Raw genomic sequence first — 115,343 nt, 5'->3', positions numbered from 1 at the left:
CTGTGGTTCAGTGAACAGTTGCATGCCGCCAATCGTAGATGTAATGACCGTGAACAGGATGACCGGGCGCAGCATCGGAATTGTAATACGGAAGAAGGACTGCACGGCAGATGCCCCGTCGATTTTAGCTGCTTCATACAGTGTCTGCGGAATGCTCTGAAGTCCGGCCAGATAAATAATGGCATTATATCCGGTCCAGCGCCAGACAACCATGGAGGAGATGGCAATTTTGATGCCCCATGGTGCATTCAGCCATTCAACCACTGGAAGGCCAACCGACTGCAGCAGATAGTTAAGGAAACCGTAATTATTCGCAAACAAAGCACCGAAGATGATCGCTACAGCCACGATAGACGTCACGTTGGGCAGGAAGTAACCAACCCGGAACAAGGTACGGAATTTGATGAAAGGCGCATGTAGTAGGAACGCAATAATCAGAGCGAAGAAAAGCATCGGAATGGTCGAATAGATCCAGATCATCAACGTGTTGCCAACCGCTTGCCAGAACTCGGCATCGGTGAGCATATATTTGAAATTGTTCAAGCCGTTATACGTCATCACACCGATCCCATCCCATTTGTGGAAGGCCAGATAAAGCGAGAATGCGATCGGGAATAGACCAAACACGGCGAAGAGAATGTAAAAAGGCGAGATGGCAACATAGAGCGCACGATGCTCCCATATACGGGCCCAGAGTGATTTTTGGCGGTCCAGATCGGGATGGAACGGACCGGACTCAGGGGACGTACGAGGTTCGGTGACAGCCATAACAACTCCTCCTTTACGGATAACGAAACCACATCAAAAGAGACCCAGTGAGGCCAAAAATCAAGTGATATCAGCTTGGAATTAGATGTCCATCTTAACGCTGCAACTCTCGCTCAACGCGGTGCACCGTATCCGACCAGACTTGCTGTGGATCAGCATTTTGTTTGGCTATATCATTCAGTCGCCGGGTGATGATGTTGTGTACCGACGGGTATCGTTCTCCAAAAAAGGCATCTGGCACATGCTGAGCAGATTCAGCGAATACCGGGCCTGTTGCTTGCCCGCCGAAGAAGGGTTCCTCTTCTTTCATGGCCGGTGTATCAAACACACCCGGAGCTGACGGGAACAGGTTGAGTGTCTGATACTGCTCCAGCTGGTTCTCTGGACTTTGCAGCCAGCGAATCAATTCAAAGGCCTCCTTGGGGTGTTTACTCGATTTCAAAATGGAGAGAAAGGAGCCGCCGTTGTTACCATCTCCCCCAGGAGCACGGGCAACACGCCATTTACCGGAAGTATCCGGTGCCGCCTCCTGAAGCACCTGCTTCATCCAAACCGCACCAACAAATGAGGCAATTTCTCCGTTATTCATCGCTGCATTCCAGGTAGGTGTCCAGCCGTCAGCGTTAGCAAGCAGTCCTTTTTCCTTAAAAGCAACGGCCATATCCCAGCTTCTGCGTACAGCGGGAGAATCCATGCCGATAAACGATCCATCTGGACGGAAATAACGCTCTGTAGATTGGGAAAGGACTTGACTGTAAACGCTTCCAATGTTATCGGTCAGAAAAACCTTTCCATCGAACTTCTCCTTGATCTGCTCTCCTGCAGCGGCGTAGGCATCCCAGTTATCGATCTGGCGTGTAACCTGCCCCGGCTCGGAGGGTAGCCCTGCTTCTTTGAATAAGTCTGCACGATAGAAAAGTGCTGTTGGCCCTGTATCCATCGGGAAGCCGATCATCTGTCCATTTGGCGTCACACCCTGCTTCCATTTCCATGGCAGATACTGATCTTCGACCTCGCTCGCACCAAGGTCGTACAGATTATAGAATCGATCTTCACTCGGGAATAACTCCATGATCCAGTCGTTAAGGGCAACGATATCCGGTTCACCTGAACGTGCAGCGAGGGTTGTTTTGAGCTTGGCTTTGAAATCCCCGCCGATTTTCTGGGCAGTCAGCTCAATATTCGGGAATTTTTCCTTGGCTCTGGCAATGAGTTTGTCGTCAATGGATCGGTTCCAATACCACAGTGTAAGCGTTACCTTTTTGCTGGATGCCGAATCATCCTGTCCCGGCCAGATGGAGCATCCGCTGATTAGCAGAACACAGACCATGATGATGGCTATCCAACGAGTTCTTCTACGGCGGTTCATATGCTGACCCCCTCATCATTAGGTTTGACGCAACAAGAAGTATCAAGGACTAAGGCTGAGCTTCATGGACTACACCAATAGTGTATGAGCAGTTTCTAAACTCATACCCAATATTCCTGCAATGAAACACCTGGATTGTGTCCGTTGCGTAACATAAATTTAGTAGTTACTTTAAAAATAAAAGTTACTTGACACAACATAATTTTTATTCTAAACTAACTTACATTAAGTAACTAATTATAGTGAGGATTATATAGATACGTAATATTCTGCTGTGGACAGGGCTTGAAAACAAGACACTTTTGAATGTGGTCAATCAGAAAGTGATCCAAAATCAAAGCGGTTGCGAATGCATAATATTATGACACATTTTGAGATGAAGATGCGTAACAGGAGGAACGAACGATGATCAATTCACATATTATTCAACTGCTTGCCCCTAAAATCCAGACTTTTCCGAGTGGAAAAGAATTCATACATTTGGTGGGACCCATTAAACTGCCGGTCAATTTGGATGGGAAAACAAGAACATTTCAATGGTACAGCTGGCTGAAAACGGACAAAGCGATGGAAAGCGGCGAACTGATCGCATCTCTTGCGGGTGCTGAACTGGCAGAGCGTCAGCAATCCAGCGTGCTGGTGTATGGCGATTTTGCTGAGGCGCAGGATGCGTTGATTCGTATGCATAGCATCTGTCACACAGGCGATATCTTCGGTAGCAAACGCTGTGACTGCGGTTTCCAGCTGGAGCAGTCCATGAAGATGATTGCGGCACACGGCGCAGGTGCGCTGTTCTATCTTGCGAACCATGAAGGACGGGGCATTGGCCTGTTCAGCAAAGCGATGGCTTACATTTTGCAGGAAGAAGGTCTGGATACGGTAGATGCGAACCTGCAACTTGGCTTCACGGATGATGCACGTAATTATGACGATGCGATTGCTGTATTGCGTGCACTTCGGTCAGCTCCGGTTACGTTGATTACGAATAATCCACGTAAGCTGGCTGCACTGCAGGAAGCAGGACTCAATGTGGGCGGACGCGTTCCACTGTGGGGAGATCGGTCGGCATTTAATGAGAAGTATCTGCAAACGAAAGTGAATCGTTCAGGTCACTTGGCAGAAGCCGATGGCTGGGGAGATACGGAGGCAGAGGCACGTATTTCGCATGCACAGGGAGATGCGCGTATTCCACACGCACAGGCTTGATGAAGCATTCGTGGTTTGTTCTGAGACCATGTGAATGATTCTAGGTGCCCCTAACGAAGAACACTCTAGTGATAATGAGCAGAGTACATGGTGGTATTGTATTGTGATACTGAGAAGTATGTAGTGGCGTACGTAGTGTAGATGGACTGTTACGGTTCTTTTCCTAATGAAAAGTACAGTAGCAGTCTTTTTTATGGCGAAAGATGCTTTCTCCAAATAACTTGCCGTTGATGTGTGACGAATTATACAATATAGGCATCTGAAGAATGCAGGAGGAACGATGGTGGCATTTGAGGGACAACGTATTTTGCCAGCTGCGAAGAGCATGAAGCAGTTTGAAGCAATCATCGAAGGCCCTTATACTTACGGGGTCATGTTGGAAACGCATATCGCACAGCTACAGAGCATGATGGAGCAGGCAAGGCGGTATGAAAAGAAGATTTTGCTGCATGCCGATCTGGTACAGGGATTGAAGAATGATGAATACGCCGCAGAGTATCTGTGCCAGCATATTCGTCCGGCCGGATTGATCTCCACACGGGCAAGCATCATTCAGAAGGCGAAACAAAAAGGCATCACGGCGATTCAACGGGTATTCTTGCTCGATACCCATGCTCTGGAGAAAAGTTATCAGCTGGTCGCCAAAACAAAGCCTGACTACATCGAGGTGTTGCCTGGTGTCATTCCGCATATTATTGAGGAGGTATCCTCACGCACTGGCATTCCAATCATTGCAGGTGGACTGATTCGCACACCCGAAGAGGTAGAGCTTGCGCTTGGGGTAGGAGCGGCAGCGGTGACGACATCGAATGATAATTTGATCAAACACTTTAAGAAATCGCTTACAACATAACCGATTACACACGGGAGGCACACGGTATGGAAAAATTCATTTTAGCTCTGGATCAGGGGACGACAAGTTCCCGGGCAATTCTCTTTAACCACAGTGGCGAGATTGTGCATATGGCACAGCAAGAGTTTCCGCAGTATTTTCCCAAACCGGGCTGGGTGGAGCAGAATGCCAACGAAATCTGGAGTTCCATCCTTGCGGTCATGGCATCCTGTCTGGCGGAGAGCGGCATCAAACCTGCGCAGATTGCGGGTATCGGCATCACCAATCAACGGGAAACCGCAGTCGTATGGGACAAACAAACGGGAAGACCGATTTATAATGCGGTGGTGTGGCAGTCCATACAGACGGCATCCATCTGTGATGAGTTGAAAACGCAAGGGCTTGACGACCTGTTTCATCAAAAAACAGGTTTGCTGATCAATCCATACTTTTCGGGTACCAAAGTAAAATGGATTCTGGATCATGTCCCTGGTGCCCGTGAGCGGGCAGAAAAAGGGGAGCTGCTGTTTGGCACTATCGACAGCTGGTTGATCTGGAAACTGAGTGGCGGCACACATGTCACAGACGTATCCAATGCTTCTCGCACCCTGATGTATAATATCTATGAGCTCCAGTGGGATGATGAATTGCTGGATATTCTGGATATTCCCAAGGCGATGCTACCTGAAGTGCGAGGTTCTTCCGAGATATATGCGCATACAACAGATTACCATTTCTTCGGTCATCGGGTTCCGATTGCGGGAGCGGCAGGAGATCAGCAGGCTGCCCTGTTTGGCCAAAGATGTTATACCGAGGGCAGTATGAAAAATACATACGGTACCGGGTGTTTTATGCTCATGAACACAGGTGAAGAGCCTGTGCAATCGGAGCATGGGCTGATTACAACGATTGCTTGGGGTGTAGATGGAAAGGTTCAATATGCACTGGAAGGCAGTATATTCGTAGCGGGCTCAGCCGTACAGTGGCTGCGAGATGGTCTTCGTATGCTTCGATCGTCCAAAGACAGTGAGGACTATGCGAAGCGAGTACCTTCAACGGATGGGGTCTATATGGTACCTGCTTTCGTTGGACTCGGAAGTCCGTATTGGGATAGCGAGGTGAAGGGGGCAGTATTTGGCCTTACTCGCGGCACCACGAAGGAGCATTTTATCCGCGCCACACTGGAGGCGCTAGCATATCAAACCAAGGATGTACTGGAGGCGATGGTGACCGATTCGGGATATCCTGTACATGCGCTACGTGTTGACGGCGGCGCGGCAGCGAATGATTTCCTGATGCAGTTCCAGAGTGACATTCTGGGCATACCGGTGGAGCGTCCATCGGTGAATGAAACGACAGCACTCGGGGCAGCTTATCTGGCCGGTCTGGCCGTTGGGTTCTGGTCTAATACAGATGAATTGAACCAGCATGATCATACGGAGCGAATCTTTGAGTCTGTGATGGCTGAGGATGAGCGGGAGCGGTTGTATTCCGGATGGAAGCGAGCCATCAAGGCAGCCATGGCTTTTAAATAATACAGACATATTCCTTCCTTATTTCGCATATGGTCATTTGTACTTTTTCATTAAACATATGTTATAAATGATATTTACTGGTGGGAAATGATGCATGATTTACAGGGATTATCTTCCTGGATGTGCTAAACCAAGTATCCACAATAAGGAAAAATGTAAATTTAGTGGGTTGCTTTGAAAATATATCTTTGACCAAAAAAAGTTTTTGAATTTTTTTTGAATAATGTGTTAAAACAGGCCTTCACGCCACCGAAAATCTGTGATAGGATTAAGTTACAAGTTAAAAATGATGTCTGGAGATCGGGAGGGACCACGTGCGTTCAGCAATTGCTGAACGAATGACGTGGTCCTTTTTTTGTTGTTTTTTTAGAGAAAAATAAGGAAAATGTTGGAGGGGTCATACATGACAGCAACGTTCTCGGCAGCACAACGAACCGAAGTTATGGAACAGATGTCGAATGCACATTTTGACGTATTGGTTATTGGTGGTGGTATTACAGGTGCGGGAATTGCACTTGATGCGTCATCTCGTGGGTTGAAGACGGCGCTTGTGGAAATGCAGGATTTCGCGGCAGGTACATCGAGCCGTTCAACCAAACTGGTGCATGGCGGCTTGCGTTATTTGAAGCAGTTTGAAGTGAAGATGGTAGCGGAGGTTGGACGGGAGCGTGCGGTGGTTTATGAGAATGGGCCACATGTGACAACGCCCGAACCGATGTTATTGCCTATATATACAAACGGTACATTTGGCCGTTTCAGTACGTCCATAGGTCTGATGGTGTATGACCGGCTTGCAGGAGTGAAACGCAGTGAGCGGCGACAGATGTTGAATGCCAGTGATACATCTGCCAGTGAACCTTTGCTACGGAAGCAGGGGCTGCTGGGAGGCGGGCGTTATGTGGAGTATCGGACGGATGATGCGAGGCTTACGATTGAAGTCATGAAAGAAGCAGTACGGCACGGCGTACTGGCTGTAAATTATATGAAAGCAACTTCGTTCCAGAAGGAGAATGGGCACATTGTAGGCATTCATGCGGAGGATCAACTGAATGGGAACAGCTACACGATTAGAGCCAAAAAAGTAATCAATGCTTCAGGTCCATGGGTTGATAGCCTGCGTGAGGTGGATGGCTCACGCCAAGGCAAAACGTTACAGATGACCAAAGGCATTCATCTGGTATTCGACAGTGCACGTTTTCCGCTGCGGCAAGCCGTTTATTTTGATACGCCAGATGGACGCATGGTCTTCGCTGTGCCGCGGGATGGCAAAACCTATGTAGGCACCACGGACACGGTATACCGTGAAGATCCGGCGCATCCGTTGATCACGGAGGCAGACCGTGATTATGTCATTGATGCGGTGAACGGCATGTTCCCGGATGTTCAGATTGGTGCGCAGGATGTGGAGTCTGGCTGGGCAGGCGTGCGCCCACTGATCCATGAAGAGGGCAAGGGACCTTCAGAGATTTCGCGTAAGGATGAAATCTGGGTATCCGATTCAGGTTTGATTACCATCGCCGGAGGGAAACTGACAGGTTATCGCAAAATGGCTGAGATGGTTGTAGATCTGGTTGCGCGTCAGATGCAACAGGAATTCGGGCATACCCTCGGTCCATGTGTGACCAAAAAGATGCCAATCTCCGGGGGAGATGTTGGCGGCTCGGCTGGATACGTGTCGTATACCGAACGCAAGATCAAGGATGGTGTCGCGCTGGGTCTGGATCGAAAAGCGGCGGAACGTCTGGCCCGTACGTATGGTTCCAACGTGGATGCGCTCTATGAGCGTATGCCTGATCCACGAACCAAGGCAGAGCTTCACAGTATACCGCAGGAGCTTTTGCTGATGCTTCGTTATGCAATGGAGGAAGAGATGGCGGCGACGCCAGCTGATTTCTGGGTACGCCGAACGGGGGATTTATTTTTCCGCATCGATGAGGTTCGCCGTTATAAATCAGCCGTCAGCATGTATATGGCAGAACAGCTTGGCTGGTCTGAGCAGCAGATAGCCAACTATGCGAAAGAACTGGATCAGCTGTTGCTGGAAGCATCCGGAAAGATTTAGAGTGGCAGGAATTTGCGAGTCTGGGTCGAATGGAACATGTAAGCGCGTAACAGAGAGGGGATTACATCCATGACATTGCAGATCGGAATCGTAGGAACAGGCTGGTTCAGTAAAGTACACGCAGATATTCTCACACGTATGGAAGGTGTTTGTGTCGCGAGTGTATGTGGAACAACGCTTGAAAAGGCAGAAGCGATGGCATCCGTATACGATGCTACAGGTTACGATAATCTTGAACATATGCTGGACGGTAAAAAGCTGGATGCTGTATACATCTGTGTGCCTCCCATGTCCCACGGATTCATTGAGGCAGAGTTGATCAAACGGGGCATTCCGTTCCTGGTGGAGAAACCACTCAGCACAGGAATGGACGTACCACTCCGCATACTGGAGCAAGTGCAACAGTCGTCTTTGTTAACTTCTGTGGGGTATCATTTCCGTTATCAAGGTGCTGCGCAGGTCATGAAACAAGCGATGCAGGAACAGAAAGTGGGTATGGCTCTGGGGCGCTGGATGGGCGGCATGCCTGGAGTTAGCTGGTGGCGCCGTCAAGACGGCTCGGGAGGCCAGTTTGTCGAGCAGACGACCCATATCGTGGATTTACTCCGTTTCTGTGCAGGCGAAGTGACAGAGGTCTATGCCGTAGCGGCTCAGCGCAGCATGCATGAGAAGCATGAGCATGTGACGGTTGATGACGTAGCCAACGTGACGCTGAAGCTCGAAAGCGGTGCGATTGCAAGCATTGCTAATACGTGTTTGCTGCCTGACGGTGAGGGTGGAGCCGGGCTGCAATTCTATACCGATGCCGGTGTATGGGACTGGACACCCGACCGTCTTCTGTTACCGAGTGCGGCTTCGCATCCGATGGCTGGACTTGAGGTTTCAGCTGGACAGAATCCCTATGAACGTGAAAATGAAGCGTTCATTCATGCGCTTCGCACGGGTGATCGCTCCCGCATTTTGTCCGATTACGCAGATGCATGCCGTACACAGGAGATCACCGTCGCTGCACTGGCATCTGTGGACTCGGATCTGCCTGTCAAGCTCCGGTCCTCATCGGGCCTTGCGCGTTAGAAGTCTGCCACACAGAACTCAGAAGCTAATCTTACAATTAATCCCCAAGCTTCAACAGAAAATGCAGTTCAAAAAACGCCTGCGACCGGAACCATATCGTTTATGGTTCTGGTGCAGGCGTTTTTATTATGCCCTTGCAGCGATTTTACAGCTTGCAGTGACTCAGGCCGTAACAAGCGTTAACTGGGGATAGCACTGCTTCTCTTGCTGTAGCAGTACCTGAACTACTTCAATTGCTGCTGTTCTTTTAACCAATCCGAAGACCAGCTGTAAATTTGATTAATGACCGGTTCAATCGCTCTACCTTTAGGGGTAAGCTCATATTCTACACGGGGAGGTATCTCGGGATACATATGCCGGGTTACGATGCCTTCAATTTCCATCTCTTTCAGACGCTCCGATAACAGCCGCCCGCTAATGGCCATCTCGGCCTCCAGTTCTGTAAACCGTTTTGGCCCAGACAACAGCTGATACATGATCAGCAGCACCCACTTTTTCCCGATGATATCCATGGCCTGTGTAATCAGACAGGGGCTTGGGGATTTTACTTTTCTCAGCTTCAACGTGTTTCACCTCGATTCATGGCAAATGTGGAGTACAACGCTATATAAAAGGACAAAACGATCTGCCGCTCTAAGAAATTCAAGTACCTTCATGTGAAGGACGGTCACTACAAAATATACTGTAACATACCTTTTGTATGTATTATACATCATTTCATGAAAAATTACTTGATGAAATTATCTTATTATTATATACTAACTTCATAAAAGTAAGTTTATGAGTAATAATACGTATTATAGATGTACATACCATTCCGCGGATGAGTTGAAGCTTCTAAAATAACAATTTAATAATAAGGAGATGCAAGATATGAAGAAAGTGTTGGGATATGTTTTTTTGGTAGTGCTGGCAGGTGTATTCGTCATGACAGGATACACGAAAGTCACTGGAGCAGATATGATGATTGAGACATTCGAGAGTTTCTCCTATCCAACGTGGACAATGTACTTGATCGGTGTGTTGGAACTGCTTAGTGCGGTTGGTTTGCTCATCCCGCGCACCCGTATTTTGGCTTCCGGAATACTCACATTCATTCTGATTGGAGCTGTGGGCAGCCATCTAATCTATGTACAGTATGCGGCTGTACCGCTACCAGCAGTATTACTTGTGGCTAACATCGTGGTGTTAATGGTCAGTCTGCACAGACTGGAAGAGGAAGAAAACAGCATGGAAATGGTGGAAGCGTGAAGAAAGCAGAAAGAAAACAGAAAGAAAGCACAAAGGTCTTAAACCCTTAGGAACCGTGCTTGTTCTTGTCAAGAAGGGAGTTACATAACTTGTGCTTCTCGTCATGAGCTATGTTACTCCCGTTATAACATGGAGGTGGTGTGTAGTTATTTGATAACTGCAACCATATCCTCTACGCATTAGATACTTCGTTGACCGCGTTTGATGATTCGCTGGGTATCTTTGGTCCCGGATTGTTCAATCCAAACGGCACATACCTGACGAACCCAATCGGGGTTTGTTTTACTGGCATCGTTTAACCAGTTGCTAACGGAGTCCTGTACATAGGGATGTGCATCGGATTTCACAGCAGATAACAGGGGGAGAGCCATTTCCGGGTTTTCTTTTAAAGGCTGGATATGTTTTGCCCATACCCCGCGAGGACGGATAGATTCAATGGCAAAGCGCCTAATCATTGGGTCGGGGTCGGTACTCCACGGGATTAAACATTGGAGGGCTGTTGTTATATCTTCACGAATGGAATCCCTCACAGCCATCCAGGAAATCTCCCTTACACCAAAGTGAGGATCTGCTGCAAACATACGGATCTGCTCCAGCTTTTCTGTCAGATGAAGATCAGGGTTCAGCCCTATAATATAAGCTGCCCAGCAGCGGACACTGTCTGAACGGTGCTTTGCAAGGAAGTTGAAGAGATGTATTTTCTCTTGAGCAGGTTGTCGCTCCATATACTCCAGCCATTGCCTGCCAATTGCCGGTATAACTTTCATAATGCGCTGTTCATCCTTCGGTGCTAGTCTTGTGGTAACATCTTGAATGGAGACGGGGATATCGAGTTCACGAGTGATCTGTTCAAAAAGAAGAAGATGATTCACGGCCAGCCATTCCGTCAAATTTACAGATTCAATCGTTCCGCTCTGCAATAAGCTGCAGACTTGCTCTGGAATTTCGGCAGCTTTACGCGCACCTTTGCGAAGCAGAATATTTTCAGGGATAGTAACGTTAGAGTTGGGATGCATGGTATGGCCTCCTTGTTCGTCTAAACTTATTATGTATACCATACAATAGACAGGAATGCAGAGATGTAAGGTGAATTACAAGTTTCACAGTGGAGAAGCCATTTTACGAAATTTCATCATTTCATGCGGGTGAAGGGCAACCGATTTGAATGAGGTACGAATTCGACACGTTTGCGAGAGTTCTTTCATAGCTACTGTGACTGATTCTCTTGAGGCACCAGCCATCCAGGCGATCTCCTGATGTGTGATTATACACTGAATAAGACAAAACCCCTCTTTTTCCTCCCAACCCATCTGCTCGGCTAACCGACATAAATTATGCATGATTTTGTCATGTAAACTTCCGAGTGCTAGAGTCTGTGTCAGCTCACTCATTTGTTTGATTCGTTCACTCAGAACGTTCATCATTCTCATCATAAAGGCTGGATGTTCGATTAAAAATTGCTCAAATCGGTTTCGATCCATTAGGCAGATATCACATGTCTCCATCGTTTCAATATATAAATCGCGTGTGCCAAGAGAAATATGATTCAGCTCTCCAAAAATATGACCTTCACTCAACATATCTACCGTAAATTGCTTCCCTTCAGGGCTTAATGTGTATAAACGAACTTTACCTCGCTTGATGAAATAGAAACCTTCTGTAAAAGTAGAAGGTGTTTGAATGGTGCTTTGTTTCGGGAACGATGAAATGGACGTCATGCTGTCCATTTCAATGAGATCGGCCTCGGATAAGGAGGACATGAGGTCGAACTGAGACAAATACAGGATTTTATTCATGAGGCTCCTTTCGCTCACCTTATAAAGTGATAAAAAAAGAAGAACCCGATGAAGCCAGGGTTCTTTGGCAGCGTGTTATCCTTTGCTTAGGAGTACGCTGTTTTATATATGATGATATAACATTCTAGCTATAATAACTTTTTTAGTTGAGAGACGCGTCCCTGGCTAATGCCAAGTTTCTCCGCAATTTGCTGTTGAGCGAGGCCTGGATGTTGTTCAATAATTTCCTTCATCTGTTGCAGCATGCGCGCCGTTTTTGGCCGCAGGTCGGGGTAGTCCTGGCTCGCAGCAGTATCTCCTTCTTCCCAGGAGGAAGCTGAGGCAGCAGCGGGTTTAACAGCAGGACGTTCTTTGGGTGCAGAAACCTGTTTGTTTTCAGGTACGAACCAGTCGGGAGTGTCATCTGGGTGTTTTAATTGAATTGCACAAGTCCGGCAGATGAATTGCTCTTTGAAATACATTTCCGTATCCACGTCACCGCAAAAAATACACAATGTTGATTTGTACTTCCTTAAAATCAACTCTTTCCCTTCAATGAAAAATTCAAGCGGATCGCCGATATGGATTTCCATTGTATCCCGCATTTCTTTGGGAAGGACAATTCGTCCGAGACGGTCCAGAGATCTCTTCATTCCGGTTCTTTTCATCGCATCTCCCCCGCATTATTAACATTAAAACCTGTCCTTATTGTAAGGAAGAAAGGGCTTTAATACAACAATAATATTTCAAAAAAAAGGGATTATTCCAACTATTATGGGAAAATAAGTTTAGAAAGCGCGGGAGCGACGGCTAAAGTGAAGAGTGCGGCCAAAACCATGGAGATACTGGAGATGGTCCCCGTTAGCGAACTTAGTTCAAAAGCTTTCGAAGTTCCCGTGCCATGGGCACCGGTTCCAAGCAGAGTACCACGTGCAATTTCGCCATCAATACGAAGCATTTTGACGATGGAAGGCCCCATGATAGCCCCAAGCAGCCCCGTCATAATCACGAATACGGCCGTCACTGCCGGGATTCCCCCGATAGAAGCTGATACATTCATCGCAATGGGCGTTGTGATCGAGCGCGGAATCAGACTATGAATCAAGCCGGAGTCGAGGTGCAGCCATTTTGCAAGCATAGCCGAGGAGAGTACGGCAACAACTGAGCCGGTCATGACACTGACTACAATCTCGGAAATATGTTTTTTGAGTACATGGAAGAAGGTGTAGAGCGGTACCGCAAATGCGACCGTAGCAGGTTGCAGCAGAAGGCTAAGCCATTTGCCTCCGCTACTATATGCGGCATAATCTGTTCCAGTCACTAGAAGTATGCCTACAACCAACAGAGGGGTAATGAGCAATGGTGACAGATAGACTTTGGGCAGACTGCGATACATTCGCTTAGCAACCATATAGATTCCGACCGTTAATAGCAGACATAAAAATCCAATCATCCCGTATGACGCTCCTTTCGTTTGGCAATACGTGTAGCAACCAGACCAGTACAAGCCATCACCAGAAATGTGCTCAGTAGTACGATAAATAAAATTTGTAATCCGTCATGCTCCAACATGGGCATGTAATTCATAATGCCAACCGCCGACGGGATGAAAAATAACAGCAGTTCACCGAGCAGCCATGCCGCACCGATTTCGATCCAGCGCAGTTTCACCACACCGGTCTGAAGCAGGATGAACAAGATAACCATCCCGAGAATGGAGCCTGGTACAGGTAGGTGGAGAGCACGGGCCAATAGGTCCATGAGCAGTGAAAAAACCATTAACAGTGCAACTTGTGCAATCCCGATGCCCCATTTTTTCACAGGAATCCCTCCTTTATAGATGAACATGCTTTGATGCATTTCATTTGAATGTTTGTGAAAAATGAATGGAAACGTTGCTTCGTATCACAAATTTTACATCGCATTCTTTCATGAGTAAAATGCATATTAAGAATGTTTTCTATTCCATTTATCTATGATGGGTTAGTTATGGCAGAAGGACAGGAGTGGAACGAAACGATGGATATTCGCCATCTGCAATATTTTCTGGAGGTCGCCCGCCAGCAGAGCTTCACAAAAGCTGCCGAGGTGCTGTATATCACCCAGCCCACAATTAGCAAAACCGTCAAGAATCTGGAGGATGAGCTGGGCGTGACCTTACTGGATCGTTATGGTAAACAGGTGAAGTTAACGGATGCGGGGCATGTCTTTTTTCGGCAGGCGCTGGAGATTGAAAAATCATTCCGCAGTCTTTCGTCCGAGCTGGACGATCTGATGAATCTGAAGAAGGGACATCTGCGTATTGGATTGCCGCCGATGGTGGGATCAAGCTTCTTTCCGATGATTATCGGTGAGTTCCACAAAGCGTATCCCCAAGTGAGCATTCAATTGTTCGAGGATGGTGCGAAAAAAGTGGAGGCTGATGTCATCAGCGGTGCACTAGATATTGGTGTGGCGGTGCTACCAACAGTGGATGATCTGCTGGATCATTTTGTATTTGTTCAGGAAAAGCTGAATCTGCTTGTACATCCCTCGCATCCGCTTGCCGGCAAGGAGTCGGTCGCGCTCCATGAACTGGAACAGGATGCATTTGTGTTGTTCCGGGAGGATTTTGCGCTCCATGACCGCATTATTGTGGCTTGTCAGCAGGCTGGATTCCAGCCCCGAGTCGTGTATGAAAGTTCACAGTGGGATCTGTTAAGTGCGATGGTTGCGGCAAATCTGGGCGTTGCCCTGCTGCCGGAGACGATCTGCCGCGAAGTCGATGATATGCGCGTGCGGATCATTCCGGTCGTGGAGCCAATCATTCCATGGCAGCTTGGCATGATCTGGCGGAAGGATCGATATCTTTCTTTTGCTACGCGGGAGTGGATTACATTTACCCAGTCGATGCTGGGAGAACAGATGAAATGAAGCTGGATCATTGATACAATGTAAACACAAATACTAGTGGGGGTGTGGAACTTATGAAACTGCGGGTATCCGCTGTACAATACCAATTGCAAACGATCCGCTCATTTGAGGAGTTTGCCGCTCAGGCGGAACATTACATACGGACAGCAGATGAATTCGGAACGGAATTCGTGCTGTTCCCTGAATTTTTCACTACACAATTAATGTCCATTGGGGACGCACAAGGAAATGCATTAACAATTGAAGATTTGCCTGATTTTACAGAGCAATATGAGCAGTTGTTTATCTCCCTTGCTGCCAAATACAATATGCATCTAATCGGAGGTACGCACGTTATTCGAAAGGAAGGCAAGCTGTACAATACGGCGCATATGTTTTACCCGGATGGACGGATTGCACGCCAGGCCAAGATTCATATTACGCCTACCGAAGTGACGGAGTGGAATATGGCGGCGGGGGACGGACTTGAAGTGTTTGATACGGACAAAGGCCGCGTTGCGATGCTGACTTGTTACGATATTGAATTCCCCGAAATTGTACGTATGGCAAAAGCCAAGGGCGCAGATGTGATTTTCTGTCCTTCCTGTACGGACGACCGCCACGGATTTTATCGGGTAAGGTATACGAGTCATGCGCGCGCAGTGGAGAATCAGGTATACGTTGTATTAACGGGGACGGTAGGTCATCTGCCTACGGTTGATTTCATGCGTGCCAATTATGGACAAGCTGCGATTATTACACCGAATGATGTGCCATTTCCGCCGCGCGGTATTCTGGCTGAAGGTGAGATTAACAACGATATGATCGTCACAGCCGATCTTGATCTGGACTTGCTGTATGAGGTGCGTGAACGTGGCTCCGTAACAACCTGGCGTGACCGCCGCACCGATCTGTATACGGATTGGGAGTAAAATTACGCAGGAGGGATTAAGCAGGATGTATGTCAAAGAAATGCTGATAGTTGCGCCTGATGGTAGTACCAAAGATGGTGGAAACAAAAATGGTAGAGCTAAAGCGGTGATCCGCAATTATGTAGCTTCCGATTTTGAAGAGCTGATTCGCATTCAGGCGGAAAGTTTCCCGCCACCATATCCGGAGGAACTACTATGGAACCAGGAGCAGCTCAGTAGTCATGTGCAGCATTATCCCGAGGGAGCTATCTGTATCGAGGTAGACGGGGAACTGGCTGGTTCGATGACTGCACTGCGAATGCAGTGGGATTCTGCGTACCCATCCAGCCACACATGGGCAGAGGTTACGGATGATGGATATATCCGCAATCACCAGCCGGATGGGAACACGTTATACATCGTTGACCTCTGTGTCCGTCCGAAATATCGCAAATGGGGGCTGGCTCAGCTCATGATGCAGGCCATGTACCATCTTGTGATCGCACAGGGGATGGATCGTTTGCTCGGGGCAGGGCGGATGCCTGGATATCATCGGGTTGCGGAGCAGTTGTCCGCACAGCAGTATTTGGATCAGGTTGCAACCGGAGAGAGGCATGACCCGGTTATTTCTTTTTTGCTACGATGTGGGCGTATGCCTGTTGGTGTGGCTGCCGATTATCTGGATGATGAGGAATCTTGTCATTATGCGGCTCTGATGGAGTGGCGTAATCCTTTTAAATAGGGCTGGTGTCCATTGAAACAAACAATTGCACTGAATACATATTTTAATTAGGAGGCTTTTAACTATGGAATTTACACGTATTACATCCATTCAAAATCCGTTGTTCGCTCAAATGCACAAACTGATGCAGGAAATTTTTCCGCCGGAGGAAGTGCTGGACTTCCCGTTATGGGCTGAACCGCTGGAGGACCCTGGCATTCGGGTGTTTGTCGCTGTACATGAGGGTCAAGTGGTTGGTGCAACGGAGTACCGTTATTATGAGGACTGGAATGTAGCCATGACTGATTTCACCATTATTGGGCGCGAAGGTTTGGGAATCGGGGCATTCCTGGCGAATCACCGTAAGCGTGATCTGCAGCAACTCGCTGCTGCCAATGGCAAAACATTGTTTGGCATGTTTGCCGAAATCTACAATCCATATCTAAGCCAGGATCATGCGTTTGGCGGCATCAAACCGATGGACCCATACGTGCGCCGCGAAGTGTTATCACATCTGGGGTATCAGCGCCTGGATTTCCCGTATGTGCATCCATCCTGGCAAGGAGACGGTGAAGCGGTAGGAGGCCTGGATCTGTGCTTTATGCCAGGCGATGAGTCCCTTTCGGAGCTGCCATCCAGTCTGGTTGCCGATTTCCTGAATCGGTACTATGCTGTACTGCCAAATAAACCGCAAGAGTGGCTTGCCATGGTAGAGCAATTGAATGCCCGTGAATCTGTGGCATTGCTCCCGTTGTAAGTGAAAACGAATAAAGGTAAGTAAGACATTATTCATGTGTTAAACCCGCAAGGATGTACAGCAAAAAAACTAAGTTTAGACTTGCTGTCAGCTCCCCAGCAAATGAAATATCAGGTGAATAGCCACAGCAGTCGCTGTGGCTATTCACCTGATATTAGGGAGGGAAGACATCGCCCTGAAGTTAAATTGTTGGTACTTCAATAGCTTTACAGTAAAAAAAGTAAATTCAGCTTGTTTGTAATCTGGTTCCTAATCGTTGCATAAGAGGATTTTTATAGAATATTTTATAGAACATAAGTACTTTGTGTTAGATATTCCCTAAAATTATAGATCAGTAGCAGATTTAGTTTGAAATATATCTGGAAGACGGTATAATAAAATAAATCTATAACGATTAATTAACGTTGTTTAGAGAAGTTTACATTCATGGGAAAGAAGGAGGATGAATGAACGTTCATGATCGGGTTGAAGAGATTTATCAAGAGATTTGGCTCAGAGAGCTTTTTGCGAAATACAGGCCTGAAGGGGAAACACATCTGTTACAAGCGATTAACTTTAGGGATCAGATGAATCGGTTCAGCTGGGGAATGTTGTTTTTATACATATATGTTTTGGGGCGTCGTTCCAAGGAGGAATTACCAATTTCAATTGCAGCCGATATGGAATTGATCTGCTTGTCCTCCCGGATCCTTGATGATGTGTTGGATGAGGATAATTCCCAATTGGAAAGATGTATTGGCCGACAAAACACATTATTTTTATTCACGGAGTTACTAATTACCTCATTGCGACAGTTACAGGCATTTGAATGCAGGGATATAGGTTATATGCACCTTCATAGTGCATTGCAGGCAGAGTGGCTAGATGTAAATCGAAACATGTTTGACGAAATTAGTGAGCAGCAGTACATAAAAAAGATTCTGCCCAAGAGTTCTGCCATGTTCAAATTTGTTACGGCATACGCAGATTCGAATCATCAGGAATTTTGGGATGAATTTTGGAATTGGGCATGTATGGGTATGCAATTATCAAATGATTTAAGTGCGATATACAATGATGAGAAGAGCGACCTTATCAAACTAAAGCCAACACTACCACTACTTAAAACGTTTGACGTAAGCGACGAAGCTCGTAAACTTGAGATCAGGGCTGGTTTTATGGAGTACGCTTCGGGCAAGGGATCAGTTTCTACTGTTCGAGAGTTCATTGAGGCCCAAGGGGCTTTGGAATACTGTCTAATACTTCGTGAGTTATGTAAGGAACGTTGCCTGCATATGCTGCAAGAGCAGTTCCCTGAACAAACCGAAATGACAGGAAAGCTACTAGCCTATTTAAATATGGTGGCTGCATGATGTTTCCGAAACGAATCGGCTTCATTCCGATCAATGCCCTGCTGATGCTGGTGACAATCCTCCATTTTGCCCGGTTTCAAACAAACTTGTTTGTTTATGACCTTATTCTCATTGGTGTGCTGATCCTAACAGGCACTTTCATTTATCTGGGAACGTTAGCCGTCGATTCAACCAAATGGTTTATTTTTCTGATGTATACAACCGCTTGGATTCTGCTTTTGCTAAATGGCCCTTCCTATCTCTATTACGGTATTGGGCGGATTCTGATGAGCTTTGTTCCTAATATGTTGTTTATTTTTTTCGCCCATTTTACAAACTTGCCACGAAAATCACTCTACCATAAATGTAATATGATGCTCCTAATATCGGGGCTGGTTACGTTGGTTTCCTTGTTAAGCTTTATTCCGTTTTTAAGCTATGTACTTTTTTTGCATGTACTGTTTTCGATGTATTGTTGTGTCTGGTTGTCCATCCATTACAAGCATAGGCAGAGAAAGATATTAAGTGTGGACCGAAGGATTATGAATATGTCGATTGCAGTGTCGTTTATACCGTGTATAGCGGCATACACCATATTTGGAGGTCTAATGCCCTCGCAAGCCAAATTCTATACCATTTATGCCTCCGTATTCTTGCCCTTAGGAGTAGGATATCTTCTGCTGAAACGAAACGGGATACAGACTCGTTTTGATTATCGATTAACTCTGAATTTGCTTGCACTTTTTATAGGCGGAGCAGTTCTGTTCATTGGATTTGTGATGTATGTGATGGGTCTATCCTTTGTACAATCTCTGTTACTTCTTCTTATGGTATATATCCTATTATACGTCCATGTGAGTTTACAGAAATTACTATCCTTACGTCAAGTACAGGTGATGAGCAGAGCAAAGGAAGAACTTGAGAAGGAACGATTAGAAATTCTTCAAAATGTAACCTATGATCGTTATATTACAGCACTTAATGGCATGATAAGACAGTTTATCGATAGAACCATTCCACTTAATGGGATGCTGACGATATGGAAAGAACAAGAAAGTAGTTATATTTTGGAGCAAAATGGCATATTTGAAGAATGCTCGCTAAAAAAAATTAATGTGCACAAACTTAAAAATGTCGTTGATACAATTTCGATTGAGGGCGAAATTTATTATGTCTTTCCTTTAGTTTATCAAAAAAAGGTCAATGGTTGGATGATTACCGGCCATAAAGTAAACAGTGACAAGTTCACAACTCAAGAAGTCGAGACCTTAATGCTGCTTGCTGATATGATCTGCGAGATTTTGAAAACAACGGAGATCCTATACGAGAACCAGCGACGATATGTACAACTCCCAAATTTGACATATGAAGATTATCAGAATATCCGTATTTCTCAAAAGACAGAAGATATTCGGAAGGAAGTGGCGCTGTACCTTCACGATGATATTCTTCAGTCCATATCGGCTGTGCAAAACATGATTGAAGTTTTAGAGACTCCTCGGCAAAAGGAACTTCACGATTTTATTAATGAGACATTAGAAGGAATTATTCGTTCAATTCGCAACAAAATGTTCGATATCTATCCAACAACACTGAAAGATTTGGGGCTCTATCAGAGCCTGACTATACTCTGCAATCGGCTTATGGAAGAAGCGGTGATGCAACCAAACTTGAAAATACGTGTGGAATCCGAGATGGAACTTGAGGTAGACGATTCGTTGCAATTCACCGTATTCCGAACGATTAAAGAATTGGTACAGAATGCAGTTAAGCATGCTCAGGCAAAAGAAATTGTGGTGTCTGTAGAACTATCGGAGGACCATATTCTAGTCGTTGACGTTATTGACGACGGAGTAGGTATCGATGTGGAATCTGACTTGGTCCGGAAGACCGCTGTGCCCCACATCGGACTGTTAACAGTGAAGCAAGAAATTGACTCTTTGCATGGAGAATTGTCCATCATGAGGAATGCTACGAATGGAACCCATGTCCAGTTCAAACTTCCAATGGAAGGGGCGAATATGAATCATGTATATCATACTATTTGATGATCACAAGCTCTTTGCCAAGAGTTTAGAAATATCAATGAAGGGCATAGTAAGCAAATTCGAGGTTCACACTTCACCTGAGGATATTGTTCAGATTCTGAAAAAGAGAAAGCCTGATATTCTTCTTCTAGATATCCATATGGGAGAATATAGTGGTCTGGATGTGGCGACTGAGGTGCTGACACATTATCCTGATTTGAAAATAGTCTTCTTGTCCGGATACGATCTGGTAGAATATCATAACCGGGCGATCAAAATCGGGGCTAAAGGCTTCATTAACAAAAGTATCTCCGTTCATGACTTGGCTATGCAAATTGAGCTTGTAGCCAAAGGAGGAATTATTTTTCCGAAATCCAATCAGGATACAGTTCCTCTGACCAGTCGTGAAAAGGAGGTTCTGCAACTAATGGCGGAAGGCATTACACAGCAAGAGGTGGCTAATAAATTATTTATAAGCCGTAGGACAGTCAACAACCATATACAAACAATCAATGAGAAATTTAATGTGAATTCTACGGTCTCAGCTATTATTAAAGGAATAGAGATGGGAATCGTGGTCTTGAAATCTCCAAAATGATTAACCTGTCTTAAAACTCAAAGCTTATAGAAGTAGTTATGAAAAGCAATTTGTACTGGGCACTCGGTACAAACTGCTTTTTTTTATTGAAAAATTGCACAAAATACTCGTTTTGTATCGGAAATAATTTCCTATACTAAGGTTAACAAAGCAAAGGAGGCAGTTGAAATGACAGAAAACCTTTGGAGTGTAGTGAGAGAAATAAAAAGCGGGACGTTATGTTTAGCAGACATACAGGATAAGGCTCCTAAGAATGTGGTAACACATCTGAATAATCTGTTCTCTGGAAAGGAACGGAACACAAGGGTAATGAACGATATTGTAGCATTAAAGGGTGCTTGGCCTGATTGAATTTATGACATTTTCCAGCAGCCCAATGTAAATCATCAATAAGTAAAAGGAGTTGTAACATGCTGACAGTTCGAAACATGACATTTTCGTATGCGGATCCAGTCTTAGAGGAAGCATGCTTTGTCTTTAAACCCGGAACACTTTACTTCCTATTAGCTCGTAATGGTGCGGGGAAGAGTACCTTGTTCAAGCTGCTAGCTGGAGAACTGCAGGCGTCTTCCGGGGAAATCCATATGACAGAGAATCTAATATTTCATAGGCAGCAACCAGTATATTTTGAGGACATGACGGTAAGGGAAAATATCGAGTGCTTTTTACAGTTGTTGAAGACAAAGGCGCGTTATGAAGAACTAAAGGACGAATATCATCTGGAGAGTATCGAATCCAAAATTGCCCGGAAACTTTCRGGTGGGGAAAAGCAAAGGCTGTACTTGGCTCTAACGGGTATGAGTGACGCAGGAATTCAGCTCTATGATGAGGCCGATGCCGCTCTTGATGCAGGTGCAAGGCAACAGTACTACCAAGAGGTTTTGCAACGGAATGCTTCAGAGGGGCGGATTGTGATCGCGATTAGTCATCATATTAGCGAAAGCTTAAAGTATGCTGATCGAATCTGTGTACTGACCGAAAGGCAGTTGTACGAGGTAGATCCAGCAGAACTCCCACAAGAACTAGCTGATCTAAATGAAGATAAAATTATGGAGTACATTGAGAGGGTGTGCATGCAACCATGAGAACGTTAACGTTTAATTTTCTGAAGGCGGATTTGCGAATGCCACAGCTTATGTTCTGGGATTGGTTGTTTCCTCTGGTTCTGATTCTGGCCTTTAGTGTGTTTATTCAATCACAAGAGTTTTCTAGCTTCTTACTGCCAGGTCTGGTCAGCCTATTCATTATGCAGAGCATCATCTTCTCGCTACCTTACCGAATAGCGCAATTTCAGGAGCAAGGAATTCTGGCCTTGGTGAAAGAACGTGGTAATCCGGTGAAGCTGTTAACAGGGTTTTATCTGAGTCGAGTCGTTATTTTGGTGGTACAGACCGTCGCGATTTTAGTGATCGGAGCATGGTTGCTGAAGGTGCCGTTAGAACTGAACATCGGCCTAATGGTAGTAGCGTTTGTAGCAGCAACACTTCTATTCATGCTACTTGCGACATGCTGCGGTATTGTAATGAAAAAGCAGAATGCGGCATTGGGTTTGTCTCAGGCTATCTATTTTGTACTGATTGGAACTTCAGGCATTTTCTACCCGATGGAGAAAAGCCCGGAGCTGCTTCAACTCGTATCCGGCTTCTCACCACTATATTATGTGAATGAGTTATGGACCGGTGCGTTATTGGGAGACTCTGTTGGGGCAATCAGAGATATAGGAATCCTTGCGATTTTCACAGTAATCCTTTTGATTTTATCGGGGCTGCTCCTTCGAAATAAAAGGAAAGGTAAACGTAAATATGAAGGTATTGCACAAGCTAACTAGTAAGGATTTTTCGGAGCGTAGTGTCGATGGTTTGCAGAACATGTTTGAGGAAAAATCACTCAGCCCTTATGGTGCGAAACTTGAAGCCCAGTTTTTTCTCTGTGAAGCTGGGGAATCCATTCTGAAAGTAAAGGGATCACTCAAGGTCACCAAAGAATCTTTGCCAGAACAACTGTTAACACGAACAATGATATATTTCCCTGAACAACGATATGGGCTGGAATATATTCATCAGACACCAATTATTGATTTTGAATTTCTGTACGAGCTTAGAACAGATAAAGATTACTTCAATCTTGTTGTGCTCGACCGTGAAGGGCTGATTATCAGTTCGGCAACCTATGTTTTCAATCATTCAAGTATTATACCCTATCCGATAAGGATTCAAGATTTATCTCCACTGGACATCGACGGAGAAATTTATCGGAAAGATGAACAGCTTATATTCCGTTCCACAATGGGAGAAGATTGCCACACATCAACAATTCTTCATACCTGGCAGAATGTTGGCCAGCACGTTGTTCTGCCTGCCAGCAGGACAGAAGCAGATAGGACGTACGAGAGCAGCATGTTGATTAGTGATATGTGTTCTGGCATGTGGATGGTTATCGCTACCGACGATACAGGCCGTCTCCTTACCCAATATGTTGTTCAAATATGAAAGTAGGGAGAGGTTATGGATGAACAGAGCACTGAAATCAGGTGGGATACTAGAGAAAAATCAAGTGGGAGAAGCTTTGAAGCGATATATTCGAACATGCGGTGAGTTTGATGATCCGGATTATATGTTCGATGAGCTGTATTTCCTTCATATTCTTCTGTGTCGCTATGCATCAGAACTGAAACAAATATTAACGCCTATGGATTATGAAAAGATCGTTTTCAGACATGCTTGTCTGGGAAACACCAAGGAACTCGCACAAGAAATCACAGTATGTGAACTTGGTGCTTTACCAACCTATATACAGAGTCAGGTACTCTTTCGTTACTTGGGTACTGCATATTATCGACTGATTTCCACTGGCAAACGGTTCGACAGATCGGATGAATGGGTCATGTTGCTGAAAAACAACCTTTCTAAGGTACGTGGATATTCCATGATATTCGATTACATGATGCATATATTCTGTACCAAGCTTGGCATCGAAGCGGGTTCTGGTTTATCTCCGGTAACGGTGTACAAGAGTCGGGAGGAATCAATCTATGTAGATACCCATTACTTCCTAGTTCATTCCGATTATTTCAAGCGGCCCATTATGAATGACAATATTGACAGGCTTTTAGAGGGTTGCGAGTACGCTCTTACACACAAGTTAGGTGATTTGGTAGCGGAACTTTATTGGGCTCTGAATGTTTATGGTTATGGGGATAGAGAGGTTTTAAAATTGAAGAGTTTTATGGATAACTTCTATATGGAAGGAGAATGGAGGTACGGGTATACGGATTCTCGTCGGCAAGTGCATGCGCAATATTCTACCATTGCAGCTTATCTTGAATTCATCAGAAGAGAGCAATTGAGAGGAGGTGAGTAAGATATGATCCGGTTTGAAGCGGTCTATCCTTTTGGCAGCGAACAGGATCCTATGGGTAAGGAAGGGTTGACACACCTTTTGGAACATCTGTTGGTCAAGAGTAATATGCCTGACTATAGCTTGCTTGATCTGTGCCGCTCAATGAACTGTACAATCAAGGCTGCAACGTCCAGCCAACATTTGCGTCTTGTTGTAGAGGGGGATAATAGCTCGTTTATGGCGCTTTATCCTGAACTCGTTTCTCTATTATCGAATGCTGCAGCATGTATCCAGCTAACAGACGAAGATCTTGAGCATGAGAAGCAGGTCGTATTGAATGAACTACAGTATAAAATAGACCAAACTCACTCATTAAATCTCAATCAGGCGGGGACAAGCGAGAATATTTCCTACGCATTGCAACCTGTACACCCTGTACTTGGTAATCGAAACACGTTGGCTCGAATCAGTGTAAGGGATATACGCGTGCAACTAATCCGCTTTTTGAATACTCGTGCTGAGATTGAAATACAGTATCAACAACCAACGGATCGAGCAACTTTGGAGAAGCTTACTTCTAAATTAACCGTCCCGAACCGGAGCAGGATATATAGGAAAACCTTATTACAAACGGAACCAAGTGTCCTGAATGTTCGAACATGGGGTGTACATTCTTGGGTAGTAGTAGATGGTGCGGAACATGCATGGCATGAGGCGGCTGTAACGATTCGTTCTGGTGCTGCAATCCGCAAACATATTCGTCATATCTCAAGGAGTCTAGCGGGATATCTAAGAACTTATTGCCGAACTGAATTTGCTGTTCATTGTGAAATTGGGTTAATTACCCTCTATTTTAGGGGAAGTATGAATCAAATTGAACAAGAATTGCTGAGGCTGCTCCGTCTAGATCCCTCCGAGGCAGCATCCTTTTTCATAGAGAGTGTACAGAGGGAGCAACGAAAGCACAGCTTACATCAGGTTTGCGAGTACATTCTACATGACGGAGGGGGCGCATTGCCTACGGGGCAAGAGATTCAATCGTCATGGGATGCTGTAGAAATTTTGAAACAGCAGATTCTATCCGGCTTAGCTGTAGCAGCAACGTTTGCACCGGACACGCAGTTGCTAGAGCAGGCCTATGAAGAAAAAGCAGTGACTCCACTTTACAAGATTAATGACTGGAAAAATACTGGGAGTAGGGATTTGCCGAACCTGATGAATCATGAGTATGTGGAACTTTGGCCAGGCCCTGGATACTTCTCGTCGGGCAAATATGTCTCTCATCTATTATGGTCAATGATAGCGGGACTGGATGGTGCTTTGTTCGAGTATTGTGCGTCACAAGGGTTGACATTGTATAGCCATCAGTTTTTTTCGAGAGAAATGTACGATCAAGGACATGTGATATTGTATGTTCATTGTCCTGATCAAAAAGTCAAAATGGAGATGAGCCAACTCTTTCGGAACATGCTATTGGAACTCGAAGCTAAAATCGATAAGCCAATGCTTGAAAAAGCAGTGTCCAAGGTGCTGCTTAGTAGGGAGCAAGCCAATCGCTCTTCAGCACATCGCATGATGGATCTCTCCAATCAGGTTATGGGATATTCGGGAGTCATTCCAGCTAATGATTACGCAGAGGAAATAGGGAATGTCCAGCCAGAAATGGTGCAAGTACTTATTCAAAATATACTGGATAGTCCCTCGATTATTTTGGGAATGGAGTGCTTGAGATGTTAAATTCCGTACTCGTCACAGGTGAAAACTTACTGTTTGATATAGGAAATAGAGTGATAAGGATAAAAAAAAATCCACAACTGTTCGGAACGATGTGCAAGATCAGGGAAGGGCATGAACCTCTTAGCTCTGAAGAGAAGGATCATTGGGAGAGGCTTCAGACTGCATTACAACTAACGGAGGAACAAGACCTTTTACATGAAGACACTGAAATAGTCATAAAGGACTCACACCTTCAGGAAATTATACATGCACGAAGTATTCGGGTTATGCTAGTCTCTCCATACGAGATACATAAAATTTCGGAAATCATGGAGAATGATTCTGGTGCAAGAGTGCTTCCGATACTCATATGTGCAGAGATGATATACATAGGACCGTTATTGACAGACGGCAACATGTATAAGCATTATGTGAAGCGAATTGCTTCCAATAATCCTCTACTTGCAGATAAGATTCGAATAGCAAAAGAAGCAAAGTCAACAGAAACCTTTTATTTAAATAGGAAAACCCTTCAGGAACAGCAAGAGAAGGTTGAACAATCTATCGGTAAAATCATTTACGATACTTCTCCTAACAGTGTGTTTACAATAGAAGGAGGGATTGTTCGTCAGCATGTATTAACAGGGTTGAAACACAGCGGACTGTATGTCAAAGACAACTTTGACTTGATGAGTGAGTGTGATGACAAGGTGGGGCTTATCAACGGTATACAGACAGAATCTTTTCAGATTAAAGGCATCGATATCCATGTGGCCGTAAGTACCACATCAGACTATTCAATCTATAATCCATTGTTGTTCGCTCAGTCCAATAGCGGTGCGGGATTCACAAGTAATTCGGCTCAATATGCTGCAGTCGGTGAAAGTATTGAACGGCTTGCCGCAGGTAGCTATACGCCTATAATGTATTTGTCCGACTATGAGTCCCTTCCTGGGAGAGGTCCGCACCCTTCCCAATATGTATTGTTTTCGGAAACGCAGTACGCAGATTCAAATTTCCCGTATCAACGCTTCAATGAATCAACTCAAGTTCGGTGGGTTGAAGGTGAGAATCTGGCAACACAAGAACGAGTATTTCTGCCTGCGGCATTGGTGAATTTACCTTACAGAGTGACAGAAAATGAAGCAAGGATATCTCCGGCAATTTCGACTGGCCTGGCATTACATGGAAGTTATGAACAGGCAGTGCTCAGTGGTATTTTTGAGGTGGTCGAAAGAGATGCTTTTGCAGCAAGTTGGTTGCTTAAACTGCCTCCGAATAAGTTGCTTCAAATAGAAGATTATCTTTCAAACTATAACTCATTGAAAGATGAGCATCTGTGTTGCAGAGCATTTGATATTTCTCTTAACAACTTATTTAAGACAGTGGTTGTGACTATTCATGACCGGGAAAGTGGACATTTTATGATTGGAGCAGCAACACGATTCACATATGAAGAGGCTGTTTCCAAGGCATTTCTAGAAGCAGCGCAGGGAATATCTTATATCAATATGCTGAGTGTTAAGTACAGAGGTGATGATTTCATTGGTAACTATAACAGGATTGATACGTTTCAAAAACATGCAGCTTTTTACTCTATATATCCTGAAATGAGAGCCAAAGTAGGTTATTTTCTGAGTGGAAATTACAGCAGTTTCAGAGAAAAGCCGGGTTCATTCCAGGATGAGCCAGAGATATATCACAATATGGACAATCCTGAGAAGCTCAGGGTTGCAGTAGCTACTCTATTGAAAGCGGGGTTTAACCCCTGTGTAGTCAATATGACAAGCAAGGAATTCCAGAGCTTGGGTGTTCATGCGGTAAGAGTTATTATTCCTGGGATGCAGCCTCTACACGGTGCTCATGCTTTCCGATTTCTGGATAGCAAACGGCTCGACCGGATCAGAGAGGATTACAACTGGACTTCAACCGTTAATCCATACCCCCATCCTTTCCCGTAACAAAAATTAATCTTGGTTATTGGTATGATTCTGAAGCTTACATTAGGCACAGGGGAGGGTGCAAAACAGGGCTCAGTCATGCTTAATAATATAAAAAAATTATAAATAATTGGAGGAATAATCAATGAAATCATTCGAAATGAACCTGGAAGTACTGTCTGAAACTAACCGTAAACAAGTGGTGGACGAAGAAAATTGTTTCTTTGGCTGCACGACAACCTCAGTCGATGTCAATGATATTGAGCTGGAAGTAGTATCCGAGCAAGCGACGAAGCAGGTGGTGGACGAAGAAAATTGTTTCTTTGGCTGCACAACAACCTCGGTCGATGTCAATGATATTGAGCTGGAAGTAGTATCCGAGCAAGCGACGAAGCAGGTGGTGGACGAAGAAAATTGTTTCTTTGGCTGCACGACAACCTCGGTCGATGTGAATGATATCGAGCTGGAAGTAGTATCTGAGCAAGCGACGAAGCAGGTGGTGGACGAAGAAAATTGTTTCTTTGGCTGCACAACAACCTCGGTCGATGTGAATGATATCGAGCTGGAAGTAGTATCCGAGCAAGCGACGAAACAGGTAGTGGACGAAGAAAATTGTTTCTTTGGCTGCACGACAACCTCAGTCGATGTGAATGATATCGAGCTGGAAGTAGTATCTGAGCAAGCAACGAAGCAGGTAGTGGACGAAGAAAATTGTTTCTTTGGCTGCACGACAACCTCAGTCGATGTGAATGATATCGAACTCGAAGGAGACGAAATTAGATAAAGAAACTCAAATTCCCCAAGATGTACAGAACGATATGTCTTGGGGGAAAATTTGGGGAGAGGAGCGGTTAATGATGACAGCTAAGTATGCCTATTTATTGCCTTATCTTTTGAAGATAAATGATGAAGAAGACAACATTGAAATTATAACTCAGAAACGTTCATTCTCTATGAGAAATAACCAATTATTCGAAATAGTTCAAAGTGTTCTACTATTTTTAGAAACACATACGGAGATTTCTCAGATTGAGGCACATTTTGGAGAACTAATAACCCGAAACAAATTAACAGAAATCCTCACATTTTTATCTGAGCGCAAGCTTCTGTTCTTATCTGAGCAGATTATAGAATCACCAGATCAGAGCCTTATGGTGTTATTGGCACAGTATACGGACAATATCGAAAAGTACTGGAGTATGCTCAAAAATTATACATTCTGTGTATATCAAGACGGAGAAAATACAGCGACAATGGTCAGTACTTTACAGAGGTTGGGGCTAAATTGCCGTCAGGTGGAAATGGATGACATATCAGAATTAACACCGCAGGATTTCCTCATTGCAGCCATTGACTCTAGTCAATTAACGGTTTTAGACAAGATTCATTTTCAGATCAGTCAACGAAGAGGCGTTCTATGGTCGTTTGTTTTGTTTTATGGCGATAGTTTCATGATTAGCCCTGTTCTAAAMCAGAAGGGTTATATCGGGTATTCTTGTCTCAAGGAACAAATTCAATTGCCTCAAGGACAATATGGACTGTGCCGGAACATGCTTCTTGTATATATAGGTATAAATGATTTGGTGTTGGAGGTTATAACTTCTCTTACTAAAATCAATATCAAAACGAGTTATGGTAAAGCCATCATTTTTAATTCGGTTGAACGAACCTTACAGGTTGAGAAGGTTTATTATCTGCCACCAGACAGACCCAATCATGAGGCAGTTTACTTGAAAAGGTGGGATGATGAGCGATGAATAAGAGTGAGAAGCATTATGTCAATGTCGTGGATAAAGGAAATCTGATGACATATATTCAGGCTCATGGCAGGAAAATCCCCATCCTTGTCAATGATGAAAATGGGATGCATAAGTTGGCCAGCGACCATGTAGAAATACTGATGAGATATTTTCCTGTCGCACCAGCAGAGAAAGTCGAGAGGATAGCTAACTATATATACAATGTACTAGAGGACGTTGAAACGGATACAGACGTGACGAAGACAAGTAGACAAATTATAGATTCGACTGAACGACTGAACTTAATTCATTATGGGAACATACAGGAGATGCCTGTGTATATCCTGGATCAGGGTAGTAATGAAGCAAACGATCAGGCTTATCAACGTAATGCCGATATTATTTCTCGAATGGATGAGAATGTATGCGAAAATTATCGGATGCTGGTAGATGAATATGAACACCGAGAGATGGGAAGGGCAGAGGTAGATCTTATTCAGGCTGCTGACTGGTATACACTTGCTAATCCAGAAATTTTACTTTTGCTGGATCATAATGTTGTTGAGAAAGAATTGTATACGGAAACGAGGCTAACTCGAATCTACCATGAGAATTCGAAACTACATTCTTTTTTTCAACAAGGTGACTTTATGAAACCACTCGATGAAATTGATGAAGAGGTAAAGAGTTTCACTACAAAAGGAAGAAAAACGTTCTTTCGCAAGGAGCATATTCAGCTTCCGCCTCCGATTAAACAAAGCAATCGTACCATCGAAGAGGTGATTACTTTACGCAGATCGTTGCGCAATTATACGGAAAAACCTGTGGATATTCAGACTCTGGGCAACATTCTTCATTATTCCTATGGCATCACTGGAAGGTTGAAGAATACTGGATTGGCATTGCGAGCTGTTCCTTCTGGTGGAGGGTTGTATCCTGTCGATATTTACATTGCTGTGAATCATGTTGAAGGACTAGAAGCAGGTATGTACTACTATGATCCTTTCGATCACGAACTGATATTAGTGAACAAGAATGAGTTGAACAGTATCTCCAAGGAAGTCAGCGGTTATCGTGCCATGCTGGATACTGCCGCCTTTACTGTGCTATTAGCAGCGAATTTTTGGAGGAACCAATGGAAGTATCATGAACGGGGTTACAGGGTTATTCTCCTGGACTGTGGACACGTTGCCCAGAATATTCATTTGCTATGTACAGCTTATGGTTTAGGTTCCTGTTGTTTGATGGGATTTGTGGATAATGAAATTAATAAAATACTGGAGTTGGATGGAATATCCGAACATTCCATGTATTTGATTACCGTAGGACATACAACGAAAGGCTGAGAGCAGATGAGCTATGTATTGGAAACAACAGGGCTAACCAAAAGCTATGGCCAAGAGGTTGTGGTAGATCATATCAATCTTCAGATCAAAGCAGGTGAGATTTATGGATTGTTGGGAGCCAATGGTGCTGGAAAAACAACATTAATGAAGATGATCAGTACACTTGTACATCCTTCGGAAGGCGAAATTCTGCTTTTTGGAGAGAAGCTTACAGAGGATAGTAGTCTACTAATGCGGGTGGGTTCCATGATAGAAACGCCTGTGTTTTATGAAAATCTAAGTGCCGAGGAGAATTTAGTAATTCATTGTAAATACAAAAATGCTGATCTTAATCTCCTGAAAGATTACCTTGAAATACTGGGCATCTATGAAGCCAGGCATAAAAAGGTCAAGCAATTTTCACTCGGAATGAAGCAACGGTTGGGTATCGCTAGAGCACTTATTGGTGATCCGCTGCTTTTGGTTCTGGACGAACCGATTAATGGGCTCGATCCAGAAGGAATCAAAGAGATCCGAGAGCTGCTGAAATTCAAAGGGAAACAGAATACAGCTATCTTAATCTCAAGTCATATTCTAAGTGAAATCGAACAATGTGCTGAAAGAATCGGATTCATGCAACAAGGTAAGCTGAAGCGAGAAGTCCGAACGGACGAGATCCATCAGCTTGCGACAACAAATTACGAAATCACTCTTCCTCCAGAAAGACAAGGCTTGGCTAAACTACAGGAAATTTTCAAAAATTCGACGGTCACTGAAGGTGGAGTCAGAATCTCCTCATTGCATTATAATGCGATGGAAGTTGCTGAAGTAATGATTGAGAACAGGATTGAATTTCTCGAAATTAAGTATGCTGAAGATAAACTTGAAAGCTATTACATGAGTGAATCAGCAGGAGAAAGGCTGGATGTGAAATGAATCTAATCAGCATCGAGTTAAGTAAATTCAAGGTTAGTAAAATATTTGGAACACTCCTGTTGTTCAACATGTTGCTGTTTCTGTTCCTGTTCTTGCTTGGAATCAGTACAGGCGGTGTGAAAATGTTCCCAACCATGGATACTGCGATCAACCAGATCAACAATGCGATTGTTTGGCCGGCTTGCATCATGTTTAACGCAGCGTGGTCTGCCAAAATTCTGATTCAGGAGCTTAGAACCAATACAATCTCTAATATCTGGTCATGTGGTATTGATCGTAACCGTCTAATGATGACTAAGATTCTGCTGATTTTAGTCATAGGTATATCCGTCGTTGCGGTTTCAACCTTACTGCTGAATTTTTTGCTCATTGTATTTAGGTCATATATGGATTATTCCGCTGAAGGAACAGCTCTAGAGAAACAATTCACGATGCCATTTGTTATAAATATAACGTGGAATGCGTTTTGTATCGGGATTACGGGGATGCTAGCCATGTTTTTTGGTTCAAGACATTTCTCAGCCATAACTACAATAATTGCTGCACTCGGAATTGCTGCTATTTGGGCAAGTCAAATAAGTTTCCTGAATTTAGACGTATCCGATATCCGACTTCTTCTCATGTTCGGAAGCATTCTCAGCTTGTTATTCCTAGAGCGCAAACTCAAGCGTCTGGATTTTTGAATGGAGTTATCTGTAGCCTTTACCTCCTGCACATGGGTTTGTAAGATCAAGCCCGTGTGCAGGAGGTAAAGGCTCTTAATTATTTTCCTCAGCTTRCGAAAAAATGAATGGATATACTGTGCCACTGGGACCCAGTTGCGATTTAAATAAAGGAATACATCCACATATACTCCCTACTCAATTGTATACGTTGTCACAAAGGAAGGCCGAGGGAACATGGTTGGTTTCTGTGCAGTCAGGCCTTCACTTGTGCTGCGATTGCGGTGAGCGTGGTTGTAGGCTTGCGACTGCTGCCAGCCCTTAAAATTTTCCTCCGTCTGCCAGAGTGTCAGTACGACATACGTATCCCCCTTAAGCGGACGAAGTACACGAATACCGACAAATCCGGGTTCATCTTCTACTTTGCGAGCACGATTTTTAAAACGTTCCTCAAAATCATTACGTCCATCTTCAGTAACAGGGATGTTGTTCAGTACAGCGAATCCACCGCCAGTCCACGATCCGGCATCGTCAAAAGCCTCGTAAACAGCCACTTGTTCATCCGACTCAATATGCAGCAGACGATCATTGGTTTCAATAGCGAGAAGCACCTGATCTTCAGCACCTCTCAATCTTAGATGCGGATAAGCCGCAAGAGCATCCGATAAGGGAGATGGAACCAAATAAATATACATAAGAACTTCGGCCTCCTTTTTATAATAGGTTGTCAGCACAAGGAGTAGGTTCTCAAATACTTGCACTTGTCTCGCCGACAGGACTGTCAATATTGACCTACTGTATCGTGCGTCATCAATCATCCTTCAGCATTCATCAACAAATAATTCATTACATTTCGGCCGCTGTATTTAATTATCAACGGATATTTCTAACATAGCACACGGCAAAGGGCGAGTCCAACAGGCTCACATTTTGCAGAATACGTTTAATGACGAGCGGAGTAGTAGAGGTTTGCTGCCAGAGAAGATAAACAATGAATGACAAACAGAGCAGTAACGATGAAAAAAGAGAGTGAAATCCCATCCAGCGTAACTACGATAATCCATGCCATAGCAAGACTGACAGTTGTTGCATTCCATGAGAAGGCTTTTGCTTTGGTCAGGCAGTAAAGATAACGCTCATCCAGACCATGTTGTCTCCGGCTTATTCCTCTTGTGAAGAGCAGTAGTCCAACGACGATTCCTCCAACTCCTGTCAAACGATTCACCAGTTCAGGACTCAATATTCTCATCTCCTTCAAAAATAAATAAATCTTCAATTCGACAGTCAAACACTTGGGCGAGCTTGTTAGCAAGTACGAGTGAAGGGTTATACTTTCCAGACTCCAACGATATGATGGTTTGTCTGGAAACCTTGAGTCGTTGAGACAGTTCTTCTTGAGTGATTTTCATATGTATACGTTTGTCTCGGATTAGATTTTGCAAATTATCCTCCTCAAAGTAAAGTTAACTTTACTAAAGCGAATAGATAAAGTCAATTTGACTTAATAAAAGTGGCATTTTTTTGAGAGTCGATTGTGACTCAAGGGATGTTTCATGATAAAGTAGAACCACTACAAACAGAACGGGTGATCGTATGAAAACAACAATTCGGATATCAGTCAGGCCATTGGTCGAGTACGTGTATCGCAGTGGAAGCATACGTCCGGGATTTCGAACCAATGCATCAATGCAAGAGGGAACACGGATTCATCAGCGGGTGCAGAAGGCGTATACCGAAGAGGATTTAAAAGAAATCGTGCTGGAAGCCGAACTTCAGCATGGGGATCTGACATACGTCATTGAAGGGCGATGTGACGGCCTGATCCGCCTGGAGGGGCAACTGACGGTAGATGAGATCAAATCCACGGCAGGCAACCTGGACGAGCTGGACGGCGGACTCGACGTACACTGGGCTCAGGCGAAGATGTATGCCTATATGTATGCTACACAGCATGATGAGCCGCGGATGCAGGTGCAGCTGACGTATGTGCATTCGGTGACAGGGGAGGAACGGCGGTTTCGCCGCATGGCGGAGCGGCAGGAGCTCGAGCAGTTTGCAGCAGAGGTTATCGCCGGATATGCACCGTACGCCGAGATGATTGCTGCTTATGAAGCGGAGCGGGACGCTAGTGTGCGCGAGCTGCCGTTTCCTTTTCGCAAATACCGGGAAGGACAGCGCAAGCTGGCAGGGGCAGTGTACAAAACCATTCGTGAAGGCCAGGGACTTATGGCCAAGGCACCTACAGGCATCGGAAAAACGATGTCCGTGCTCTTCCCAACGGTGAAGGCCATCGGTGAAGGCGAGGCCAGCCGTTTGTTCTACCTGACGGCGAGAACGACAACGAGAGTGGCGGCAGAGGAAGCTTTTGCCCGGATGCAGGCGGAAGGGTTGAACATGCATGTCATCAGCCTGACGGCGAAGGACAAAATTTGCTTCAAGGACGAGGAAGCTTGCGATACGGGGCAATGCGGCATGTGTGAAGGGTATTATGACCGGATCAACGGCGCTGTGCTGGACTTGCTGGAGAATGAAACGTTAATGACACGCCCCGTCATTGAGCGGTATGCCCGTAAACACCGGGTGTGTCCGTTTGAGTTTTCACTGGATGCGGCGTATGCAGCCGATGCGGTGATTTGTGACTATAACTATATTTTTGATCCGCGTATATCGCTTAAGCGCATGCTGGAAGAACAGAAGCGTAAAACAGTGCTGCTGGTGGACGAGGCACATAATCTGGTGGATCGTGGGCGCATGATGTTCTCCGCGGAGCTGGAAAAAGCCGTATTTCTCGATGTCAAAAGAGAGTTCCAGACGCTGGGCAGCAACGTGCCCGCCGCCAAAGCAATTGTGGACTACACCGGAGCCATCGACAAGTATCTGATTACCCTGCGTAAGAACGGCGGAGAAGAGGGCAAGATCATTCAGCAGGAGGCACCGGAGGAGCTAATCGAACGGCTGGAGCCGTTTATTCTGGTGGCGGAGCAATGCTTGGTCGAAGGTGGGTCGGGCAATGCCGAGATGGATCAACTGCTGCTGGATGCTTATTTTACGGCGCAAAATTTTGTGCGGATCGCCAAGCTGTATGATGAGCGTTTCATAACCTATGCGGAGTGTGTGCGAAGCGAGGTAAGGGTGAAGCTATTCTGTCTCGATCCGTCACAGCAACTGCGACAGACAGCCAAAGGTTTCCGATCGACCATTCATTTTTCGGCTACCCTGTCCCCCCTTCGTTATTATCGGGATATGCTGGGGGCAGAGGAGGAGGATTATACGCTGCAGATTCCTTCACCTTTTAGCTCTGAGCAACTGGATGTGCGGCTAATGCCTCTGTCTGTGCGTTACAAAGACCGGGAGCGTTCCAAACGTCCAATTGCCGAGATGTTACAGCAGCTCGTATCCGAGTGGCCGCGCACTAATCTGCTGGTCTTTTTCCCTTCCTATCCGTACATGCGTGAGATTTATCAGGCATATACACAGCTTCCGGGGGCGAGTGATACGGATACAGTAATGCAGGAGCAAGGTATGAACGAGCAGGAGCGGGAGCAATTTCTGGCGGCATTCCAACCGAATCCCGAGCGTACACGTCTCGTTTTTGCGGTGATGGGTGGCGTATTCTCTGAGGGGGTCGATCTGCCAGGAGATCGTCTGAATGGTGTTGTCGTTGTAGGTGCTGGGTTGCCGCAGATTGGTCTCGAGAACAACGTGCTCAAGGATTATTTTGATAAATCAGGACGTAACGGTTTTAACTATGCTTATGTATTTCCGGGTATGAACAAGGTGCTGCAAGCTGGGGGCAGGCTCATTCGAACCGAAGAAGACAAAGGTGTGCTGGTGCTGGTCGATGATCGTTTCACGCAAGAACCGTATCGTTCCTTATTACCTGAAGAATGGATGGATTATAAACGGATTTAACGGGTTTTCCAGATCTATAGCTCTATTTTTCAATGTTTTACGAAATTTTTTCTTGAATTTCTTAACATTCTTTCATTTTCATGATTGAAACATAGGGTAAACGGGTTATAACTTGGTTAGCACGAACGAACAACGGCGATACCCTATCCGTTCCGCGGTCCGCTTCGAATGCAAATCAAGGAGGTCGGTTTGTGATGAAGAGAAATCATACGATGATGCAGTTTTTTGAATGGCATTTGGCTGCAGACGGCGATCATTGGAAACGACTTGCTGACATGGCCCCGGGACTGAAAGCAAAAGGCATAGACTCGGTATGGGTGCCTCCTGTAACCAAAGCTGTGTCTGCAGAAGATACAGGTTATGGCGTGTATGATCTGTACGATCTGGGCGAATTTGATCAGAAGGGTACGGTACGCACCAAGTATGGCACCAAGCAGGAGCTGGTGGAGGCCATTGCTGAGTGTCAGAAGAGTGGCATCGCTGTCTATGTCGATCTCGTGATGAATCATAAGGCCGGAGCGGACGAGAAGGAAGTATTCAAGGTAATTGAGGTGGATCCCAATGACCGGACCAAGGAAATTTCCGAACCGTTTGAGATTGAAGGCTGGACGAAATTCACATTTCCTGGACGCGGTGATCAATACTCCTCTTTTAAATGGACATCTGAACACTTCAACGGCACCGATTTTGATGCAAAAGAAGAACGTACGGGTGTGTTCCGCATTGCTGGCGAGAACAAAACCTGGAATGAAAACGTCGATGATGAGTTTGGCAACTATGATTATCTGATGTTTGCCAATATAGATTATAACCACCCGGATGTACGGCATGAGATGATCGAATGGGGAAAATGGCTGATCGATACGCTGCAATGCGGTGGTTTCCGACTGGATGCGATCAAACATATCAACCATGAGTTCATTAAAGAATTTGCTGCGGAGATGATCCGCAAACGTGGTCAGGATTTCTACATTGTGGGCGAGTTCTGGAACTCGAACCTGGATGCCTGTCGTACGTTTTTGGACACGGTGGACTACCAGATTGACCTGTTTGATGTATCCCTGCACTATAAGTTTCACGAAGCTTCTCTGGCGGGGCGCAATTTCGATCTTTCCAAAATTTTTGACGATACCCTCGTTCAGACGCATCCAACCCATGCCGTAACTTTTGTGGATAATCATGATTCACAGCCTCATGAGGCTCTGGAATCCTGGGTTGGCGATTGGTTCAAGCCGAGCGCGTATGCATTGACATTGCTACGTCGTGACGGATATCCCGTCGTTTTTTACGGCGATTATTACGGGATTGGCGGACCTGAACCGGTGGATGGAAAAAAAGAGATTTTGGACATTCTGTTGTCAGCTCGTTGCAATAAAGCCTATGGAGAGCAAGTAGACTATTTCGATCATCCCAATACTATCGGTTGGGTACGCCTCGGTGTAGAAGAGATCGAAGGCTCCGGCTGCACAGTGGTCATCTCGAATGGGGATGACGGTGAGAAGAGAATGTTTGTCGGAGAGCATCGTGCAGGGGAAGTCTGGAAAGATCTGACCGGCAGATGTGAAGATCCAATCACCATTGAGGAGGATGGCTGGGCTACGTTCCATGTCTGCGGCGGAGGCGTGTCCGTTTGGGCACTGCCAGAGCAAAATGAGGATTGCGGCGCAGACACTGTAGCTGTAGCTGCAAATGGGGCTGAAGACGGAGAGTGATGAGCTTTCGCTCATCAGGAAATGCACGTTAGACTTTGATGTAGTTATAGCATGTGTCGTAAATGAACGATAACATTCGTTTGCTCGCAGAAAACTAAGCTGAATTCTCATATACACACTGCAATGGCGCAAACGAGATGTTGAGAATTCCCAAAGTCATTGTTTGTGAATATTTGCAGGAGAATGCCTCTGCATAAGTGATGCGTAACAAGTAAAAAAAGGTCGATATGCTAAAGAACCGCAAGCAATAAATAAACCACCTGAAACTGAACGGTATCTTCACTCATCATATAGTGTCCAACGAGTGAAGGTCGTTCAAACAGACGCGCTGCTGCGTGCTGATGGTTCAGGTGGTTTTCTCATTTTAGAAACTCCAGATTAATAGTTTGGAAGCTCTGGAATTCTAACGATCTCAGGAAACCTTATTTGCCCCCAAACAGGGTCTCAGGAAATCTAACGATCCCAGAGGAGCTTATTTTGCTGAAATTCGGTCAAAATGCTATCATTTACAGCGAATTCATCCAAATAACGCTTCTGGTGATCGTTAGAATGTAAAACCCTTCAATATACGCGAAATAAGGTTTCTGGTGATCGTTAGCGTAGATGAAAACTTAAAACGGAGTGTACACTGCTCGAATTTCCCCGCATTTATATAGTCAGGCCCCTACTCAAGCTACTTTCTAAATACTTATCTACTCTCGATCTGCTCTACGTACATCTCACCGATGCTTAACTACAGTCAGTCAACCAACCAACCAACGAACGAACGAACAAATGAACCAACGAACCAACGAACCAACGAACAAACAAACCTAAAAATTATTCACTACTTACGTTTCCACACATGACAGAGATTTTGTGAGATTAATATTAGAATACATGATACAATAATCCAAATATAGGAATATTTTTATTGGAAATCTAGACTAGTTAGGTAGTCTCACTCGAGTTTACAAGAGAATGTCAGTGATGGCGGACGCTTTAATTAACGTATTAAGTATATACCGGGCATGGTGTTCATGTGGATGAACGATAAGTTTTGACAAGGGAATATATGAAAGAGGGAAGGGGGTTAGCTCTGGCATGCATCGTAGAACTAAAACCAATACAAAAACAAGGACAAGAACTACAATAACAACAACAACAACAACAACAACTGCAATAACAAGAACCAGAACCATAAAGAGAACTACAAAAGAAAGAGCAAGAACGTATCCCTTTTGGCTTGTCCTCTATCTGCTTGTGATAGCAATAAGTTTAACGGCGTGTAATTTTGGTGTGGAAGAAGGGCCAAATGGAGAAGTTAAGCGCGCGGACCACAATACGTTCAACACGGAACGCAGGGATATAACCAAGCGGGTAACAAAGGATCAAGAGAGTTTCAAGGAAGCCCTGCCAGGGGAGTATCATTTGGATGCGACGGTGGATGTAAACCCTGACCGAGAATCCGGAGTGGATGGGATTACCTATGAGGTTATGCTTGATGAAGTTCGCATGCCGATGATGAATGTCATTCAAACCTTCACTCTTCATCCCGATATGTTACAAGTTATTGATGCAGCGGAACTCTTCCATTCGAATGTTGGCAATACATATGAAACTACGCTGCGGCCGGATAAGGAGCCGCTGGGATTAGGCTTATCCAGAAGTTATGTTCTGAGACCCAAATCCGAAATTAGCACAGAATATCTTCAGAACTATACTGATGTGTATGTCAAAATCTCATATGGACCAGAAGATCAGCGGAAAGAGGATTATATTCGCCTTCAAGCCAAGCCATCTTCAAGAATGATTGAATATATGAAGTTATGGGAGAGATGAGCAGAACAGGGGAAGAGAGGGCCAGGGATCGTCCTGATCCTCTAACCTAATCTCTCATTCCCATGCCGATGACCTGTTCATATTTTGTAGGTCATAGCCCGTTTACTAATATGCCCCCAACTGAAAAGACTCCAGCGTACCAACCATACGCAGATCATCCGCGTACGTACGATTGAATTCTGCACGTTTGTCCGCATCAGCATACTCATCATGGTAATGCATCAATACCGTTTTTCGTCTTACCTCGGCGGGGAGTTGCTCCAGATCCTTCAGTGACGTATGGGATTTGATCACCAAATCATGCATATGGCATTCATGGAAAATCAACTGCACATCGGGTGCAACCTGTTCCACTCGCTCATGATCAAGCGTGCTGTCGGCACTATAGTAGAAATAAGGTTTCGCTATCAGTCCGTTACTGACCATGCCGGGAACATGCTGTGTGCGAAACGTCTCGAACGTGACCCCGCCGAGCTCGAAACTTCCGCCATCCGGCAGTGGAACCACTTCATAATAATCACTCATCGTTCGTTCGCCGTCCGTCGTATACCGCATACCTGGTGAAAGAATGCTCCACAGAGGATCAACCAACTCTTCATGAATAAAAAGACGGGGTTTGCGATCCCCGACAATTTGCGAATAATAGCCTAGCATCTGAACTCCGTTAATGTGATCTTCATGCAGATGAGTAATAAACACATTATGAATGCCCGTCATCGCGAATCCGTATTCCTTGAGCGCTTTGGCATTAGACTCCGGGAAATCAATCACCAGATGGGTATCGCCAAATTCGGCCAGCATACTATTATGATGTTGTTCTACACTGAACATGTCTCCTGTACCTAGAAAAGTGATTTTCATCGCATTGCCTCTCCTTTTATGGCTGATGTAAGGACCGGTATATAGTCCATCTTTGATTGTGATCTCTATATCGATCTCCATATCCGTATTGTTTATAATAAGAGTTTGGATCTCTCATCAATCTTTAAATCAGTATCACTCGCGTTAAATCCAGTATACCGTGTTTCCGAAAGTATGCCTAAAGCAACCTTTTTTGATAACGCTATCATTTTATATTGAACTTTAGGCGAAAACGGTGTAGCGTAAAGATGGAAAGTGAACCTAAATGAACGTAAACTCACCTAAAGGGAGCGTGCAAGGCGAATGAAATCTTTTCTGGATGAACAATTTTTACTTCACAATGAAACGGCGGTCAAGCTATACGAACAGTATGCAAAAGACATGCCGATTATGGATTATCACTGTCACCTCAGTCCTCAGGAAATTTACGAAAACAAAACATTTGGCAATCTGACAGAGGCCTGGTTGTATGGCGATCATTACAAATGGCGTCTGATGCGGGCTAACGGTGTTGAAGAGAAGTATGTGACGGGCGGCGAAGGGGTGACGGATTATGACCGTTTCCTTGCGTATGCCAAAACAGTGCCGATGATGATCGGCAACCCGCTGTATGCATGGTCTCACTTGGAATTACAACGTTATTTCGATGTACATGAAGTGCTTAATGAGAAAAGTGCCCCAGCGATCTGGGAAAAAGTAAATGCCCAACTGACCGGCGAAGGCTTCGGTGCGCGTGATCTGATTACCAAATCCAATGTCACCGTGGTGTGCACGACCGATGACCCTACCGATTCTCTGGAATATCACTTGAAAATTCAGGAGATTGAAGGTTTTGACACAGCGGTACTACCGTCTTTCCGCCCGGATAAAGGGCTGGAATTAAACCGGGATACATTTATCGAATGGGTAGGCAAGCTTTCTCAGGTGGTGGGCACGGACATCACAGATTATGACTCATTCCTGTCTGCGCTGGAATCCCGTGTGGAATTTTTCCATTCCGTAGGTGGTCGTGTCTCTGACCACGCACTGGATTACGTGCCTTACGCTGAAGCAACTCGCGAGGAAGCGGCGGCCTCTTTTGCCAAAGCACTTGCGGGAGAGAAGGTTTCCCGCACCGAAGAGGACGGATACAAGACGGTTACACTGACATTCCTTGGCAAGCTGTATGCAGAGCGCGGCTGGGTCATGCAGTTCCACATCAATGCAGCTCGTAATAACAATACGAAAATGTTCAAAAAGCTCGGGCCTGACACAGGGTACGATGCTGTCAATGATACACCATTATCGTCAGCTGTTATCGGATTGCTGGATACGCTGGAGCAGCAAGATGCCTTACCAAAGACAATTCTCTACTCTCTTAATCCAAGGGATAATGAAGTGCTGGCAGCCATTATTGGTAGCTTCCAAGGTGGAGGCGTACCAGGTAAAATTCAGCTTGGCGCGGCATGGTGGTTCAATGATACCAAGGATGGTATGCTTGCACAGATGAAGGCACTTGCGAATGTCGGGTTGCTCAGCCGTTTTGTCGGCATGTTGACCGATTCCCGAAGCTTCCTCTCATATACGAGACATGAATATTTCCGCCGCCTGCTCTGTAACCTGATTGGTGAATGGGCAGAACAAGGTGAGGCACCAAATGATATGGAACTGCTCGGTCAGATCGTGCAGGGTATCGCTTATAATAATGCTAAGGACTATTTCCCTTTTGCTGCTGTGCCGGAGAGTGTTTCTGTTTCAAAATAAATATCGATTCAACAGTCTACCTGAAAAAAACTAATTCAGAAAAATCTATTGAGAAATTTTATGTCAAAAGCTCTCCAATCCCTTCGTTTGGTCTTAAGCCAACCTGGGGATTGGGGGCTTTTTTGTCATGGTGATGGATAAGAGTCAACATGCTGTCATTTTGGAACACTATTGATTAGATGTGTAATCGCATAGCATCAAAGGCCTGTAGACATTGGATCTTTTTGACATGAATGAAATGATTGACATATACATAAGCTGACAATATACTTAGGTAACCTAATTAATTGAGTGGCTATTAAATTGGTCATCTATTAAATCGATAGGCTATTAAATACAAGTCCTATCTAATAGAAAGATGATGATTATTATAAGGAACATGATGTTCCGAAGAAGGAGGACGATGTGTTGACTGGCATGGATCCGGTAGCCCAGAAGCTTTTATACACCATTATGCAGTTTAATAAAGCCAAATGGAGACAACATAAACCACATGGGCGCAATCACAATGAAATTATGGTACTTGCTTGTTTGCTTCATGGGGCACATCCAGGTGAACGTATGGATTGGCGGGATAATCCGCCCGATTTTGAGAGCCATTTCAACCAGGAACATCCGGGACTGAAAGTATCCGAAATTAGCGCATTAATGCGTGTAAAATCACCAACCATTACACCGGTTATTCGAAGCCTGGAGGATGAAGGTCTGGTTGAGCGGACGATGGACCCCGAGGATCGGCGGGCGGTGCGGATTACAATTACGGACGCGGGCCGTGCGATCATTCGTGCAGCTCATGAAGCACGTATGCAAACATTTAACAGGCTGGTTGAACACCTAGGCGAGGAGGACAGCCTGCAACTGGCTGGATTGCTCAGCAAGGTGGACGCCTTTTTTGATACACAGGTTTCGGGGCAGAATGAATCAACAGAACATCGAGATGAAGCAACTGAAGAAGATAATGAAGGGCCCGAATCGAGAGCATCCCAATCCAGATTATCCAAACAAGGAGATGATACGCCATGATGAAGTTATTTCGCATGTTAAAGCCCTATCGTATTCCGATTATTTTTATTTTGGCGCTCATCTTTCTGCAAACGATGGCTGAACTGTACTTGCCTACGTTAATGGCAGATATCGTGAATCTCGGTATCGTCAAAGGTGATGTACCTTATATTTGGAAAATCGGCGGTTTCATGTTGCTCATTGCCATTGGCGGAACCACATGTTCCATTATCGCGAGTTATCTGTCTTCGCGCACAGCGGGCGGATTTGCCAAACAGCTACGTAGCCGAGTGTTCCGGCATGTTGAGAATTTTTCACTGCAGGAATTCGACAAGCTGGGCACAGCTTCGCTGATTACGCGTACAACAAATGATATTACCCAGGTACAGAACGTATTAACGATGATGTTGCGCATGATGATTATGGCTCCGATGATGTGTATCGGGGGGATTTTCATGGCCATTTCTCAGGATGCGAAGCTGTCCACCATCTTCCTGGTTGTCCTGCCTGTACTTGCAGGGGCAATCGCCTTAATTGGCTCCAAAGGATTTCCTCTCTTTAAACAAATCCAGAAAAAGCTGGATCGACTTAACCTTGTGCTGCGTGAACAACTGACAGGAATTCGAGTCGTTCGTTCCTTTAACCGGGGCGAGCATGAGCGTGTTCGTTTCAACGGAGCAAATACGGAATTAAGGGATGCATCGATCAAAGTCAACGTCCTCATGGCGACGGTTATGCCTGTGATGATGTTGGTTATGAACTTTTCGATGATTGCGATTCTGTACTTTGGTGGTCTGCGTATTGATGGCGGTCATATGAACATTGGTTCCCTGATTGCCTTTGTACAATATGCGATGCAGATTATGTTCTCACTGATTATGGTGTCCATGATTTTTGTGATGATTCCAAGAGCATCAGCTTCGGCAGAGCGGATTAATGAAGTGCTGGATATGCAGCCAGATCTCTATGACCCTGCACAGCCTGGCAAGATGAAATCGATGCAGGGAACGATTGAGTTTGATCATGTCACTTTCCGTTATCCGGGTGCAGAAAATGCTGCGTTGTCCGATATCTCGTTCACGGCTCGTTCCGGTGAAACGACAGCGATTATCGGCGGTACGGGTTCGGGTAAAACCACATTGCTCAGCCTCATTCCGCGTTTCTATGATGTGACCGAAGGTTCTGTGCGTGTGAATGGAACGGATGTACGGGAGATTAGACAAGAAGAACTGCGCTCCAAAATTGGATTTGTCCCGCAAAAGGCCGTCCTTTTCACCGGTACGGTTGCAGATAACATTCGGCAAGGTAAGGATGACGCGAGTATGGATGAAATTGTTCATGCGGCACGTACGGCCCAAGCCGAAAACTTCATCTCCGAGATGAAGGAAGGGTATGACAGTCTGATTGCACAAGGCGGGAATAATGTGTCAGGTGGACAAAAACAACGTTTGTCCATTGCACGCGCACTTGTTCGCCGTCCTGAAATTTATATTTTTGATGACAGTTTCTCGGCCCTCGATTTCAAAACAGATGCCAAACTTCGTGCTGCACTCAAATCGGAAACGACGGAAGCAGCTGTGTTAATCGTAGCTCAGCGGGTAAGCACGGTTATGGATGCAGATCGTATCCTCGTCATGGATGAAGGCCAAATTGTCGGATCGGGCACACATAAAGAGCTGCTGGAGAACAATGAAGTATACCGTGAGATTGTATCCTCCCAGCTGACTGAGGAGGAGATCGCATGAGTGAACGTACAGCACCACGCAAAGCACCGAGCAACCCAGGCGGACCGGGTCATCCTGGCGGTGGAATGGGCATGCGGCCTCCGGTTGAGAAAGCCAAAGATTTCAAGGGAACACTGCGTCGTCTGATTCAATATCTCCAGCCACACAGTCGTCGTCTGATCGGTGTACTGATTGCTGCGATTTTAAGTACAGTGTTCGGTATTATTAGTCCGAAGATCATGGCTGAGGGTACAGATATTCTTGCCCAGGGAGCTATTGCGATTATGCAGGGTGTGCAGGGAGCCGGGATTGATTTTCCAGCCTTGATGAAAGTGTTATACCTGTTGTTTGGATTGTATCTGTTCAGTGCTGCTTTCGCGTATGTACAGCAATACCTGATGGCTGGCGTGGCCCAACGTGTAGTCTATGATATGCGCGAGCAGATCAGTGCCAAGGTTGGACGTTTACCGCTGAAATATTTCGATTCGCGTACACATGGTGAGACGCTTAGCCGTGCAACCAATGACGTGGACAATATCAGTAATACGCTGCAACAAAGTTTGGCTCAATTTATTACGTCCGTGGTGACGATTGTGGGTGTCATCATTATGATGCTGACGATCAGTCCATGGATGACGTTGATTACGATTTTGACTTTACCGCTTAGTGTCATTGTGGTTATGCTGGTGGCTTCCCGATCGCAAAAGCATTTTGCGGGACAGCAGAAATCACTTGGTGAACTGAACGGTCACGTAGAAGAAATGTATACCGGACACAAGGTGGTCAAAGCCTTTGGACGTGAGGAGCAATCCGTACAGCAATTCGAGAAAGTAAATGAAGAGCTGTATGCATCGGGCTGGAAAGCCCAGTTTATTTCGGGGATTATTATGCCTCTGATGAACTTTGTCGGGAATCTGGGATATGTGCTGATCTGTGTGGTTGGCGGGATTTTTGTTACACGGGGTTCCATCTCCATCGGGGACATCTTGGCCTTTACACAATATTCGCGTCAATTCACACAGCCGATTAACCAGATTGCCAACATCTCTAACATTATTCAATCCACAATTGCATCGGCAGAACGGGTATTCGAGCTGTTGGATGAGGAAGAGGAAGTTCCTGAGTCCAAACAACCTGCAACGTTGCGTTACCCGTCAGGGGCTGTAGCTTTTGAGGCGGTCGATTTTGGCTATAAAGAAAATGAACTGCTCATTCGTAATATGAATATTAATGTTAAACCAGGCCAGACCGTGGCAATCGTTGGACCGACAGGTGCCGGAAAAACAACGTTGATCAACCTGCTGATGCGTTTCTACGAGCTTAAGAGTGGCCGGATTACCATCGATGGCATTAACATTAAAGACATGTCCCGCGGTAATCTGCGCAGCCTGTTCGGTATGGTGCTTCAGGATACGTGGCTGTTCAACGGTACGATTCGGGATAACATTGCCTATGGACGGGAAGGTGCGTCGGAAGAGGACGTAGTCAAAGCCGCTGTTGCTGCCCATGCTGACCATTTCATACGCACATTGCCGGACGGTTACGATACGATTTTGAATGAAGAGGCGTCCAATATCTCTCAAGGTCAGAAACAACTGCTGACAATTGCGAGAGCGATTCTGGCGGACCCGTCCATCCTGATTTTGGATGAAGCAACCAGCAGCGTTGACACACGGACCGAGGTCTTTATCCAGAAAGCAATGAATGAACTGATGCAAAATCGTACGAGTTTTGTTATCGCCCACCGTTTGTCCACCATTCGCGGGGCCGATCTCATCCTTGTCATGGATCACGGTAACGTGATTGAGCAGGGTAATCATGAGGAACTGATGGCGAAGCAGGGCTTCTATGCGGATCTGTATAACAGCCAGTTTACGGAGCAACAGCCACAGGCGATCTAACAGACTAGAGTGGATATCTAAAAAGGCTGTCAGACCTTTTAGAAACATCTAGAACCATAGTTTATTGGAAAAATAGAACCTCCACCACGGTGCTCCATGTACCGTAGGTGTAAGATAAACCCAAACAAACGGGACGTCGCAGTCATTGAACTGCTTCGTCCCGTTTGTTTTATCACTGCAATGCCTGAGCATTTTCCTACGATCAAACGCTGTGCTCGTGGTACCTGGCTGTATTTGCTCGTAGATATGAAAGGCATGGTAAACAAGCTATCCACTATTTAAGCCTTGGTCTCCACAGGAAACCCTTCTTACCTTCACTTTTACCATGATGGTCCTGTTTGATTTCCTCTTCCACATCAGCATGTTGCTTTGTTTCATGTTCAGCGATATCCTGCGATTTTTCCTCAAGGTTATGGCGGAGAGCTTCCTCAAGAGATGCTGTTGCCGGTTCACCAGGCAGACCTTCACGCTGTTCAATCATACGTTTAACCACTTCATAACAGTCGTCGATGTGTTTGTTGCCCACATACCTCATGGCAGTGAAGCTGAGAGCGGCGGCGAGACCTTGACCCGCAAACGGAACAAATTTGGCAACTGATTTGGTTGCTACTCGTACGCCTACCCGTTTGAGCACCTGAACGACCAATTCCTTCGTGACCATACGGCCGATGATTTTACTCCCGATCGACATGACAAATCCGTAAATCATGGACTTCGTCTCAGGGTCCATGCCGTCGAGTTGTTTTTGCGATAGTCCGAATTTATTGTTAATGGCAGGTAACAGCTGCATCAGCATACCCACATCAGCGATGACATCTGTACCGGGAAGTGGTACGAGTGTGGAGCCGGCAGAAGCGGTTGCTCTTTTGCGAACCATCGTACGGCATTCCTTGCGCAATTGCTCTAATTGCTCCATTGTAGCTGGAATCATAGGGAATTCCTCCATTCGTGTATAGTGTACATATAACCGTTTTGAAGCGAATTGAATGGGTTGCTCCCGCGAAGCTGTTGCCTATATCCCATAGGTTGCGGAGGAACCTTTTTTCTCATGCATACATCCGGTTAAAGCAGGTAATGGCTATAAGACCGGAGCCTGTCCTGTACAGCTATCCGGTATTACGCATGAACAACAAAAACGATGCATATTCCGCATGCCGCTCCCTCTTATGAAGTCGCCCCTGCACAACCATGTTTCACGAATCCCTATAGTATCCTGAGCGGCGATTTTGTTTATTATTTCAACCTTTTTGGGTAAAGGGAAACAAGCATTGGAATGGAGGAAGAGCAGCATGGAATGGAATAAAGCCTTGTTAATACATCATCTTCATGCAGGAAAAGCGAATCGGGAGAATACATTAGGTCTGGTCACCGGCATACTGGCCCCAGCCATTCATGAATTGGTCGTGGTACGGACGGATGAACCGGGTGAAGGAGAGAAGCTGTGCCGGGAGCGCGGGGAAGAGTTCGATGTGGTGTTTATTCTGGGCGGCGACGGTACAGTGCATGAGTGTGTGAACGGGCTGGCATCCTTGCAAAATCCTCCACAGATCGGCGTACTTCCAGGCGGTACATGTAATGATTTTGCACGTTCACTTGGGATTTCACCGGATACGGAGACAGCGGCACAAGAGATGCTGTCAGGTCGAGTTATCTCGGTGGATGTGGGACGAGCAGATGATCGGGTGTTTACGAACTTTTTCGGAATAGGCCTCATCAGTGATACGTCACAGAACATTAACGAGAATCTAAAGGGGGCACTTGGCAAACTCAGTTATTTCATCAGCACACTCCAGACGATAACCCGTTCCGAGCCATTTCAGTATGAGCTAGAGATCGACGGAGAGCGGACGACAGGCGAAGCAGTAATGATCTATGCGGCGAATGGGCGTTTTCTGGGCACCAATGCGTTACCTTTTGCTCCGGATGCGTTGCAGGATGGCAAGCTGGATGTGCTTATTATTCATGAGACAGGCATTCCACTTCTGCGTGAGGTGCTTTCACATAAGCCAGAGGGAGAATGGCAACCCCGGAACGAGAGTATTTCCTATTTCAAGGCGTCTACGCTGAAAATAAAAACAGATGTACCGATGCCAGCCGATACGGATGGCGAATTGTACATGGAGACACCCGCCGAGCTGTCGGTGCTGGCGGGTCATCTACATTTTCTGACCGGGGCGGAGGAATAACCTCCCCGGTTTTTGTGTTTTTTTTGCATGTGCTCTATCTGTAAATCTGGTGTATGCATAAAGCTTTAATAATGGAAGTTGACCACATACCTGTTCTAAGGAGTGCTCCCCGAACTATTATTCTGCTTTCAGATGTTTCTCCCGGAATTCATGCTCAAGGATGCTCATCAGAATGGCATCATGATACTGGTGGTTGTAATACAACATATCCCGTTTAACACCTTCACGCTGGAAGCCAAGCTTCTCATACGTGCGAATAGCACGTTCGTTAAAAGCAAAAACATCCAGTTCAATTCGATGCAGATTGGCGATGCCGAAGCCGTAGTCTAACATAAGCAGCAAAGCTTCACTCCCATATCCCTTGCCTTGGTGAGCAGGTAGATCAATGGCAATGCGAATATGTGCACTGCGATTTTTGGCGTGCATGTCCATCAGGGCAACATCCCCGATGATTTCGTCTGTACTTTGTAATGCGATGAGCAGGTTCAGTCGCGAGTCGTCCTGAGCTAAACTCTCTACATACTTTTCAACCTGAGAACGGACAAAGCTAGCCTGCGTTCCTGTTTGTTTGCGCATTTCGGGCTCAAACAGGCTTGGATAGTAAGCATCCACATCGGATATATCGAATGGGCGCAAGTAAATGCGTTCAGTCTGCATAAGTTTGGCGGTACGACTTGTTGATGTAGGGTGTGACATAGGTTTGTTTTCCTCCTGATCTATTTCAAGCAAACTTGTGTGCGTATGACGCATAAGGCATCATGGCGTTATGTTTCGCCTGAATACTGTTTTAAGTTCTTTCTTCTGACATGAGTATATCCTAATACTGTATACTTCCAAATATACAGTTTTAATAAAATGAAAAGGACAGATGGAGTGAAGCAGCCATGATGCAATTACCTAAACTTGATGAGTACGATAGTGCACCCGTCTATGTTCAGCTTTCAGATCATATTAAACAGGAGATTTTCTGCGGAGCACTGGTAGAACACAGCCGCCTGCCTTCTGTGCGCAAGCTAGCTGAACTTTTGGGCATAAGCACAACACCAGTGGAGGCGGCGTACCAGCAGCTTATTGCGGAAGGATACGTTTATAGCCAGCCGCGCAGAGGTTACCGCGTTCGAGCTGTGGTTGAAGGTTATCACGATATACTGCTTGGTAAGTCGGATACACAGATAACAGAAGATACTAAGGGGATTAACCACGCTAGCATGACCAACAGGCAGGGTCAGGCAGCTTCTACAGTAGTATCACCAGACTTACAAAGCCTACGTCCGGTGACGAATGTTACCTATGATTTTCATATGTCGCACAATGATTTCAGCCTTTTTCCTTATGCGAAATGGCAGCAGTACGCGAACCGTGTGTGGCGTGAAGAGGCAGAGGAATTACTGTTTTACGGAAACCCGCAGGGGGAGAGGGGATTGCGCAACGAAATTGCAGCCTATCTGGCACAATTTAGAGGAGTACGTTGTACGCCAGAGCAGATCGTGGTAGGTGCAGAGCAACATCTGCTCATGTCCTTGCTTACACAGACGATGCTTCGCAAAGGTGGCATTCGATCGATTGCCGTGGAGAACCCTGGGTATCGCCTGTTACCTGGGACCTTTCGGAATTATGGATACGAGATTAGCCCGGTTTCACTGGACAATGAAGGTATAAATCTGGATGAGCTGGATCGGGCAAGTGTGTCACTAGCTGGTGTATCTCCGTCACATCAGTTTCCCATGGGCATGCCGATGCCCATTAGCCGGAGACTTGCTTTGCTGGACTGGGCGGAACGTTCCGGAGCCTATCTGATTGAGGATGATTATGACGGCGAATTCAGATATTCCGGTCGTCCGATTTCTTCGATGCAAGGACTGCGGGAGAACACACCAGTTATCTATATGGGTGGATTCTCTCAGGTGCTTGCCCCTGCTTTTTGCATACATTACATGGTCCTACCGAAGGAACTCCTTCCTCATTTTGGCGAGGTTTATCGAACGGTTCTGTTCGAACAGTCAGCTTCACGTCTGCATCAGCGGACATTGGAGTTATTCATGCGAGATGGAGAACTGGGTAAACATATTCGTAAAATGCGCAATCTGTATAAACGCAAACATGACCTGACTGTGCAGTCTATTCAGCAACATTTTGGTGCTTGGCCTGGATTTGAAATTCGGGGTGAACATGCAGGTTTTCATCTTATGCTGCGGCTGAACAGCAAACAAATGGCCAACGCCATGGTAGCTACCGCTTTGAAAACAGGTGTGCAGGTCGCCTCAGCAGCCTATTTATGGGCAAACGAAAGTGTCCCTGCTGATGGAAAAAAGGAGTTCATGATCGGTTTTGCTGGCATTGAGCTGGAGAAAATTGAGCCAGGTATTGCAGCGTTGGCAAGTATATGGAAGGTCTAACGATTCAAACATGCTTGCACATGACCTAAATACGAATACATGTGGCATTTTCTTTCCGAAAGATATCCAAAAAGAGAGATAGAGTCTTAATGCTGTTTCACATAGAAGATTATTACATTTTATTTATGATAACATAGAGGCAGTTGCTCAATTTTTTCCTTCTGTAGAACGTAAGAAAGTTGTATCGAAGAAGATTAGAGCGGAACATAATGGAACCTTGTCGTATCCATACGGCACTCGTAGGAGGAATTATCATGTATCGCATCTGGATTGTTGAGGATGATCCGAATTTAGCTTTGCTTTTGCGAGATTGTCTGGAGAAATACAGCTTAGCAGCACGATGTGCAAATGATTTTGAAGAGATCATGGCACAGTTCCACCAGTATGAGCCTCATTTGGTGCTGATGGATGTTAACTTACCGAGTCACGATGGATATTACTGGTGCAGGCAAATTCGTAAAGTGTCTACTTGTCCAATTATCTTCATCAGTGGTCGTTCAGGTGATATGGATCAAGTGATGGCACTGGAGTATGGAGCCGATGATTATATGACGAAGCCGTTTCATCATGAGCTGGTTATTGCCAAGGTACGAAGTCAGCTGCGCAGAGTGTATGGTGAATATGCCGGGGAGGCACGAGAAAGAGTAGTTGAAGAAAGTGGCCTCGCTCTTTACCTGGAGCGGCTAGAACTGAAGTGGAAAGGTCGGACAGTCACACTGGCACGTAAAGAGGCGGATCTGCTGGAACTGTTGCTGCTGCGCTATCCGCTGGTTGTTACACGGGAAGCACTTCTGTACAAGCTGTGGGATGATCAGCAGTTTGTTGACGAGAACACACTGAATGTAAATATTGCACGGGTCCGTAGGAAGCTTCAAGAGATTGAAGTGGAAGGCGGCATAGAGACAGTGCGCGGTTCGGGATACAAGTTGGTGCTACTAAAGCCGGATAAGTTAGGTGAACATGCATGAAATTATTGATTAAAGAGCACAGGCTTCTAGTTGTCATACATCTTGTCCAACTGGCACTAGTTGCAGGCGTGTATTGGCTTGACGGCTATCACGACATATACACTTCACTCTACGCAGTATTCCTAAGTATTCTCATTCTGTTGTTCTATATCGCTTGGCGCTATTTCAGTCATCGCAAGATGTACGACCGTCTCTCAAATCCGTTGACAGAGTTAGATAAATCCGGAGTGATTTCCGGTAGCAGTGCCCCGCTAGCCAAAGCAGTTGATCAATTGTTGCAGGCACAGTATGGACTGTATATAAGTCAAATCGGGGATATGGAGCGTCGCCGGCGCGAGCATTCTCAATTCATTAATCAGTGGGTTCATCAGATGAAAACACCACTTTCCGTCATTCATTTGTTAACAGAAGATGAGAACGATGAGCGACAGATTGATATTCGTGATGAGGCAGATCGTATTCAACGGGGACTTGAAACAGTACTGCATGCAGCCCGGCTAGAGACGTTTGAGGTAGATTTTCAAGTAGCTATGGTACAGCTTAAACGTGTTGTACAAAAAACAGTAAATGAGCATAAACGGTTGTTTATTGTTAATAAGCTGTACCCTCAGGTCCAGATCGAAGATAAATTAAAGGTGCCAACCGATGAAAAGTGGATCGGCTTCGTACTGACCCAATTGCTTTCGAATGCGATTAAATATTCTGCGGGCTGTGGCAGAAATGTTACAATTCGTGCCTGGCAACAGGATACAAAGACGGTTCTGGAAGTGGCTGATGAAGGAAGAGGAATTCCAGCGGCTGATTTGAAGCGGGTAACAAGACCGTTTTATACTGGCGAGAATGGTCGTGAATTCCGGGAATCAACAGGGATGGGGCTCTACTTGGCTCAGGAAGTTTGCAACCGGCTTGGGCATGTTCTAGAGATTGATTCAGCCGTTGGCATGGGCGCTCGGGTAAGGGTTTATTTTCAAAATGAATCTAATATTACATAGTTGTAAGGTAAAAGTAAGTTTCGTCGATTGGTACATTCTTTGAGCTACTTTATACTTTTAATTGGGAATAAGAAATCATCTGGTGTATGAAGGAGTAGAGATATGGAACTTCTGCGAACAACTCATCTCAGCAAGATCTACAACGGTCATGCTTCACACCGTGCACTCAGCGATATAACACTTAGCATCGAGAAGGGTGAATTTGTAGGCATCATGGGGCCTTCAGGCAGCGGGAAAACGACACTACTGCAGTTGATCGCAACTATCGATAAGCCGACCTCCGGCGAGGTGCTCATTGATGGTCAAAACCCTTATCAGTTGGACACCGATGCTCTTGCCCGATTTCGTCGCCAGCACCTTGGTTTTATTTTTCAAGATTACAACCTGCTGAACACACTTACAATCCTAGAAAATATTGTACTTCCACTAACGCTGGAAGGTGAGAAAGTGAGCGTGATGGAGAGTAAGGCATGTACAATTGCTGAAAGGCTTGGGATCACTTCTATTTTGAATAAACGGCCTTATGAAGTGTCTGGTGGACAGGCACAGCGAACTGCAATCGCGCGGGCGATCATTCATGAACCGAAGTTATTGTTAGCAGACGAACCAACAGGCAACCTCGATTCGAAGTCTTCCCAGGACGTTATGGAGAAGCTGGCTACAATTAACCAAGTAGACAGGACTACAGTACTTCTTGTTACACACGATGCAATTGCAGCCAGCTACTGCCACCGTGTGTTGTTCATTAAAGACGGAGAACTGTACAACGAGATTTACTATGGAAACAGTCGGCAGGCTTTTTTTCAAAAAATTATTGATGTGTTATCGCTGCTCGGAGGGAACACGCATGACCTTTCAACAATTCGCTTTTAATAATGTCATGCGCAACAAAAGTTTGTACATTGCCTATTTTCTAAGTATTGCATTTGCAGTTATGGTGTTTTTCATCTATGGTGTCTTTGCCTTTCATCCAGGACTTGCAGCCAGAGAGATCGGCGATGTAGCGCAGATTGGATTGCTGGTTGCACAGATGCTCATCTACATATTCTCTTTCTTCTTTGTCTTATTCTCGATGAGCACCTTTATCAAATCACGCAGCCGAGAGTTCGGATTACTGGTCATGTTAGGAATAACAAATAGACAGCTCAGATGGCTCATATTTATTGAAAACATGGTGATTGGTTTTGGCGCTACAGTGGCCGGAGTTACATCCGGCTTGGTGCTGGTTAAGCTGTTGCTCCTGACAGCGGAGTCACTAATCGGTATGAATGGGGAGCTGTCCTTCTATATGCCTTACCGAGCGCTTGGTTTGACTTTCGCTGCATTCATACTTTTGTTTCTGTGTATTTCATTGTTCACTGTCCTTTTCTTTCGAGGGTTAAGGCCGATTGATCTTATCAAGGGCAGCAGTAGGCCTAAGCCAGAGCCACGCGCTTCGATCTGGTTATCGATCATATCTCTTATACTAATTGGTAGTGGGTATAGTGTATCACTGACAGCCGAAGGTTTGGAGGTCGTATACGCTTTGCCGCCAGTAACTGCAGCAGTTGTGGTCGGGACGTATTTATTATTCACACAAATCAGTGTGTACACGATTCGCCTATTAAAGCATAATCGGAAGCTAATGTGGCGCCGGACTAATCTGTTATTTTTCGCCGATCTTGCTTATCGAATGAAGGACAATGCTAACACCTTTTTCCTCGTAACAGTGCTTTCGACTGTTGCATTCTCAGCAATCGGTGCCCTTGTTGGGTTCAAGACAATTCTTACAGAGTCTATTGAGAGACCGTTCGCTTTTGAATACGTTTCACATGTGGGGAATTCTCCGGAGCGGACCGAAATTGTAATAAAAGCAATTGAACGTTCGCTTCGAGCAGAAAAAATTAAATTTACCAAAATGTATGCCGAGTTTCAATCTTACAAACAAGCAGGCGATGGTAAGCCAGTAATGATTCTCAAAGAATCAGAGTACAACGCCTTAGCGGCTGTTGAAAAGGGAACAACGCTGCAGCTCGGAGTGAGTGAAGCTGCGGTGATCCAGCCAAAGAATGTCTTAGCTGGACGAGAACCGCCCAAAGAGCAGCAATTGATAGTGGATGGCCACGGGAAACCGATGCAAATTATTCAAGTTGCTGATTTATCCATTCCAGGTTATGACAAATATTATGTCATGGATGATGGAAGCTTTGCAGAACTGCCAGAGCCGCTATCAACTGATTACTACTATGTGTTTAAGGTCGATGACCTGGCTTCCACAGAAGCTATAGGCCAACAGTTGTACAGCGAGATCGGACAATCCGGGAATGATCGCTTCTTCCCGTTGGCGTTCGAGATAAAGAAGCTACTTCAGAGCTACAATGCAGTGATGTTCGTCGGGCTGTTCATAGGCGTTATTTTTTTTATCTCGTCTGGTAGTTTTTTGTATCTTAGATTGTATATGGATATTTCTGAGGATAAGGCAAAATACAATTCAATTATGAAACTAGGGTTAACAAAAAGCGAACTTTCAAAGATTGTTACTCGTCAGATGGCAGTTCTGTTCTTTCTGCCAATTATTATCGCACTTATTCATGGTACGGTCGCATTGATAGCGTTGCAGAGGATGTTCTATTTTACACTCTTTAGGGAGTCTGTGATTGTGTTAAGCGCATTCGCAATCATCCAGGTTGTATACTTTATTATCATCCGAAGCAGTTATTTACGACAGCTCTTACTGGAAAAGGACGAATAGAATCAGTTTGAAAGCAGATATATCATCCTTAAGTCTATTTAAATTCAAAGGTGGAGATGATCTTTTTGTTCCAATTGGATATTGATATATTTCGGGCCATTAATGAATTGGGCAGACAATTTCCTTTTCTAAATCCGGCTGCTGTTATTATAGCTGAATATATGATGTATCTGCTTGCATTAGCCATGCTGATTTATTGGTTTACCCGCAGCATGCAGCATCGAATGATGGTCATTCAGGCAGGACTTGCCTTTATTTTAGCAGAGATTATAGGGAAAACGATGGGATTGTTATATGAGCATTATCAGCCGTTTGCTGTACTGCCGAATGTCAACAAACTTATTGATCGCAGTGTCGATAATTCTTTTCCAAGTGATCATACTATTTTATTTTTCTCTGTTGCTGTCTCTTTCTGGCTGGTTCGGAAAAAAGAAGGATGGATCTGGCTGTTACTTGCTATCTGCGGTGCGATCTCCCGCGTTTGGGTTGGGGTTCACTATCCAATCGATATTGTAGTTGGGGCATTAATAGGTATCGGATCAGCATGGTTTATGTATTGGCTTGCACCCAAGGTTGGAATCATCGGAAGATCTCTGGCTGTATACGAAAAACTGGAGCAACGTATCTTACCGATTCGTCATAAGTCTGGAAGTATGTAAACTTTCGGTAGTCTATTGATAAGCCGTATGCATATACTTTTGCCGATATAAGTCTAGTTAGTTGCCTGCATATCTTACTCATGCTAAGTAGCGGGCAGGTTATATATTACAAAAGCAGTGGCAAGTCTGGAACTGAGATTCCGGATTCGCCACTGCCTTTTTTGTTTTACTAAAGACATCTATATTTCTTAATAAACTTTAAATTTAGCTGTTTTTAACCGCTCCGTTCAAAAAGAGTCCCACAAGTTCCTCTGCCAGTTCGGCAATCGTATCGTGCATACGGCGTACATCTTCACGATTGGCAAGCATCAGCAGGGACGTGAAGGCCTGAGCAAGCAACAGGGGATTGGCCTCTCTTAAATACCCATGATCCATTTCCCGCTGAAAATGGGTCGCGAGAACTTCGAAGATAAGATGTTCTGCATCCCGAATCTGAGCAAACTGCTCGGCACTCAGATGGGTTTCAGCTTCCCGCATCATCATCTCGATATCGACATGGGCCTGTTGCATCTTGGCAGCTGCCACGTTAACCAGCCGTTCCTTCAATGTGCCGGGTTCTTCGAGACGCAGTGTCGTTTGTTGCATGCCCATTGCCATCATACGGGTAATCGCTATGGTGAACAGTTCCGGTTTGCTGGAAAAATGATAATAGATCGATGCCTTGGTCACCTGACATAATGAAGCGATCTGCTGGAGCGAAACAGTTTCATACCCGTATTCCATAAATAGCCGTGAGGCCGTCATAAGGATGTTATTGTAGGCAGAAGCTTGATCTGCACCTGCTTTGGGTCTGCCAGGAGCACGCTTGGGGCTTGCTTCTTTTCTTGGTTTTTTGTTCATCATATTCGACCTCATTTACGGTTAAAATAACATATTACGATATTTCAAAAAATTAGGGATTGCATAATTAACCTTCCGGTATATATAATTAACTCGATTATATTATGACCCGTGGTTCATTTCCATACATTCTGTCATCGGAGTGTCTGTGCAAATGATCTTTCGTTCAACTTATATGGATTAAAACAAAACTAGGGAGATGAATAGAGCATGCAGGAAGGTTCAGGTTATGGCCGCTTTGTAGCGGGCAAACGAAGTAAATGGGTTACACTGCTCGTATGGATCATTATTGCAGTTGTGCTTGGTTTGATATGGCCGGCAGTTAATGAGCGCGAGACCAACAATGCACAGGATCTGAGTGATTTCAAACCATCCGTTCAGGCTGCAGCGCTGGCGAAAAAAGAATTTCCTGGCGGCGAGGGGCTGCCCGCCCTCATCGTCTGGCGCAACCCTGCTGGACTGACGGAGGATCAGATACAGCAGATTCAAGCGTTAACCGAGCGATTGGATCAAGACCCGGTGGAACAGCAACAGTCTGTTGTGCCGCTGTATCAACTGCCGCCACAGGCGATTAAAGGTCAGCTGTCGGAAGACGGAAGCACCATCGTCATGCCGCTCTTTTTCAACAAAGATGCCGATGCAGAGCAATTGAAGGCAGGCATTGAAGGGTTAGAGGAAAAAACAAAAGYCATCTTCGGCATGAATCCGTTTGATACGGCTATGGATAACCAAGGCAAGCTGATTGCACGCGTAACCGGACCAGTGGGGATATCGATTGATGCAAGCGGATTGTTCTCATCCGCCGATGTGTCTCTGCTCATCGCAACTGTGGTGCTTGTACTTGTATTGCTTTTGCTCATCTATCGTTCGCCTGTACTGGCGATTATACCGATTATTGCCGTTGGTTTCGCCTATATGGTCACCAGTCCGATTCTCGGATTTATGGCGGATCAAGGCTGGATCACAGTTGATGCACAGTCCATCTCCATCATGACCGTTTTACTCTTTGGAGCAGGTACGGACTACTGTCTGTTTATGATCTCCAGATACCGTCAAATTCTCTATCATGAGCCGGACAAAAAGAAAGCCATCTTCCAGGCCATCACCGGTTCATCCGGCGCTATTGCAATGAGTGGATTTACGGTCGTTGCCGCATTGCTGGTGTTGCTGCTGGCTGAATATGGTGCATATCATCGCTTTGCCGTACCTTTCAGTCTGTCCATCTTCATCATGTTTATTGCAAGTCTGACGCTCGTTCCGGCGCTGCTGGCCATCTTCGGACGGGGATCGTTCTATCCGTTCGTTCCACGTACTCACGAGATGGAAGTGGAGCGGGCGAAGAAAAAAGGCAAACTGGCTCCGGCTCCGCGTAAAGTCCGCGAAAGCTGGATTGGACGCATCGTAACGACCAAACCTTGGACGGTTTTGGCGATTACGGTAGTACTGCTCGGTGGACTGGCTGCTTTTTCAACTCAAGTGAAGTTCACGTACGACTTGTTATCTTCCTTCCCGGAAAATGTACCTTCCCGCGAAGGCTTTAAGGTCATTGGAGAGCAGTTTTCCCAAGGAGAGCTGGCTCCAGTTAAAGTGATCGTGGATGCTGGGGGCAAAGAGACAGATCTGAAAGCACGTCTGGAATCACTGGATTATATCAGTAAGGTGGGAGACCCGCAGCAAGGCGCGGAGAATGCTAACATTACGGCGTATAACGTAGAGTTCAATCTCAATCCATATTCAATCGAAGCGATGCAGCATATTCCAGACCTGCGAGCTACGGCAGAAGCGGCATTAAAAGATGCAGGTGCTACTAACGTAGATCAACAAGTCTGGATTGATGGACAGACGGCTGAACAATATGATATCGAAGTCGCTGGAGAGCGAGATGCAAAGATTATTATTCCGGTCGTCATCGGTATGATTACACTCCTACTGCTCCTCTATCTTCGCTCGATCGTTGCGACAGCATACTTGATTGTAACGGTAGTCCTGTCGTATTTCTCTGCACTTGGTCTGGGTTGGATCATCATCCACTATGGCCTTGGGGCAGAGGCAATTCAGGGAGCGATTCCGCTCTATTCCTTTGTCTTCCTCGTAGCACTCGGCGAGGATTATAACATCTTCATGATCTCAAGCATCTGGCAGAAACGCAAAACGATGCCACTTCGTCAGGCGATCAAGGAAGGTGTAGGCGAGACGGGTTCGGTCATTACCTCTGCGGGTCTGATTCTGGCGGGTACGTTCGCCGTTCTGGCAACCTTGCCGATTCAGGTGCTGGTGCAGTTCGGCATCATCACCGCAGTAGGCGTACTGCTTGATACGTTCCTGGTTCGTCCATTCATGGTGCCAGCGATTACAGCGCTGCTGGGCAAATGGGCTTTCTGGCCAGGCAAGTATACGGAGATTGCCGAGAAACAAGAAAAAAAACCATCCCGATCCTTGTAAACCATGGAGAGGGACAGATGGACGGCGGGGCTTCATGYCCGTGGTCCATCTTTCTTTTTTCCAGAGGTGAGAGCCCGAGGTTTGTATGTCTGAGATGGAATGGATAAGCTGGGAAAAATGCGCAATAAATGTTATAGGTACGGGATTCTTTGGTTGCTGAAGGTTTACTCGGCTTAGGGTTATGGGACATAATAGAAGAAGCGTCGGCCTTGGGCAGACGGACAAGTTCACATCAATGGGGTAACCAGAGGAAGGATGAAAGCAAGCATGACGAACAAACTGAATGTGTATTTCAATCATGACGGCGGCGTGGATGATCTCGTATCGCTGTTTATGCTTCTGCAGATGGACAATGTAAACGTAACCGGTGTATCGGTTATTCCGGCAGACGGATATTTGGAGCCGGCAACCGATGCGAGCCGTAAAATTATCGATCGTTTTGGGACGTATTCTATCGAAGTAGCCAAATCGAATTCCAGAGGCAAAAACCCGTTTCCAGCAGCATGGAGACTGCACTCATTCTATGTAGATGCACTGCCTGTTCTGAATGAATCCGGTAAAATGGAAGCGCCACTCTCGGCTATTCCAGCACATCAGCATCTGATTGAGAAAGTACGTAATACTGAAGGCAAAACATTACTGTTGTTCACTGGCCCACTTACGGACCTCGCGCGTGCGCTGGACGAAGCACCAGACATCGAAGAGAAAATCGACAAGCTGGTATGGATGGGCGGTACATTTGAACGCGGTAACGTAGAAGAGCCGGAGCATGACGGGACGGCGGAATGGAACGTATTCTGGGACCCGGAAGCCGCTTATCGCGTATGGCAGAGCGGCATCCAGATTGATCTGGTCGCGCTCGAAAGCACGAACAAAGTACCTCTTACACCCGCAGTTCGTAATCGCTGGGCAGCAGAACGCCGCTTCGAAGGCGTGGATTTCCTGGGGAACTGTTATGCAGGTTGTCCGCCACTGGTGTACAGTGAGACCAACTCCACGTATTATCTGTGGGATGTGCTGACTACGGCTTCCGTAGGTCGCGAGGACATCGTGAAGAAAAAAACCGTGAACTGCATCGTCATTCCAGATGGCCCGAGCCAAGGCCGCACGGTGGAGCAAGCGGACGGACGTCCGGTACAACTGGTGTATGATACGGACCCAGAAGCATTCTTCACATACATGACGGATTTGGGTAAAAAAGCTGCTCCGCAGCGTTATTAATGATCGGCAGCCGTAGGGCTGGCCTTCATTTAAGATAAAAAGACCTTTCTACGATACGCATCAACGATACGCATCGGTAGAAAGGTAAGAGCTAAAGGAAGCCGCAGGCTGTGTTCCGATGATCGGGAAGAACCCCGATGATGTGGATCACTGCCATGCGGCTTTTTGGTGTGGAGCAAGCGGGCAACGAACTAGATCTTAAAGCGGCTGATCAGACTATTCAGCTCGCTGGATAAAACACGTAGTGACTCCGCGGAGTCACTGATCTCGCCCATGGATTGCAGTTGCGTTTCGGCAGCCTGAGATACCTTCTGGATGCTGGATGAGGATTCTCGCGAGATGTGTTCCATGTTTTCAATGGATGCCGACACCTCCTCTGAGCTTGCTGACAGTTGTTCAGAAGCTGCGGATACTTCATGCAGGCGCTCGTTGATCGTTTCAATGCCGCCATGAATGGAGGAGAAAGATTGACCTGCCTCTTGCACGACAGTCAGACCGGATTGTACGGCTGTAGTACTTGCCGACATATGTTCTGCAAGCAAAGAGGTCTGACGTGTCATCTCGGTAATCAACTCGGCTACATGTTGTGAAGATTGCTCGGATTCTCCTGCAAGCTTGCGTACCTCGGAAGCGACTACAGCGAACCCGTTACCGTGTTCACCTGCACGGGCTGCTTCAATACTGGCATTGAGTGCAAGTAGATTCGTCTGTGAAGCTATATTTTTCATCAACTGAGCAACAGATTCAATCTGGCTGGAGTAATCTGTAAGCTGTGTCGTCGATGTGGCCATCTGCACATTGGCTTGATGAATCTCGTCCATACTTCGGATGGCTGTATCCAGCTTGGTCTGCCCTTGAATGGCATCGTTCGTTGTCTGCTGTGACACGTCGGCAACTCTGGAAGAAGAATGAGCAATATGCTGCATGCTACGTGTGATTTCTTCCATGGCTACAGTGACTTCTCCAGCGCGTACCACCTGTTCGGAAGCCCCCTGTGCAGTATGATTCGTGTGCTCGGCAATCCGCTGACTGGCCTCGGCCGTTGCCTGGGAATGCCGTGATACACCTTGTGCGGCGTGAAGCAGGGAATCCGAGCTTTGGCGGATACCCGTCATGACTTGCCGGGTATCTGTGACCAGGTGTTTGAACTCGGAAGCGAGCTGACCAATTTCGTCTTTGCGTCCAAGCTCCACGTTGACGGTGAGGTCTCCTTTTCCAACTTCGGTAATGAGCTGTTTCAGCTTCACTAGTGGCCTTGTCAAATAACGCGCAAATATGTATACCAGCAATACGCTGAGCAATACAATCGCCAAGGCTGTCCAGACCATCGTGATCCGGTTGCTAGCCATCAATTCATAGACCGCTGTAGAGTCCAGATCTGCTCCTACAATACCTAACATTTTGCCGTCCGATCCATGAATCGGCACATAAGCTGTGATGGTAGCACCATAATCTTCATCCCGGGTAAGCTCTCCTCGAACGGATGTGTCTTGTGCAAAGGCTTGCAGCATGCCGTCATACAGCGTTTCCTCTGCTTTGCCGTAAGGGGAAAAGTCAGCTTCGGCTACATCCGGCGCAGCTCCGTCGACTACATAATAGTACGCGGACTTTCCATTTTCCTCGCGTGTGCCCAGTGTATACAAATATTTAAGTCCATTGGCCTCACGCAGCTGACTAAGTTGTGCGCGTAGCGTATCGTAATACGCCGTTTTGTCCTGCCCTGTGCTGAGTTGGGTGTACAGTGTCGTATCAATCAAAGCAGCTGCCCGTTCAGCTACAGCCTGTGCTTGCATCCCCATCGATTGTTCAACCAATTGGGCTGATGCACGATACATCGTGACGCCTAGAATGGCCCCCGCGGCCAGCATTAAACAGGAAAAAAACAAAAAAATTCGCATAAACAAACTATTCATCGTTCCAATTGCTCCCCCTTGATATGTGTAGCTGTAATGGTAAGTGTTATGTAATATGTAAGATTACGCTAAGGCTTATATGAGAAGACTTGAATAACTTTGACGATGTACTGTATTTATTTTGGTGCATCATGTTCTCATAGGTGTAGTTAAGACTACATGCTTGTTTTATGAAAATTAGGTTAGGAATGTAAGCGTATAAATAAAGGTGTATGTTCGTTACGCAGTTCTACTTCAGTTTATCGGCATAAGATTGGAAAAGGATTAGAGATTGGTTGAGGTTAAAGCTAGTGTTTTATGTCGTGGTGTCCTACTGTGTGCAGTCGTGGAGTCAAAAAATCCTGAGAAGCGCTACGAGCTCTTTTTTTGAACAGTTGGAAATGTAACGATTACGAAGAGACCTTATTTTGCACAAAAGGATTGATTTTTGAGCTTATGCACTTCTTTTTCAGAAGATAAGGTCTCTGGAGATCGTTACATTTAAATTTGCCTATAATGCCTATGCTGCTTCATAGGAGATATATCTTTTTTCCGTGCATTAATTAACCATGCTACATTGTTCCGCCGCCTTGGCGAATGGATGGCGGGATCTTCTCAGGCCCCTGATTGATGTAACGATGGATAAACGTACCTACCTTGGCTTTATCAAAATTGTCCAGCTTCATTGTTTTGGTCCAGGCGGTTACAACGATCTCGCTGCCGTCAGGAATATCTTTGTTGGGTACGGCGAGAATGCCTGACCCTGCTTGGCGAAATTTTGCGAGATATTGGAGATGTTCCTTCAGCTCCTCACTGGCATTTTCACGATAATAGATAATGATGTCCCCATGCTCCATGTTGTGGACCAGATAAGGGTACCCCGGAAAGTCAGTATAAAAGCCAAATTGGATATCATGCGGATTATGTGGACCCGAGGTCGGTATTTTCATCTCATAGTGTATGGGGTCCTCGGTGTGAGTGGCTCCATAATATTTGTCATCCGTCACATCAATTGTTGCATTGCTTGGGAGGTCGGCTACATCGTAAGTCTTTCCGGCACCTTGCAGGAAAAAAACTCCGAATGCTACGATCGATATAGCGATCAGGGCATGCGCGGTGAGTCTGAGAGAGCGACTTTTCTTCTGAATGGCTGCACGTTCATTTTTTTTCATATGACTAACAATTTTGCCGCGTGTACGCGATGCCCAGATGTAGGCGGCGATCGAGAGTAGTAGCAAGGCGGCTCCAACGATCAGCCATAGATATGAGGTGCCGGTTTGTTGTTCCATTTGCATGTGATCCATGTGTGTCATGTCCATTCGAATTCCTCCGCTTTCGTAAACAATAATAAATAATCACACTACATCTCGTAGTGTTGAGGGTGAAGCAATACAAAAGCAACTTGTCCGTCCCTGCGAGTTTCTTTCCCACAGTCCGATATACCTACCTCAAGAGAGCAGAGTTGCCTCATCTAGACACTCACTCATATAAGTAAATACAAACATATATTTTCACACTACACATTATAGTGTAAAAATTATGATTCGCGCAATATTGCTTTTTTGCAATGAAAAAGACTCCCCCCATTAACGGGGGAAGTCTCCATCTCAGCAATGTTAAGTAGAAGAAATGAATTTACAAGCGTCCAAACGGTGAGAAGAATGGACCGGCTAAGCCAACGATAACCGAATATAACAAACGATATGTTAAATAAACCAACAAGGCATTAACAATCAGTATGCTGTACGTGCTGTCGATGGCTGCTTTGGTACGATTCAGCGGATGATGGAACAGCACTGTATTCATTGCGACAAACACAATAATATACGATACTACCAGCAACGAGTTGGCGAACGAGTACGAGATCACAACCATCAAGTTAGCGAGCAGAAGCGTAACGATTGCGGGAACCAGTAAGGTTCCGAACTGGGCAATCAGAATTTTGGGACGGAACGTAATCCGTTCCAGCTTAAGCACACCATAGATAAGCGCAGCCGCAGCAACCAGGATGATAGCTGAAAATAGGAGTGGACGTAAAAATCCGCTAATAAATATACCTTCCGCACCAAGGCTGCCAAAGAAGATCAGAACATATGTAGAGGTCAAAACAGCAAACAATGCCATCGTTAGCCACCCATGCAGGGCATGCTGTTCACCGACAGTTTTCATCGATTGATACGGACGAGCCAGTACGCTGAGGAAATAGGACAGGTATTGTTTGCTTACTTCTTTGGCTTGCTGTACTTTTTCATTCTGAACGAAGTTGTTCCACTGATTTCCTGCGCTACCTTGGTTAGTATCGTGATCAGGAGCATTATTGTTATTGGAATTCACTGTTGTTGTTTCTTTCACGAGCGATGGTACAGGTGAAACGGAAGAAGAGCGTGTAGGTTCTGGTTGATGAGAAGCAGATTCCTTGCTGCTGGACCAATGCGTGTATTCCGAGTCAGCAGAAGCTGAATCTGTGCGTGTTACGGAATCCGCAGGATCAGAAGAAGCGTGGGTTCCAGTCAGGTTAGAGCCGCACTTCTCGCAAAACTGGGCATCTCCATTTTCATGATTACATACTTGGCATTTCATGTTCATAAGCCTCCAATTTCTTAAATTATGGAACAAGTTAACATTGTGTCTCATTTTAACGTTCTATGACGAACTTTGTCTATGTATCGCAGAATTAAATACCCAAAATATCTCTTTTGAAACATGAGCCATCATAACAAGAAGAGCCCTCTCCCTTTGGACGGACTTCTCAAAAGCATATATAGTAGAGGAAATGCAAATCTGGATTTGAGAATAGATTCAGGAGGGTAAGCTTCAATGACGGAGACTAATAATACAGCCAAAGCCATATTTTTTGATGTGGATGATACCTTATATGATCACTTGCAGCCCCTTCGGAGAGCATTGCAGGAGGTGCTGGAATTACCGGAACCGTTTGATTATGCGCTGGCCTATCATCGTTTTCGGTATTACAGTGACTGGTTGTCTGCACAGGAAGACCTGTCGGCAGTTCCGGAACCGGATGCAGTGGAGCGTATGAGATGCCGCAGGTTTGAGCTAACAATGGCCGATTTTGGAATTAAACTGCAACCTGGACAAGCACAAGAACTGCAACGTAGGTATCTGAGCAGACAGTTTGAGATTACTCCCTTCGAAGGAGCCTATGATCTCATTCGCAGACTTCAGGCGGAGGGACATACGGTTGGCTTGATTACGAACGGAGAAGGCCAGCATCAGCGTCGCAAGTTAGAAGCGTTGGATGTGTTTGGTCTAGTGGACGAGCAACTGGTCTTTATCTCTGGTGAAGTCGGTTATGCGAAACCGGACAGCAGACTGTTTGAGCATGTGAACAAGCAGACAGGAATGGCAGCGGAAAACAGCTACTATGTAGGGGATTCGTGGCGCAACGATGTTGTAGGAGCCGTGGGCGCAGGCTGGAAGATCATCTGGTTTAATCACCGTGAGGCATTGCCTGAATCCGATCATCAGCCTCATTTTATGGCACGGAACTACGAGGAAATCAGTCATTTTCTTCCGTTTGAACAGGTTCTTTCTTAGGCGGGAACGCGGGGAATCGCAGCACTTTTAAGAATTGCATAATGATCGTGTTGTAAAAAGGCTTTCAGTCCTTTCATCTGTGATTGCAGATAAAGGGCTGTTTTTTATTCTCATTTGGGTGTGTGAGAATGTTCACTGAACGCAGGTGCGGTTGGCAGTATAACTACATGAGCAACCTTGTCTATGGCGGAGGCGCATATGTTTATCATGAAGCCCGGCTTCATTGAATCTTCATCTATAAGAGAAGCCAAAGCTCTTTTCAAAGCAGATAGGCGGTGTTATAATTAAAACAAGATTTAGATTAAGTCTAAATTAAAGAATAGACTAGTGAAGCAATTTCAAACAAATAATACTTAATAAACTAAAGTGAGACATTCGAAAGGGGATAAATTCCATGAGCACAATCCAAACTAACCCAAACACTTCTGTAACAAACACAGCTAAACTTCAAGAGGTCTTGAACCGTCAGATCGCAGGATGGTCTGTCCTTTACACGAAGTTGCATAACTTTCATTGGTATGTCAAAGGGCCACAATTCTTCACACTTCACGCCAAATTCGAAGAATTGTACAACCTGGCTACAGCCAATATGGATGAGGTTGCTGAGCGTCTTCTGACCATCGGTGGTCGTCCTGTAGCAACAATTGCTGAACAACTGCGTCTATCCCCAATTACAGAAGCACAAGGACAATTGTCTGCTGAAGAGATGGTTGAACATGTTGTTGCTGATTTGAATGCGATGCTGAATGTGATTCGCCAAGGCATTCATGAAGCTGGGGAAGTTGAAGACAATGCAACGGAAGACATGATGATCGGGTTCACTGCTGCGCTGGATAAAGAGATCTGGATGTTAAACGCATTTTTGGGCAAATAATCTAGCCTAACCTGTGTCCTGACAACGATATGTAGAGTCCGTGAACAAACGTCCCGTTTGCTTACAAATCCGGTGTGCTTCCCGTATAATAATGGCATCCAAGATGTACAGAATGGTGGAATGAAAATGCGGACAGACCTGGAACGATTGCAGGAAGAAGCCGAACGGTTTATATATACATGTTACAAAGAGCTGGGCCATACGCGTGAAGACGCAGAGGCCCGGCTTATTGCCATTAAGCAAGAGATGGACAAAACAGGAACCTATACCCATACTGCTGAAGAAATGGAGCATGGCTGCAAAATGGCTTGGCGGAACAGCAACCGCTGTATCGGGCGGCTGTTTTGGGATAAGCTGCGGATCGTGGATGCCCGTCATGCAGGTACCGGAGGATTGGCAGCACAGGCTGTACTGGATCATATCCATAACGCTTCCAACGGAGGCAAGATCATCCCGACAATTACCATCTTGCCACCAGCTGGACCGGACGGAGAACCGATTCGCCTCTGGAATCACCAACTGATTCGCTATGCGGGATATGAGACAGAAAAAGGTATTGTAGGTGATCCTGCTTCCGTTGAAATGACCAGAGCGGCCATTTCGCTCGGCTGGCAGGGAGCTGGCGGCGAATATGATGTACTGCCGCTTATCATTCAAGCTCAGGGACAGGCTCCAGAGTGGTATGAAATACCTGAGCAGGAGATCATTGAAGTGCAGATTGAGCACCCGGAACGAGCAGAAATCGCTGAACTGGGTTTGCGTTGGTATGGCGTGCCCATGATTGCCGATATGCGGGTCGAAATCGGGGGCATTAACTATCCTGCTGCACCATTCAACGGCTGGTATATGGAAACCGAAATTGGTGCGCGTAACTTTGCCGATACGTTCCGATATAACAAGTTACCTGCTGTAGCTGCTGCACTGGGCTTGAATACATCGAGTGAAACGACACTGTGGAAGGATCGTGCACTGGTGGAACTGAATGTGGCTGTGTTGCATTCATTCAAGAAGGCGGGCGTGAGCATCGTAGATCATCATACGGCTGCGGCACAATTTGCCTTGTTTGAACAGCGAGAGGAGAAGGCTGAACGAGAGCTGACCGGAGACTGGGTGTGGCTGATTCCACCGGTATCTCCAGCGACTACTCATATATTTCACAGCTCCTATCGTAATGAGGTTGTGAAGCCGAACTTTTTTCATCAGGACCCTGCATACAGGTTTCAAGACGGGATGGCTATTGCCGCAGACGCGGATACCCTTGAGCAGCATCATAAGCATCATGAGAATTCGGATCATGAAGAGTACCAAGAGCATCGGTCCGTTGAAACTACGCAGCCACAGGCTGAGAATGCATCAATGAAATGCCCGTTTGCACATTAAGTTGTGTGAGCGGGTTTTTAGCGTTGTTACACGTAAAATGAGAAGGTTAAGATACATTTTTTTCTATATATGAATCCACCGGGGAATTCTATAATGAACATATACTTGATAGGAGGGCGCTGTCGTGGGATACATTGAAACGTTGCGTGGGCTGGTGGGGAATACTCCGTTAATTTTGGTGAGGCCAAGCGTCTTAATTGTTAATGAAAAATGTGAAATTTTGTTGGTCAGACATATGGATAACACTTGGGGAGTGCCTGGTGGAATGATGGAACTCGGTGAGTCGGTAGAAGAGTCGGCACGAAGAGAAGTCAGAGAAGAGATCGGAATCGAAATAAAAAAAATGCAGTTGTACGGTGTATTCTCTGGAGAACAGCTGTATACCAAATTAAGAAATGGAGACGAATACTATAATGTAGTCATTGGATATATTTGTACGGAGTATGAAGGAGAATTAAATCCGGATGGGTTTGAGGTTCTTGAAGCGAGGTTTTATCATCCGACAGAACTGCCTGAAAGTACAGATCCTTACATAAAACGAAAGATTCAAGAAAATGCACATTACTTGGCTTCACTGCTCTAGAAATCTGAAGAGATGTTTCTCTGGATCAGGAGGGAAATCTCTTCAGATTGTACTGTTACACATCATTAAAAGATGTCTCCTAAGACAAAAGTCTTGATTAATATCCCCTTCACTTCAAAGAACTGCGCCATTATCTCTCTTTCATCCGATACCTGCTCCGCATAATCGCTTGAACGGCGATGGCTGCTGCGATAAGAAGGAGGTTAAAGATAAATACGGCATACAGGGACGAAGTCTCCATCAGAAGTGCTGCTATAAGAGGAGATACCATGGAGCCAATCTCGGCTGACGAGACAATTTTACCAATAATGGCGCTTCGATTCGCTGCAGGAGTGTGATCCCCGATATGTGCAAAAAAGGAATCCATGTAACAAGCTCCGCCAATGCCACCGATGAACATGCCAATGTACACCCATAAATGGGCAGATGTACTGAGGAATACAACGACTTCGACCCCGATGAGAAACATGCCGAGCATGCACAGCAGAAGCCGATCACCCAAGCGGTCGGAAAGAATACCAACAAAAGGGGCAGCTGAAAGGGTAGAGATTCCGGCTACAGTAAAGGCCAGACTGGCGGAAAAGGCATCCCACTGCATAATTTGAGTGGCATAGAGTGCAAAATACGTCAGGAATACGGCATAAGCACTCATCTCCAGGACATGCACCGTTATGTATCCTGTAAGTGGGACAGGAATAGGATCTGTACCAGATTTTTTATTCATAGAGGTCCGTTCCTGAGCGGTCTCTTCCTGGCGAAAGGCTTGATCTGCTGGAGTAGAAGCGAGAGCTTCACCATCCTTCATCTCGGGGATCGGTATTATGCCGGATGATTTATGCTCTACTTCGTTTTGCATGGCCATTACAGCAACCATGGCAATCAGACAGCAGCATGCAACCAGCCAGAACGGAACGGACAGTGGTACGTGAAGCGCAAGCCAGCCACTGATTACTGGCCCCAGAATCATTCCGCCACCCTCGCTGCTGCTAATATATCCATTGTACAGTCCCCGGTTATCCCTATTTCCCCCGTCACTGATGATAGAGCGTACGATGACAGTCAGTCCGGTTGAGGCTATTCCTTGCATTAGCCGCAGCACACCAAGCAGCATGGATGTAGTCGCGATGGCAAAACCTGCTGTACATATGGCAAGCATCAGCAACATAAGGGCCAGAGACATTTTAGCACCTGCCAGGCGATAGAGTGCAGAGGCTGGGATCCCACCGGCTACTTTACCCAAATAGAACATTCCGAAAATTAAACCCATTTCCCAGCCAGATAGGCCAAATTGATCGATATATAGCGGAAAGAGGGGTAGAATCATAAATCCCCCCATCTGGCTTAGAAAACAGACACTCATTAACAGGGGTAGATTTCGGCGCATCTCCATGGTCTTCCTCACCTCGACTCCATAATATGGAGTCCCATACGTTAGGAACATATCGTAAAGGACATCATGAGTCATCATATGCTGAGCCGTAAAGAGGGCGTCAATCAGTTCGGAAATTTATCATAAAACTCAAAAAGGAACGTAGCAGATGTAACTGCTACGTCTTCTTATGAGACTTATGCTGCGTAATTTACATCCATGCGGAGCTATAGCGATATTTGCAATCAGTGATGATGGTGAGGATGTTTATTTTCATGGTCAGGCATAACAACGTTAACAACGGTTTTTTGAATATGTGTTGCATGGTTTGTGTTTTCTGCATTGTTTTTTGACTTGTTTTTGGCACGATTTTTAGAAATGAGTTTGCTTTTGTTGGCAGCTTTGCTTTTTGGAGAGAGTGGAGAGAAGAAGTTAGTCATGAAGAATGCCTCCTTGATTAATGCATGATCTGCATCATTTATTTTTTGAATCTATCAACTCGTATGGGCGAGCCAACATATTGAAATAGATTGATTAACAGTAAGGATTGCAGCCGGGATTGCAGTGGTGATGATGAGAATGTGGATGATGATGGTGGTGGTGTGTATCTTTCTCTTTAGATTCAGGCAGAATGACGTTAACGACCGTTTCTTGGATATGCTCTGACTTGCTTGTGTTACCTGCATTGTTTTTAGATTTGTTTTTGGCGCGGTTTTTGGATACCAGTTTGCTTTTGTTGGCAGCTTTACTCTTTGGAGAGTGTGGGGACAAGTAGTTAGCCATGAAGAATACCTCCTTGTGATGGATATACGTTATACTATTCCGAATCTATTAATTCGTTTGTTATAGAAGACTAATTAATAAGAAAATAGATTTATCGCCATATTATGAATATCTGTAACGTACGCGCTTGACCTTTCAAAACAAAAGAAAATGGGGTAAATTATTCATATTCGAGATATGGCTTAATTAAAGTCGTGTATAATAGGTAAGGTTTCTTAGGATAGACCCAAGGATAAGGGGGCGACGTGAAGCATGTCAGAACAACAACCGATCATCCGGTTCGAGCGGGTGACACAGCAATATGACCAGGATGAGGCTGTATTGAAAGCTGTCAGCTTTGAGATTGAACGTGGTAAATTTTATACGCTTCTCGGTCCGTCCGGTTGTGGTAAAACAACGATATTAAGGCTGATTGCCGGCTTTGCGGAGCCGACCGAGGGCAGCATTTATTTTAATGGCCGACTGATTAACCGGGTGCCTGCGCATCAGCGTCAGGTGAATACGGTATTTCAGGATTATGCGTTATTTCCACATTTGAATGTATTTGAGAACGTAGCCTTTGGCTTGCGGATTAAAAAAATGAAAACATCCGAGATTCGCAGCAAAGTGCTGGAAGCTCTCAAGTTTGTCAATCTGTCCGGTTACGAGAACCGGGAGATCGGCGAGATGTCCGGCGGACAGCGCCAGCGTGTGGCGATTGCCCGCGCGATTGTGAACGAGCCGGAAATTCTGCTGCTGGACGAGCCCTTGTCAGCGCTCGACCTGAAGCTTCGTACGGAGATGCAGTACGAGCTGCGAGAACTGCAGCAACGGCTGGGCATCACGTTTATTTTTGTCACGCATGACCAGGAAGAAGCACTCGCGATGTCGGATGAAATCTTTGTCCTAAACGGCGGTGTCATTCAGCAGAGCGGTACGCCGAACGATATTTATGATGAGCCAATTAACCGCTTTGTTGCGGACTTTATTGGAGAGTCGAATATCGTGGCAGGCAAAATGAAACAGGATTTTGTCGTTGAGTTTGCAGGTGCTCAGTATGAATGTGTCGATCAGGGATTACAGCAGGACGAGCCTGTTGAGATCGTCATTCGTCCGGAAGACTTCGAGATCACAACCGAGGAGCAAGGCAAACTCCAGGTGAAGGTAGACTCGCAGCTGTTCCGCGGCGTGCACTACGAAATCTCCACCTATGATGACGCAGGCAACGAATGGTTGATTCATTCGACAAAGAAAGCGGTCGTGGGATCGCGCATCGGGCTTTATTTTGACCCGGAAGCCATTCATGTTATGCGTTTCAATGAAACCGAGGAAGAGTTCGACAAACGACTCGAAGCTTATCAAGAGGCCGCTCATGCAGACTAAAGCCAGCACGCGCAATGCGTATCTGATTCCCTATGTGTTATGGATGGTGTTGTTCGTTGTAGCGCCTGTGCTGCTGGTTATCTATTATTCGTTCTTCGATGTGGAGGGCAACTTCACACTGGGCAACTATGCGCGGTTCTTTACGCCAGTTTATATGCAGATGACGCTCAGCTCGTTCTGGTACGCATTTCTGATTACAGCTTTCTCTCTGCTTATTTCGTATCCAACGGCGTATATGCTGACGCGAACGAAGCATAAGCAATTGTGGCTGCTGCTGATCATTTTGCCGAGCTGGATCAATCTGTTGTTAAAAGCGTACGCCTTCATCGGCTTGTTCGGCACGTATGGTCTGACCAACTCCCTGCTGGAAGTGGTGGGCATTGGTACACAGCAGATTTTGTTCACTGATTTCAGCTTTATCTTTGTTTCGGTGTACATCTTCATTCCATTTATGATTTTGCCGATCTTTAACGCGCTGGAAGAGATGAATCCATCCCTGATCTATGCTGCACGGGATCTCGGCGCATCCTCGTGGCTGACGTTCCGCCGCGTGATCTTTCCGCTGACGATCAGCGGGGTGAAATCAGGCTGTCAGGCGGTATTTATCCCGGCGCTGTCCCTGTTTATGATTACCCGTCTCATTGCGGGGAACCGTGTCATTACGCTGGGTACAGCGATTGAGCAGCATTTTCTCGTTACCCAGGACTGGGGCATGGGTTCGACGATTGCCGTCTTTTTGATTATCGCGATGGCGGTCATTATGTTTCTAACCGGATCAGGCAAGAAGGAGGTGCGAAATGGGAAGAAACGGAAAGCTGTCTAACGTCTATCTGGCGGTGGTGTTCGCCATTTTGTACGCACCGATTGCCTATCTGATTTTCTATTCTTTCAATAGCGGCGGTCATATGCGGGGGTTCGAGGGCTTTACGCTGCAGTGGTACAGGGACGTGTTTGCGGATACCCGGCTGCTGATTATCGTCTTAAATACGTTTATTATCGCGCTGTTGTCCTCGGCGATTTCAACCATTCTGGGAGTGGCGGGTGCACTAGCGATCTATCATGTACGTCGCAAACGGACCAAAAACACGCTGTTATCCCTGAACAACGTGCTGATTGTTAGTCCCGATGTCATTATCGGTGCATCCTTCCTGATTCTGTTTACGATGATTGGCATCAAACTGGGCTTCACTTCGGTATTACTGTCCCATATCGCATTCAGTGTGCCGATTGTGGTCATCATGGTGCTGCCGAAGCTGCAGGAGATGAGTCCAACCTTGATGGATGCGGCTCGCGATCTGGGCGCAGGATCATGGCAAATCCTGACGCGCGTTGTGCTACCTTACGTAAAACCCGGTATTTTCGCTGGATTTTTCATGGCCTTGACGTACTCGCTCGATGACTTTGCTGTAACCTTCTTTGTGACGGGGAACGGGTACTCTACGCTCTCGGTGGAGATTTACTCCAGAGCAAGGCAAGGCGTGTCATTGTCGATTAATGCCTTGTCTACCCTGTTGTTCCTGCTCACGGTGCTGCTGGTGGTCGGATATTACTTCATTAATCGCCGTGCAACACGGATACCACCCGGAGGAAAGGGGCTGCGTCCATGAAACAGCTGGTACGGACATTCGCGCTTGTGTTTGTGGCCGCATTCGCCCTGATGATTCTGGCTTCGTATCTGAACAAAAGTCAGGGGTATTCCGGTGGAAACACGCTGACCATCTACAACTGGGGCGATTATATTGACCCGGATCTCTTGAAGGAATTTGAGCAAGAATCAGGCATGAAGGTCATCTATCAGACGTTTGATTCCAATGAAGCGATGTTGACCAAGATTGAACAGGGCGGCACAACGTTTGACGTGGCGATTCCTTCGGAATATGCGATTAGCAAAATGAAAGAAGAAAACCTGCTCGTTCCGATTGATCACAACAAGCTGCCTAACCTGAAAAACATTGATCCCCGGTTCCTGAACTTGAACTATGATCCGGATAACCAATTCTCTATCCCGTATTTCTGGGGAACCGTAGGTATTGTGTATAATCCGGAACTGGTGGGCGGTCTGACTTTTGATAGTTGGAATGACCTGTGGGACCCGCGTCTGAAAAACCAAATCTTGTTGCTGGATGGTGCTCGTGAGGTCATTGGCATGGGTCTGAACAGTCTGGGGTACTCGCTCAATGATACGAACGAAGATCACCTTCAGGCAGCACTTAAAAAGCTATCTACATTGACCCCTAATGTAAGAGCCATCGTTGGGGACGAGATTAAAATGCTGCTTGCGAACGAAGAAGCCGCGGTTGGACTCGTGTGGTCTGGGGATGCATCAGAGATTATGGATCAGAATGACAAGCTGGATTACAAGGTACCGGAGGAAGGTTCAAATCTCTGGTTCGACAGCATGGTCATCCCGAAAACAGCTAAAAATGTGGACGGAGCGCACCAGTTTATTAACTTTATGTTAGACCCCGATCATGCTGCACGAAATGCGGAGTACGTGGGGTACTCCACACCGAATGCGGAGGCACTTAAACTGTTGCCAGAAGATATCTCGCAGGATGAACGCTTCTATCCAGACGAGACACTGACAAGCAAGCTGGAGGTCTACAACAATCTGGGCAAAAAAATGCTATCGCATTATAACGACCTGTTCCTGGAGTTTAAAATGCATAGTAAATAGCTGTCCCTCAGTCTACGCAAACTGCGGGAAGTGCAACGAATACAAAAGCAACAAAAGCAACAAAAGCAACAAAAGCAACAAAAGTAACTCAAATACCCCTAAGCCTATTGGTGGCTTCAGGGGATATTTGACGTTAAATTTATTCCGAACTGTGAAGAACGAAACGAAGGGGTATGAAACAAAAGGGTGCATATAACAAAGAAACATGTAATGAATCTGGGACAGCGCGGGCTTCGAGAATTCGGATTGCCGGGAACTTTATTTACATCCGTGCGTACTAAAGCCCATAACCCCGAATATGAAAAGTATATCGGGATGGAGGGAACGGAACGGAATGAAAGGAAACGGAAACTCTGACGGTGTAGATGTGATCTTGAATTCAATTGTTTTACTTAAAATGAAGTGGGAAGGAGGTTCGTGATGCTAGGCATGATCGTGCTTGTCCTGATATCTTGGTTTTTGCTTCGCTTCACGATCAGGGAGCCATTAGCCATCTTAGGTTACCGCCCAGCAGGTCTGCGTCTCCAGCAATTTGCGATAGCCTTACTGTTGGGTATCCTCGTTTCCTCGGCAGTTCACTGGACAGAATCCTTGGTTACCCTATCCACTTGGAGGGTAAACCCGGGCTATTCATGGGCTGATTTTGGCGCTGCCAGTTGGTGGAATTTTAAATCAGTATGGTTCGAGGAATTATTATTTCGCGGCGCATTACTTGTGCTTCTGATTCACTGGCTGGGGGTACGATGGGGAGTTGTGTTATCGTCTGTTGTTTTTGGTGTGTATCACTGGTTTTCGGGCGGTGTGATCGGGAACATCCCGGTTATGATTATTCTATTTTCCACCACCTTTATTATGGGTTTGGTTTGGGCATATGCGTATGCCAAATCCGGTTCCATGGCTATTGCAGTCGGAAGCCATCTAGGCTGGAACGGGGTATCATCCATCCTGTTCTCTGATGGCCCGAATGGCGAGCAACTGCTGGTTCAAGTGACAGGTATAAGCTACATGCCACTTGCCGGGTTACCTTCACTGATTTTCTTTATCGCGTCAAACGCGGCCCTGCCGCTGATCCTCTTTTTCTGGATTAAATACAACATAGCTATGCAATCAGAGCCAAGCCAAGTCAATAGACAGTCAGTAGAAACCGACATATGAGTCAGAAACCTTCTGAAAAAACAAAAACCACCCCTGATCACCTCTGGATCAGGGATGGTTCATTTTCTTTTGTATGCTCTAGAGCAATAGCTTTGAAGTGCGATATCCGATGAATATGAGATTACACATTAACGGAGGGGACAGGACAAACGAAGGAAGCGAAGCGCTCGCCTTTACCACCAGATTTTCTCATAAGATATGAGATTCAAAAAAATCTGGGGGTAACAGCGATCCGCAGTTGTTCTGTTCCCGGAGTGGCTCAGTGTAATCTAGTCCAATTCATCGGATATCATGCCACTACATATGCTTTTTGCGCCCCATGATGAGATACGCCCCACCCACAATCAGCACAATCGCTACAACCGGCTGGATATAACTCATGTTGCTCAATACAGAACCAACGGACATCACAGCGAAGAACAGCAGTGAAAGAACGGTCAGAATGTTAATCGGAATAAGCAGCCATTTATTCCGGCCGCCAAACCAGTAGAGTTCGAACAAACCGACAGCTGGCGCGAGAATGAATCCTGGCCACATCGTACCCCAGTTATTAAACAGCATTGCGATCTGGCATACGATACCAACCGTCAGCAGCAGGCCACCCGGAACAAGTAACCCCACGCCGCGGCCTATCATGGCGAAATATAGCCAGTGGAAGAACAGCCCTAGCGGAATAACAAACAGTGTAGGCCAGAAGGTAGCAAAGATCGTGCCTGGCCCCATCGTGCCGCCTTGATTCAGAATCAGGTAAACACCCAGCAAAATCAGGACAGGTGCAAGAATCGTACGTTTAGCCATAATTTCTCTCCTTTTGAATATGGAATCTTTCATCCGTGCATATGTATTCCTTGCATTCGTTACTCACAGCATACCATGAACTGGAAAACGGCAACCTCCGTCTTTGGCGTTAACCTTAACCTAGACTAAAGTCTAGGTATGCTGTATTCGTTCTTATGTCTGCGTTCTAGCCAAACTAGCCCGGTATTGCCCAGGGGTCTGTCCAGTCCACTTTTTGAACGCATTCTGAAATGCACTTTGTTCTGAAAAATGCAGGGCATAGGCGATATCGCCTACAGAATAGTTGCCTCTTTGCAGGTAACGTTGCGCGAGTTCCTTCCGTACCTGAACGGAGATTTCATTAAACGTTGTACCTTCTTCACGCAATCTGGTCTGAAGTGTGCGGATGCTCACGCCGAGATGTGCTGCCGTGTGTTGTAATGTAGGAAAGAAGGAAGGCAGACTCTCCGTGATCCAACCGCTCACCTTGCTGGAGATAGGCTGGGAGGAGTACAGATCGGCTTGGCTCTCCTCGGCCATCGTCTCAAACAGCTTTAACATCTTGGCATCTGAATACAAAACAGGCTGTGTCAGAATATCTTTGGATAAACGCAGGTGGGTATGTGCAGCAGCAAATTGGGGAGTGACCCCAAATGAAGTGACGTAAGGAGAGAAGTCTCCGGTAGCGTCAGGTGCCTCATGACGGAAAAGCACTTCTTTCACGACAGCCTGGCGATTAGCCAGTTTGTTGATCAAATGCAGCACCGAAACAGCCATATCCTCGACACAATGACGGGACATAGGCATATCTTCATTTTGCACAGACAACTGAATGATCACATCCGGTCCATTGACACCCAACTCCAGTTGAAACCCACTATACAAAATATCGTTATACCGCTGATAGGCCGTCAACGCATCCCCGATCGTCTTGGAATGCATCATGACATACCCGGGTAGGCCCAAGTCTGCAAAATCCAGCCGTCCACCCTGGTGTAATCCAAAATACAGATCATTTGTATATTCGGCGGCGCGCCGCATGATCCGTTCCAGTTCGTTGACGGGAATCCGTGCATCCGGGTTGTCCGTAATTACAGGAACGATTTCCATGTCTCTGAAAAAGGATTCGGGATCGAAACCTTTATACACCAGTGTTTTCAGAATGGGATACACCATGCTAATCGAGACGCTTTGATTGAGATGTTTCATAATTCCTCCGTTTGCGCGAATCCGCAATGATTCAGCGCCCTTGATCATTTGTTTATGCCTTCGTTCACTCTATGCTTGTGATATGTCCGTTTCATCGGTCTTCATAGATCATATTATACAGGAGGAACACAAGTATGAATGCAAATAAAATTCTCATCATTAACGGTCATCCTGACCCGCAAAGTTACTGCAAAGCACTGTCAACGTCTTACGCAGAGGGAGCCAGAAAATCCGGGGCGACTGTGGAGTTGATCGATCTGAGTGAGATTGAGTTTAATCCGAATCTGCGATACGGCTATCGTCAGCGAACAGAGCTGGAGCCTGATCTGCTGAGAGCGCAGGAGTTGATCCGTTGGGCAGATCATCTGGTGTTTGTGTATCCGATGTGGTGGGGAACGATGCCTGCTGTAATGAAAGGTTTTATTGATCGGATTTTCCTGCCCGGGTTTGCCATGAGATATCGCGACAACTCACCACTCTGGGACAAATTGCTCAAAGGTAAGTCTGCGCACCTCATCGTAACATCGGATACACCAAGCCTGTACAATAAACTGGTATATAGACAGGCAGGTCACCGAATCATGAAGTCCAACATCCTTAAATTCAGCGGTGTATCCCCCATACGTGTGACCGATATTAGTCCAATCCGCAAGTCGACAGATGCGTTCCGTCAGAAATGGCTGGATAAAGTAAATGAAATGGGAATGAAACAAGCCCGGTGATATTCTGATCCAGTTACAAAATAGACGAGGCAGGGTAATTCCTGCTTCGTCTATTTGCGGTATATCTTTTTACGATAATCCAGTGATTCTATTGTTAATTCACTACTTTTTTACTTTTTCAAAACATCCGAATGTTTCTTGCCCCAGCTGTTCACGCCGTCATCCTCGATAATGGAGATTGCTGCATCTGCAATATCAGGATCCAACATCAGTTTTTCCTGTATCCGGAACTTGATATCATCCGCATCCGCGAGACTGAGGCCTTTCGTCAGCTCAATTAGACCTTCAACATGGTAATACCGGCCTTCCTGAATGATGCGCATCATTTGGATATCGGCCACATGGCTGTCTGCCAGAATCGTCTTGGACACTTTGTCCTCGACATCCTGCGGCGCGGCGACACCGATCAGGCCAATCATGTTGTCGTAGCCGACACGGAAAGCAACGGCAATCATCAAACATCCAATGATGGTAGTTACAATACCGTCCAGCAAGGCAAAGTTCGTCAGGGCAATGACAATAACAGATACTAGCGCAAGGGTTGCTCCAAGCACAGCCACAACATCCTCGTAAAATACGAGACGGGTTGGCGGTGCGGCGCGTCCCACGTTTTTGATGGCAGCAGGCACGAGGGCAAATCCGGTCGCTTTAGGCGCACGAGCTTCCTTGAGAATTTCCTTCATCGCTTTGATAAGGATGGCTCCATCGATCACAATATTAAGCACAAGCACACCAATGTTGATCCACAGTCCGCCTGAGTGACTGGCCGGATGCTGGAGCAGGTGGATACCTTCATGAATCGTTTCATAGGCCATGATCGTCACCACAATAACGGCAATCATGCAGAAAATGTTGATGACCCGTCCAAATCCGGTCGGGAAGCGGCGTGTGGGTTGTTTCTCGGATAATACACTTCCGACAAATACAAACCCTTGGTTAATGGCATCAGCCAGTGAATGCATCGCGGATGCGAACATAGCACCGCTGCCACTGAATATAAAGGCTCCTCCTTTACATAATGCAAGTATGGCGTTACCCGCCATGGCTACGGCAGAGGATGTGTTGCCTTTTTTGACGAGAGACATAAAGCTCTCTGACTTCGGTTGTTCAGCCACTTCGGTAGTTCCTCCCAGATATGTAGTTGATGTAGAAAGACAGTCCTTCTTCCGGTAGCTTGTGCATTTCCACTAAATGTTATTATAACCGCCTTTGCAGCTCCCAGCATTATGAAAAAATGGTCATATCATTATCTGGACGACAATGGTCATTAAGATGTTTGATGTCATCCAATTGGACTTAGTATTCGATAACGTCGAGCTCACGCAAGTTCCGATTGGATTGTTCCAGCAATTCGGTGAAGGTTCCGGCTACGTAATAGACAAAATCAGGATCGTGTTTGAACATAATAATCTGCCCATACGTTCCTTGCTCTGTCGGGTCAAAGTCCAACATGAGATACAATGAGCCGCCACCAAGTTTACCAAAGGTAATCCATGATTTCTGATGAAGATAAGGCTTGATTCGCGGGTCCAGCTCACGCATCTCTTCTTCAGAGAAGTAGTCTTCCATCCGAATTTCTACAGAACCGTCATGCTCCCGCTGCATTTGTTCCAGCGATAACAAGTAGAAAACCATATCTTCATTTTGTGCTGCATCACCTGGAAAAAGGACGTGAAAGGCATATCCGCTGCCATTTTTACGTTTGTAGAATGCCCGGAAATCTTCCGGTAGTCGGATTCCGTAGTGTTGCTCGAACGCGTCAAGCTCCTCATCGGTTGCTCCTTCCTGTTCACGGTAGGCCTCTAGTAACTCCTGGTTTTCTTCATCCTGCACCTTTTCTTCCAGCAGTTCAAACAACTCTTGCATGAGTTCATCGATACGTTGTTCTGATCTTGGCTCTGACATCATGTTTCGCCTCCTTATGAGCGGTCCATGTCATACTCGTCTGGTAAATCTAATGATGAGACGGTTTCCCACTAGTATAGATTTACTCAGGAAACTCGTACAAGAAACCATAGACCTAAGCGGGAGTCCTACATAATGAACGAATATGGATGTGTAAAGTACACTTGTGGTCTATGCAATTGCATTCAGCCACTTAACAATATCTCAAAAAAAGCGTGAGCAGCAGGGTTACCCTGTGACTCACGCTTTTGTCTTTATATGTTTTAAACCAATCTCATGTTTTGTTATTCAAACTTCCAGCAGGACAAACTCAGATTACCCAACTGATATGCCCGGAACATGAGGGAGGCTTGTTTCTTCTCATCTCCTGCACCCATGGCGATCAGGATTGGCACAAAATGCTCTGGTGTAGGAACCGCTGCCTGTGCAGATGGAGCAAGCTTGTCATATGCGAAGAGGGCATCCGTATCCCAGCGCTCCAGCTTATCCTGTAGCCAGTTATCAAATTCCATGGCCCAGGAATCCACACCTTGACTTTCCCAGTTCAGACGGCGCARGTTATGCACGGTTCCACCGCTGCCAATGACAAGAACGTCTTGCTCACGCAAAGAAGCGAGTGCCTGACCGATCTGATACTGTTGCTCACCCGTCAGATAACGGTTAACGGACAGAGCGATAACAGGAATATCTGCTTCGGGATAGAGCAGGCGCAGTACAACCCAGGCTCCATGGTCCAGGCCGCGCACCTCGTCCGTCTGCACTGGAATTCCAGCTTCCGTGAACAACTTGGTGAGCTCGGCAGTTGTTTCGGCATGTCCTTGAGCTGGATATTTGATCTGGTACAGTTCGGGCTGGAAACCGCCGAAATCATAGATCGTGTCATATGAGCCAGATACAGAAGATACGAGCTGTGTAGCTGATTCCCAGTGAGCGGAGAACAGGACGATCGCTTTAGGTTTGGGCAGGTCCTGCCCGAGTTTTTGCAAAAATTCAGTGTACGCATTCTCCTCCAGTGCAAGTGAAGGAGCGCCATGGGCGATAAACAAAGATGGCATCATGATTCAGTCATTCCTTTCGTGTTTTCTGTAGTTACCCCAGCATCCGTCCGAAGAAAGTGTTGGAGTTTGGCATATAACTCTGGGGTCACATGGTGACCTCCGCTATAAGGTACATAAGTGACCTGATTCGTATGGCTGCGGAAAAATGAAGCATTATCTTCGCCCAGCTGTAACGGGAAAAGGTGATCCTGATCACCGTGTGAAATAAATGCAGACAGATTGGAAGAAGGTTGCAGCGTGTATTCCTCTTTTACAAACTGTGGAATGTATCCGCTCATAGCAACAATACCTTTGATAGCATCACCCATAACTAAGGCCAGCGTCATGGCCATGATGCCGCCTTGACTGAATCCGGCAATATAACGCCGTGCAGGATCGATCGCATATTGAGCCGACAGCTCGATGATGAGCTGTTGAAGCCCCTGAACCGAGGCATCGTATAACTCGCGGACGGGATTGCCTATGCTTTTGATCTGAAAATAAGCATAACCTCCGCCCTGTACAATAGGCCCACGAATGGCAACAATAATGAAGTCGGAAGACAATGGCTCCATTAACCGAAGCATGTCCTGTTCATCTGATCCCATGCCGTGCAAGGCAAAAATAACGGGATATTGCTGGTCTTTATCATAATGGGGAGGTAGCTTCACCTCATGAATATAAGTAGAATTCAAACCAATACACCTCCAGGTGAGATATGTGTTACGAACAAATGAAATGTATCAATATAAACAAACTCCAAATTATCAGGCAATGTACATGATCATAAAAAAGTTCACTAATATAAAAATAATATTCTTATTGATGAACAAAATTTATCATGCTTTCATTGTAGGGTCAACACTTTTTTTGTATGATGAAAATATGTTTTGTATAAGGGAACTTGGAATGAGCATCAGTGTGGTGTATTTTTATTTCTGTAGAGGAGGGCGTGAAGAAGATGATGAAACATATCGTACCTATTCTTAGAATTTTTGATGAAGCGAAGGCAAAGGAATTTTACACGGATTACTTGGGGTTTAACGTGGACTGGGAACATCGATTTGAGGCAGATATGCCACTGTACATGCAGGTATCGCAGGATGAGATTATCATTCATCTGTCCGAACATCACGGAGACTGTACTCCGGGTGCGGCATTACGTATTGAGACGGAGCATCTGGAGGAGCTGCATGAGCGGATTTCTTTGCAAAAATATAAATATGCGAGACCGGGTATCGAAAAAACGCCTTGGGATTCACGGGAAATGACGATTACCGATCCGTTTGGCAATCGGCTTGTTTTCGTAGAGGCATCGGTTGAGTCTTGAATGTGAGGAAATGACAGTAAGATAGAGGGAAGGGCAGTACTATGGATATTGGCTTGGCCATTCGAACGATACGCAAACAGAAACAGATTACGATCATGCAGTTGTGTGAGGGGACAGGGTTATCCAAGGGGTTCATCAGTAATGTAGAAAATAACAAAACATCACCGTCTATCGCTACATTGGAGAGCATCGCGGACTATCTGGGCGTACCGCTGCCTTACCTGTTGCTGACATCAGAGCAGCGTATGAATGTGGTGCGCAAGCATGAACGCAAGGAGACCACAGCAGGTAGCGGACAGATCAAAGTACAGCAGTTAACCGCCAAAGGTGCGATGCGCATGTCGATTGTAGAGCTACCGCCAGGTGCTTCGACGGGACTTAGCAAACATGCGGGCGAGGAAAGTCATCTGGTACTGCAAGGTGTCATCCAAGCGAAGCAGGGGGAAGATATCGAGACGTTGGAAGAAGGAGATTCGTTTACATGGAACGCGATTGTACCACATGAAGTGACCAATATTGGCGAGGAACCCGCCGTTGTGCTGATTGCGGTGTCCAAGGAATTGGAGCTCGATCATCTGTTGAACCAGTGAATAGGGCGGGCATGTGAGGAAATGGACGCAGAGTAAAACAAGATGTATACCGCCTACGTTTGTTACTCATGATTGAATCGCACGTATTTACAGAAGTATAAAAAGGTGAGGGACACTTATCCCTCACTTGATCTAGTCAATCTGTTCATCTCTGTGAACCGTGAAGGAGATACTCGATTTGAAAAAGCTTATCATCTTTTTTTTAGTAATATCGTTCTCTCTCTCCATATTTGTTAGTTTCGATGCTTACGATCAAAAGGAACGCAAACAGATGTATCTACTGGAACAGAAAATAGGCTCTGTATTTTTTATGCCAGATGGAGTGGGTTTGTCTGATCCCAATGATATATATCCTATCTTGTTAAGTTCCTCTTCAGAAATGAATATCAATCTGATAAGGCCAGCCATTAACAATAAACCTAATCAGCAGATGGAGTTGGTAAAATACATATTACTTAATGGACCAACGACTCTATTTAATTATATCACTCTAAAGTCTGGGGAATATCTAAGTACTGAACAGACGAAGAGTGACAAAGCTTACTTGTCCACATCACAAGACCATAGCGCACATCAAATTGGAATCATCCAGGATTTTGCAGGCAATGATAGCATATCTGTTAGGCCATTAAGAAGTTCTTTTGATTATTTGCCTGTAAGCGGCTACTACTACATAGAAGGAAATCAAGATAAGCTGGCGAGTTTTTTGGAACGATTAGCCGAGAATACCAATCAATACTTTAAAACCAACAACATGAATATTACGGTATCACCCCAAACTTTTATGAACATGTCTTCTCCAAGGGATGTTTACAGCGTTACTTCAAATACAGACATCCAGCTACTATATTATGTACTAGTTATTATTACTGTTTTTTTTGTTCTCTACTACACGTTCCAGGAAACCAAACGTCTGGGAATTTACAAATTATTCGGATATTCTTTAGGCAAGATGTGGTTTGAATCCATCGGAAAATCGGTTGTGTACGTATTCTGCACTATAATGCTATTATCCATTCTTCTGGCATTTTTCATTCCGGGTAGTAGCTCTCGGTTCATTTATGACCTTATTTATCAACAATGCTTGCTATGTCTAGTAATCGTAGTCTTAACGATGCCTGCTTATACGCGTATGGCCCGTTTTAATGTGATCCATGCAATAAAGAATAAAAAAGGGACCTCCTTCGTCCTCTTTATTAATCTACTACTCAAAGTGGTGGTAACCATTGTGGTTATATCATCTAGTGTTAATATGGTTACCAACTATAAAGCGGTGAAGAATGAAGAATCTGCACTTCGCCAATGGCAAAAAAGTAATAAGTTCGGAGTTTTCTACCCTGTAAACATTGGTTATGATTCCGTCGATTTTCAAAATGGCTCGACACAATTCATTCGCACAACTACTAATTACTTATATCCTTTGCTCAATCAGATGGGCTCCGTGCTAGTTAACGCTCGATCATATGAAACAACAGCTTTAGAACTCGACCAAAACTATGAGGGGCATCGTTCCTTATCTGTGAATCCTAATTATCTTAATGAGTTTCCTGTGCATGATGATAAAGGGCAAATGATTAACATTTCCGAAAACGAAACGGATTGGATTATACTTGTACCTGAACGTTTAAAAGGTCAGCAACAGGAGATTCTAAGTTTTTTTCAAACGGAACGTAAACAAAGAGTTAAGTTTGATAAGCAGACTTTAGGAGTGGATGTACCTGAAACAGTGGCTTCCCCTAAAATTCGTATAATTTGGACAACAGATGGACAAGAAGTATTTAGCTTCAACACGGATGTCTACCCACAAAACAATAATAATATTCTCGACCCAATTATTCAGGTGGTTACACTCAAGAATAGTCTACTCGGAGATCGAGATGCCATTTTGGGTGGCGGAAGTACGGATCCCTTAAAAGTAAAATTAATAGATGGTGACACACAAAAAACGTATATGTCAATGAAGTCCTCTCTAAGACAGCTTAAATTGGATGATAACCTTCATTACGTAATCACCGTTGACCAATATATAGCGACTAAGCTATACCATCTGAAGGCTCAGTTTTACACTGCCTCACTTTCATTAGTTATTAGCATGTTTATTCTTATTCTTCTACTGCTTCAAAACGTATCTATTGTCTTTAGTAAATATCAGCAAAAATTTATTATAAGAGGAATTTTTGGTCTCTCTATACCGAGGAAATACAAGGAGTTTTTTGTTTTATTCATTGTGACATGGACTATATCATTACTAGGGGTTATTTATACAGAACATGCTTATTGGGCTCTGGCTATTCTTATATGTTTTTCTCTTTTAGCATTAGAACTATGGGGTTCATTAGTCTGGTTGAAAAGAATCTGGCGAAAGCATATCACCCAAGTTATAAAGGGAGGAGGACAGTGACTTGAATCAAAATTCCATTTATGAACTCCATAATGTCAGTAAATCGTATGGTGACAACAAGGTAATACAGAACTTTGATCTAACGATTTATCAGGGGCAACTGATTGCGATTACAGGTAAAAGCGGCTCAGGCAAAACGACATTAATGAACTTGCTAGGTATGTTAGAGCAGCCTGACGAAGGCTCCGTGAAATTTAAAGGAATTACTGCACCTAAGCTGGGAAGCCGGGAACAAATGTATATCCTAAGGAGTAACATATCCTATTTATTTCAGAACTTTGCCCTGATCGAAAATGACCATGTGAGCAACAATTTAGAGGTTGCGCTGGCCTATAGCGGTCAATCAAAAAAGGAAAAACAACGCTTAAAGATCAATGCTTTAGAGAAAGTAGGCTTGGACATTCCATTGAATAAAAAAGTGTATGAGTTATCTGGAGGAGAACAGCAGCGTCTGGCATTAGCTAGAATTTTATTGAAACCTTGTGATGTTATTTTGGCTGATGAACCAACGGGATCACTAGATTCCATAAATCGCAATTTTGTTTTGAATACACTGCATGAGCTTCACCAGGACGGTAAAACCATTATTATAGTGACGCATGATGATATCGTTGCAGAACAATGCGAACGAACGATAAGTTTATAAATGACAAATACAATACATGAAGTACTACGAATAGGAGAAGGCAGACTATAATTTCTTGGGTTCTCCAAGAAATTCACTTCATTTTCTAAAGTCTTATAGTACTGGCAAAATCCTAGTGCCCATAGTTTTATCAATCCATCGTGTATCAAAAAAAGCACCCATCAAGGTGCTTTTTTGATTCTAATAATGGAGGTGAGCCGGGGGCAGTCGAGCCCCTGTCCAAAGATAACGACACATAAGCTTCTACGGGTGTAGTCACAGTTATGTGACGAGTATCAGTATTGAGCCAAAACAGGATTAGCCCAAGCAGGAATAAGGTCCACACGATAGATCAAGTGTTCTTTCATAATTTCCGCTACAATGATAGGCTCGTATGTATTATCAATGATGACAACTCGATCTGCAATGGCTAAAGCTGGTGTGAGGTTCTTCAATGACTCACCATATCGATAACGGATATCTTCTTCAGCAATCCAATGACCACCCTGCTCATAGAGGCACCAGATTCTTTAGCTTGTTTACGTGCATGTTGATTTGCCTTCTTTAAAATTTCTTGGAGCTGTTCTCGATTCTCAAACATCTTGAATCCCCCAATCTAAATGTCATTCCTAAATGCAACTTGATTATATCATAAACAGAAAAACCACCAACCAGAATGCTGGTTGGTGGTGTCTTCATTGCATACATTAATTTATTGGTAGAAACCTTCATTCACATCTTATTGTGGATTGGTTGTCCAGATGCCTGCTGCTTTGACGAATACACGATCAGACAGCTTGAGTGTTGCCAGCGCAAGCTCGGCTACATCTTCGGCTTGCATCATGCGCTCTTCGTCTCCGATTTTGAGTCCGGCATTTACAGCCAGTTCGGTGTTCACAGTGCTTGGCGTCAATGCGGTAACACGAATGTTGGATTTACGAACTTCCTGCATTAAGGATTCCGTCATGCCAAGCAATGCGAATTTGGAGGCACAATACGCTGAACCTGTAGCGAATCCACGCTCACCTGCTGTTGAAGCAATGTTAATGATGCTGCCGCTGCTTTCTTTGATCATGCTTGGAAGCACGGCACGTGTCACATAGTATGTACCCATGACATTCACATGCAAGATGCGTTCCCACTCTTCAGGGTCCATTTCCAGCAGTGTCCCAAAGCTTCCGATCCCTGCATTGTTAATGAGGATATCTACAGCTCCGAGTTCAAGTTCAATCGCAGCAACAGCTGCTTCAGCTTGAGTGCGATCCGAGATGTCAGCTGCAGCACTCGTTACTTTTACGCCATATTGCTGGCTTAAGGACTCTTGAAGAGCTTGCAGATCGGAAGCCGTGCGGGCAATCAGTCCAAGATGAACGCCTTCTTTGGCGAGTGCTTCAGCGATGGCGCGTCCAATACCTTTACCGGCACCTGTGATAATAGCTGTTTTATTTTTAAGTTCCATGGGAATATTCCTCCTCAGCATTTGGGTTAGCACTTGATTATACTATACTTTACCCAACGATCGGAAATATGCTTCATCACCATTTATCGTGCTTGAGTAATTTTAATGCTGCCTGAGGTTGTGCGTGCCTTGATTAATTCCTGGCTTACCCTCGGTGATTCAGGTATATTAACATCTCCAGAAGTGGCCTGGGCATCATAGATACCCTTAAAATCAGGAGCTGTCTGGATGAAGATGTCTCCCGATGTTCCGGAAGCGTTAATGGAAGCTGCATGTGACTGTTCAATATGGATACTGCCCGAAGTGAATTCGGCATCCGCAGCACCGTTTAATTTCGTAATCTCGATATCTCCTGATTGGATCTTGGTGCTTACCTTTCCCACGACCTGTTCTGCAGTAAAGCTTCCTGATGTTTGTTTTACGGTCATATCGCCATTAATCCTCGAAGCTTCAATATCCCCCGAGGTCAATGACAACTCAATATGAGGAACTTTGATTTCTTGTAAACGAATGGAGCCCGATGAGTTTTTCATCTCCAGTGATTGAGCATTTAACCCGGTCAGATCCCAGTCACTTGAGGAGGATTGCAATGTGACATCATTCAAGTGATATTCTTGTGGTAAAGCTACTGTAATTTTAGAATCTTGATCATCCCAATGGAAGGTGAGAAATTGGAAAGGTTCACGCTGGTTCTGTCCTAGCTTGAATGTGCCATTGACGAGCTGTGCTTGTTCGAAACTTTCAATTACCGTGGAATTCCATTTGCCGTCCACTTCGATGTATGCTTGGTCATCCGGGCTGACAACAAATTCGATATCCGCTCCAAAGTTACCATGCATCTGAAGGTTCTGTAGTTCTCCCTGAGAGAAATCCCACCGTTTGGCGTAAGACTCCCGTTTATCTCCGAACTGAAAACCATAGATCGATGTTCCAAGTAAGCCTATTCCAATACAGACGATAGCCAGTGCAATCCACTTTTTCGTACTCATACGGATACATCCCCTTTTATCACTCTTGCATTCCAACGGATATATTGAAGTGTGATGTTTTTAAATGCCCTAAAAACAAATTTAGACGCGATGGCAAATAAAATGCCGATGCCGAACAGACCAATAGCAACAAAAATCTCTGCTTTTTCGAGGTGATTCAGGAACAGATAGTCGACAGCAGCAGCAACAGGAGCCAGAGTCAGTAAGGACATACTTGCTATAGTGAGCCATACTGACCAGAGACTAAGACCAATGGGGATCACAAACATCAGATTAAGGAAGATCAGGCCGGTAGCCACAAAAAAATTCCGAGTTGCCCGATTTCTGCTCTCTGGTGATCGCATCTCTTTGAACATGGTCGCGTAGAAGGGGTCCATAGCAGACATCTCAGCATTCGTACGAGTATCGTACCGTTCACCGAGGGCTTCGCGAGCTATTTCTTCCGGGCGACCAAGCTCTTGTACGATCTCCTCCTCTGATTTGCCTTCACGTAGCCCCATAGTAAAATGCTGATCATAATCCGTGAGCAGTTCGGCCCGTTCCATTTGATCCATCGGATGTAAATACATCTCCATGGCCTGCATAAATTGTTGTCTATTCATCTTGGGTTCCTTCCTCTATCAGATTTGCGACATTGCGCACAAAAGTCTGCCATTCCATCGTTAATGCTGTCATATATTCAAGGCCTTTATCAGACAGGCGATAATATTTGCGCGGTGGTCCCTCAGTGGATTCTTGAAGATAAGTTGAGCAGTACCCATCATTCACTAGTCGGCGAAGTAATGGATATAGTGCGCCTTCAGCTACTTCGATATGTTTGGAGACCGCCTGAGCCAGTTCATAGCCATACCGATCCTGACGATGAATCAAGACCAAAACGCACAGCTCCAGCACTCCTTTTTTGAACTGGATATTCACATTCACACAGGTTCCTCCTCGGTTGTTTCGATGCTCACTAGTATGTATTATTCAGTAGTGTTGAATTCATCATAGCATTCGGTAGTATTTAATGCAAGGTAGTGTTTATAAATCACTTCTACATCAGTATACGTACAAAAAGGATCGGTTACTTCCGTCTGGAGACGGATAACCGATCCGGTCTAAGTGATGAGATGTACGGTATGGTGAGCGTACGTTTCATCAGATGGGGTAGAGGTGTACGTTTGCATTTCAAACTGCTTCCTTGTTTTATGTCGTGCACTTACCCGAAGTTACTGCTGCTGCACATCCAGAACAGGCAAGTCTTCTACAGCAGGGCCTTCGATCACGTGACCTTCATAATTGAAACGAGAGCCATGACACGGGCAGTCCCAGGAACGTTCCCCATTATTCCACTCCACTTCGCATCCCAAGTGGGTGCAGGTGGTGTCCACCAGGAACAGCTTACCACTTGTGTCCTTATAGGCACCGGCCCTTTTACCGTTATGACGCACGACTGCGCCTTCGTCGTTGCCAAGCTCGTTTATATTTTTGTGCACGATACCAACTTTGCCTACGATTAACTCCTTCGCAACATTGACGTTTTCTACGATAAAGTGTTTGAAACCCGGGTCTGCCTTGAATCTTGCCGGATCAAATACTTCTGCGTGCGGGTTAGCTCTTCCGGTAATCCGCTCAGCCAGCAGATGTCCAGCCATCGTGCCTGTGGTCATGCCCCATTTGGCAAAGCCTGTAGCGACATAGACCCGTTCATGCCTTCCGGTAATCGGACCGATGTAGGGCACTTTATCTATGGAAATCAGATCCTGGGCTGACCAGCGAAACGGGATATTACGAATCCCAAACGTCTCGGCTGCATACTTTTCCAGACGCTCGTAGTGACCGAAGGTACAGATGCCTTGTCCGGTTTTATGATTTTCTCCGCCGAACAGAATATGCTCTTTACCATTATGGATAACAGCACGAAGTGAACGGGCAGGATCATCATCGGAGATGTACATGCCGCCTGCATAGGGCTTTTCAGGCTCAACCATCACCGCATAGGAGCGCTCAGCATGAAGTCGCGTAAAGTAAAATCCAGGATCGTATACAGGAAAATGGGAAGCGACAACGATATGCTCTGCCGTCACGAATGAACCATTATAGGTTCTTATTTTCAGAGAGGCTTCTTCTTCCACATCGGTGACCGTTGTATGTTCATACACACGAACCCCTTGCTTTACGGCTGAAGCAAGCAAGTAATGCAGGTAAGCTAACGGGTCGAAACGTGCTTGCCCAGGCATACGAATGCCTGCTCTGGCTGGGACGGGGATCGGGAGCGGGTCTATCCATTCTCCAGGGATACTTAGTTTACCGTAAGCGGTTAACTCGATCTCCAGCTTTTTGATATTGTCCTCGGATTGAATGTAGACATAGGCATCCTCATCGGCCCATTGGCATTCAATCTGCTTTTCCTTGACCAGACTTCGCATCCAGCTCGCTGCATTCGCATTTCCTTCATAGTACATCCGTGCCTGCTCATGTCCGAAGTGATGCATGATTTCATCATAGATGACGCCATGCTGTGCAGATACTTTAGCCGTTGTATGACCAGTTGTGCCGTCCAGTACTTTTCCAGCTTCAAGCAAAACCACACTCAGTCCAGACTGGGCAAGCAAGTAGGCTGTAGTAATACCCGCGATTCCGGCTCCAATAATCGCTACATCAGCCGTTGTATCCTCTGTTAATTTTGGATAAGATTCGAATGTATTCGCGGCACGCCATAAGGATTCGGGAACCGGCGGCAAGTTTGTCTTCAACTGCTCATTGTTATTCATGGATTGGTTTCCTCCTAAATCATGATTACAGCATAATAGGGGACATTCAAAAGCCGAAGTCCCTGTACTTCTAATCAGGATTGCCAGAGTATGCCAGAAAAAAACGAGCACCCGCATATTTTACGCAAGCAAGAGGAATATCTTCTTGGAATGCCCCTCTGTTTTTTTATATCAGAATGTTTTATAGTAAGATTATCGAAACCGTTTTAGATTATTGATTTATTTTTCTTTGTATTTAGATATATCATGTTATATAAAGGTTTTTTTCTTATTTTAGAGGAGTAATTCAGCAATTGTATACCGATTATTAAGAATTAAAATGTATTCGCTATCATAATGAATGAATACTATTTAATAAAAGGAGATTTGATATGACAACTCATCAAACGAAATATCCGTTTCAAGATACGTCCATGGCACTAAATGATCGAGTGAAGGATCTTGTGTCCCGCTTGACGGACGATGAAAAAATTGAATCCATGCTGCAATACCAGCCAGCCGTAGAACGCCTGGGTGTTGCTGCTTACAAACATGGAACGGAAGCTGCTCACGGCCTGGCTTGGCTCGGTGAAGCCACCTCTTTCCCGCAACCTGTAGGACTAGCATGTACGTGGGATACAGACCTGATGAAAGAGATCGGCTCCGTCATCGGAGACGAGGCGCGCGTATTTTACAAACGCAATCCTGCCGTCAACGGTCTTACCCTATGGGCACCAACAGTGGATATGGAACGTGACCCACGTTGGGGACGGAATGAAGAGGCGTATGGCGAGGACCCGGAACTGACCGCAGAACTGACAACGGCATTAGTCAAAGGCATTCAAGGTGACCATCCCAAGTATTACAAGGCTGTAGCGACACTCAAACATTTCCTGGGAAACAACAACGAGGTGGATCGCGGCAGCGGATCATCCAGCATTGATCCGCGCAATATGCGCGAATATTATTTGAAAGCATTCGAGAAGCCTTTTAAAGAGGGTGGAGCGCAGTCGATGATGACAGCGTATAACTCGATCAATGGAACGCCTGCGCTGCTGCATCCTTATGTGAACGAGATTGTTAAAGGCGAATGGGGGATGGATGGATTCATCGTCAGTGACGCGGGCGACGTGATGGGTATCAAGAATGATCATAAATATTATGATTCTCACACACCGGGTACGGTGGAGTCGGTCAAAGCAGGGATTGACAGCATCACCGATGATGCCGAACTGTCCAAGCAAGCGCTTCGTGAAGGGCTGGAGCAGGGGCTCCTGACCATGGAAGATATCGACAAAGCTTTGTTCAATACATTCCGTGTGCGATTCCGTCTAGGTGAATTTGATCCGGCAGAAGGCAATCCGTACGCTGCAATTGGCGAGGAATCCATGATGACGGAGAAAGCCAAGTCGCTGTCTCTCCGGGCGGCAAGAGAGCAAGTGGTACTACTCAAAAACGATAAAGGCAGCCTTCCATTGGACAAAACAAAAGCAGGCCAAGTCGCTGTGATTGGGCAGCTCGGCGGAACGGTCTATCGGGACTGGTATGCTGGCACGATGCCTTACAGCGTCACACCTCTGGAGGCGATTCGTAGCAAAGTGGGTAGTGATCATGTTACCTTCCAAGACGGTGACAATCGCATCACGCTTACATCAGTAGCAAGTGGAAAAAAGATGGGCCTGGTCAGAGCAGAAGGCTCACCTGTGATGGTGGTGAAAGCTTCAGAAGAAGCGGAGACATTTCGGGTGACGGACTGGGGGTTTGGCAGTTACACGTTGCAGGCGGAGAGTAATGGCAAATACCTAACCACGGATGAAGAGTCTGTTACAGCCTCAGCTAATGAAGTGTACGGATGGTTTGTCAAAGAAGTATTTCATCTGTTGCCACAGGCGGATGGTCGTGTGGGACTGACAACATGGAATAATAAAATCGTGACCACACTGAATGATGGRAATGATGAGCTCAAGGTCTCCGAAGAGTTGAAAACGTTTGGTGTAGCTGAGACATTCCAGCAAAATGTCGTAGTTAATGGGATTGATGAAGCCGTTGCTGCTGCCAAAGAAGCAGAGACAGCGATTGTGTTTGTCGGTAACAACCCGCTTGTCAACGGTAAAGAAGAAGTGGACCGTCCAAGCCTTGAACTGGCTGAATCACAGCTTCAACTAGTGCAGGCTGTATATGATGCTAACCCGAATACGGTAGTGGTCATTGTAGGCAGTTATCCATTTACCTGCAACTGGGTTCAGGAGAATATTCCGGCGATCCTCTATACGTCACATGCCGGACAGGAACTGGGGAACGCAGTCGCTGACGTATTGTACGGAGACTATGCACCAGCAGGCCGTCTGAACATGACCTGGGTGCAATCGGAAGATCAACTACCTGATATCCGGGATTATGACATTATCCAAGCGGGCCGCACGTATCAATATTTTGAAGGAAATGTATTATATCCGTTCGGACATGGTCTAACCTATGCTTCATTTAAATACAGCAATCTGGAGGTTAGTCCTGCGCAAGCGGGCAAAGATGACCGCGTGACCATTCGTGTGGATGTGACGAATACCAGTTCAATCGCCAGTGACGAGGTTGTGCAGCTGTATGTGCGTGCAGGTAAGTCCAGAGTGAAACGTCCTCTCAAAACGCTAAAAGCATTCCGCCGCCTGCATATTGAGGCTGGAGCAACAGCGACCGTTCATTTTGACCTGCCAGTTCAGGAACTGGCCATCTGGGATGTTACACGTGACTGCTATGTAGTGGAGGAAGGAATCTATTCGGTTATGGCAGCCAAATCTTCCTTGGATGTGCAGTTAGTCGCAGATCTGAAAGTAGAGGGAGAAACGATTCCTGCACGTGATCTAAGCGTGACTACACGCGCTGAGAATTATGATGCTTATCAGAGTGTGGAGCTGGATGAGTGCAAAGAGGGCGGTGCAGCTGTCCGTGTTATTGGAGAGCAAGGATGGATTGCCTTTAAGGACGCTAACCTTGGCAACGGGGCCAATGCTTTTGTGGCACGTCTATCCTCGGAACAGCAGGGAGGTATGCTGGAAGTGAGATTGGGTGCACCGGATGGTACGATTGCAGGACGTGTAGAACTGGCAAAAGGCAGTGCCCAGCAGTGGTCTACGGTGAGAGCTGAACTGACAGGTGCATCAGGAGTTCAGGATGTCTACCTGTTGTTACCTGCGGGGGTCCGTGTTCGTCATTTCGAGGTTCGTTAACCGTCAGGGTGGTATAGGAGGAGGTTAGGGTTCGGTTAGAAATAAAAGGAGGATGCTAATCTTCACGATTCCTACTCTCAATAAGTATGAGGTCAACCTGTTTTTATGGGTTGGCCTATTTTTGATTTTTATATAATCGCCATTCAAAAACAGTAAATCCATCACGATATATATTATATAGTGTCATATCATTTGCTGAATGCAAAGGTGGAGAGAGGAGTCAATCCGAACTCATTCTTTATCAGGACGGATATGTAAGCTAGAAAAGTAAAGGAAAAGGGGAATCTGCAATGTTACGCTACTTTCGCAATCGAAGTTTAGTTTTCACCAGTTCTGTCCTGATTGCCATCATTTTGTTTGTCATGATCATCCTGATGAGTGTGTTGAATTTCAAACAAAGTCAGCAAGCTTACTACGAAGAAATCAATCAAGTAGGCAAGGCGCTGTCCAATCAGCTTCAGCTCAACCATAAATGGGTAGAACAAGCGAATCAGCAACTGGAGGCTTCACCTAAGCCAACATCTCCCGAACTGACGTCATTGAAAGAACAACTCGATGCGATGACCGGTGTTGCCTCTATCGCAAACGCTTATATATTCAAATCGGATATTATCGAACGTGATGGGAAACAGATCTTAACTGGGCTGCAAGTCAATCAGGCTCTCTATGAAATGGATATGGTCCCCGGTGTCGAATATGAAATTCCAGAAGTAGTTCAAGATACATATGATCATGTATTCCAGAACGGAACCGCTTTTACAGAATCTTACACGGATACTGCAGGGACGTGGGTGACCTATCTAAGCACGATTAAAGATGATACGGGTAAGACGATTGCTATTTTTGGTCTGGATTTGGATGCAGCCCAAGTCAAGCAGGATCAGATGTGGATGTTTTTGTACAGTCTGGGGAGTGGATTTGCCATTGCAGTCATCATGATTCTAGTTATGGTCATTCTGGCTCGCATTGTACTTCGACCATTACAGAAGCTGGCAGACGTATCGAAGCAGGCAGCCGAGGGCAATCTGACAGTCAGCCTGGATGTACGCAATAACAATGAGATCGGCCAAACTGCCAACGCATTTAATCTTATGCTTGGGGGGCTAAAGCAACTGATTACAGGTATTCAGTCCACTTCTGCGAGTGTGACCCGCTCAGCTGCGGATCTGCAGCTGAGTTCAGAACGCACCACTGAAGCTTCACAAGAGATTACTGAATCGATGTTGCAGGTGTCCTCCGGGGCAGAACAGCAACGACAATCTACGAATGAGTGCCAAGAGTCCATAGGTGAGATGGTCATTGGCATTAAACGAATCGCCGACTCATCACAGGTGGTTGCTGAGCTAGCTTCCGATGCAACGGATTTAGCCAGCCGAGGTGAGACAGATATTACAACGATGGTCGATCAGATGCAGAAGATCGAACATAACATGTCCGGTACTGTTGTGGTTCTTCATGATCTTCAACAACTGAACAGCAGTATCGGGGGAATCATGTCTATGATTCGAGATATTGCCGAACAAACGAGCCTGCTTGCACTTAATGCGTCCATTGAGGCAGCTAGAGCAGGGGAGACCGGGAGAGGATTTGCGGTGGTTGCGCAGGAGATTCAGAAGCTTTCGGCTCGCTCCAAAGAGTCTTCTGATCAGATTGACCAAATTTTGCAAGGCATTCTGAATCACACGGAGAAGGCCGTAACCTCCATCGAAGAGTCGGTAGATGTTGCTAAACGGGGTGCCGAGACATCCGTAGTAACAGCAGAAACCTTCCGCCAGATCGTCGAATCTATTCAGAAGGTATCCGGACAAGTCTACGAGGTATCCGCCGCATCCGAGCAAATGTCAGCCAGCAGTGATCAGATTGCTGCTTCCCTGGAACATCTGGGTACCGTGGCCACGGATTCATCCGGCAATGCGAACAAGGCCCGCGCATCTTCAGAAGAACAACTGGCGCTTATGGAAGAGGTATCAAGTCTCTCCCATGAGCTGAGAAGTTTGGCTTACGAACTGAACCAGGTCATCCAAAGGTTCCAGGTATAACCAAGATTCTAAGGATAGTGTATAACGGATATTCTACAACAGATGATAAGCAGGCTCTGAACCCGCGGAAAGCGGCAGAGCCTGTTTTTTTGATGCTCGCAATTATTGCTCATTTTGACCTATAAAAAATGAAAAAATGAAAAAATGAAAAAACATCGTTACATCGCACCAATCTGCAATGTAACGATGTTTCCGGATGTCTGTGTTGCACGCACATCAATCAAACGCTGATTCCGGCTTCCGCGGAAGGGCAGAGACACATCGCGTTCAGCTGCAACGTAACGCCCGTCGATAATCACGTCACATAGCTGTGCAAGCGCTGCTCTCTCCGGGTCGGCGATGAGTTCTTCATATTCGAATCCCGTATAGGCCCATACCGTCAAATCTGGCCTTGCATCCCGAAACTGACGTACCCACCGAGTACATGCTGCTGCTGAGAAAAAGGGGTCACCCCCGCATAACGTCACGCCATCCAGCAGCGGATGGTTCGTGACCTCCTGCAAAATCTGCTGCTGCCGTTCTTCTGTGAAGGGTTCCCCTGCCCGGAAACTCCATGAATCCGGGCTGAAACACCCTGGACATGCGTGACGGCATCCGCTGATGAACAGCACTGCGCGTAGGCCCGTTCCTTCGTTGACCGATTCGGGAATGTAACCAAACAGATTCACCGGTGTTTCACCCGATCCCGCACTTCGGCCTGCTTCGCAGCATTGAAGCGTACCTTGTAATCTCCTGTCAGATAACCGGTTACACGGCGCAAGCGCTGGAAGTGAACCTCATTTTCGTGAACTTCACATCCCGGACAGGTATCACCGATGACCCCTTCATACCCGCATTCAGGACAGCGATCAATTGGATGATTAATCGAGAAGTAACCGATATCCTGTGCCAGTGCGTACTGTACGATGCGCATAAAGGCTGCTGTATTCGCCCGTACATTGCCGTCAAGTTCAACATAAGAGATGGCTCCGGCATTACACAGAGCATGGAATGGAGCCTCCAGTTCAATCTTACGGTAGGCAGGTAGGTTATGATAGACCGGGATATGGAACGAGTTCGTATAATATTCACGTTCATTCACACCAGAGATCGGGCCGTAACGGGCTCGGTCTATTTTGGTGAATTTGCCGGACAAGCCTTCTGCAGGTGTCGCAAATAGCGTGACGTTCAGGTCATACATCTCACTCATCCGATCGCAGAACTCTCTCATCGTGCGAATTACATGCAGTGCTTCTCGATGCACATGCATATCTTGTCCATGATGGCGTCCATACATAGCAGTCATACATTCAGCGAGTCCGATGAATCCAAGTGACAACGTACCGTGTTTCAACAGGTCAGCAACCGGCTCGTCCGGTTCCAGCTTCTCTCCACCTTCCCACACTCCCTCACGCATCATGAAGTCCGATGATTTGGCAGGCTGTTTTTTCTGAATGTTATAACGGTGCAGCAACCCGTCCACGGCATTGTGCATGATTTTATCCAGAGCTGCATAGAATCCTTCCCGATCCGCGACAGCACGATTGTTCTGGCAGATACCGAATCGAATCCCGAGTTTCACCAGATTGACCGTATTGAAGGACAGGTTTCCTTTACCACTTTGCCGATTCCGTCCAAACCGATCCGCTAGGGTACGTGTGCGACAGCCCATGGTAGCAATGATCGTATCTGGGTCTTCCGGGTGATAGTAAGGTAGATTAAACGATGCGTCCACATTGACAAAGTTAGGGTACATCCGCCGTGAAGAACAGGTTACCGCGAGGCGAAACAAGTCATAGTTCGGGTCGCCCTGAGCCTGATTAACTCCTTGCTTGCATTGAAAAATATGCTGTGGAAATACAGGCGTTTCCCCATGTCCAAGCCCACGAATCGTTGCTTCCAGCAGGGAGCGGGACACGAGGCGACCCTCAGCTGATGTACACATGCCATAGTTTAGTGATGTAAAAGGAATCTGCCCGCCTGCCCGGCTGCTCATCGTATTCAAGTTATGTATAAGAGATTCAGCGGCTTGTCCTGTCTCCAGCTCTGTTTCCTCACTTGCATAAGCAAAAGCCCGCGGGCACTGCTGCTTCGCGTCGGCACTGTCCAGATGTAGCTGCTCGTCTGCTAGCGAAGCCTGCTCGTCAAAGAAGCGTTGCCCTTTGCGGAAATGTTTGATGAACGAACGACGTACATAAGGCGCCAAGTCCCAGTCAATTTTGTTGGCAGATACACCGCCATACTGGCTGTTTTGCTGGGATTGGAAGATGATTGCAACCAGAGCCATCGCAGACATGATCGTCTGTGGTGTGCGGACCGATCCATTCCCCGTATTGAAGCCGGAAGCGAGTAATCGATCGAATGGAATGAAGATACAGTTGGTTGTTCCAAGGGCATACTGATCCAGATCATGTACATACAGGTCGCCATTCTCAACAGCATCCGCAAGTGCTACTGGCAAGACATGACGCATGGCATGCCACTTGGCTGTCTCCGATCCAAGCCTGCTCATCTTGCCGCTGAACGAATCTCCATTCAGGTTCGCATTTTCTCTCAGCGTATCAGCGTCTTCTGCGCCAATAATACGTCTTCCCAGGTCAGATAAAAGATCGGTTGCCGGTGGTGCGGCATGCTCAAGCATAGTCATGTAACGTGCCTCCTAAATGATTTTTGAATAGATTATAATTTGATTAATATATGAGTTATATACTACATGTAGTTTTTTATTATCCATTTATAAACTATATGTGGATTTTTGGGTGTGATTATGATCACACCTCCTGTGAGGGAGAAGAGCATCTTCCGAGATTTGGCGCGGGTTTGAGGTTCCCAAAATTCAAACGGAGGGGTATAATTTCTATTTACTCTGCAAGTATAAACTTATAGGTCAGATACCGTGGATCGAAGTATTTGTTCAGATCTGCTCGGTGAGAAAAGAGGTTACAGGCACCAGGATGATTCTCTTGTACTTCTGTGGTGTTAAACATATAAGTATAGTTTGTGACAATCGTTCGGATTCCCCGGCAGATCCTGCATGTGAATCAACATTCTGATCGGTGAACTTAATATAGCAGCTAAGACAAACAAAGAGGGGTTGGACCATGGGGACGGTAGAAGGCATTAACCAAGGCTTCTATGAAAATATTGAAGAAGCAGCGGCCCATATTGTGGACGTATTAAGTGGCATATTAAGAGTGAATACCATCTTCGTAGCCACGAATGACGGAGTGACTAATGTCATTTTGGAAGCCTTCAACCGCAAGGAAGAATTAATTGTCAAAGGGACTGCACTTCCTTTTATGGAATCTTACTGCAGCCTGGTCCTTAGAGAAAATAACAGTGTTGTTACCATTCCGGATACCACCGAGCATTCGGTAACACGATCAATGAATGTCACGGGTGGATTGGGTAATCGATTTTTCGTAGGAGTACCTATTGTACGTAGAACAGGTGAAGCCTTTGGAACGATATGCATAATGGACGATCCAGGGTATAACATCAGTGAAACCGATATGAAGACGCTGAAAGCTATGGCTGTATTTCTGGGATACGTCGTTGACCTGGAGAGTGCGCTGCACGTTCAGGAGCAGAGACTCAGCGATTCAGAACAGTTGCAAGAGAAATTACAGGCTGAGAAGGAACGTGCTGAATCCGAGGCCATGACCAAGACACAGATGCTCAAACTGATGAGTCATGAGATCCGCAATCCACTGAACGGCATTTTGGGATTGACGGATCTGATGCGGACACCCGACATGTCGGAGGAACAAGCTGAGTATGTGAATATGATCGAAACGAGTGGAAACATTTTGCTTTCACTGCTCAACAATATGATGAATTTTAATATTAACGAGGCGGGAAAAACAGTTATTCATGACGATCCCTTCGATCTGGTCAGCACTATTGAGAATACCGTCTATCTCTATGCGGGCGCTGCGRCCAGCAAAAAGGTAGAACTGGGATTACACTTGAATCTGAATGTATCCCAGGTTTTCATTGGCGATGAGATTAAGCTTGGTCAACTGCTGGGCCATGTGATGCAGTATGCAATGGACTCCACCCGGGAAGGTGCCGTACTGGTGACAGCGGAGATGAAGCAAGCGGAGGTAGAGGAGACAAGTCTTCTCTTGCTCCGGATTAGATATACAGGGCAGATGTTATCCGACAACCGTTTACGAACCTCCTTCGTCAAATCCGAACCCATTAGCACGGAGAAGCTAATTGGCAGCAATTTGGGGTTGGCGGTGAGTCAGAACCTTGCCATTCTGATGCATGGTCGTATTCAGGTGAACCGTCCGAATGGGAACGAAACGGAGTTCCAGATTTCCCTGCCACTACGCAGATATTGGGATTTGCCACAGATTACAAGTGTGCAGCAACGTCTAAAAGGCAAAAAGGTGCTGCTCGCCAAAGATCCAGATATTTTGCAGGGTGTATCCACTTTGATGCGGAATTGGGAGATGGATGTGCGTATGACTTCAGGTTCAGCTACCGCATATGAATGGATCAAGGAAGGCTATAAACCTGATGTAGCCGTTGTAGATATGGGCTTGCGTGAAGGCATTACGGTTGATTTTGTCATCGCACTGAAACGGCAGCTTGAAGACTTGCCTGTCATTGTGCTCGTTCCGTACGGGATGCATATGGATATTCAGCAGACCGAGGTGTTTGAAGCCGTGCTGACCAAGCCGGTAAGACAGACCGAGCTTTTGAATGCACTGAGCATTATTTTGCCCTAAAAACGGTCTGGATTGATCAGGGCGAGCAACGAGGCTGGTAGCTCGGATTGCAGCTGGAAAGGCATGCTTCTTATCGAGCTTGGAAGAGACATGCTTCGATTCAGGTTATAACATGTAAATCTATATTGAAATTACATGAGGCACATTACTTCGGGGTGTGCCTTTTTGGCGTGTTTTTCCGGGTGTGGCTACTTAAACGTTTTTCCATTTGTTCAGGTTGGGTTACAATAGGATATGGAACTTAACTTCATCATTTCTACATTCTGAGGAGGACATGCATTCATGGAATATCGCAGGCTGGGTGGAAGCGGACTGAAAGTAAGCGAGATCAGCTTAGGAAGCTGGTTGACGTACGGAGGATATGTGGAGCGTGAAAATGCGGTGAAGTCGATTGAAACGGCATTTGATGAAGGTATTAACTTTTTTGATACTGCTAACGCTTATGAGGGGGGAGCTGCCGAAGTATTGCTGGGTCAAACATTGAAAGCGTACTCACGGAGTTCTTATGTACTCGCAACCAAGGTGTTTAACAAAATGGGTGATGGCCCTAACGACCATGGGTTGTCCCGCAAGCATATTATGGAGCAGTGCGAAGCCAGCTTGAATCGCCTCGGCACCGATTATGTCGATATCTACTATTGCCATCGTTATCATCAGGAGACACCGATTGAGGAGACGCTTCGTGCTCTGGACGATCTGGTGCGTCATGGCAAAGTGCTCTATGTGGGTGTGAGCCAGTGGACAGCGGCCCAAATGGAGGCTGCGCTCGGAACAGCAGACCGTCTGTTGCTGGATCGCATTGTCGTGAATCAACCGGTATATAATATGTTTGATCGGTATATTGAGAGCGAGATCATTCCTTTAGGTGAACGTAAAGGCATCGGACAAGTTGTTTATTCTCCACTTGCACAAGGTTTGCTGACAGGGAAGTATACGTCGGTCTCCGATATTCCGGAGAATAGCCGCGCAGCCAAGCTTGGCTGGGATGAAGGGAAAATCAACGCAGATCGTATCGGCAAAGTACGCCAATTAGTCGAGGTTGCAGACAAGCTGAACCTGAAAGTGGGACAACTGGCACTGGCCTGGATCTTGCGGCAAAATAATGTTTCCAGCGCTCTGGTCGGAGCGAGCCGTCCGGAACAGGTTAAAGAAAATGCTGCAGCTTCTGGAGTTAAGCTGGATACTGCTATTATTGCAGAGATTGAACAAATTCTGGCCTAGGGTGATCACTCGAGGATATGTAAGAGCTGGAACGGGTTTAAGGTATGGAAAAGGGATGTCCTGCTTGCCTTGGTTGAGGCAGAAGGGCATCCCTTTTGTCGGTAAGACGTTCATTTCAAAATGGATCATTATCCACAACCGTGATGTTGCGGGGCGGCAGAGTGCAGACTCTGTTGCGTCCCGTGTTTTTGGCTTCATACAGTGCACGGTCAGCCTGATCAAACAGGTCGTTGTCATCGTGGTCATCACAGTGATCAGGGTAAACGGCTACACCAATGGAGATGGTCAGTTTTACCGTCTGCCCATCAGGAAGTGTAAAAAGAAAACGGCCTACGGCTTTCCGTACAGATTCTGCGATAGCCATCGATTGGTGGTATCCGCAATCGAGCAGTAGAATCGCAAACTCCTCTCCGCCGTTGCGGGAGACGAGATCGGTGGAACGTGCATGTTCTACAAGCAATTGCCCAAGCTGCTTCAATACTGCATCTCCGGCAGAGTGACCATACGTATCATTTACCTTTTTGAAGCGATCAATATCAATAACCAGCAGGGACAGCTTCTGATGATACTGCCTTGCATGCTGAAGCTCTGACTCTAAGGACTGTTCGAACTGACGCCGATTGCTCAGATCGGTCAGATGGTCGGTGGAGGCTCGTCTTTCCAGTAGAAATAACATCTCGTTGGATCTATTAATAAATTCCGCGATAAAATAAATGAAAAGACCGCCAGCAAAGGCGATGGTCATCTGTATCGGATATACTTTCATTAAATTACTTAAGCTGGGCGTGTTCATCAGCAATACAATAAATATCATACTCATACCTAACAGGTTCATGGTGATGATTTTGGTTAATCTGGACCATGAAGCGTACGCAAAGTACACACCAGCTAATCCGAGCAGTGTCATAATGAATGATGCATCAATAGCTGCAGAGGTAATGCCAAACATAACAATACGAAGAATCGCAATGATGATACCGCTGATGACTGAAGCCATCCCGCCAAGATATACTGCTGCAGTTACAACGGCCAAATGCCGAAGATCTACAATGGTAGTGTCATTTATATGGAATGAATAGTTCATAAGCACCGTACCGTATAGACCGAATAAAAAGCCACCGATTATCTGAACGCGCAGCGAGGGAAAAGGTAAACGAATGCTGTAGTATTTGGCGATAATTCCTGAGATGTACAGAAAGGTAATTATCACACAGAGATTGACAAAAAACGTGCTTAACAACCAGCATCCCCCCTTTTACGCACATCACTCTATTTTATCTGAAAATCGGTGTGGTAGCGAACCATATAATCCCAAATGTTTGGAGGGTTTGGTTCTAAATCGCTATAAAATTCCAAAACAGATGCGGATAGGACGTGTTGACTTCGCTATACATTAAGATTTATACTTAATCTAAATCAAAATTCTGTTTTGTGATCCAAAAAGATGAAGCGAACGACAGTGTTCGAAAACGAATATACACTTGAAGAACAGTATAAAAAGGGGACTTGGTTGTGAAAACTTTAAATCTGACGATACAACGGCAAGCGGTGTATGATGTCGTACGTAAATCAGAAGACCACCCAACAGCTGCCGATGTGATGAATCGGCTTGTAGAGCAGGGGTATAATCTGGCTTATGGCACCGTATATAATTCTCTTCGATATTTAACAGACAAAGAGCTGATCAGAGAGCTTAAACTTGGCGAAACAGCAAGCCGATATGACGCCCGAATGGATGATCACCAGCATATTATGTGTGAAGTATGCGGTAAAGTGGATGAGGTGATGACAGAGGTTCCTCCACAATGGATGAAGCAGGTAGCGGCAGAAACCGGTTATACAATTGATCATGCACATGTGGTATTTGGAGGTGTCTGCGGGGAATGCAAAACCAAACGGGTCAAGTAAAAGTAAAATGGTCAGGCCGCCGTTTGCCGCTTCGGGTCAAACCTGCTCTGGCAGATTCCGAAACTGTACCGCTCGTGGATAATTGCCCGATCACCAGACGTGTCATTCTGATCAGTCCGATGCCTGGTCAGGTGCATGAGCTGGTGAAGGCTTTGACAGATAGCTGCTTTGACGTACTTGTGTTCCATCGCTGGGAACCAGATCTTCATGAACGTCTTGTTTTTGATCTACTGATCTACGATCTCTCCGTTGCTGGAACAATCGATGCATTTACGGGAATCCACAGCCGGTTGAACCGTGAGGCGGAGCATACGACACCTTGCCTCTACTTGGTGGGAGAGAAGATGATTGGCAGTGCAAGCGGCCCGATGCTTCAGGAGGAGCTACTTGTATGGCCTGCACGTCCGCAGGAGGCACTTTACCGGGTACAGCGCATGATTGGCAGCAGTCCCGTAATGCCAAAGCGTGCTTTTTTACCTGAAGAGGGGCAGCGGATCGGATTCAAAGACTTGACGCTGGACCGGGAACGGATGAGCGTTCAGCGGGACCATGATCGCATTCATCTGACCAAGACCGAGTATGATCTTCTGCTTAAGCTAATTGATGCCAAAGGTGCAGTTATCTCGCGTGAAGAGATGCTTAGCGATATTTGGGAGACTGATTTTACAGGTGGAAGCAATGTGGTGGATGTTCATATCAAAAGCTTGCGCAAAAAATTGGGCGACAATGCGTCTGCGCCGCAATATATTGTAACGGTAAGAGGCGTAGGCTACCGCTTGGCGGATTAGATAATATGAGAAAAATAGTGGTCAATGGGAGCATTTATTGGTGGGGCTACAGAACGGTTAGAGACCTCTACTGCAGATCCAAACTGACGATTATTACGGAAAATAGAGACAAGAAATATATCATTATATTTGTAACCAGAGATACACCCATTTCCGGCAGTCCTTTGAATGAGGGATTACGGATGAAGAAAGAGGGTATAACATACGCTGTTAATTTGAACCAGCCCAAGTTTATCGCCGAAGTTTTGCAGTGTATGCTTGAGATGGAATTAGATAAGAGCGGGAAGAACGTTCAGGAGATAGATGGTAACGGCTTATTATCCCGCATGGGGTATCAGGATCTTACAGGACTGATGATCTAAAGACATAAACAGTGCAGTAAAATGAGCTAGATGAGTAGTAACCACTGAGATGCTGATTATGCAAATTAAGGTGAAACATGGCGTGGATCGTTGAATAAACGGTCTGCGCTTTTTTGTTTTCCCGTGTCATATGAAACCTCTTTCGGATCCTTCATGTTTCATTCATATTTAGCGTAACAACCTCATCTGAACCTCATGCGAACCTCATGCAGTAGATAGATGGGACATGTTAGAATGATTTCAACAGTTAGATCAAGTCTAAATGTATATTTKAGCAAACGACGAATATGATTGGAATTAGTAGATAGATACAGCAGACATGAGAACCACTTTAGAGGAGGACGACAGGATGACAGATCGTTTGACAACTAACCAGGGAGCACCGGTAGGAGATAATCAAAATTCGCGCACAGCAGGTAGAAGAGGGCCAACCTTGTTGGAGGATTACCACCTGATCGAAAAAATCGCCCATTTTGACCGTGAGCGCATTCCTGAACGGGTTGTCCATGCAAGAGGTGCAGGGGCACATGGGGTGTTCAAGCTGGAGCAGAGCATGAAGGCATATACGACGGCTGATTTTTTGCAAGAGCCGGGAACAGAAACCGATGTGCTTGTACGGTTTTCAACCGTTATTCATGGTACGGGTTCTCCAGAGACCGCACGTGACCCGCGTGGGTTCGCCGTTAAATTTTATACGCGTGAAGGTAACTATGATATTGTGGGTAACCATCTGCCTGTTTTCTTCATTCGTGATGCCATTAAGTTTCCGGATATGGTGCACTCTCTCAAACCGGCTCCAGATACCAACATTCAGGACCCGGCACGTTATTGGGATTTCATGACGCTGACACCAGAATCGACGCATATGATGACTTGGTTGTTCTCTGATATGGGAACGCCCGCGAGTTACCGGGAGATGGATGGTTTTGGGGTACACGCATTTAAATGGATTAACGCCCAAGGCGAAGTTCACTATGTAAAGTACAAATGGGAATCGGTTCAGGGGGTCCGCACTTTCTCACGTCAGGAAGCTGCTGAAGTTCAGGGTCAGGATTTCAACCATGCAACACGTGATCTGCATGAACATATTAAGAATGGTGATTTTCCGCAGTGGAAGCTGCAAGTGCAGCTGCTGAAGCCGGAACAGATGGATAATTTCTCCTTCGATCCGCTGGACCCGACCAAAACATGGCCTGAGGATGTGCTTCCGTTCCAGACGGTGGGAACCATGACATTGAATCGTAATCCGCAGAATTTCTTCGCGGAAGTGGAGCAGGCAGCATTTTCACCAAGTGCAGTAGTACCTGGCATTGAGCCTTCTGAAGATAAATTATTGCAAGGGCGTCTGTTCTCCTACCCGGATACACAGCGCCACCGTCTTGGACCCAACTATCTGCAGATTCCGGTGAACTGCCCGTATGCACCTGTGCGCAATCATCAGCGTGATGGACTCATGAACGTGAATCAAGATCCGTCTCCTGTAAACTATGAACCTAACAGTTCAAGTAACAGCCCGCAGGAAGATTCGGCTTACCGTGAAACTCAGGTTCCATTGCAAGGACACGTCACAAGAGAGAAGATTGAAAAAACAGATGATTATACGCAAGCCGGGGAACTGTTCCGTTCGTTCACACCTGCTGAGCAGCACCATCTGCTGGATAATCTGACGAATGATCTCAAAGCCGTACCAGCAGATATTCAGATGCGAGCATTATGCCACTTCTTCCGGGCTGACGGACAACTGGGTGGACGACTTGCTCATGGCTTGGGCATAGATATCTCTGGACACATGCCAAAATAAAGAAAAAGCAAGTATGGAGGCAGAAGTAAACAAACTTAAAGTTGGGCTGGAGGCTGACTGGCTTGTCTTTAGGACCGCTCCGTGAAGCTATGATACGAACCGGGCATACTGCAATTTTGCAGAAGGGCCCGGTTTTCTTATGTCATTTAATACACAAATGAAAAACAAATTTACAAATCATTTACATAAAATACCTGACATAGAGGTTGACTTCTCATTTGTGGGCACTACAATGGGTAGTGTGAGGGGTGTCAGAATATGAGAATACTCAATTTTAAAGTGGGTGAGCGTGGACTTAACCGTTTTTTTGGTCCGCTAGAGGCCAAGATTATGGACATTCTGTGGGCTCGTCCCGGCAGCAGCATCCGTGAAGTGCAGACTGCACTGGAGCAAGACAAAGACGTCAATTTCAATACGGTTATGACTGTGATGAATCGGTTGGTGGATAAGGGATTGCTCGGTAAAACACAGAAGGGCCGCACATCGCTGTATCAGCCGGTACAGAGCAGGGAGGCATTTATGAACGATCAATCCAAGGAATTGTCCCAAGAACTGGTGGACGAATTTGGGGCGCTGGCGTTGAATCACATGCTGGACGCATTGGACAAGGCGGACGAAGGCTTGATTGAAAGACTCGAAATGAAAATCAAGCAGTGGAAAAAGGATAACGATTAATATGTGGAAGACCCGTTCCAAGATTTTGTTCACCGTCGGGTTTGGTATTCCGGTACTCGTGCTCATGCAGATGTTCATGTATGCGATGTACAAAATATTTGGATGGGACATCCGGTTGAATCTGTTATGGCTATGTAATCACTGGATGAGCCGCATGGGGTGGATGTCTGTAGGTCATTTCCTTTTGCTGCTAGTTGTGCTGACTTTTGTGGGCACCAGCTGGATGCTGGCTGTACGAATCATTCAGACACGGGCAGCGGTCAAGAAGCTCCGCTCGATGGAAATTCGCGTTTGGTCGGCAGAACTGAATGCAAGGTACAAGCACCTTAAGAAACCTCGATTTCTCGTCGTGGACAAGTCATCTCCGGTTGCGTTTACCATCGGGCTGTGGCGACCGTGCATTGTGCTTTCCACGGGACTACTGAGCATGTTGGATCACGAGGAAGAGAAGGCTGTCGTATATCATGAAGTTCATCATCTTTGGCACCGTGATCCGCTAAAAACAACACTTCTCTCGGTGTTCGCCGCGATGATGCCGTACATTCCCGTGCTGAAACATACGTCACAGCAATATCGTATCGTCAGAGAGATTTTAGCGGATAATGAAGCCATTGAACGTACGGGTAACGCTGCGGGCATTGGCAGTGCACTCTTGAAACTGCTCCGGGCATGTGCACCATCTGGAGAGGGAAAATCAATGACAATTCAGTCCTCGTTTGCCGACACGTCGGTGAATGTACGGATTTCCCGACTGCTGGATCCTGAACGGGATGTTACGCTGCGCTTACCAAGGTATGCCATCCTGATCTCGGTAACGGTATTTCTGCTGCTGTCTATTTTGTTTGTATGGTCGATTGGATAGAAGATGGCCATGAACCAAGCATTCCATCCGGACTAAAATTTATGAATGAAATGGGGAGATACATGATGAATAACAAAACCATTGAAATTGGACTTTTTTTCTCAAGGATTATGATTGGTCTCATTTTTTTACTGCATGGCTGGAGTAAATTTGAGGGTGGAATTAGCGGTACGGTGGGTTTCTTCGAAAGTATCGGCATTCCTGGTTTTATGGCATCGGTTGTTGCCGTTATTGAGCTGGCAGGGGGTGCAGCCATGATCCTGGGTCTGGGTACACGTGTATTTGCTTTATTGTTCGTTGCTGTTATGGTGGGTGCACTGTTCACAGCGAAGTCCGGCCAGCCATTTTTGAGCGGAACAGAGCTCGACTACATGCTTATGGCAGGCTCGTTGACTCTTCTCCTGACAGGAAGCCGTTTTCTGGCACTGGACTATCTGTTCAATCGGCAAGGAAGCACACGTCAGAACAGACAGAATGTAAGTGCCTGATCTGCATCAGAGAGGAAAGCAACATACCAAGGTGTAACAGAAAGTGTTAAAGCGCAGGAATATGCTTGCGGCCAAGCTCTTTGCTTGCCAGTCCGACGAGGTAACGATGATTGCCGGATCGAACTGACAGGTAAGGAGCTTTTTGGTTTGGAAGAAAGGAGCTTCACTTTTTGGCTTGGACGTATTACCTTAACATTTGATATAATGAGAATAAGTATGCTACTAAGAAAAAATAAGAGGAATCTACACGAACCATACAGATTTGAGGAGGTTACGCGATATGATTAAGATCATTCCATCTGAAGCACGGTCCAGCTTTGATCGGGGCTGGTTGCGCGGCAGTCACAGCTTTTCCTTTGGGGAGTATCAGGACCCGGATAACACGGCGTTTGGACCGATGCGGGTAGCGAATGATGATGTCATCGCACCAGGTCGCGGTTTTGGTGCACATCCACACAGTGATATGGAGATTGTATCCATTGTGCTGCATGGCAAGCTGAGACATGAAGATAGTCTGGGCAATGTTGCCGTAACAGGCTTTGGCAGCATTCAGCGCATGTCAGCAGGAAGCGGCGTCATTCATACAGAGCATAATGCCTCAGATGCCGAGGAGGTAAGACTTCTCCAGCTGTGGTTTATGCCACATACGAAAGGGTTACAGCCATCCTACGAAACGACTTCGTATGATACAACTGCTTTGGAAGGCGCTCTTGTGCCTGTAGCCTCATCCGATGGTGGACCAAGGGTCGCCACGGTTCATCAAGACATGACCATTTACCTTGGGCGGTTGTCCAAAGGCAAGACGCTTGATTTTGAACAGAACGAAGGCCGCCGCATGTACATTTTCTCTATCGAGGGTAAACTTGGTTTGCAGAATGAACATGTGCTTCGTACAGGAGATACGGCTCGCGTTGAGCAGACTTCTTCCATGAAGCTGGAAGGGCATGAGGATACGTTTTATATGTTGATTGATCTGCCTTAATGAAGGATATGAACTCCCACTCCAAGATCAAAGGAGGAACGATACGAATGGCACAGCAGGAATGGTTTATGGTAAAACATGGAGTCACCGGGCGTGGACTGGCGAACAGCAAGACAGATGCAGAGTTGTCTTATCGCTTTCAGCAGGAGGGAGCAGGATACCTCTTCACCGTAACAGGACTTGATGAGCAGACCGTGGCGAAGATTATCGAGCTGAGACAGGAATTGAACGTATTCCGTTTCGTACAGCGCAAAGACCGTCCTCTGACAAAGAACTGGTATTATGTTGATGGCAACCGCGTTAAATATGACAGCGAGCGGCATACTCTGACCATCTATGCCAAGTCAGAAATTCAATATATACCTGATGACTACTTTGCAGACTAACCGATCAGAGATAAGCGTAGGATCTAAGCTTGTTATTCTGTTCAGGATGTAAGTTATTGATTTCATATGCATGCTTCATTTTTCAAGTTGATCAATTCGATCGTTAAGTCTTCCTTCGCGGAAGGCTTTTTTTTGTAAAAAAGACCACATAATTCCCTGCTTTCTGGCACAAGCTACCTTGTATAAAAAACAAGAAGGGAGGGGCGGCACATGGCAGGTAAATCATCAAAAGGTAGCGATAAGTCCAAGGCTTCAGCATCAGCAACTGACAGTAGTAAATATGTACCTTTGGGACTGCCGTCCCCGCCTATTCTGAAACAACCGATCAGTGCCATACATACTAATCAAATTCAGGCTTTAAAAGAAATCTTCTCGAACTCCTCGGATGTAGTGTTCCGCAACGTTATGATCACACCGGAGGTTCAGGGGCTTCTCATTTATGTCGAGGGTATCGTGAATTCGGCGGATATTCAGGAGCATATGCTGCGCCCGCTTATTCGAGGACTGATCCAGCAACGTACTGACGAGCCGGATGTGCCGATTGATGATACACGAATTGAATTAACGCAGGTCAAGCGAGTTCAGACCTGGGCTGCTGCGACGGAGGGTGTGCTTGCCTCATCGGCTCTACTGGTTATGGACGGAAAAGCTGAAGCTTGGCTATTCAACGTAAAAGGTGGGGTGCGGAGAGGTGTTGAAGAGCCGCAGACGGAGTCGGTCATCCGTGGACCACGAGAAGGTTTCACCGAGACGCTGCGTATGAACACAGCTTTGCTTCGTTTCAAGTTGAAGACACCTGCACTCAAAATGGTGAGTATGACACTGGGCTCCGATACCAAAACCGATGTTGTTCTCGTCTATCTGGAGGGAGTCGCTGATCCGCAATTGATTCAGGATGTCAAAAAACGTCTGGAGAAGATTGAAATCGACGGAATTCTGGAGAGCGGTTATATCGAGGAACTTATCGAGGATAACCCGAATTCCCCGTTTCCACAGATGCACTATTCGGAGCGCCCGGATACAGTTGCCGCGAATCTGCTGGAAGGTCGGTTCTCCATCATGGTAGATGGCACACCGTTTGCATTGATTGCACCCGTGACGATGTGGCAGATGTTACAGGCTAGTGAGGATTATTATGAACGCTTCTTCATTAGCAATTTGATTCGTTGGATACGCTTTTTGTTTGTGTTTATTGCTTTGTTCCTGCCAGCACTGTATATCGCCATTACGACCTTTCATCAGGATATGCTTCCAACTACACTAATTCTCAGTATTGCTGGTGCCCGCGAAGCCATCCCTTTCCCGGCACTCATTGAAGCGCTCATTATGGAATTATCTTTTGAAGCGCTGCGGGAGGCAGGGGTCAGATTACCCAAAACGGTGGGGCAAGCGGTCAGTATTCTCGGTGCCCTTGTGATTGGTCAAGCTGCGGTACAGGCAGGTATCGTCTCTGCCCCGATGGTTATTATCGTATCGATGACGGGTATTGCATCCTTCACCATTCCGCGCTTTAACTTTGCCATCACCGTAAGGCTGTTGCGGTTTCCAATCATGCTTCTCGCAGGCATGTTAGGGTTATACGGCATTGTCATTGGTCTGGTACTCATCTCCGTACATCTGACACAGATGACATCGTTTGGTGTGCCGTATCTATCCGGGGTGAGTCCATATCACAAAAAGGATACCAAAGATATTTTGGTCCGGGTGCCTTGGTGGAAAATGATCAATCGCCCTTCAACCGTGCACCGGGATCGCAAACGTATGGTCAGAGATATCAATGGTTCGCCGGAAGCGGAGGAAGGATGGTGATTCCATGCGGTTTCTTATAAAATATAGGGCTGTCATTTCGTTGATTCTGTGTACATCTCTGCTTGCAGGTTGCTGGGATCGCGAAGAGATTAATGATGTCGCCTTTGTAATCGGTATTGCTGTTGATAAAGAAGGGGAGGATTACCGGTCTAGTTTGCAGATTGCCCTCCCTGGACAGTCGGGTGCTTCGGGCAGTGAAGGTGGCGGTGGAGGAACGAGCGGAGATAAACCGTGGTTTATCCTCTCTAATACGGCTCGTACACTGCGCGGGACATCGCTTGAAGGTCAGAAGTCACTCTCTCGCCGAATTTATTATGCTCATCGCCGCACCATTCTTATTGGTGAAGATCTGGCACGTGATGGTGTTGCCCCGATGCTTGATCTGTTCACCCGATATCCGCTTAATCGGTTATCGGCATTACCTGTTGTCACCAGAGGCGAAGCACATAAAGTTATAGACACGGATGCACCGATTGAGAAGTTCCCTTCCGAGATGGTGCGGGAATTATGTTTTCTTAACATGAGAAATCCAAGATCACTTAAAACATTTATCGACTCTATTTTAAGTGAGGGGGTCGACCCTTTTCTGCCTATTGCATCTGTTTCGGATAATGTACCGCAGGATTGGAAGGGTTCCATAACCAATATCAAGCTGGATGGACTGGCTATTTTTAAAAAAGACAAGCTCGTAGGTATGATGGACAAGGCTCCAGCCGATGCATTGATTCTTGCCATGGGGGAAGCCAATGAACCTGAAGTCATGGTCAAGGCCCCGCGCGGAGAAGGAGACC

At 45.9% G+C, this 115,343-nt stretch carries 106 protein-coding genes (2 of these 106 cut by a window edge); 70 read left to right on the top strand and 36 right to left on the bottom strand.

The genetic code is table 11. From position 1 onward, the window contains the following. Window positions 1–768, bottom strand: the 5' portion of a protein-coding gene (locus tag AB4Z30_RS18855; protein ID WP_441929049.1) for a carbohydrate ABC transporter permease. The gene continues 183 nt to the left of window position 1, outside the view; 768 of the gene's 951 nt are visible here — the first part of the coding sequence; its start codon is at window positions 766–768; its stop codon lies beyond the left edge, outside the window. A gap of 94 nt (window positions 769–862) precedes the next feature. Then, the gene (locus AB4Z30_RS18850) at window positions 863–2,137 is read right to left on the bottom strand and encodes an ABC transporter substrate-binding protein (RefSeq protein WP_441929048.1); all 1,275 of its coding nucleotides are present in this window, start codon (window positions 2,135–2,137) and stop codon (window positions 863–865) included. Window positions 2,138–2,542: 405 nt separating this feature from the next. On the opposite strand from AB4Z30_RS18850, the gene AB4Z30_RS18845 reads away from it, so the two are divergent. From AB4Z30_RS18845 to AB4Z30_RS18825, 5 genes are all read left to right on the top strand, one after another. After that, entirely contained in the window at window positions 2,543–3,343 is an 801-nt protein-coding gene (locus AB4Z30_RS18845; protein ID WP_441929047.1) for a GTP cyclohydrolase II, read from the top strand. Window positions 3,344–3,626: 283 nt separating this feature from the next. Next, entirely contained in the window at window positions 3,627–4,196 is a 570-nt protein-coding gene (locus AB4Z30_RS18840; RefSeq protein WP_441929076.1) for a glycerol-3-phosphate responsive antiterminator, read from the top strand. 26 nt (window positions 4,197–4,222) lie between these two features. After that, window positions 4,223–5,710: a glycerol kinase GlpK gene (gene glpK / locus AB4Z30_RS18835; RefSeq protein WP_441929046.1), complete on the top strand. Its 1,488-nt coding sequence runs from the start codon at window positions 4,223–4,225 to the stop codon at window positions 5,708–5,710. A 403-nt stretch (window positions 5,711–6,113) separates the two neighbouring features. Further along, window positions 6,114–7,772 carry a glycerol-3-phosphate dehydrogenase/oxidase gene (locus AB4Z30_RS18830; RefSeq protein ID WP_441929045.1) on the top strand — a complete coding sequence of 553 codons (1,659 nt, stop codon included), beginning with the start codon at window positions 6,114–6,116 and terminating at the stop codon, window positions 7,770–7,772. Window positions 7,773–7,841: 69 nt separating this feature from the next. Then, window positions 7,842–8,846, top strand: a complete 1,005-nt coding sequence (locus AB4Z30_RS18825; RefSeq protein WP_441929044.1) for a Gfo/Idh/MocA family protein — start codon at window positions 7,842–7,844, stop codon at window positions 8,844–8,846. Between the two features lie 224 nt (window positions 8,847–9,070). On the opposite strand, the gene AB4Z30_RS18820 is transcribed toward AB4Z30_RS18825, so the two are convergent. Beyond that, window positions 9,071–9,358 carry a winged helix-turn-helix transcriptional regulator gene (locus AB4Z30_RS18820; protein WP_441929075.1) on the bottom strand — a complete coding sequence of 96 codons (288 nt, stop codon included), beginning with the start codon at window positions 9,356–9,358 and terminating at the stop codon, window positions 9,071–9,073. A 361-nt stretch (window positions 9,359–9,719) separates the two neighbouring features. On the opposite strand from AB4Z30_RS18820, the gene AB4Z30_RS18815 reads away from it, so the two are divergent. Continuing rightward, the gene (locus AB4Z30_RS18815; protein ID WP_441929043.1) at window positions 9,720–10,097 is read left to right on the top strand and encodes a DoxX family protein; all 378 of its coding nucleotides are present in this window, start codon (window positions 9,720–9,722) and stop codon (window positions 10,095–10,097) included. A 179-nt stretch (window positions 10,098–10,276) separates the two neighbouring features. Here AB4Z30_RS18815 and AB4Z30_RS18810 read toward each other — a convergent pair whose 3' ends face one another. The 5 genes from AB4Z30_RS18810 to AB4Z30_RS18790 form a co-directional block, all read right to left on the bottom strand. Continuing rightward, window positions 10,277–11,113, bottom strand: coding sequence for a DNA alkylation repair protein (locus AB4Z30_RS18810; protein WP_441929042.1), 837 nt, complete (start codon window positions 11,111–11,113; stop codon window positions 10,277–10,279). A gap of 84 nt (window positions 11,114–11,197) precedes the next feature. Continuing rightward, on the bottom strand, window positions 11,198–11,893 hold the full coding sequence (locus AB4Z30_RS18805; RefSeq protein WP_441929041.1) for a Crp/Fnr family transcriptional regulator: 696 nt from the start codon (window positions 11,891–11,893) through the stop codon (window positions 11,198–11,200). A gap of 128 nt (window positions 11,894–12,021) precedes the next feature. Beyond that, the gene (locus AB4Z30_RS18800) at window positions 12,022–12,540 is read right to left on the bottom strand and encodes an AbrB/MazE/SpoVT family DNA-binding domain-containing protein (RefSeq protein ID WP_441929040.1); all 519 of its coding nucleotides are present in this window, start codon (window positions 12,538–12,540) and stop codon (window positions 12,022–12,024) included. Window positions 12,541–12,644: 104 nt separating this feature from the next. Next, a complete protein-coding gene (locus tag AB4Z30_RS18795; RefSeq protein WP_441929039.1) occupies window positions 12,645–13,325 on the bottom strand; it encodes a CidB/LrgB family autolysis modulator in 681 nt (226 codons plus the stop codon). Then, window positions 13,322–13,693 (bottom strand): CidA/LrgA family protein, encoded by a 372-nt coding sequence (locus tag AB4Z30_RS18790; RefSeq protein WP_434748990.1) that lies wholly within the window; start codon window positions 13,691–13,693, stop codon window positions 13,322–13,324. Before AB4Z30_RS18790 ends, AB4Z30_RS18795 begins: the two co-directional genes overlap by 4 nt. A gap of 198 nt (window positions 13,694–13,891) precedes the next feature. Between AB4Z30_RS18790 and cidR the strand changes: the two genes are divergently transcribed. The 19 genes from cidR to AB4Z30_RS18695 all read left to right on the top strand — a co-directional run bounded on the left by cidR (window position 13,892) and on the right by AB4Z30_RS18695 (window position 32,787). Next, window positions 13,892–14,785 (top strand): cidABC operon transcriptional activator CidR, encoded by an 894-nt coding sequence (gene cidR, locus AB4Z30_RS18785; protein WP_441929074.1) that lies wholly within the window; start codon window positions 13,892–13,894, stop codon window positions 14,783–14,785. A 53-nt stretch (window positions 14,786–14,838) separates the two neighbouring features. Continuing rightward, entirely contained in the window at window positions 14,839–15,696 is an 858-nt protein-coding gene (locus AB4Z30_RS18780) for a carbon-nitrogen hydrolase family protein (RefSeq protein WP_441929038.1), read from the top strand. Between the two features lie 25 nt (window positions 15,697–15,721). Next, window positions 15,722–16,417 carry a GNAT family N-acetyltransferase gene (locus AB4Z30_RS18775; protein WP_441929037.1) on the top strand — a complete coding sequence of 232 codons (696 nt, stop codon included), beginning with the start codon at window positions 15,722–15,724 and terminating at the stop codon, window positions 16,415–16,417. 64 nt (window positions 16,418–16,481) lie between these two features. Continuing rightward, window positions 16,482–17,153 carry a GNAT family N-acetyltransferase gene (locus tag AB4Z30_RS18770; RefSeq protein WP_441929036.1) on the top strand — a complete coding sequence of 224 codons (672 nt, stop codon included), beginning with the start codon at window positions 16,482–16,484 and terminating at the stop codon, window positions 17,151–17,153. Between the two features lie 446 nt (window positions 17,154–17,599). Next, window positions 17,600–18,505, top strand: coding sequence for a hypothetical protein (locus AB4Z30_RS18765; RefSeq protein WP_441929035.1), 906 nt, complete (start codon window positions 17,600–17,602; stop codon window positions 18,503–18,505). After that, window positions 18,502–20,532: a sensor histidine kinase gene (locus AB4Z30_RS18760; RefSeq protein WP_441929034.1), complete on the top strand. Its 2,031-nt coding sequence runs from the start codon at window positions 18,502–18,504 to the stop codon at window positions 20,530–20,532. Before AB4Z30_RS18765 ends, AB4Z30_RS18760 begins: the two co-directional genes overlap by 4 nt. Beyond that, window positions 20,513–21,109, top strand: a complete 597-nt coding sequence (locus tag AB4Z30_RS18755; protein ID WP_441929033.1) for a response regulator transcription factor — start codon at window positions 20,513–20,515, stop codon at window positions 21,107–21,109. Before AB4Z30_RS18760 ends, AB4Z30_RS18755 begins: the two co-directional genes overlap by 20 nt. 168 nt (window positions 21,110–21,277) lie before the next feature. Beyond that, on the top strand, window positions 21,278–21,460 hold the full coding sequence (locus tag AB4Z30_RS18750; RefSeq protein ID WP_441929032.1) for a hypothetical protein: 183 nt from the start codon (window positions 21,278–21,280) through the stop codon (window positions 21,458–21,460). A gap of 59 nt (window positions 21,461–21,519) precedes the next feature. Next, window positions 21,520–22,194 carry an ATP-binding cassette domain-containing protein gene (locus tag AB4Z30_RS18745; RefSeq protein ID WP_441929031.1) on the top strand — a complete coding sequence of 225 codons (675 nt, stop codon included), beginning with the start codon at window positions 21,520–21,522 and terminating at the stop codon, window positions 22,192–22,194. Then, entirely contained in the window at window positions 22,191–22,937 is a 747-nt protein-coding gene (locus AB4Z30_RS18740) for an ABC transporter permease (protein ID WP_441929030.1), read from the top strand. The genes AB4Z30_RS18745 and AB4Z30_RS18740 overlap by 4 nt, the downstream gene beginning before the upstream one ends. Beyond that, on the top strand, window positions 22,912–23,598 hold the full coding sequence (locus AB4Z30_RS18735; protein WP_441929029.1) for a DUF5944 family protein: 687 nt from the start codon (window positions 22,912–22,914) through the stop codon (window positions 23,596–23,598). The genes AB4Z30_RS18740 and AB4Z30_RS18735 overlap by 26 nt, the downstream gene beginning before the upstream one ends. A gap of 19 nt (window positions 23,599–23,617) precedes the next feature. Beyond that, complete coding sequence (locus AB4Z30_RS18730) at window positions 23,618–24,469, top strand: hypothetical protein (RefSeq protein WP_441929028.1); 852 nt, start codon at window positions 23,618–23,620, stop codon at window positions 24,467–24,469. Between the two features lie 3 nt (window positions 24,470–24,472). After that, window positions 24,473–26,185 carry an insulinase family protein gene (locus AB4Z30_RS18725; protein ID WP_441929027.1) on the top strand — a complete coding sequence of 571 codons (1,713 nt, stop codon included), beginning with the start codon at window positions 24,473–24,475 and terminating at the stop codon, window positions 26,183–26,185. A 395-nt stretch (window positions 26,186–26,580) separates the two neighbouring features. Beyond that, on the top strand, window positions 26,581–28,125 hold the full coding sequence (locus tag AB4Z30_RS18720; RefSeq protein ID WP_441929026.1) for a YcaO-like family protein: 1,545 nt from the start codon (window positions 26,581–26,583) through the stop codon (window positions 28,123–28,125). A gap of 124 nt (window positions 28,126–28,249) precedes the next feature. Then, window positions 28,250–28,888, top strand: a complete 639-nt coding sequence (locus tag AB4Z30_RS18715; protein ID WP_441929025.1) for a hypothetical protein — start codon at window positions 28,250–28,252, stop codon at window positions 28,886–28,888. 70 nt (window positions 28,889–28,958) lie between these two features. Further along, window positions 28,959–29,861, top strand: a complete 903-nt coding sequence (locus tag AB4Z30_RS18710; RefSeq protein WP_441929024.1) for a hypothetical protein — start codon at window positions 28,959–28,961, stop codon at window positions 29,859–29,861. Continuing rightward, window positions 29,858–31,189 carry a SagB/ThcOx family dehydrogenase gene (locus tag AB4Z30_RS18705; RefSeq protein WP_441929023.1) on the top strand — a complete coding sequence of 444 codons (1,332 nt, stop codon included), beginning with the start codon at window positions 29,858–29,860 and terminating at the stop codon, window positions 31,187–31,189. The genes AB4Z30_RS18710 and AB4Z30_RS18705 overlap by 4 nt, the downstream gene beginning before the upstream one ends. Before the next feature lie 18 nt (window positions 31,190–31,207). After that, entirely contained in the window at window positions 31,208–32,104 is an 897-nt protein-coding gene (locus AB4Z30_RS18700) for an ABC transporter ATP-binding protein (protein WP_441929022.1), read from the top strand. Then, entirely contained in the window at window positions 32,101–32,787 is a 687-nt protein-coding gene (locus AB4Z30_RS18695) for an ABC transporter permease (protein ID WP_441929021.1), read from the top strand. Before AB4Z30_RS18700 ends, AB4Z30_RS18695 begins: the two co-directional genes overlap by 4 nt. Before the next feature lie 173 nt (window positions 32,788–32,960). Here AB4Z30_RS18695 and AB4Z30_RS18690 read toward each other — a convergent pair whose 3' ends face one another. The 3 genes from AB4Z30_RS18690 to AB4Z30_RS18680 form a co-directional block, all read right to left on the bottom strand. Further along, window positions 32,961–33,461, bottom strand: coding sequence for an antibiotic biosynthesis monooxygenase family protein (locus tag AB4Z30_RS18690; RefSeq protein WP_441929020.1), 501 nt, complete (start codon window positions 33,459–33,461; stop codon window positions 32,961–32,963). Window positions 33,462–33,709: 248 nt separating this feature from the next. Continuing rightward, window positions 33,710–34,006, bottom strand: coding sequence for a hypothetical protein (locus tag AB4Z30_RS18685; protein ID WP_441929019.1), 297 nt, complete (start codon window positions 34,004–34,006; stop codon window positions 33,710–33,712). Next, window positions 33,996–34,208: a helix-turn-helix transcriptional regulator gene (locus AB4Z30_RS18680; RefSeq protein WP_441929018.1), complete on the bottom strand. Its 213-nt coding sequence runs from the start codon at window positions 34,206–34,208 to the stop codon at window positions 33,996–33,998. Before AB4Z30_RS18680 ends, AB4Z30_RS18685 begins: the two co-directional genes overlap by 11 nt. A gap of 151 nt (window positions 34,209–34,359) precedes the next feature. Between AB4Z30_RS18680 and AB4Z30_RS18675 the strand changes: the two genes are divergently transcribed. The 3 genes from AB4Z30_RS18675 (at window position 34,360) to AB4Z30_RS18665 (ending at window position 40,211) form a co-directional block, all read left to right on the top strand. Beyond that, a complete protein-coding gene (locus AB4Z30_RS18675; protein ID WP_441929017.1) occupies window positions 34,360–36,678 on the top strand; it encodes a helicase C-terminal domain-containing protein in 2,319 nt (772 codons plus the stop codon). A 194-nt stretch (window positions 36,679–36,872) separates the two neighbouring features. After that, window positions 36,873–38,390, top strand: a complete 1,518-nt coding sequence (locus AB4Z30_RS18670; protein ID WP_441929016.1) for an alpha-amylase — start codon at window positions 36,873–36,875, stop codon at window positions 38,388–38,390. Window positions 38,391–39,473: 1,083 nt separating this feature from the next. Continuing rightward, complete coding sequence (locus tag AB4Z30_RS18665) at window positions 39,474–40,211, top strand: hypothetical protein (protein WP_441929015.1); 738 nt, start codon at window positions 39,474–39,476, stop codon at window positions 40,209–40,211. Between the two features lie 105 nt (window positions 40,212–40,316). On the opposite strand, the gene AB4Z30_RS18660 is transcribed toward AB4Z30_RS18665, so the two are convergent. Next, on the bottom strand, window positions 40,317–41,072 hold the full coding sequence (locus AB4Z30_RS18660) for an MBL fold metallo-hydrolase (protein ID WP_441929014.1): 756 nt from the start codon (window positions 41,070–41,072) through the stop codon (window positions 40,317–40,319). Window positions 41,073–41,375: 303 nt separating this feature from the next. Here AB4Z30_RS18660 and uxaC point away from each other — a divergent pair, with 303 nt between their 5' ends. From uxaC to AB4Z30_RS18640, 4 genes are all read left to right on the top strand, one after another. Beyond that, window positions 41,376–42,815 (top strand): glucuronate isomerase, encoded by a 1,440-nt coding sequence (uxaC, locus tag AB4Z30_RS18655; protein WP_441929013.1) that lies wholly within the window; start codon window positions 41,376–41,378, stop codon window positions 42,813–42,815. Window positions 42,816–43,232: 417 nt separating this feature from the next. Further along, window positions 43,233–43,838, top strand: coding sequence for a MarR family winged helix-turn-helix transcriptional regulator (locus AB4Z30_RS18650; RefSeq protein ID WP_441929073.1), 606 nt, complete (start codon window positions 43,233–43,235; stop codon window positions 43,836–43,838). Beyond that, complete coding sequence (locus AB4Z30_RS18645; RefSeq protein ID WP_441929012.1) at window positions 43,835–45,562, top strand: ABC transporter ATP-binding protein; 1,728 nt, start codon at window positions 43,835–43,837, stop codon at window positions 45,560–45,562. The genes AB4Z30_RS18650 and AB4Z30_RS18645 overlap by 4 nt, the downstream gene beginning before the upstream one ends. Beyond that, window positions 45,559–47,442, top strand: coding sequence for an ABC transporter ATP-binding protein (locus AB4Z30_RS18640; protein ID WP_441929011.1), 1,884 nt, complete (start codon window positions 45,559–45,561; stop codon window positions 47,440–47,442). The genes AB4Z30_RS18645 and AB4Z30_RS18640 overlap by 4 nt, the downstream gene beginning before the upstream one ends. Before the next feature lie 274 nt (window positions 47,443–47,716). Here the strand turns inward: AB4Z30_RS18640 and AB4Z30_RS18635 are convergent, their stop codons facing one another. Next, window positions 47,717–48,373, bottom strand: coding sequence for a hypothetical protein (locus tag AB4Z30_RS18635; protein WP_441929010.1), 657 nt, complete (start codon window positions 48,371–48,373; stop codon window positions 47,717–47,719). A gap of 358 nt (window positions 48,374–48,731) precedes the next feature. On the opposite strand from AB4Z30_RS18635, the gene AB4Z30_RS18630 reads away from it, so the two are divergent. Next, window positions 48,732–49,628 (top strand): diacylglycerol/lipid kinase family protein, encoded by an 897-nt coding sequence (locus tag AB4Z30_RS18630; RefSeq protein WP_441929009.1) that lies wholly within the window; start codon window positions 48,732–48,734, stop codon window positions 49,626–49,628. A 117-nt stretch (window positions 49,629–49,745) separates the two neighbouring features. Here the strand turns inward: AB4Z30_RS18630 and AB4Z30_RS18625 are convergent, their stop codons facing one another. Continuing rightward, the gene (locus AB4Z30_RS18625; RefSeq protein ID WP_441929008.1) at window positions 49,746–50,324 is read right to left on the bottom strand and encodes a GNAT family N-acetyltransferase; all 579 of its coding nucleotides are present in this window, start codon (window positions 50,322–50,324) and stop codon (window positions 49,746–49,748) included. Between the two features lie 188 nt (window positions 50,325–50,512). Here AB4Z30_RS18625 and pdxR point away from each other — a divergent pair, with 188 nt between their 5' ends. From pdxR to AB4Z30_RS18595, 6 genes are all read left to right on the top strand, one after another. After that, window positions 50,513–52,024 carry a MocR-like pyridoxine biosynthesis transcription factor PdxR gene (gene pdxR / locus AB4Z30_RS18620; protein WP_441929007.1) on the top strand — a complete coding sequence of 504 codons (1,512 nt, stop codon included), beginning with the start codon at window positions 50,513–50,515 and terminating at the stop codon, window positions 52,022–52,024. Window positions 52,025–52,278: 254 nt separating this feature from the next. Continuing rightward, on the top strand, window positions 52,279–52,992 hold the full coding sequence (locus AB4Z30_RS18615; RefSeq protein ID WP_441929006.1) for a response regulator: 714 nt from the start codon (window positions 52,279–52,281) through the stop codon (window positions 52,990–52,992). Then, window positions 52,989–53,984 carry a sensor histidine kinase gene (locus AB4Z30_RS18610; protein WP_441929005.1) on the top strand — a complete coding sequence of 332 codons (996 nt, stop codon included), beginning with the start codon at window positions 52,989–52,991 and terminating at the stop codon, window positions 53,982–53,984. Before AB4Z30_RS18615 ends, AB4Z30_RS18610 begins: the two co-directional genes overlap by 4 nt. Before the next feature lie 102 nt (window positions 53,985–54,086). Further along, a complete protein-coding gene (locus tag AB4Z30_RS18605; RefSeq protein ID WP_441929004.1) occupies window positions 54,087–54,857 on the top strand; it encodes an ABC transporter ATP-binding protein in 771 nt (256 codons plus the stop codon). Further along, complete coding sequence (locus tag AB4Z30_RS18600; protein WP_441929003.1) at window positions 54,832–56,715, top strand: FtsX-like permease family protein; 1,884 nt, start codon at window positions 54,832–54,834, stop codon at window positions 56,713–56,715. Before AB4Z30_RS18605 ends, AB4Z30_RS18600 begins: the two co-directional genes overlap by 26 nt. A gap of 59 nt (window positions 56,716–56,774) precedes the next feature. Next, a complete protein-coding gene (locus tag AB4Z30_RS18595; RefSeq protein ID WP_441929072.1) occupies window positions 56,775–57,374 on the top strand; it encodes an undecaprenyl-diphosphatase in 600 nt (199 codons plus the stop codon). Window positions 57,375–57,578: 204 nt separating this feature from the next. On the opposite strand, the gene AB4Z30_RS18590 is transcribed toward AB4Z30_RS18595, so the two are convergent. After that, window positions 57,579–58,217, bottom strand: a complete 639-nt coding sequence (locus AB4Z30_RS18590; RefSeq protein WP_441929002.1) for a TetR/AcrR family transcriptional regulator — start codon at window positions 58,215–58,217, stop codon at window positions 57,579–57,581. Between the two features lie 207 nt (window positions 58,218–58,424). Here AB4Z30_RS18590 and AB4Z30_RS18585 point away from each other — a divergent pair, with 207 nt between their 5' ends. Continuing rightward, window positions 58,425–60,656: an MMPL family transporter gene (locus tag AB4Z30_RS18585; RefSeq protein WP_441929001.1), complete on the top strand. Its 2,232-nt coding sequence runs from the start codon at window positions 58,425–58,427 to the stop codon at window positions 60,654–60,656. 267 nt (window positions 60,657–60,923) lie between these two features. Continuing rightward, window positions 60,924–61,877, top strand: a complete 954-nt coding sequence (locus AB4Z30_RS18580) for a nucleoside hydrolase (protein ID WP_090924098.1) — start codon at window positions 60,924–60,926, stop codon at window positions 61,875–61,877. A 191-nt stretch (window positions 61,878–62,068) separates the two neighbouring features. Here the strand turns inward: AB4Z30_RS18580 and AB4Z30_RS18575 are convergent, their stop codons facing one another. The 3 genes from AB4Z30_RS18575 to AB4Z30_RS18565 form a co-directional block, all read right to left on the bottom strand. Next, window positions 62,069–63,790, bottom strand: a complete 1,722-nt coding sequence (locus AB4Z30_RS18575) for a methyl-accepting chemotaxis protein (RefSeq protein ID WP_441929000.1) — start codon at window positions 63,788–63,790, stop codon at window positions 62,069–62,071. A 551-nt stretch (window positions 63,791–64,341) separates the two neighbouring features. After that, complete coding sequence (locus AB4Z30_RS18570; RefSeq protein WP_441928999.1) at window positions 64,342–65,088, bottom strand: DUF3105 domain-containing protein; 747 nt, start codon at window positions 65,086–65,088, stop codon at window positions 64,342–64,344. A gap of 316 nt (window positions 65,089–65,404) precedes the next feature. Further along, on the bottom strand, window positions 65,405–66,349 hold the full coding sequence (locus AB4Z30_RS18565) for a zinc ribbon domain-containing protein (RefSeq protein WP_441928998.1): 945 nt from the start codon (window positions 66,347–66,349) through the stop codon (window positions 65,405–65,407). 237 nt (window positions 66,350–66,586) lie between these two features. On the opposite strand from AB4Z30_RS18565, the gene AB4Z30_RS18560 reads away from it, so the two are divergent. The 4 genes from AB4Z30_RS18560 (at window position 66,587) to AB4Z30_RS18545 (ending at window position 70,164) form a co-directional block, all read left to right on the top strand. Next, window positions 66,587–67,327, top strand: coding sequence for an HAD family hydrolase (locus AB4Z30_RS18560; RefSeq protein ID WP_441928997.1), 741 nt, complete (start codon window positions 66,587–66,589; stop codon window positions 67,325–67,327). 394 nt (window positions 67,328–67,721) lie between these two features. Next, a complete protein-coding gene (locus tag AB4Z30_RS18555) occupies window positions 67,722–68,201 on the top strand; it encodes a Dps family protein (RefSeq protein ID WP_441928996.1) in 480 nt (159 codons plus the stop codon). Between the two features lie 126 nt (window positions 68,202–68,327). After that, window positions 68,328–69,581, top strand: a complete 1,254-nt coding sequence (locus tag AB4Z30_RS18550) for a nitric oxide synthase oxygenase (protein ID WP_441928995.1) — start codon at window positions 68,328–68,330, stop codon at window positions 69,579–69,581. 124 nt (window positions 69,582–69,705) lie between these two features. Then, window positions 69,706–70,164 (top strand): NUDIX hydrolase, encoded by a 459-nt coding sequence (locus AB4Z30_RS18545; RefSeq protein WP_441928994.1) that lies wholly within the window; start codon window positions 69,706–69,708, stop codon window positions 70,162–70,164. A gap of 130 nt (window positions 70,165–70,294) precedes the next feature. Here AB4Z30_RS18545 and AB4Z30_RS18540 read toward each other — a convergent pair whose 3' ends face one another. The 3 genes from AB4Z30_RS18540 to AB4Z30_RS18530 form a co-directional block, all read right to left on the bottom strand. Beyond that, on the bottom strand, window positions 70,295–71,548 hold the full coding sequence (locus AB4Z30_RS18540) for an MFS transporter (RefSeq protein ID WP_441928993.1): 1,254 nt from the start codon (window positions 71,546–71,548) through the stop codon (window positions 70,295–70,297). 230 nt (window positions 71,549–71,778) lie between these two features. After that, complete coding sequence (locus AB4Z30_RS18535) at window positions 71,779–71,973, bottom strand: hypothetical protein (RefSeq protein ID WP_145414021.1); 195 nt, start codon at window positions 71,971–71,973, stop codon at window positions 71,779–71,781. 94 nt (window positions 71,974–72,067) lie between these two features. Further along, a complete protein-coding gene (locus AB4Z30_RS18530) occupies window positions 72,068–72,316 on the bottom strand; it encodes a hypothetical protein (RefSeq protein ID WP_441928992.1) in 249 nt (82 codons plus the stop codon). A 252-nt stretch (window positions 72,317–72,568) separates the two neighbouring features. On the opposite strand from AB4Z30_RS18530, the gene AB4Z30_RS18525 reads away from it, so the two are divergent. The 5 genes from AB4Z30_RS18525 (at window position 72,569) to AB4Z30_RS18505 (ending at window position 77,510) form a co-directional block, all read left to right on the top strand. Further along, window positions 72,569–73,678, top strand: coding sequence for an ABC transporter ATP-binding protein (locus tag AB4Z30_RS18525; RefSeq protein ID WP_441928991.1), 1,110 nt, complete (start codon window positions 72,569–72,571; stop codon window positions 73,676–73,678). Beyond that, a complete protein-coding gene (locus AB4Z30_RS18520; RefSeq protein WP_090924110.1) occupies window positions 73,668–74,501 on the top strand; it encodes an ABC transporter permease in 834 nt (277 codons plus the stop codon). Before AB4Z30_RS18525 ends, AB4Z30_RS18520 begins: the two co-directional genes overlap by 11 nt. Then, complete coding sequence (locus tag AB4Z30_RS18515; RefSeq protein ID WP_441928990.1) at window positions 74,476–75,285, top strand: ABC transporter permease; 810 nt, start codon at window positions 74,476–74,478, stop codon at window positions 75,283–75,285. The genes AB4Z30_RS18520 and AB4Z30_RS18515 overlap by 26 nt, the downstream gene beginning before the upstream one ends. After that, window positions 75,282–76,355, top strand: a complete 1,074-nt coding sequence (locus tag AB4Z30_RS18510) for an ABC transporter substrate-binding protein (protein ID WP_441928989.1) — start codon at window positions 75,282–75,284, stop codon at window positions 76,353–76,355. Before AB4Z30_RS18515 ends, AB4Z30_RS18510 begins: the two co-directional genes overlap by 4 nt. Before the next feature lie 420 nt (window positions 76,356–76,775). After that, window positions 76,776–77,510 (top strand): CPBP family intramembrane glutamic endopeptidase, encoded by a 735-nt coding sequence (locus tag AB4Z30_RS18505; RefSeq protein WP_441928988.1) that lies wholly within the window; start codon window positions 76,776–76,778, stop codon window positions 77,508–77,510. Between the two features lie 297 nt (window positions 77,511–77,807). Here AB4Z30_RS18505 and AB4Z30_RS18500 read toward each other — a convergent pair whose 3' ends face one another. Both AB4Z30_RS18500 and AB4Z30_RS18495 read right to left on the bottom strand, forming a co-directional pair. Next, window positions 77,808–78,308 carry a hypothetical protein gene (locus AB4Z30_RS18500; RefSeq protein ID WP_441928987.1) on the bottom strand — a complete coding sequence of 167 codons (501 nt, stop codon included), beginning with the start codon at window positions 78,306–78,308 and terminating at the stop codon, window positions 77,808–77,810. A gap of 153 nt (window positions 78,309–78,461) precedes the next feature. Next, window positions 78,462–79,496, bottom strand: a complete 1,035-nt coding sequence (locus AB4Z30_RS18495) for an AraC family transcriptional regulator (RefSeq protein WP_441928986.1) — start codon at window positions 79,494–79,496, stop codon at window positions 78,462–78,464. Window positions 79,497–79,630: 134 nt separating this feature from the next. Between AB4Z30_RS18495 and AB4Z30_RS18490 the strand changes: the two genes are divergently transcribed. Continuing rightward, a complete protein-coding gene (locus tag AB4Z30_RS18490; protein ID WP_441928984.1) occupies window positions 79,631–80,218 on the top strand; it encodes an NAD(P)H-dependent oxidoreductase in 588 nt (195 codons plus the stop codon). A gap of 110 nt (window positions 80,219–80,328) precedes the next feature. Here AB4Z30_RS18490 and AB4Z30_RS18485 read toward each other — a convergent pair whose 3' ends face one another. The 4 genes from AB4Z30_RS18485 to AB4Z30_RS18470 form a co-directional block, all read right to left on the bottom strand. Then, window positions 80,329–81,303 carry a cation diffusion facilitator family transporter gene (locus tag AB4Z30_RS18485; RefSeq protein WP_441929071.1) on the bottom strand — a complete coding sequence of 325 codons (975 nt, stop codon included), beginning with the start codon at window positions 81,301–81,303 and terminating at the stop codon, window positions 80,329–80,331. 211 nt (window positions 81,304–81,514) lie between these two features. After that, complete coding sequence (locus AB4Z30_RS18480; protein ID WP_441928982.1) at window positions 81,515–82,126, bottom strand: SMI1/KNR4 family protein; 612 nt, start codon at window positions 82,124–82,126, stop codon at window positions 81,515–81,517. 281 nt (window positions 82,127–82,407) lie between these two features. Beyond that, on the bottom strand, window positions 82,408–83,181 hold the full coding sequence (locus tag AB4Z30_RS18475) for a DODA-type extradiol aromatic ring-opening family dioxygenase (protein ID WP_441928980.1): 774 nt from the start codon (window positions 83,179–83,181) through the stop codon (window positions 82,408–82,410). Beyond that, a complete protein-coding gene (locus AB4Z30_RS18470; protein WP_441928978.1) occupies window positions 83,178–83,855 on the bottom strand; it encodes an alpha/beta hydrolase in 678 nt (225 codons plus the stop codon). The genes AB4Z30_RS18475 and AB4Z30_RS18470 overlap by 4 nt, the downstream gene beginning before the upstream one ends. A gap of 269 nt (window positions 83,856–84,124) precedes the next feature. Here AB4Z30_RS18470 and AB4Z30_RS18465 point away from each other — a divergent pair, with 269 nt between their 5' ends. The 4 genes from AB4Z30_RS18465 (at window position 84,125) to AB4Z30_RS18450 (ending at window position 88,127) form a co-directional block, all read left to right on the top strand. Then, a complete protein-coding gene (locus AB4Z30_RS18465; RefSeq protein WP_441929070.1) occupies window positions 84,125–84,490 on the top strand; it encodes a glyoxalase superfamily protein in 366 nt (121 codons plus the stop codon). Window positions 84,491–84,531: 41 nt separating this feature from the next. Beyond that, window positions 84,532–85,080 carry a helix-turn-helix domain-containing protein gene (locus AB4Z30_RS18460; RefSeq protein WP_441928976.1) on the top strand — a complete coding sequence of 183 codons (549 nt, stop codon included), beginning with the start codon at window positions 84,532–84,534 and terminating at the stop codon, window positions 85,078–85,080. Window positions 85,081–85,258: 178 nt separating this feature from the next. Beyond that, window positions 85,259–87,481, top strand: coding sequence for a DUF1430 domain-containing protein (locus tag AB4Z30_RS18455; protein ID WP_441928974.1), 2,223 nt, complete (start codon window positions 85,259–85,261; stop codon window positions 87,479–87,481). Between the two features lies 1 nt (window position 87,482). Next, a complete protein-coding gene (locus tag AB4Z30_RS18450) occupies window positions 87,483–88,127 on the top strand; it encodes an ABC transporter ATP-binding protein (protein WP_441928972.1) in 645 nt (214 codons plus the stop codon). Between the two features lie 430 nt (window positions 88,128–88,557). Here the strand turns inward: AB4Z30_RS18450 and AB4Z30_RS18445 are convergent, their stop codons facing one another. The 6 genes from AB4Z30_RS18445 to AB4Z30_RS18420 form a co-directional block, all read right to left on the bottom strand. After that, entirely contained in the window at window positions 88,558–88,707 is a 150-nt protein-coding gene (locus tag AB4Z30_RS18445; protein WP_441928970.1) for a hypothetical protein, read from the bottom strand. 138 nt (window positions 88,708–88,845) lie between these two features. Continuing rightward, window positions 88,846–89,565 (bottom strand): 3-ketoacyl-ACP reductase, encoded by a 720-nt coding sequence (locus AB4Z30_RS18440; protein ID WP_441928968.1) that lies wholly within the window; start codon window positions 89,563–89,565, stop codon window positions 88,846–88,848. 83 nt (window positions 89,566–89,648) lie between these two features. Next, window positions 89,649–90,554 carry a DUF4097 family beta strand repeat-containing protein gene (locus AB4Z30_RS18435; protein WP_441928966.1) on the bottom strand — a complete coding sequence of 302 codons (906 nt, stop codon included), beginning with the start codon at window positions 90,552–90,554 and terminating at the stop codon, window positions 89,649–89,651. Further along, complete coding sequence (locus AB4Z30_RS18430) at window positions 90,551–91,156, bottom strand: HAAS signaling domain-containing protein (RefSeq protein ID WP_441928964.1); 606 nt, start codon at window positions 91,154–91,156, stop codon at window positions 90,551–90,553. The genes AB4Z30_RS18435 and AB4Z30_RS18430 overlap by 4 nt, the downstream gene beginning before the upstream one ends. Beyond that, window positions 91,149–91,478, bottom strand: coding sequence for a PadR family transcriptional regulator (locus AB4Z30_RS18425; RefSeq protein WP_441928962.1), 330 nt, complete (start codon window positions 91,476–91,478; stop codon window positions 91,149–91,151). Before AB4Z30_RS18425 ends, AB4Z30_RS18430 begins: the two co-directional genes overlap by 8 nt. 287 nt (window positions 91,479–91,765) lie before the next feature. After that, window positions 91,766–93,310 carry an FAD-dependent oxidoreductase gene (locus AB4Z30_RS18420; RefSeq protein WP_441928960.1) on the bottom strand — a complete coding sequence of 515 codons (1,545 nt, stop codon included), beginning with the start codon at window positions 93,308–93,310 and terminating at the stop codon, window positions 91,766–91,768. A gap of 371 nt (window positions 93,311–93,681) precedes the next feature. Between AB4Z30_RS18420 and AB4Z30_RS18415 the strand changes: the two genes are divergently transcribed. Together AB4Z30_RS18415 and AB4Z30_RS18410 are read left to right on the top strand one after the other, a co-directional pair. Then, on the top strand, window positions 93,682–96,513 hold the full coding sequence (locus AB4Z30_RS18415) for a glycoside hydrolase family 3 C-terminal domain-containing protein (protein ID WP_441928958.1): 2,832 nt from the start codon (window positions 93,682–93,684) through the stop codon (window positions 96,511–96,513). Between the two features lie 290 nt (window positions 96,514–96,803). Continuing rightward, entirely contained in the window at window positions 96,804–98,552 is a 1,749-nt protein-coding gene (locus tag AB4Z30_RS18410) for a methyl-accepting chemotaxis protein (protein ID WP_441928956.1), read from the top strand. 158 nt (window positions 98,553–98,710) lie between these two features. On the opposite strand, the gene nrdG is transcribed toward AB4Z30_RS18410, so the two are convergent. Beyond that, window positions 98,711–99,220: an anaerobic ribonucleoside-triphosphate reductase activating protein gene (nrdG, locus tag AB4Z30_RS18405; protein ID WP_441928954.1), complete on the bottom strand. Its 510-nt coding sequence runs from the start codon at window positions 99,218–99,220 to the stop codon at window positions 98,711–98,713. Beyond that, on the bottom strand, window positions 99,217–101,178 hold the full coding sequence (locus AB4Z30_RS18400; protein ID WP_441928952.1) for an anaerobic ribonucleoside triphosphate reductase: 1,962 nt from the start codon (window positions 101,176–101,178) through the stop codon (window positions 99,217–99,219). Before AB4Z30_RS18400 ends, nrdG begins: the two co-directional genes overlap by 4 nt. A gap of 454 nt (window positions 101,179–101,632) precedes the next feature. Here AB4Z30_RS18400 and AB4Z30_RS18395 point away from each other — a divergent pair, with 454 nt between their 5' ends. Together AB4Z30_RS18395 and AB4Z30_RS18390 are read left to right on the top strand one after the other, a co-directional pair. Further along, window positions 101,633–103,270 carry a histidine kinase dimerization/phospho-acceptor domain-containing protein gene (locus tag AB4Z30_RS18395; protein WP_441928950.1) on the top strand — a complete coding sequence of 546 codons (1,638 nt, stop codon included), beginning with the start codon at window positions 101,633–101,635 and terminating at the stop codon, window positions 103,268–103,270. 282 nt (window positions 103,271–103,552) lie between these two features. Then, complete coding sequence (locus AB4Z30_RS18390; RefSeq protein ID WP_441928948.1) at window positions 103,553–104,491, top strand: aldo/keto reductase family protein; 939 nt, start codon at window positions 103,553–103,555, stop codon at window positions 104,489–104,491. Window positions 104,492–104,606: 115 nt separating this feature from the next. Here AB4Z30_RS18390 and AB4Z30_RS18385 read toward each other — a convergent pair whose 3' ends face one another. Then, entirely contained in the window at window positions 104,607–105,731 is a 1,125-nt protein-coding gene (locus tag AB4Z30_RS18385) for a GGDEF domain-containing protein (protein WP_441928946.1), read from the bottom strand. Window positions 105,732–106,003: 272 nt separating this feature from the next. Between AB4Z30_RS18385 and AB4Z30_RS18380 the strand changes: the two genes are divergently transcribed. The 11 genes from AB4Z30_RS18380 to AB4Z30_RS18330 form a co-directional block, all read left to right on the top strand. Further along, a complete protein-coding gene (locus AB4Z30_RS18380) occupies window positions 106,004–106,399 on the top strand; it encodes a Fur family transcriptional regulator (RefSeq protein ID WP_251510334.1) in 396 nt (131 codons plus the stop codon). Further along, on the top strand, window positions 106,375–107,187 hold the full coding sequence (locus tag AB4Z30_RS18375; protein WP_441928944.1) for a winged helix-turn-helix domain-containing protein: 813 nt from the start codon (window positions 106,375–106,377) through the stop codon (window positions 107,185–107,187). Before AB4Z30_RS18380 ends, AB4Z30_RS18375 begins: the two co-directional genes overlap by 25 nt. Before the next feature lie 5 nt (window positions 107,188–107,192). Further along, complete coding sequence (locus AB4Z30_RS18370) at window positions 107,193–107,549, top strand: hypothetical protein (protein ID WP_441928942.1); 357 nt, start codon at window positions 107,193–107,195, stop codon at window positions 107,547–107,549. Between the two features lie 349 nt (window positions 107,550–107,898). Beyond that, complete coding sequence (locus AB4Z30_RS18365; RefSeq protein WP_441928940.1) at window positions 107,899–109,350, top strand: catalase; 1,452 nt, start codon at window positions 107,899–107,901, stop codon at window positions 109,348–109,350. A gap of 258 nt (window positions 109,351–109,608) precedes the next feature. Continuing rightward, entirely contained in the window at window positions 109,609–110,025 is a 417-nt protein-coding gene (locus AB4Z30_RS18360) for a BlaI/MecI/CopY family transcriptional regulator (RefSeq protein ID WP_441928938.1), read from the top strand. Window position 110,026: 1 nt separating this feature from the next. Beyond that, window positions 110,027–110,887, top strand: a complete 861-nt coding sequence (locus AB4Z30_RS18355; protein WP_441928936.1) for a M56 family metallopeptidase — start codon at window positions 110,027–110,029, stop codon at window positions 110,885–110,887. 62 nt (window positions 110,888–110,949) lie between these two features. After that, window positions 110,950–111,375: a DoxX family protein gene (locus AB4Z30_RS18350; protein ID WP_441928933.1), complete on the top strand. Its 426-nt coding sequence runs from the start codon at window positions 110,950–110,952 to the stop codon at window positions 111,373–111,375. A 280-nt stretch (window positions 111,376–111,655) separates the two neighbouring features. After that, complete coding sequence (locus tag AB4Z30_RS18345; RefSeq protein WP_441928931.1) at window positions 111,656–112,357, top strand: pirin family protein; 702 nt, start codon at window positions 111,656–111,658, stop codon at window positions 112,355–112,357. Window positions 112,358–112,404: 47 nt separating this feature from the next. Then, complete coding sequence (locus AB4Z30_RS18340) at window positions 112,405–112,743, top strand: hypothetical protein (RefSeq protein ID WP_441928929.1); 339 nt, start codon at window positions 112,405–112,407, stop codon at window positions 112,741–112,743. Window positions 112,744–112,953: 210 nt separating this feature from the next. Next, window positions 112,954–114,552: a spore germination protein gene (locus AB4Z30_RS18335; protein ID WP_441928927.1), complete on the top strand. Its 1,599-nt coding sequence runs from the start codon at window positions 112,954–112,956 to the stop codon at window positions 114,550–114,552. Between the two features lie 4 nt (window positions 114,553–114,556). Continuing rightward, on the top strand, window positions 114,557–115,343 hold the 5' portion of the coding sequence (locus AB4Z30_RS18330) for a Ger(x)C family spore germination protein (protein WP_441928925.1). It continues 413 nt past the right edge of the window; the window shows 787 of its 1,200 coding nt (coding positions 1–787); the start codon lies at window positions 114,557–114,559; its stop codon lies beyond the right edge, outside the window.

Origin of the sequence: Paenibacillus sp. 2TAF8 (genome assembly GCF_052114825.1) — a bacterium.
Classification (GTDB): domain Bacteria; phylum Bacillota; class Bacilli; order Paenibacillales; family Paenibacillaceae; genus Paenibacillus.
Note: the sequence above shows the minus strand (reverse complement) of the source record. Positions and strands in the feature narration are given on the sequence as shown.

Bases quoted from the DNA above. Each gene is read 5' to 3' on its own strand.
- AB4Z30_RS18515 (WP_441928990.1), top strand. From the start codon at position 74,476: ATGGGAAGAAACGGAAAGCTGTCTAACGTCTATCTGGCGGTGGTGTTC.
- AB4Z30_RS18540 (WP_441928993.1), bottom strand. From the start codon at position 71,548: ATGCGCCGAAATCTACCCCTGTTAATGAGTGTCTGTTTTCTAAGCCAG.
- AB4Z30_RS18800 (WP_441929040.1), bottom strand. From the start codon at position 12,540: ATGAAAAGAACCGGAATGAAGAGATCTCTGGACCGTCTCGGACGAATT.
- AB4Z30_RS18660 (WP_441929014.1), bottom strand. From the start codon at position 41,072: ATGAAAATCACTTTTCTAGGTACAGGAGACATGTTCAGTGTAGAACAA.
- AB4Z30_RS18335 (WP_441928927.1), top strand. From the start codon at position 112,954: ATGGCAGGTAAATCATCAAAAGGTAGCGATAAGTCCAAGGCTTCAGCA.
- uxaC (WP_441929013.1), top strand. From the start codon at position 41,376: ATGAAATCTTTTCTGGATGAACAATTTTTACTTCACAATGAAACGGCG.
- AB4Z30_RS18580 (WP_090924098.1), top strand. From the start codon at position 60,924: ATGACGAACAAACTGAATGTGTATTTCAATCATGACGGCGGCGTGGAT.
- AB4Z30_RS18765 (WP_441929035.1), top strand. From the start codon at position 17,600: ATGAACGTTCATGATCGGGTTGAAGAGATTTATCAAGAGATTTGGCTC.
- AB4Z30_RS18820 (WP_441929075.1), bottom strand. From the start codon at position 9,358: ATGGATATCATCGGGAAAAAGTGGGTGCTGCTGATCATGTATCAGCTG.
- AB4Z30_RS18695 (WP_441929021.1), top strand. From the start codon at position 32,101: ATGAATCTAATCAGCATCGAGTTAAGTAAATTCAAGGTTAGTAAAATA.
- AB4Z30_RS18485 (WP_441929071.1), bottom strand. From the start codon at position 81,303: ATGTCTCTCGTCAAAAAAGGCAACACATCCTCTGCCGTAGCCATGGCG.
- AB4Z30_RS18465 (WP_441929070.1), top strand. From the start codon at position 84,125: ATGAAACATATCGTACCTATTCTTAGAATTTTTGATGAAGCGAAGGCA.
- AB4Z30_RS18825 (WP_441929044.1), top strand. From the start codon at position 7,842: ATGACATTGCAGATCGGAATCGTAGGAACAGGCTGGTTCAGTAAAGTA.
- AB4Z30_RS18365 (WP_441928940.1), top strand. From the start codon at position 107,899: ATGACAGATCGTTTGACAACTAACCAGGGAGCACCGGTAGGAGATAAT.
- AB4Z30_RS18350 (WP_441928933.1), top strand. From the start codon at position 110,950: ATGATGAATAACAAAACCATTGAAATTGGACTTTTTTTCTCAAGGATT.
- AB4Z30_RS18670 (WP_441929016.1), top strand. From the start codon at position 36,873: ATGAAGAGAAATCATACGATGATGCAGTTTTTTGAATGGCATTTGGCT.
- AB4Z30_RS18805 (WP_441929041.1), bottom strand. From the start codon at position 11,893: ATGAATAAAATCCTGTATTTGTCTCAGTTCGACCTCATGTCCTCCTTA.
- AB4Z30_RS18690 (WP_441929020.1), bottom strand. From the start codon at position 33,461: ATGTATATTTATTTGGTTCCATCTCCCTTATCGGATGCTCTTGCGGCT.
- AB4Z30_RS18565 (WP_441928998.1), bottom strand. From the start codon at position 66,349: ATGAAATGCCAAGTATGTAATCATGAAAATGGAGATGCCCAGTTTTGC.
- AB4Z30_RS18445 (WP_441928970.1), bottom strand. From the start codon at position 88,707: ATGTTTGAGAATCGAGAACAGCTCCAAGAAATTTTAAAGAAGGCAAAT.
- AB4Z30_RS18795 (WP_441929039.1), bottom strand. From the start codon at position 13,325: ATGATTGGATTTTTATGTCTGCTATTAACGGTCGGAATCTATATGGTT.
- AB4Z30_RS18640 (WP_441929011.1), top strand. From the start codon at position 45,559: ATGAGTGAACGTACAGCACCACGCAAAGCACCGAGCAACCCAGGCGGA.
- AB4Z30_RS18810 (WP_441929042.1), bottom strand. From the start codon at position 11,113: ATGCATCCCAACTCTAACGTTACTATCCCTGAAAATATTCTGCTTCGC.
- AB4Z30_RS18850 (WP_441929048.1), bottom strand. From the start codon at position 2,137: ATGAACCGCCGTAGAAGAACTCGTTGGATAGCCATCATCATGGTCTGT.
- AB4Z30_RS18390 (WP_441928948.1), top strand. From the start codon at position 103,553: ATGGAATATCGCAGGCTGGGTGGAAGCGGACTGAAAGTAAGCGAGATC.
- AB4Z30_RS18435 (WP_441928966.1), bottom strand. From the start codon at position 90,554: ATGAGTACGAAAAAGTGGATTGCACTGGCTATCGTCTGTATTGGAATA.
- AB4Z30_RS18570 (WP_441928999.1), bottom strand. From the start codon at position 65,088: ATGGACATGACACACATGGATCACATGCAAATGGAACAACAAACCGGC.
- AB4Z30_RS18480 (WP_441928982.1), bottom strand. From the start codon at position 82,126: ATGATGTCAGAGCCAAGATCAGAACAACGTATCGATGAACTCATGCAA.
- AB4Z30_RS18750 (WP_441929032.1), top strand. From the start codon at position 21,278: ATGACAGAAAACCTTTGGAGTGTAGTGAGAGAAATAAAAAGCGGGACG.
- AB4Z30_RS18625 (WP_441929008.1), bottom strand. From the start codon at position 50,324: ATGTCACACCCTACATCAACAAGTCGTACCGCCAAACTTATGCAGACT.
- AB4Z30_RS18735 (WP_441929029.1), top strand. From the start codon at position 22,912: ATGAAGGTATTGCACAAGCTAACTAGTAAGGATTTTTCGGAGCGTAGT.
- AB4Z30_RS18460 (WP_441928976.1), top strand. From the start codon at position 84,532: ATGGATATTGGCTTGGCCATTCGAACGATACGCAAACAGAAACAGATT.
- AB4Z30_RS18400 (WP_441928952.1), bottom strand. From the start codon at position 101,178: ATGACTATGCTTGAGCATGCCGCACCACCGGCAACCGATCTTTTATCT.
- AB4Z30_RS18590 (WP_441929002.1), bottom strand. From the start codon at position 58,217: ATGATGAACAAAAAACCAAGAAAAGAAGCAAGCCCCAAGCGTGCTCCT.
- AB4Z30_RS18505 (WP_441928988.1), top strand. From the start codon at position 76,776: ATGCTAGGCATGATCGTGCTTGTCCTGATATCTTGGTTTTTGCTTCGC.
- AB4Z30_RS18830 (WP_441929045.1), top strand. From the start codon at position 6,114: ATGACAGCAACGTTCTCGGCAGCACAACGAACCGAAGTTATGGAACAG.
- AB4Z30_RS18440 (WP_441928968.1), bottom strand. From the start codon at position 89,565: ATGGAACTTAAAAATAAAACAGCTATTATCACAGGTGCCGGTAAAGGT.
- AB4Z30_RS18430 (WP_441928964.1), bottom strand. From the start codon at position 91,156: ATGAATAGACAACAATTTATGCAGGCCATGGAGATGTATTTACATCCG.
- glpK (WP_441929046.1), top strand. From the start codon at position 4,223: ATGGAAAAATTCATTTTAGCTCTGGATCAGGGGACGACAAGTTCCCGG.
- AB4Z30_RS18360 (WP_441928938.1), top strand. From the start codon at position 109,609: ATGAGAATACTCAATTTTAAAGTGGGTGAGCGTGGACTTAACCGTTTT.
- AB4Z30_RS18495 (WP_441928986.1), bottom strand. From the start codon at position 79,496: ATGAAACATCTCAATCAAAGCGTCTCGATTAGCATGGTGTATCCCATT.
- AB4Z30_RS18705 (WP_441929023.1), top strand. From the start codon at position 29,858: ATGAATAAGAGTGAGAAGCATTATGTCAATGTCGTGGATAAAGGAAAT.
- AB4Z30_RS18630 (WP_441929009.1), top strand. From the start codon at position 48,732: ATGGAATGGAATAAAGCCTTGTTAATACATCATCTTCATGCAGGAAAA.
- AB4Z30_RS18645 (WP_441929012.1), top strand. From the start codon at position 43,835: ATGATGAAGTTATTTCGCATGTTAAAGCCCTATCGTATTCCGATTATT.
- AB4Z30_RS18845 (WP_441929047.1), top strand. From the start codon at position 2,543: ATGATCAATTCACATATTATTCAACTGCTTGCCCCTAAAATCCAGACT.
- AB4Z30_RS18525 (WP_441928991.1), top strand. From the start codon at position 72,569: ATGTCAGAACAACAACCGATCATCCGGTTCGAGCGGGTGACACAGCAA.
- AB4Z30_RS18780 (WP_441929038.1), top strand. From the start codon at position 14,839: ATGAAACTGCGGGTATCCGCTGTACAATACCAATTGCAAACGATCCGC.
- AB4Z30_RS18375 (WP_441928944.1), top strand. From the start codon at position 106,375: ATGCAAAACCAAACGGGTCAAGTAAAAGTAAAATGGTCAGGCCGCCGT.
- AB4Z30_RS18500 (WP_441928987.1), bottom strand. From the start codon at position 78,308: ATGGCTAAACGTACGATTCTTGCACCTGTCCTGATTTTGCTGGGTGTT.
- AB4Z30_RS18815 (WP_441929043.1), top strand. From the start codon at position 9,720: ATGAAGAAAGTGTTGGGATATGTTTTTTTGGTAGTGCTGGCAGGTGTA.
- AB4Z30_RS18345 (WP_441928931.1), top strand. From the start codon at position 111,656: ATGATTAAGATCATTCCATCTGAAGCACGGTCCAGCTTTGATCGGGGC.
- pdxR (WP_441929007.1), top strand. From the start codon at position 50,513: ATGATGCAATTACCTAAACTTGATGAGTACGATAGTGCACCCGTCTAT.
- AB4Z30_RS18610 (WP_441929005.1), top strand. From the start codon at position 52,989: ATGAAATTATTGATTAAAGAGCACAGGCTTCTAGTTGTCATACATCTT.
- AB4Z30_RS18650 (WP_441929073.1), top strand. From the start codon at position 43,233: ATGGATCCGGTAGCCCAGAAGCTTTTATACACCATTATGCAGTTTAAT.
- AB4Z30_RS18715 (WP_441929025.1), top strand. From the start codon at position 28,250: ATGAAATCATTCGAAATGAACCTGGAAGTACTGTCTGAAACTAACCGT.
- AB4Z30_RS18520 (WP_090924110.1), top strand. From the start codon at position 73,668: ATGCAGACTAAAGCCAGCACGCGCAATGCGTATCTGATTCCCTATGTG.
- AB4Z30_RS18370 (WP_441928942.1), top strand. From the start codon at position 107,193: ATGAGAAAAATAGTGGTCAATGGGAGCATTTATTGGTGGGGCTACAGA.
- AB4Z30_RS18555 (WP_441928996.1), top strand. From the start codon at position 67,722: ATGAGCACAATCCAAACTAACCCAAACACTTCTGTAACAAACACAGCT.
- AB4Z30_RS18775 (WP_441929037.1), top strand. From the start codon at position 15,722: ATGTATGTCAAAGAAATGCTGATAGTTGCGCCTGATGGTAGTACCAAA.
- AB4Z30_RS18510 (WP_441928989.1), top strand. From the start codon at position 75,282: ATGAAACAGCTGGTACGGACATTCGCGCTTGTGTTTGTGGCCGCATTC.
- AB4Z30_RS18340 (WP_441928929.1), top strand. From the start codon at position 112,405: ATGGCACAGCAGGAATGGTTTATGGTAAAACATGGAGTCACCGGGCGT.
- AB4Z30_RS18600 (WP_441929003.1), top strand. From the start codon at position 54,832: ATGACCTTTCAACAATTCGCTTTTAATAATGTCATGCGCAACAAAAGT.
- AB4Z30_RS18725 (WP_441929027.1), top strand. From the start codon at position 24,473: ATGATCCGGTTTGAAGCGGTCTATCCTTTTGGCAGCGAACAGGATCCT.
- AB4Z30_RS18420 (WP_441928960.1), bottom strand. From the start codon at position 93,310: ATGAATAACAATGAGCAGTTGAAGACAAACTTGCCGCCGGTTCCCGAA.
- AB4Z30_RS18615 (WP_441929006.1), top strand. From the start codon at position 52,279: ATGTATCGCATCTGGATTGTTGAGGATGATCCGAATTTAGCTTTGCTT.
- cidR (WP_441929074.1), top strand. From the start codon at position 13,892: ATGGATATTCGCCATCTGCAATATTTTCTGGAGGTCGCCCGCCAGCAG.
- AB4Z30_RS18535 (WP_145414021.1), bottom strand. From the start codon at position 71,973: ATGACTAACTTCTTCTCTCCACTCTCTCCAAAAAGCAAAGCTGCCAAC.
- AB4Z30_RS18720 (WP_441929026.1), top strand. From the start codon at position 26,581: ATGTATAAGCATTATGTGAAGCGAATTGCTTCCAATAATCCTCTACTT.
- AB4Z30_RS18355 (WP_441928936.1), top strand. From the start codon at position 110,027: ATGTGGAAGACCCGTTCCAAGATTTTGTTCACCGTCGGGTTTGGTATT.
- AB4Z30_RS18575 (WP_441929000.1), bottom strand. From the start codon at position 63,790: ATGAATAGTTTGTTTATGCGAATTTTTTTGTTTTTTTCCTGTTTAATG.
- AB4Z30_RS18760 (WP_441929034.1), top strand. From the start codon at position 18,502: ATGATGTTTCCGAAACGAATCGGCTTCATTCCGATCAATGCCCTGCTG.
- AB4Z30_RS18560 (WP_441928997.1), top strand. From the start codon at position 66,587: ATGACGGAGACTAATAATACAGCCAAAGCCATATTTTTTGATGTGGAT.
- AB4Z30_RS18490 (WP_441928984.1), top strand. From the start codon at position 79,631: ATGAATGCAAATAAAATTCTCATCATTAACGGTCATCCTGACCCGCAA.
- AB4Z30_RS18410 (WP_441928956.1), top strand. From the start codon at position 96,804: ATGTTACGCTACTTTCGCAATCGAAGTTTAGTTTTCACCAGTTCTGTC.
- AB4Z30_RS18675 (WP_441929017.1), top strand. From the start codon at position 34,360: ATGAAAACAACAATTCGGATATCAGTCAGGCCATTGGTCGAGTACGTG.
- AB4Z30_RS18755 (WP_441929033.1), top strand. From the start codon at position 20,513: ATGTATATCATACTATTTGATGATCACAAGCTCTTTGCCAAGAGTTTA.
- AB4Z30_RS18730 (WP_441929028.1), top strand. From the start codon at position 23,618: ATGAACAGAGCACTGAAATCAGGTGGGATACTAGAGAAAAATCAAGTG.
- AB4Z30_RS18550 (WP_441928995.1), top strand. From the start codon at position 68,328: ATGCGGACAGACCTGGAACGATTGCAGGAAGAAGCCGAACGGTTTATA.
- AB4Z30_RS18740 (WP_441929030.1), top strand. From the start codon at position 22,191: ATGAGAACGTTAACGTTTAATTTTCTGAAGGCGGATTTGCGAATGCCA.
- AB4Z30_RS18665 (WP_441929015.1), top strand. From the start codon at position 39,474: ATGCATCGTAGAACTAAAACCAATACAAAAACAAGGACAAGAACTACA.
- AB4Z30_RS18770 (WP_441929036.1), top strand. From the start codon at position 16,482: ATGGAATTTACACGTATTACATCCATTCAAAATCCGTTGTTCGCTCAA.
- AB4Z30_RS18530 (WP_441928992.1), bottom strand. From the start codon at position 72,316: ATGGCTAACTACTTGTCCCCACACTCTCCAAAGAGTAAAGCTGCCAAC.
- AB4Z30_RS18605 (WP_441929004.1), top strand. From the start codon at position 54,087: ATGGAACTTCTGCGAACAACTCATCTCAGCAAGATCTACAACGGTCAT.
- AB4Z30_RS18635 (WP_441929010.1), bottom strand. From the start codon at position 48,373: ATGATTCCAGCTACAATGGAGCAATTAGAGCAATTGCGCAAGGAATGC.